The organism is Variovorax sp. PBL-H6, assembly GCF_901827155.1.
Lineage (GTDB): Bacteria > Pseudomonadota > Gammaproteobacteria > Burkholderiales > Burkholderiaceae_C > Variovorax.
The window spans coordinates 5,242,501-5,357,843 of record NZ_LR594659.1 but is presented as its reverse complement, the minus strand read 5'-3'; the positions used below and the strand labels follow the sequence as shown (position 1 = coordinate 5,357,843).

At 66.7% G+C, this 115,343-nt stretch carries 92 protein-coding genes, 5 tRNA genes, 1 rRNA gene and 1 pseudogene (2 of these 99 only partly in view); 60 read left to right on the top strand and 39 right to left on the bottom strand.

The annotated features are described in order from the left end of the window. From G3W89_RS25325 to G3W89_RS25170, 32 genes are all read left to right on the top strand, one after another. Positions 1–511: the 3' portion of an ABC transporter ATP-binding protein gene (locus tag G3W89_RS25325; protein ID WP_162576729.1), read on the top strand. Its footprint begins 221 nt before the window's first position; 511 of the gene's 732 nt are visible here — the last part of the coding sequence; its start codon lies beyond the left edge, outside the window; its stop codon occupies positions 509–511. Next, complete coding sequence (locus G3W89_RS25320; protein WP_162576728.1) at positions 501–2,102, top strand: ATP-dependent acyl-CoA ligase; 1,602 nt, start codon at positions 501–503, stop codon at positions 2,100–2,102. Before G3W89_RS25325 ends, G3W89_RS25320 begins: the two co-directional genes overlap by 11 nt. Positions 2,103–2,106: 4 nt before the next feature. After that, entirely contained in the window at positions 2,107–2,874 is a 768-nt protein-coding gene (locus tag G3W89_RS25315) for an SDR family NAD(P)-dependent oxidoreductase (RefSeq protein WP_162576727.1), read from the top strand. 55 nt (positions 2,875–2,929) lie between these two features. Next, positions 2,930–3,706 (top strand): SDR family NAD(P)-dependent oxidoreductase, encoded by a 777-nt coding sequence (locus tag G3W89_RS25310; protein ID WP_162576726.1) that lies wholly within the window; start codon positions 2,930–2,932, stop codon positions 3,704–3,706. Beyond that, positions 3,703–4,209, top strand: coding sequence for a MarR family winged helix-turn-helix transcriptional regulator (locus G3W89_RS25305; protein ID WP_162576725.1), 507 nt, complete (start codon positions 3,703–3,705; stop codon positions 4,207–4,209). Before G3W89_RS25310 ends, G3W89_RS25305 begins: the two co-directional genes overlap by 4 nt. 242 nt (positions 4,210–4,451) lie before the next feature. Further along, positions 4,452–5,954: an anthranilate synthase component I gene (gene trpE, locus G3W89_RS25300; RefSeq protein ID WP_162576724.1), complete on the top strand. Its 1,503-nt coding sequence runs from the start codon at positions 4,452–4,454 to the stop codon at positions 5,952–5,954. Continuing rightward, entirely contained in the window at positions 5,954–6,343 is a 390-nt protein-coding gene (locus G3W89_RS25295; RefSeq protein ID WP_162576723.1) for a GxxExxY protein, read from the top strand. The genes trpE and G3W89_RS25295 overlap by 1 nt, the downstream gene beginning before the upstream one ends. After that, on the top strand, positions 6,340–6,924 hold the full coding sequence (locus G3W89_RS25290) for an anthranilate synthase component II (protein WP_162576722.1): 585 nt from the start codon (positions 6,340–6,342) through the stop codon (positions 6,922–6,924). Before G3W89_RS25295 ends, G3W89_RS25290 begins: the two co-directional genes overlap by 4 nt. 4 nt (positions 6,925–6,928) lie before the next feature. Continuing rightward, positions 6,929–7,978: a low-specificity L-threonine aldolase gene (gene ltaE / locus G3W89_RS25285; RefSeq protein WP_162576721.1), complete on the top strand. Its 1,050-nt coding sequence runs from the start codon at positions 6,929–6,931 to the stop codon at positions 7,976–7,978. Next, positions 7,971–8,633 carry a LysE family translocator gene (locus tag G3W89_RS25280; protein ID WP_162576720.1) on the top strand — a complete coding sequence of 221 codons (663 nt, stop codon included), beginning with the start codon at positions 7,971–7,973 and terminating at the stop codon, positions 8,631–8,633. Before ltaE ends, G3W89_RS25280 begins: the two co-directional genes overlap by 8 nt. An 18-nt stretch (positions 8,634–8,651) precedes the next feature. Next, the gene (gene trpD / locus G3W89_RS25275; RefSeq protein ID WP_162576719.1) at positions 8,652–9,677 is read left to right on the top strand and encodes an anthranilate phosphoribosyltransferase; all 1,026 of its coding nucleotides are present in this window, start codon (positions 8,652–8,654) and stop codon (positions 9,675–9,677) included. A 13-nt stretch (positions 9,678–9,690) separates the two neighbouring features. Next, positions 9,691–10,491, top strand: a complete 801-nt coding sequence (trpC, locus tag G3W89_RS25270; RefSeq protein ID WP_162576718.1) for an indole-3-glycerol phosphate synthase TrpC — start codon at positions 9,691–9,693, stop codon at positions 10,489–10,491. After that, the gene (locus G3W89_RS25265) at positions 10,488–11,192 is read left to right on the top strand and encodes a uracil-DNA glycosylase (RefSeq protein WP_162576717.1); all 705 of its coding nucleotides are present in this window, start codon (positions 10,488–10,490) and stop codon (positions 11,190–11,192) included. Before trpC ends, G3W89_RS25265 begins: the two co-directional genes overlap by 4 nt. Positions 11,193–11,334: 142 nt before the next feature. Beyond that, positions 11,335–11,420, top strand: a tRNA-Tyr gene (locus G3W89_RS25260). A 119-nt stretch (positions 11,421–11,539) separates the two neighbouring features. Further along, a tRNA-Gly gene (locus tag G3W89_RS25255) sits at positions 11,540–11,613 on the top strand. A gap of 42 nt (positions 11,614–11,655) precedes the next feature. After that, positions 11,656–11,730: transfer RNA gene (locus G3W89_RS25250), tRNA-Thr, on the top strand. A gap of 74 nt (positions 11,731–11,804) precedes the next feature. Then, positions 11,805–12,998 carry an elongation factor Tu gene (gene tuf, locus G3W89_RS25245; protein ID WP_162576716.1) on the top strand — a complete coding sequence of 398 codons (1,194 nt, stop codon included), beginning with the start codon at positions 11,805–11,807 and terminating at the stop codon, positions 12,996–12,998. A gap of 12 nt (positions 12,999–13,010) precedes the next feature. Further along, positions 13,011–13,086 (top strand) — tRNA-Trp (locus G3W89_RS25240). 143 nt (positions 13,087–13,229) lie between these two features. After that, positions 13,230–13,613, top strand: a complete 384-nt coding sequence (secE, locus tag G3W89_RS25235; protein WP_162576715.1) for a preprotein translocase subunit SecE — start codon at positions 13,230–13,232, stop codon at positions 13,611–13,613. Then, positions 13,613–14,209, top strand: coding sequence for a transcription termination/antitermination protein NusG (nusG, locus tag G3W89_RS25230; protein ID WP_068684330.1), 597 nt, complete (start codon positions 13,613–13,615; stop codon positions 14,207–14,209). Before secE ends, nusG begins: the two co-directional genes overlap by 1 nt. A 116-nt stretch (positions 14,210–14,325) precedes the next feature. Further along, positions 14,326–14,757 (top strand): 50S ribosomal protein L11, encoded by a 432-nt coding sequence (gene rplK, locus G3W89_RS25225; protein ID WP_119557817.1) that lies wholly within the window; start codon positions 14,326–14,328, stop codon positions 14,755–14,757. Further along, the gene (gene rplA, locus G3W89_RS25220; RefSeq protein ID WP_162576714.1) at positions 14,758–15,459 is read left to right on the top strand and encodes a 50S ribosomal protein L1; all 702 of its coding nucleotides are present in this window, start codon (positions 14,758–14,760) and stop codon (positions 15,457–15,459) included. A gap of 289 nt (positions 15,460–15,748) precedes the next feature. Beyond that, positions 15,749–16,279 (top strand): 50S ribosomal protein L10, encoded by a 531-nt coding sequence (rplJ, locus tag G3W89_RS25215; RefSeq protein ID WP_106559732.1) that lies wholly within the window; start codon positions 15,749–15,751, stop codon positions 16,277–16,279. Between the two features lie 42 nt (positions 16,280–16,321). Continuing rightward, the gene (gene rplL, locus G3W89_RS25210; RefSeq protein WP_162576713.1) at positions 16,322–16,699 is read left to right on the top strand and encodes a 50S ribosomal protein L7/L12; all 378 of its coding nucleotides are present in this window, start codon (positions 16,322–16,324) and stop codon (positions 16,697–16,699) included. Between the two features lie 293 nt (positions 16,700–16,992). After that, positions 16,993–21,117, top strand: a complete 4,125-nt coding sequence (rpoB, locus tag G3W89_RS25205; protein ID WP_162576712.1) for a DNA-directed RNA polymerase subunit beta — start codon at positions 16,993–16,995, stop codon at positions 21,115–21,117. Positions 21,118–21,192: 75 nt separating this feature from the next. Then, positions 21,193–25,428, top strand: a complete 4,236-nt coding sequence (gene rpoC / locus G3W89_RS25200; protein ID WP_162576711.1) for a DNA-directed RNA polymerase subunit beta' — start codon at positions 21,193–21,195, stop codon at positions 25,426–25,428. Positions 25,429–25,520: 92 nt separating this feature from the next. Continuing rightward, the gene (locus G3W89_RS25195) at positions 25,521–26,105 is read left to right on the top strand and encodes a LemA family protein (RefSeq protein ID WP_232076745.1); all 585 of its coding nucleotides are present in this window, start codon (positions 25,521–25,523) and stop codon (positions 26,103–26,105) included. Positions 26,106–26,134: 29 nt separating this feature from the next. Continuing rightward, the gene (gene rsmB, locus G3W89_RS25190) at positions 26,135–27,508 is read left to right on the top strand and encodes a 16S rRNA (cytosine(967)-C(5))-methyltransferase RsmB (protein ID WP_162576709.1); all 1,374 of its coding nucleotides are present in this window, start codon (positions 26,135–26,137) and stop codon (positions 27,506–27,508) included. Then, positions 27,486–28,121: a DUF4390 domain-containing protein gene (locus G3W89_RS25185; RefSeq protein ID WP_443083184.1), complete on the top strand. Its 636-nt coding sequence runs from the start codon at positions 27,486–27,488 to the stop codon at positions 28,119–28,121. The genes rsmB and G3W89_RS25185 overlap by 23 nt, the downstream gene beginning before the upstream one ends. Next, the gene (locus G3W89_RS25180; RefSeq protein WP_162576707.1) at positions 28,118–30,445 is read left to right on the top strand and encodes a sensor histidine kinase; all 2,328 of its coding nucleotides are present in this window, start codon (positions 28,118–28,120) and stop codon (positions 30,443–30,445) included. The genes G3W89_RS25185 and G3W89_RS25180 overlap by 4 nt, the downstream gene beginning before the upstream one ends. Positions 30,446–30,510: 65 nt before the next feature. Beyond that, entirely contained in the window at positions 30,511–31,209 is a 699-nt protein-coding gene (locus tag G3W89_RS25175) for a response regulator (RefSeq protein ID WP_162576706.1), read from the top strand. A gap of 16 nt (positions 31,210–31,225) precedes the next feature. Continuing rightward, positions 31,226–31,301 (top strand) — tRNA-Phe (locus tag G3W89_RS25170). A 351-nt stretch (positions 31,302–31,652) separates the two neighbouring features. Here G3W89_RS25170 and G3W89_RS25165 read toward each other — a convergent pair. From G3W89_RS25165 to G3W89_RS33400, 8 genes are all read right to left on the bottom strand, one after another. Beyond that, entirely contained in the window at positions 31,653–37,982 is a 6,330-nt protein-coding gene (locus G3W89_RS25165; RefSeq protein ID WP_162576705.1) for a non-ribosomal peptide synthetase, read from the bottom strand. Between the two features lie 323 nt (positions 37,983–38,305). Beyond that, positions 38,306–39,547, bottom strand: a complete 1,242-nt coding sequence (locus G3W89_RS25160; protein WP_162576704.1) for a pyridoxal phosphate-dependent decarboxylase family protein — start codon at positions 39,545–39,547, stop codon at positions 38,306–38,308. Positions 39,548–39,555: 8 nt separating this feature from the next. Further along, entirely contained in the window at positions 39,556–40,368 is an 813-nt protein-coding gene (locus G3W89_RS25155) for an ABC transporter permease (protein WP_162576703.1), read from the bottom strand. Beyond that, positions 40,365–41,189: an ABC transporter ATP-binding protein gene (locus tag G3W89_RS25150; RefSeq protein ID WP_162576702.1), complete on the bottom strand. Its 825-nt coding sequence runs from the start codon at positions 41,187–41,189 to the stop codon at positions 40,365–40,367. Before G3W89_RS25150 ends, G3W89_RS25155 begins: the two co-directional genes overlap by 4 nt. Positions 41,190–41,194: 5 nt before the next feature. After that, the gene (locus G3W89_RS25145; protein WP_162576701.1) at positions 41,195–42,238 is read right to left on the bottom strand and encodes a taurine ABC transporter substrate-binding protein; all 1,044 of its coding nucleotides are present in this window, start codon (positions 42,236–42,238) and stop codon (positions 41,195–41,197) included. Between the two features lie 119 nt (positions 42,239–42,357). After that, the gene (locus tag G3W89_RS25140) at positions 42,358–43,065 is read right to left on the bottom strand and encodes a GntR family transcriptional regulator (RefSeq protein ID WP_162576700.1); all 708 of its coding nucleotides are present in this window, start codon (positions 43,063–43,065) and stop codon (positions 42,358–42,360) included. A 225-nt stretch (positions 43,066–43,290) separates the two neighbouring features. Continuing rightward, positions 43,291–44,328: an alpha/beta fold hydrolase gene (locus tag G3W89_RS25135; protein WP_162576699.1), complete on the bottom strand. Its 1,038-nt coding sequence runs from the start codon at positions 44,326–44,328 to the stop codon at positions 43,291–43,293. Between the two features lie 1,133 nt (positions 44,329–45,461). Continuing rightward, on the bottom strand, positions 45,462–45,620 hold the full coding sequence (locus tag G3W89_RS33400; RefSeq protein WP_232076741.1) for a hypothetical protein: 159 nt from the start codon (positions 45,618–45,620) through the stop codon (positions 45,462–45,464). Positions 45,621–45,651: 31 nt separating this feature from the next. Here G3W89_RS33400 and G3W89_RS25130 point away from each other — a divergent pair, with 31 nt between their 5' ends. The 6 genes from G3W89_RS25130 (at position 45,652) to G3W89_RS25105 (ending at position 59,089) form a co-directional block, all read left to right on the top strand. Then, entirely contained in the window at positions 45,652–46,011 is a 360-nt protein-coding gene (locus G3W89_RS25130; protein ID WP_232076739.1) for a nitroreductase family protein, read from the top strand. A gap of 287 nt (positions 46,012–46,298) precedes the next feature. Continuing rightward, on the top strand, positions 46,299–55,760 hold the full coding sequence (locus G3W89_RS25125; RefSeq protein WP_162576697.1) for a two-partner secretion domain-containing protein: 9,462 nt from the start codon (positions 46,299–46,301) through the stop codon (positions 55,758–55,760). Positions 55,761–55,769: 9 nt separating this feature from the next. After that, entirely contained in the window at positions 55,770–56,171 is a 402-nt protein-coding gene (locus G3W89_RS25120) for a hypothetical protein (RefSeq protein WP_162576696.1), read from the top strand. 472 nt (positions 56,172–56,643) lie between these two features. Beyond that, positions 56,644–57,582: a PoNe immunity protein domain-containing protein gene (locus G3W89_RS25115; protein ID WP_162576695.1), complete on the top strand. Its 939-nt coding sequence runs from the start codon at positions 56,644–56,646 to the stop codon at positions 57,580–57,582. 126 nt (positions 57,583–57,708) lie between these two features. Further along, positions 57,709–58,680 (top strand): DNA/RNA non-specific endonuclease, encoded by a 972-nt coding sequence (locus G3W89_RS25110; protein ID WP_197893582.1) that lies wholly within the window; start codon positions 57,709–57,711, stop codon positions 58,678–58,680. Positions 58,681–58,684: 4 nt separating this feature from the next. Further along, a complete protein-coding gene (locus tag G3W89_RS25105) occupies positions 58,685–59,089 on the top strand; it encodes a hypothetical protein (protein ID WP_162576694.1) in 405 nt (134 codons plus the stop codon). 202 nt (positions 59,090–59,291) lie between these two features. On the opposite strand, the pseudogene G3W89_RS25100 reads toward G3W89_RS25105, so the two are convergent. Continuing rightward, positions 59,292–59,741: pseudogene (locus G3W89_RS25100) on the bottom strand (AMP-binding enzyme); the annotation flags it as partial. A gap of 19 nt (positions 59,742–59,760) precedes the next feature. Here G3W89_RS25100 and G3W89_RS33110 point away from each other — a divergent pair. Further along, the gene (locus G3W89_RS33110) at positions 59,761–61,188 is read left to right on the top strand and encodes a DNA/RNA non-specific endonuclease (RefSeq protein ID WP_232076737.1); all 1,428 of its coding nucleotides are present in this window, start codon (positions 59,761–59,763) and stop codon (positions 61,186–61,188) included. Between the two features lie 11 nt (positions 61,189–61,199). Beyond that, complete coding sequence (locus G3W89_RS25090) at positions 61,200–61,616, top strand: hypothetical protein (protein WP_162576692.1); 417 nt, start codon at positions 61,200–61,202, stop codon at positions 61,614–61,616. Positions 61,617–61,724: 108 nt separating this feature from the next. On the opposite strand, the gene G3W89_RS25085 is transcribed toward G3W89_RS25090, so the two are convergent. Continuing rightward, the gene (locus G3W89_RS25085) at positions 61,725–61,934 is read right to left on the bottom strand and encodes a hypothetical protein (RefSeq protein WP_162576691.1); all 210 of its coding nucleotides are present in this window, start codon (positions 61,932–61,934) and stop codon (positions 61,725–61,727) included. Positions 61,935–61,941: 7 nt separating this feature from the next. On the opposite strand from G3W89_RS25085, the gene G3W89_RS25080 reads away from it, so the two are divergent. Beyond that, the gene (locus G3W89_RS25080; RefSeq protein WP_162576690.1) at positions 61,942–62,154 is read left to right on the top strand and encodes a hypothetical protein; all 213 of its coding nucleotides are present in this window, start codon (positions 61,942–61,944) and stop codon (positions 62,152–62,154) included. Positions 62,155–62,471: 317 nt separating this feature from the next. Here the strand turns inward: G3W89_RS25080 and G3W89_RS25075 are convergent, their stop codons facing one another. After that, positions 62,472–63,674, bottom strand: coding sequence for an MFS transporter (locus tag G3W89_RS25075; protein WP_162576689.1), 1,203 nt, complete (start codon positions 63,672–63,674; stop codon positions 62,472–62,474). Further along, complete coding sequence (locus G3W89_RS25070; protein ID WP_162576688.1) at positions 63,671–64,768, bottom strand: CaiB/BaiF CoA transferase family protein; 1,098 nt, start codon at positions 64,766–64,768, stop codon at positions 63,671–63,673. Before G3W89_RS25070 ends, G3W89_RS25075 begins: the two co-directional genes overlap by 4 nt. 193 nt (positions 64,769–64,961) lie before the next feature. On the opposite strand from G3W89_RS25070, the gene G3W89_RS25065 reads away from it, so the two are divergent. Together G3W89_RS25065 and G3W89_RS25060 are read left to right on the top strand one after the other, a co-directional pair. Continuing rightward, positions 64,962–65,720, top strand: coding sequence for a FadR/GntR family transcriptional regulator (locus tag G3W89_RS25065; protein WP_162576687.1), 759 nt, complete (start codon positions 64,962–64,964; stop codon positions 65,718–65,720). Between the two features lie 104 nt (positions 65,721–65,824). Beyond that, positions 65,825–67,057 carry an amidohydrolase family protein gene (locus G3W89_RS25060; RefSeq protein WP_162576686.1) on the top strand — a complete coding sequence of 411 codons (1,233 nt, stop codon included), beginning with the start codon at positions 65,825–65,827 and terminating at the stop codon, positions 67,055–67,057. A gap of 112 nt (positions 67,058–67,169) precedes the next feature. Here G3W89_RS25060 and G3W89_RS25055 read toward each other — a convergent pair whose 3' ends face one another. From G3W89_RS25055 to G3W89_RS25040, 4 genes are read right to left on the bottom strand one after another with little or no spacing between them, the layout of a single operon-like run. Next, complete coding sequence (locus G3W89_RS25055; RefSeq protein WP_232076735.1) at positions 67,170–67,928, bottom strand: FadR/GntR family transcriptional regulator; 759 nt, start codon at positions 67,926–67,928, stop codon at positions 67,170–67,172. An 18-nt stretch (positions 67,929–67,946) separates the two neighbouring features. Continuing rightward, on the bottom strand, positions 67,947–68,273 hold the full coding sequence (locus tag G3W89_RS25050; RefSeq protein ID WP_162576685.1) for an NIPSNAP family protein: 327 nt from the start codon (positions 68,271–68,273) through the stop codon (positions 67,947–67,949). A gap of 14 nt (positions 68,274–68,287) precedes the next feature. Next, positions 68,288–68,710 carry a Zn-ribbon domain-containing OB-fold protein gene (locus tag G3W89_RS25045; protein WP_162576684.1) on the bottom strand — a complete coding sequence of 141 codons (423 nt, stop codon included), beginning with the start codon at positions 68,708–68,710 and terminating at the stop codon, positions 68,288–68,290. Further along, positions 68,707–69,900, bottom strand: a complete 1,194-nt coding sequence (locus G3W89_RS25040; RefSeq protein ID WP_162576683.1) for a thiolase family protein — start codon at positions 69,898–69,900, stop codon at positions 68,707–68,709. Before G3W89_RS25040 ends, G3W89_RS25045 begins: the two co-directional genes overlap by 4 nt. Positions 69,901–69,976: 76 nt before the next feature. On the opposite strand from G3W89_RS25040, the gene G3W89_RS25035 reads away from it, so the two are divergent. The 3 genes from G3W89_RS25035 (at position 69,977) to G3W89_RS25025 (ending at position 73,069) form a co-directional block, all read left to right on the top strand. Beyond that, positions 69,977–70,936: a flavin reductase gene (locus G3W89_RS25035; protein ID WP_197893580.1), complete on the top strand. Its 960-nt coding sequence runs from the start codon at positions 69,977–69,979 to the stop codon at positions 70,934–70,936. A gap of 71 nt (positions 70,937–71,007) precedes the next feature. Continuing rightward, entirely contained in the window at positions 71,008–72,753 is a 1,746-nt protein-coding gene (locus G3W89_RS25030; RefSeq protein ID WP_174258287.1) for an FAD-dependent oxidoreductase, read from the top strand. Then, on the top strand, positions 72,737–73,069 hold the full coding sequence (locus G3W89_RS25025; RefSeq protein WP_162576680.1) for an NIPSNAP family protein: 333 nt from the start codon (positions 72,737–72,739) through the stop codon (positions 73,067–73,069). Before G3W89_RS25030 ends, G3W89_RS25025 begins: the two co-directional genes overlap by 17 nt. A 43-nt stretch (positions 73,070–73,112) precedes the next feature. On the opposite strand, the gene G3W89_RS25020 is transcribed toward G3W89_RS25025, so the two are convergent. After that, positions 73,113–74,105, bottom strand: coding sequence for a LysR family transcriptional regulator (locus G3W89_RS25020; RefSeq protein ID WP_162576679.1), 993 nt, complete (start codon positions 74,103–74,105; stop codon positions 73,113–73,115). An 82-nt stretch (positions 74,106–74,187) separates the two neighbouring features. Between G3W89_RS25020 and G3W89_RS25015 the strand changes: the two genes are divergently transcribed. From G3W89_RS25015 to G3W89_RS25005, 3 genes are read left to right on the top strand one after another with little or no spacing between them, the layout of a single operon-like run. Then, on the top strand, positions 74,188–75,753 hold the full coding sequence (locus tag G3W89_RS25015; protein ID WP_162576678.1) for an AMP-binding protein: 1,566 nt from the start codon (positions 74,188–74,190) through the stop codon (positions 75,751–75,753). Positions 75,754–75,768: 15 nt separating this feature from the next. Beyond that, positions 75,769–76,995: an acyl-CoA dehydrogenase family protein gene (locus G3W89_RS25010; RefSeq protein WP_162576677.1), complete on the top strand. Its 1,227-nt coding sequence runs from the start codon at positions 75,769–75,771 to the stop codon at positions 76,993–76,995. 47 nt (positions 76,996–77,042) lie between these two features. Further along, positions 77,043–78,026: a Bug family tripartite tricarboxylate transporter substrate binding protein gene (locus G3W89_RS25005; protein ID WP_232076733.1), complete on the top strand. Its 984-nt coding sequence runs from the start codon at positions 77,043–77,045 to the stop codon at positions 78,024–78,026. A gap of 54 nt (positions 78,027–78,080) precedes the next feature. Here the strand turns inward: G3W89_RS25005 and G3W89_RS25000 are convergent, their stop codons facing one another. Genes G3W89_RS25000 through G3W89_RS24990 form a run of 3 tightly spaced genes read right to left on the bottom strand, consistent with a single transcriptional unit; the run spans position 78,081 to position 81,774 of the window. Beyond that, complete coding sequence (locus G3W89_RS25000) at positions 78,081–79,244, bottom strand: phospholipase A (protein ID WP_162576676.1); 1,164 nt, start codon at positions 79,242–79,244, stop codon at positions 78,081–78,083. Further along, positions 79,241–79,675, bottom strand: coding sequence for a hypothetical protein (locus G3W89_RS24995; protein ID WP_232076731.1), 435 nt, complete (start codon positions 79,673–79,675; stop codon positions 79,241–79,243). Before G3W89_RS24995 ends, G3W89_RS25000 begins: the two co-directional genes overlap by 4 nt. Next, positions 79,672–81,774, bottom strand: coding sequence for an ATP-dependent helicase (locus G3W89_RS24990; protein WP_162576675.1), 2,103 nt, complete (start codon positions 81,772–81,774; stop codon positions 79,672–79,674). Before G3W89_RS24990 ends, G3W89_RS24995 begins: the two co-directional genes overlap by 4 nt. A gap of 102 nt (positions 81,775–81,876) precedes the next feature. On the opposite strand from G3W89_RS24990, the gene G3W89_RS24985 reads away from it, so the two are divergent. Continuing rightward, a complete protein-coding gene (locus G3W89_RS24985) occupies positions 81,877–82,887 on the top strand; it encodes an AEC family transporter (RefSeq protein ID WP_162576674.1) in 1,011 nt (336 codons plus the stop codon). A gap of 21 nt (positions 82,888–82,908) precedes the next feature. On the opposite strand, the gene G3W89_RS24980 is transcribed toward G3W89_RS24985, so the two are convergent. Beyond that, complete coding sequence (locus G3W89_RS24980) at positions 82,909–83,553, bottom strand: hypothetical protein (protein WP_232076729.1); 645 nt, start codon at positions 83,551–83,553, stop codon at positions 82,909–82,911. Between the two features lie 202 nt (positions 83,554–83,755). On the opposite strand from G3W89_RS24980, the gene G3W89_RS24975 reads away from it, so the two are divergent. Further along, on the top strand, positions 83,756–83,965 hold the full coding sequence (locus G3W89_RS24975; protein ID WP_162576673.1) for a hypothetical protein: 210 nt from the start codon (positions 83,756–83,758) through the stop codon (positions 83,963–83,965). Positions 83,966–84,025: 60 nt separating this feature from the next. Here G3W89_RS24975 and priA read toward each other — a convergent pair whose 3' ends face one another. From priA to G3W89_RS24950, 5 genes are all read right to left on the bottom strand, one after another. After that, complete coding sequence (gene priA / locus G3W89_RS24970) at positions 84,026–86,122, bottom strand: replication restart helicase PriA (RefSeq protein WP_162576672.1); 2,097 nt, start codon at positions 86,120–86,122, stop codon at positions 84,026–84,028. Between the two features lie 367 nt (positions 86,123–86,489). Further along, a complete protein-coding gene (gene hemE, locus G3W89_RS24965) occupies positions 86,490–87,596 on the bottom strand; it encodes a uroporphyrinogen decarboxylase (RefSeq protein WP_162576671.1) in 1,107 nt (368 codons plus the stop codon). 40 nt (positions 87,597–87,636) lie between these two features. Next, a complete protein-coding gene (locus tag G3W89_RS24960) occupies positions 87,637–88,329 on the bottom strand; it encodes a thioredoxin family protein (protein WP_162576670.1) in 693 nt (230 codons plus the stop codon). Between the two features lie 93 nt (positions 88,330–88,422). Further along, positions 88,423–90,615, bottom strand: coding sequence for a protein-disulfide reductase DsbD family protein (locus G3W89_RS24955; RefSeq protein WP_162576669.1), 2,193 nt, complete (start codon positions 90,613–90,615; stop codon positions 88,423–88,425). Between the two features lie 47 nt (positions 90,616–90,662). Continuing rightward, positions 90,663–91,406, bottom strand: coding sequence for an alanyl-tRNA editing protein (locus G3W89_RS24950; protein ID WP_162576668.1), 744 nt, complete (start codon positions 91,404–91,406; stop codon positions 90,663–90,665). 244 nt (positions 91,407–91,650) lie between these two features. Between G3W89_RS24950 and G3W89_RS24945 the strand changes: the two genes are divergently transcribed. Together G3W89_RS24945 and G3W89_RS24940 are read left to right on the top strand one after the other, a co-directional pair. After that, complete coding sequence (locus G3W89_RS24945; RefSeq protein WP_174258286.1) at positions 91,651–92,994, top strand: PQQ-dependent sugar dehydrogenase; 1,344 nt, start codon at positions 91,651–91,653, stop codon at positions 92,992–92,994. 85 nt (positions 92,995–93,079) lie between these two features. Then, complete coding sequence (locus tag G3W89_RS24940; protein ID WP_162576666.1) at positions 93,080–93,898, top strand: creatininase family protein; 819 nt, start codon at positions 93,080–93,082, stop codon at positions 93,896–93,898. A gap of 26 nt (positions 93,899–93,924) precedes the next feature. Here G3W89_RS24940 and G3W89_RS24935 read toward each other — a convergent pair whose 3' ends face one another. Beyond that, positions 93,925–94,554: a YbhB/YbcL family Raf kinase inhibitor-like protein gene (locus G3W89_RS24935; RefSeq protein ID WP_162576665.1), complete on the bottom strand. Its 630-nt coding sequence runs from the start codon at positions 94,552–94,554 to the stop codon at positions 93,925–93,927. Between the two features lie 122 nt (positions 94,555–94,676). Here G3W89_RS24935 and G3W89_RS24930 point away from each other — a divergent pair, with 122 nt between their 5' ends. Genes G3W89_RS24930 through cutA form a run of 3 tightly spaced genes read left to right on the top strand, consistent with a single transcriptional unit; the run spans position 94,677 to position 95,641 of the window. After that, on the top strand, positions 94,677–94,922 hold the full coding sequence (locus G3W89_RS24930) for a GlsB/YeaQ/YmgE family stress response membrane protein (protein WP_162576664.1): 246 nt from the start codon (positions 94,677–94,679) through the stop codon (positions 94,920–94,922). Positions 94,923–94,959: 37 nt separating this feature from the next. Continuing rightward, positions 94,960–95,292 carry a hypothetical protein gene (locus G3W89_RS24925; RefSeq protein ID WP_162576663.1) on the top strand — a complete coding sequence of 111 codons (333 nt, stop codon included), beginning with the start codon at positions 94,960–94,962 and terminating at the stop codon, positions 95,290–95,292. 16 nt (positions 95,293–95,308) lie between these two features. After that, the gene (gene cutA, locus G3W89_RS24920) at positions 95,309–95,641 is read left to right on the top strand and encodes a divalent-cation tolerance protein CutA (protein ID WP_162576662.1); all 333 of its coding nucleotides are present in this window, start codon (positions 95,309–95,311) and stop codon (positions 95,639–95,641) included. On the opposite strand, the gene G3W89_RS24915 is transcribed toward cutA, so the two are convergent. Then, a complete protein-coding gene (locus G3W89_RS24915) occupies positions 95,632–96,306 on the bottom strand; it encodes a histidine phosphatase family protein (RefSeq protein ID WP_162576661.1) in 675 nt (224 codons plus the stop codon). The genes cutA and G3W89_RS24915 overlap by 10 nt on opposite strands. Before the next feature lie 224 nt (positions 96,307–96,530). Here G3W89_RS24915 and G3W89_RS24910 point away from each other — a divergent pair, with 224 nt between their 5' ends. Both G3W89_RS24910 and G3W89_RS24905 read left to right on the top strand, forming a co-directional pair. Next, complete coding sequence (locus tag G3W89_RS24910; RefSeq protein ID WP_162576660.1) at positions 96,531–100,607, top strand: autotransporter outer membrane beta-barrel domain-containing protein; 4,077 nt, start codon at positions 96,531–96,533, stop codon at positions 100,605–100,607. Positions 100,608–100,715: 108 nt separating this feature from the next. Further along, positions 100,716–101,789, top strand: coding sequence for a cupin-like domain-containing protein (locus G3W89_RS24905; protein WP_162576659.1), 1,074 nt, complete (start codon positions 100,716–100,718; stop codon positions 101,787–101,789). 18 nt (positions 101,790–101,807) lie between these two features. Here G3W89_RS24905 and G3W89_RS24900 read toward each other — a convergent pair whose 3' ends face one another. The 9 genes from G3W89_RS24900 to G3W89_RS24860 all read right to left on the bottom strand — a co-directional run bounded on the left by G3W89_RS24900 (position 101,808) and on the right by G3W89_RS24860 (position 109,178). After that, the gene (locus G3W89_RS24900) at positions 101,808–102,800 is read right to left on the bottom strand and encodes a threonine dehydratase (RefSeq protein ID WP_162576658.1); all 993 of its coding nucleotides are present in this window, start codon (positions 102,798–102,800) and stop codon (positions 101,808–101,810) included. 99 nt (positions 102,801–102,899) lie between these two features. After that, positions 102,900–103,586, bottom strand: a complete 687-nt coding sequence (locus G3W89_RS24895; protein ID WP_162576657.1) for a VOC family protein — start codon at positions 103,584–103,586, stop codon at positions 102,900–102,902. Positions 103,587–103,594: 8 nt separating this feature from the next. Next, positions 103,595–104,506, bottom strand: coding sequence for a PhzF family phenazine biosynthesis protein (locus G3W89_RS24890; RefSeq protein ID WP_174258285.1), 912 nt, complete (start codon positions 104,504–104,506; stop codon positions 103,595–103,597). A 5-nt stretch (positions 104,507–104,511) separates the two neighbouring features. Continuing rightward, the gene (locus G3W89_RS24885) at positions 104,512–105,153 is read right to left on the bottom strand and encodes a glutathione S-transferase family protein (RefSeq protein WP_162576655.1); all 642 of its coding nucleotides are present in this window, start codon (positions 105,151–105,153) and stop codon (positions 104,512–104,514) included. 2 nt (positions 105,154–105,155) lie between these two features. Then, on the bottom strand, positions 105,156–105,794 hold the full coding sequence (locus G3W89_RS24880; protein ID WP_162576654.1) for a LysE family translocator: 639 nt from the start codon (positions 105,792–105,794) through the stop codon (positions 105,156–105,158). Beyond that, positions 105,791–106,408, bottom strand: a complete 618-nt coding sequence (locus G3W89_RS24875) for a DJ-1/PfpI family protein (protein WP_162576653.1) — start codon at positions 106,406–106,408, stop codon at positions 105,791–105,793. The genes G3W89_RS24880 and G3W89_RS24875 overlap by 4 nt, the downstream gene beginning before the upstream one ends. Before the next feature lie 21 nt (positions 106,409–106,429). Further along, the gene (locus tag G3W89_RS24870; RefSeq protein WP_162576652.1) at positions 106,430–107,644 is read right to left on the bottom strand and encodes an aminotransferase-like domain-containing protein; all 1,215 of its coding nucleotides are present in this window, start codon (positions 107,642–107,644) and stop codon (positions 106,430–106,432) included. Further along, a complete protein-coding gene (locus G3W89_RS24865) occupies positions 107,641–108,582 on the bottom strand; it encodes a DMT family transporter (RefSeq protein WP_162576651.1) in 942 nt (313 codons plus the stop codon). The genes G3W89_RS24870 and G3W89_RS24865 overlap by 4 nt, the downstream gene beginning before the upstream one ends. After that, on the bottom strand, positions 108,579–109,178 hold the full coding sequence (locus tag G3W89_RS24860; protein ID WP_162576650.1) for a LysE family translocator: 600 nt from the start codon (positions 109,176–109,178) through the stop codon (positions 108,579–108,581). Before G3W89_RS24860 ends, G3W89_RS24865 begins: the two co-directional genes overlap by 4 nt. Before the next feature lie 102 nt (positions 109,179–109,280). On the opposite strand from G3W89_RS24860, the gene G3W89_RS24855 reads away from it, so the two are divergent. After that, a complete protein-coding gene (locus tag G3W89_RS24855) occupies positions 109,281–110,708 on the top strand; it encodes an aminotransferase-like domain-containing protein (protein ID WP_162576649.1) in 1,428 nt (475 codons plus the stop codon). A 3-nt stretch (positions 110,709–110,711) separates the two neighbouring features. On the opposite strand, the gene G3W89_RS24850 is transcribed toward G3W89_RS24855, so the two are convergent. Both G3W89_RS24850 and G3W89_RS24845 read right to left on the bottom strand, forming a co-directional pair. Further along, entirely contained in the window at positions 110,712–112,475 is a 1,764-nt protein-coding gene (locus G3W89_RS24850) for a phospholipase D family protein (protein WP_162576648.1), read from the bottom strand. Between the two features lie 77 nt (positions 112,476–112,552). Next, a complete protein-coding gene (locus G3W89_RS24845; RefSeq protein ID WP_162576647.1) occupies positions 112,553–114,457 on the bottom strand; it encodes an ATP-binding cassette domain-containing protein in 1,905 nt (634 codons plus the stop codon). 632 nt (positions 114,458–115,089) lie between these two features. On the opposite strand from G3W89_RS24845, the gene G3W89_RS24840 reads away from it, so the two are divergent. Continuing rightward, positions 115,090–115,343 (top strand): 16S ribosomal RNA (locus tag G3W89_RS24840) (it continues 1,281 nt past the right edge of the window).

The following is a 115,343-nucleotide window of genomic DNA, read 5'->3' as shown; positions in this document are numbered from 1 at the left end:
GCGCGTCGAGCGCGGCCTCTGCCTGGTGCCCGAGAAGCGCGAGCTTTTCGGCGAACTCAGCGTGCTCGACAACCTGCAGCTCGGTGCCTTCGGCAGCAAGCTGCGCAGCGATGCCCTGAAGAAGCGGCTGCAGTCTGTCTACGACCGCTTCCCGCGCTTGGCCGAGCGCCGCGCGCAGCGCGCCGACACGCTCTCGGGCGGCGAGCGGCAGATGCTGGCGGTGGGTCGCGCGCTCATGTCGGCGCCGCGCCTGCTGATGCTGGACGAGCCCAGCCTGGGCTTGGCGCCGCTGATCGTGCGCGACATCCTGGCCATCGTGCGCAAGCTGCGTGAGGACGGCGTCTCCATCCTGCTGGTCGAGCAGAACGCGCGCGCGGCACTGGAGAGCTCGGACCACGGCTATGTGCTGGAGACCGGCGAGATCGCGCTGACCGGCGCGTCGCAGGAGCTGGCCAGTGATCCGCGCGTGCAGGCCACCTACCTCGGCGGGGGCACGAACGATGACGACTGAGCGCCCCGCCAGCCCGCTGCCGCCCTCGCAACGCACGCTGCCCGCGATGCTGGAGCGCCAGGCGGCGCGCTTCGGCGAGCGGCCGTTGCTGCGCATGGCGGGGCGGTCATGGACGCACGGAGATGCGCAGCGCGCGGCGGGCGCGCGTGCCGCGGCGCTGGCGCAGGCCGGCGTGCAGCGCGGGGACCGCGTCGCGCTGATGAGCGGCAACCGCATCGAGTTCCTCGAAGTCTTTCTCGGCTGCGGGTGGCTGGGCGCGGCGATGGTGCCGATCAACACGGCCTCGATGGGGCCGCAGATCGAATACTTCCTGCAGAACAGCGAGGCGAAGCTGCTGGTCATCGAAGCGGCCTTTCTCGAGCGCTTGCTGGCCGCAGATCTGGCGCGCACTTCTCTGCGCGAGATCTGGGTGCTGGATGGGCACGCCGGCAATGCGCCACCGGACGTGCGCACGCTGCCCTATCCCGCAGCGCGCGAGGCCCTGTTGCCGGCGGCGATGCAGCCCGGAGACCCGCTGGCCATCCTCTACACCTCCGGCACGACCGGTCCGGCGAAGGGGGTTGTGTGCCCGCATGCGCAGTACTACTGGTGGGGCGCCAACAGTGCCGATGTGCTCGGGGTCGGGCCCGAGGACTTGTTGTGCACCACGCTGCCCCTCTTTCATATCAACGCGCTCAACACCTTCGCGCAGGCGGCGCTCACCGGGTGCGAAGTGGTCTTCGAGCCCCGCTTCTCGGCATCGGGCTTCTGGCCGTCGATGCGGGCCTCGGGCGCGACGGTGGTCTACCTGCTGGGTGCGATGGTGCCCATCCTCCTGGCGCAGCCCGAAGGACCCGGCGAGCGCGACCACCGCGTGCGCGTCGGGCTGGGACCCGGCGTACCGGAATCGGCGGCCCTGGCCTTCCTGGAACGCACGGGCGTGCGGCTGCTGGAGGGCTATGGTTCCACCGAGACCAACTTCGCCATCGCCACCGCGCCCGATTCGCCGCGCGGCGGGGTGATGGGCTGGCTGCGCCCCGGTTTCCAGGCGCGCGTGGCGGATGAGCACGACGTTGCGCTGCCGGACGGCGAAGCCGGCGAACTGCTGCTGCGCGCCGACGAGCCGCATGCCTTCGCGAGCGGCTACTTCAACATGCCGGAGAAGACGGTCGAAGCCTGGCGCAACCTGTGGTTTCACACGGGCGACCGTGTTGTGCGCGAGGCGGACGGGGCTTTCCGCTTCGTCGACCGCATCAAGGACGCGATTCGCCGGCGCGGGGAGAACATCTCTTCCTTCGAGGTCGAGCAGGTGCTGCTGAGCCATCCGGGTGTCGCCGCCTGCGCGGTCTATCCCGTGCGCTCCGAGCTGGCCGAGGACGAGGTGATGGCCGCGCTGGTGGCGCGCGAGGGCGAGCGCCTCGAGCTGGCCGAGCTGCGCGCCTTCTGCGAGGCCCGGCTGCCGTACTTTGCCCTGCCGCGCTATGTCGACCTGCTGCCGGACCTGCCGCGCACCGAGAACGGCAAGGTGCAGAAGTACAAGCTGCGCGAGCTCGGCGTGACTGCCGCGACCTGGGACCATGGGCCCGGCGGGCGAGCGCCGGCCAAGGGCTGATGCCATGTCGACGCGTACCGCGCTGTTCTCCTTGGACGGACGCTCGGCCTTCGTGACCGGAGCAGGGCAAGGGCTCGGTGCGGCGATCGCGCGCGGGCTGGCCGAGGCCGGCGCCTGCGTGATGCTGACCGACATCGATGAGCAGGCGGCCGAGGGCGTGGCAGCCGGCTTGCGCGACGCAGGGCACGAGGCCAGCGCGATGGCGCTCGACGTGCGCGATGAGGCCAGTTTCCAACTGTGCTTCGACGCCGCCGTGCAGCGCTTCGGCGGCGTCGACGTGATGGTCAACAATGCCGCCCGCACACCTTCGACTTCGCTCTGGGACATCGACGTTGCGGAATGGGACGAGGTGCTGGCTGTCAATCTGCGCGGCAGCTTCTTCGGCTGCCGCCTCGCCGGGCGCCACATGCGCGAGCGCGGCACGGGCCGCATCGTCAACCTGGGCTCGATCGCCGGGCAGCAGGCGAGCGCGGCGACCGGCGTGCACTACGCCGCCTCGAAGGCGGGCGTGGTCGCACTCACCCGCGCTTTCGCGCAGGAACTCGCGCCGCACGGCGTCACGGTGAACGCACTGGCGCCGGCGGCGGTGCGCAGCCCGGTGCTCGAGGCGATGGACGAGAGGCAGCGCCGGACGCTTGCCGCGGGTATCCCGGTCGGACGCTTCGGCGAGCCGGAAGAAGTGGCCGCGGCAGTGGTCTACCTGGCCTCGCCCGCCGCGGCCTTCGTGACCGGTGCCACGCTGGACATCAACGGCGGACGCCTGATGCGCTGAGAGGGCGCATGCCATCGCCGACCATGGAACGTTTTCAGGACTGGACACTTCAGGTATGCAAGCACATTCAATGACGGGCCGCCACGTGCTCGTGACCGGTGCCGCACGCGGCATCGGTGCCGAAATCGCGCGCGCGCTGGCAGCGGAGGGCGCAGCCCTGACCCTGCTCGGGCGCGACCGCGCCGCACTGCTGCGCGTGGTCGGCTCGCTGCCCGGCAGCGGCCATGGCGTCGTGACCGCCGACGTGGCTGATCCCGAGGCGGTGGCAGCGGCCTTCGCGCAGGCGCGGGCCGAGCGCGGGCCGGTCGCGATTCTGGTCAACAACGCCGGCGCGGCCGAGAGTGCGCCCTTCCTGAAGACATCGGTCGCGCTGTGGCAGCGGATGCTGAACGTCAACCTGACGGGCAGCTTCCTCTGCGCCCAGGCGGCGCTGCCGGGCATGCTCGAAGCAGGCTGGGGCCGCATCGTCAACATCGCGAGCACGGCGGGGCAGAAGGGCTACGCCTATGTCAGCGCCTACACGGCGGCCAAGCACGGCGTGATCGGGCTCACGCGCTCGCTGGCGATGGAGGTGGCACGCAAGGGCGTGACGGTGAATGCCGTCTGCCCGGGCTATACGGACACCGACATCCTGCGCGACAGCGTCAGCAATGTGGTCGGCAAGACGGGGCGCAGCGAGGCCGAGGCAATGGCGGAGTTCGCTGCGGTCAACCCGCAGCGCCGCATCGTGCAGCCGGCCGAGGTGGCGGATGCGGTGCGCTGGCTGTGCGGGGAGGGCGCTGCGTCGGTCAACGGGCAATCGATCTCGGTCTCGGGCGGCGAGGTCACATGAAACAGAACGACGCTTCGCATGCGCTCTTGAGCGACGCGCAGGAGCTGGGCCACGAGGCCCGTGCCGGCACCGGCGACCATGCGGTCCTCAAGCTCTGGCTGCGCATGCTGGCCAGCACCACACAGGTGGAGGCCGAGATCCGCAAGCGGCTGCGCGAGAACTTCGACATCTCGCTGGCGCGCTTCGACTACATGGCGCAGCTCTACCGCTACCGCGAAGGCCTCAAGATGCGCGTGCTGTCGCGCTACCTCATGGTGACGGGCGGCAATGTCACGGGGCTGACCGACGAGCTCGAGCGCGAGGGCGTGGTCCAGCGCTCGGCGAGCCCGGAAGACCGCCGGGCCTGGATCGTGAGCCTGACGCCCAAGGGCCGCCGCGGTTTCGAGGCCATGGCGAAAGCGCACGAGGAATGGCTGCTGGAGCTCTTCGCGGGCCTGGATGAGAAGGCGGTGCACCAGCTGTATTCGCAGCTCGGGGCGCTGCGCGTGCACCTCGTGCGCTAGCATTCTTTTGTCTTGCGGAAGTCCCTGGGATAAACTCGCGCCTCCATGTTCATTCATCACGTCAATCAGACAGGTCAAGGCGGCCGGGGAGCCTGGCCTTGGCGCACGCCATCGTTGCAGCCTGTTTGATTGCACGGCGCACGCCGTGCGCCCACGGCCGAGGTCCATCGCGACGCGGCCATCTCTCATGTGAATGACACTGGCGACCACGTGGTGTCGCCGGCTGACGGAGACCCCACCCCGTGATCACCGAACTCGAATTCAAGAGCCTCAGCGCGCAGGGCTACAACCGCATCCCGCTGATGGTCGAGGCCTTTGCCGACCTCGAAACCCCGCTGTCCCTTTATCTCAAGCTGGCTCACGCGAAGGAAGGCGGCCGCCATAGCTTCCTGCTGGAATCGGTCGTGGGCGGCGAGCGCTTCGGCCGCTACAGCTTCATCGGCCTGCCGGCGCGTACCCTGCTGCGCGCCAGTGGCTTCGGCGCCAAGGCGCTGACACAGGTCGTCACCGGCGGCAAGGTGGTCGAGGAGGTTCGCGGCAATCCGCTGGACTTCGTCGCGGCTTACCAGGAACGCTTCAAGGTGGCCCTGCGGCCCGGCCTGCCGCGCTTCTGCGGTGGGCTGGCCGGCTACTTCGGGTACGACACGGTGCGCCATATCGAGAAAAAGCTCGAACTGAGTTGTCCGCCCGACACGCTGGGCTGCCCCGACATCCTCTTGCTGCAATGCGAGGAACTGGCGGTGATCGACAACCTCTCGGGCAAGCTCTACCTGATCGTCTACGCCGACCCGGCTCAACCGGAGGCCTATGCCAATGCCAAGCGGCGCCTGCGCGAGCTGCGTGAGCAGCTCAAGTACTCGGTCAGCGCGCCACAGGTGCGGCCGACCCAGGCGCATCCCCCCGAGCGCAGCTTCGCCAAGGCCGACTACCTCGCGGCGGTGGAGCGGGCCAAGGAACTGATCGCCGCCGGCGACTTCATGCAGGTCCAGGTGGGCCAACGCATCAGCAAGCGCTACACCGAATCGCCGCTGTCGCTTTACCGCGCGCTGCGTTCGCTCAACCCGTCTCCCTACATGTACTACTACGACCTGGGCGACTTCCACGTGGTGGGCGCCTCGCCGGAGATCCTGGTGCGCCAGGAGCAAACGGGCGGAGGCGAGCAGAAGATCACCATCCGACCCCTCGCCGGCACCCGGCCGCGCGGTGCCTCGCCCGAGCTGGACAAGGCGGCCGAGCAGGAGCTGATCAACGACCCCAAGGAGCGTGCCGAGCACGTGATGCTGATCGACCTGGCGCGCAACGACATCGGCCGCATCGCCAAGACCGGGAGCGTGAAGGTGACAGAGGCCTTCGCCATCGAGCGCTACAGCCACGTGATGCACATCGTGAGCAATGTGGAGGGCACCTTGAAGGACGGCATGACGGCCATCGACGTGTTGAAGGCCACCTTTCCCGCCGGCACCCTGACGGGCGCGCCCAAGGTGCACGCGATGGAGCTGATCGACCAGCTGGAGCCCACCAAGCGCGGCCTTTATGGCGGTGCCTGCGGCTACATCAGCTATGCGGGCGACATGGACGTGGCCATCGCCATCCGGACTGGCATCGTGAAGGACCAGATGCTGCACGTGCAGGCGGCGGCGGGTGTGGTGGCCGATTCGGTGCCGGAGCTGGAGTGGAAGGAAACCGAGGCGAAGGCGCGAGCGCTGCTGCGCGCCGCCGAACTGGTCGAGGAAGGACTCGAGTGATGGCCGACGAATTTCAGAACACCGACTTCTCGCACGAGATCATCGGGGCCGCGATCGAGGTGCAACGGGTGCTCGGCGTTGGCCTGCCGGCCGAGGCGTACGCCGCCGCACTGGAGATCGAGCTCGCCGAGCGCGAGATCGGCTTCGTGCGGGACGTGCCGGTGTCGGCCAGCTACAAGGGCCGATCGCTGGGCGAGGTCTGCCGCGCGGGCTTCGTGGTCGAGCAATCGGTGGTCGTCGAGGTGAAGGCGGTGGATGTGTTGACCGACCTGCATCGTGCCCAGGCGCAGGCCACCGTGCGGCTGTCGGGGCTGCCGCTGGGCTTGCTCGTCAATTTCAACGTGTTCCCGGTGGTCAAGGGCGTGCATCGGATCGGAGCCAAGCCATGAAACTGCTGATGATCGACAACTACGACAGCTTTACCTACAACCTCGTCCAGTATTTCGGCGAGCTTGGCGCCGAGGTGGAAGTGCATCGCAATGACGAGATCACGGTCGAAGGGGTGGGCGAGCGCATCGCGGCCGGGGTCGGGCGGCTGGTGATCTCGCCCGGACCGTGTTCGCCGGCCGAAGCCGGCATCTCGGTTGCGGCGATCAAGGAGTTCGCTGGCACGCTGCCGATTCTGGGGGTCTGCCTGGGCCACCAGGCGATCGGCGCTGCGTTCGGCGCTCGCATCGTGCGTGCGCAGCAGCTCATGCATGGCAAGACCAGCGAGATCACGACCACGCGCGAAGGTGTCTTCGCCGGGTTGCCCGAGAAGTTCGTGGTCAATCGCTACCACTCGCTGTCCATCGAGCGCGACTCCTGCCCGGGCGAACTCAAGCTCACGGCCTGGACCGAGGACGGCGAGATCATGGGCGTGCGGCACACCGGCTTCGAGCGACCAGTGCGCATCGAGGGCGTGCAGTTCCACCCCGAGTCCATCCTCACCGAGCACGGCCACGCCATGCTCAAGAACTTCCTGGAGTAACACCATGAGCAGGCCCCTGGTCGATCTGCGCAGCGACACTGTCACCCGGCCGACCGCCGCAATGCGCGAGGCCATGCTCGCGGCGCCGCTGGGAGACGACGTGTTCGCTGACGATCCAAGCGTCAACGCGCTCCAGGCGCAGATCGCCGAAATGCTGGGTTTCGAGGCGGCTCTCTTCGTCCCAACCGGAACGCAGAGCAATTTTTGCGGGATCCTTGCCCATTGCCAGCGTGGCGACGAGTACATCGTCGGTCAGATGGCGCACTGCTATCGCTGGGAAGGCGGTGGCGCGGCGGTGTTCGGCAGCGTGCAGCCGCAGCCGCTCGATCATCAGCCGGACGGCACCCTGGCCCTGAAAGACATCGAGGCCGCCATCAAGCCCGATGACGCGCATTTCGCCCGTACCCGCTTGCTCGCGCTGGAGAACACGTTGGGCGGCAAGCTGCTGCCTTTCGACTATGTCGAGAAGGCCACGCAGCTCGCGAAGCGCAGCGGTCTCGCGCGGCATCTCGATGGCGCGCGACTCTTCAACGCGGCGGTTGCGCAGGCGGCGCAGCGCGGCAGCGACGCCCGCGACGAGGCACGGGGTATCGCGGGCTGCTTCGACAGCGTCTCCGTCTGCTTCAGCAAAGGCCTCGGCGCGCCGGTGGGCTCAGCGCTGTGCGGATCGCGCGAGCTGATCGCGCGCGCCCACCGCATCCGGAAGATGGCTGGCGGCGGCATGCGCCAGGCCGGGATGCTGGCTGCCGCGGCGTCGCATGCGCTGGAGCACCACATCGATCGTCTGGCCGATGATCACGCGCTGGCGCGCCGGCTGGCCGAGGGCCTGGCCGGAATCGACGGCTTGCAAGTCGAGGCGCCGCAAACCAATCTGCTCTTCGTCGACCTGGTGGGCGCGGCGCAGGCGCGCTCCGCCGACTTGCTCCCCCACCTGAAGCGTGAGGGTGTGCTTGCCACCGGTCTGTACCGCCTGCGTTTCGCGACGCACCTGGACGTCGACGCCGATGGCATCGACCACGCCATCGCCGCCATACGGAGCTTCTTTCATGCCTGAGGTGCAATCGCTGCTGCTCTTCGTCATTGCCGGTCTGCTGTTGAACCTGACGCCCGGCCCGGACGTGCTCTATATCGTGACGCGCGCACTGCGCTCGGGCGTGCGCGCCGGCATCGTGGCCGGACTGGGCATCACGGCGGGTTGTTTCGTGCACATCACTGCTGCCGCGGTGGGCTTGGGTGCGCTGATGCAGGCCTCGGCGGGGTTGTTCACGGTGCTCAAGTGGGTCGGCGCGGCCTACCTTCTTTGGGTCGGCATCCGCATGCTCGTGTCACGCATGCCGAAGGAGGATGTCCTGCCGATCGACGACGTGCCGGATCGTCCCAGCCTGAAGAGCGTCTTTCTCGGTGGCTTCTGGACCAATGTGCTCAACCCGAAGGTGGCGCTGTTCTTCCTCGCTTTTGTGCCGCAGTTCATCGCGCCCGAGACGGCCAGCAAGCCGCTGGCTTTCTTCCTGTTGGGGACGCTGTTCAACTTCAACGCCATTTTCGTGAATGTCGGATGGGCCTTGCTGGCAGGCTGGACGGCGCGCCATGTGGGCTCCGTACGCCGCGGCATGCACTGGCTGGAGCGCGGCGCGGGCGCCCTGTTCATCGGCTTTGGCGTCCGGCTTGCACTCGCAGAAAATCCGGGCGCAGGCCCATCCGTTCACTGACCCAAGGGAGACTTCATCATGCCCATCACCCCCCAGGAAGCCCTGCAACGCACCATCGAGCACCGCGAGGTGTTCCACGACGAGATGCTGCACATTGTGCGTCTCATCATGAGCGGGGAGTGCTCGCCGGTGATGATGGCGGCGCTGATCACCGGCCTGCGCGTCAAGAAGGAAACCATCGGCGAGATCACTGCTGCCGCGCAAGTGATGCGCGAGGTCTCGACCAAGGTCCCGGTGGCCGACACCCGCCACCTGGTCGACATCGTCGGAACCGGCGGCGACGGCTCGCACACCTTCAACATCTCGACGTGCTCGATGTTCGTGGCGGCCGCAGCGGGCGCCAAGGTCAGCAAGCATGGTGGCCGGAGCGTGAGCAGCAAGTCCGGCAGCGCGGACGTGCTGGAGTCGCTGGGCGTCAACATCAACCTTGCGCCCGAGCAGATCGCGAAGTGCATCGCGGACGTGGGCATCGGCTTCATGTTCGCGCCCAACCACCACCCGGCCATGAAGAACGTGGCGCCGGTGCGCAAGGAGTTGGGCATCAAGACCATCTTCAACATCCTGGGGCCTCTCACCAACCCGGCCGGCGCGCCGAACATTCTGATGGGCGTGTTCCATGCGGACCTGGTCGGCATCCAGGTGCGCGCGCTGCAGCGGCTGGGCGCGGAACATGCGCTGGTGGTCTATGGGCGCGACGGCATGGACGAGATCTCGCTCGGCGCCGCCACCATGGTCGGCGAGCTGAAGAACGGCGAGGTGCGCGAGTACGAGTTGCATCCCGAGGACTTCGGCTTCGCGATGTCGAGCAACCGCACACTGCGCGTCGAGACCCCCGAGCAATCGAAGGCGATGCTGCTGGGCGTGCTGGACAACCAGCCGGGGCCGGCGCGCGACATCGTGATCCTCAATGCCGGCGCTGCGCTCTATGCAGCCGACCTGGTCGACTCGATGGCGGGCGGGATCGCGCGCGCCCGTGCGGCGCTGGAGTCGGGCGCGGCGAAGGTCAAGCTGGCCGAACTGGTCCAGGCGACCCACGCGGCCTGAGGAGGGGGAAGGCATGTCCGACATCCTCGAGAAAATCGTCGCGGTCAAGCAAGAAGAGGTGGCTGCGGCGCGCAAGAAGCGCTCGCTCGAAGCCATGCGCTTCGATGCCGAAAGCCGGGTGCTCACGCGCGACTTCACCGGCGCGCTGCGCGCCAAGATCGCAGGCGGCCAGGCGGCAGTCATCGCCGAGGTCAAGAAGGCCAGTCCGAGCAAAGGCGTGTTGCGCGCCGACTTCATCCCGGCCGACATCGCGCAGAGCTATGCCGAAGGCGACGGCAGGGTCAGCGCTGCCTGCCTCTCGGTCTTGACCGATCGCCAGTTCTTCCAGGGCGGTATCGACTATCTCAAGCAGGCGCGCGCCTCCTGCGAGCTGCCGGTGCTGCGCAAGGACTTCATCGTCGATGCCTACCAGGTCTACGAATCGCGGGCCATCGGCGCCGATGCGATCCTGCTGATCGCGGCCTCCCTGGACGACGCGCAGATGCGCGATTTCGAGGTCATCGCGGCGGGGCTGGGCATGGCCGTGCTGGTGGAAGTGCACGATGCGGCCGAGCTGGATCGGGCGCTGAAGCTACGCACGCCACTCATCGGCATCAACAACCGCAATCTGCGGACCTTCGAGGTCTCGGTGCAGACCACCCTCGATTTGCTGCCGAGAATGCCGGCAGATCGCCTCCTCGTCACGGAGTCCGGCATCACATTGCGTGAGGACGTGGCGAAGCTGCGTGCCGCCGGCGTCAATGCCTTTTTGGTGGGCGAGGCCTTCATGCGTGCCGACGAGCCGGGCGATGCACTGGCTGAGCTGTTCCGATGAGCCCGCTGCCCACCCAACTGGCCAGCTGCGATCCGGCTGATTGGCCTGTTGCCCCGGGGTGGCAGCCCCTGGTCGGGGAGTTCTTCGGCTCGCCGGCCGGGCTCAAGCTGGTCGACTTCCTGCATGAGCGGCTCGAGGCTGGCACAGCCATCTTTCCGCCTCGGCCCCTGCGGGCCCTCGAGCTCACGCCGCCGGAGGCGGTGCGCGTCGTGGTCCTGGGCCAGGACCCGTACCACGGGCGTGGCCAAGCCGAGGGACTCGCCTTTTCCGTGGCGCCTGGCGTGGCCCTCCCACCATCGCTGCGCAACATCTTCAAGGAGCTGGAGCGCGACCTCGGCACCCCACCGCCGCGTTTCCCCGATCCGGGCGGCAGCCTTGTCAAATGGGCCACTCACGGCGTGCTGCTGCTCAACACCTGCCTGACGGTGGAGGAGGGGCAGCCAGCCAGCCATTCCGGTCGGGGCTGGGAGGTGCTGACCGATGCCGTGATTCGCCACATAGCCGACGGCGACCGCCCGGTGGTTTTCATGTTGTGGGGATCGCATGCACAAAGCAAGCGTGCCCTGATTGACAGCGACCGGCACAAGGTGCTGGCCGCGAACCATCCCTCGCCGCTTTCGGCGCTTCGCCCACCGGTTCCCTTCATCGGTTGCGGCCATTTTGGCGAGGCCCGGGCTTGGCGGGAGTCCCAGGCTCTTTAATTGATCCGGGTGAAATAAGCGGGCCGCTGTGCAGCGGCGGCTGGAGACATTTCGGCCGCGGAGCGGTGCTGCCCTGTCCTGATCACAGCCAAGCCCTCTGATCGACCTGCCCTGTCAACCGTGCTATATTTCGAGGTTCGCCGGAGAGGTGGCCGAGTGGTTAATGGCAGCAGACTGTAAATCTGCCCTCTTACGAGTACGCTGGTTCGAATCCAGCCCTCTCCACCAGCGAAGAACGGATTTTGCAGAGCGTTTGAATGACGGGTTTCGGTGCAGGGCTGGAAGGCGAAAGCGCAAAACCCGGACCGTGCTACGGTGCAGCCCTTGCTCGAGGGGTTGCACCGAATGCGGGAGTAGTTCAATGGTAGAACCCTAGCCTTCCAAGCTAATGACGCGGGTTCGATTCCCGTCTCCCGCTCCAGCAATCTCCGTCGACGCAAGGTGCAGGTTTTATAGGTATTTCGCCCATTTGGCTCAGTGGTAGAGCACTCCCTTGGTAAGGGAGAGGTCGCGGGTCCGATTCCCGCAATGGGCACCAGTCTTGGGGTTGCAGCCGGGTGGTTGCAACCCCATGTCAGTGTGTTGATCTAGTTATTTTTCGGAGTCGAGAAAATGGCAAAAGGAAAATTCACCCGCACGAAGCCGCACGTGAACGTGGGCACGATCGGTCACGTGGACCATGGCAAGACGACCCTGACGGCGGCGATTGCGACCGTGCTGTCGGCCAAGTTCGGCGGTGAAGCCAAGGCCTACGACCAGATCGATGCGGCGCCCGAAGAAAAGGCGCGCGGCATCACCATCAACACGGCCCACGTCGAGTACGAGACGGCCAATCGCCACTACGCGCACGTTGATTGCCCTGGCCACGCCGACTACGTCAAGAACATGATCACCGGTGCCGCCCAGATGGACGGCGCCATCCTCGTGTGCTCGGCAGCCGACGGCCCGATGCCCCAGACCCGTGAGCACATCCTGCTGGCGCGCCAGGTGGGTGTGGGCTACATCATCGTTTACCTCAACAAGTGCGACATGGTCGACGACAAGGAGCTGCTGGAGCTCGTCGAGATGGAGGTGCGCGAGCTGCTGGACAAGTACGAATTCCCGGGCGACGACACCCCCATCATTCACGGCTCGGCCAAGCTGGCCCTGGAAGGCGACAAGGGCGAACTCGGCGAGGGCTCCATCATGAAGCTGGCCGAGGCCCTGGACAGCTACATCCCCACCCCTGAGCGTGCGGTGGACGGCACCTTCCTCATGCCTGTGGAAGACGTCTTCTCCATCTCTGGCCGCGGCACCGTGGTGACCGGAGCCGTTGAGCGCGGCGTCATCAAGGTTGGCGAGGAAATCGAGATTGTCGGCATCCGAGCGACCCAGAAGACCACCTGCACGGGCGTTGAGATGTTCCGCAAGCTGCTGGACCAGGGCCAGGCTGGCGACAACGTGGGTGTGCTGCTGCGCGGCACCAAGCGTGAGGATGTCGAGCGCGGGCAGGTGCTGTGCAAGCCGGGCTCCATCAAGCCCCACACGCACTTCACCGCCGAGGTGTATGTGCTGAGCAAGGACGAGGGCGGGCGTCACACGCCTTTCTTCAACAACTACCGTCCGCAGTTCTACTTCCGCACCACCGATGTGACCGGTGCGATCGAGCTGCCCCAGGACAAGGAGATGGTCATGCCCGGCGACAACGTGTCCATCACGGTGAAGCTGATCAACCCCATCGCCATGGAGGAGGGCCTGCGCTTCGCCATTCGCGAAGGCGGCCGCACCGTGGGCTCGGGCGTGGTGGCGAAAATTCTGGACGTCTAAGCGATTTCGCGGAGGGGTATAGCTCAATTGGCAGAGCGTCGGTCTCCAAAACCGAAGGTTGTAGGTTCGATTCCTACTGCCCCTGCCACTCCAAGGTGGCGTTGAGAAAGCCAGGCGCGAAAGCGGCGGGCTGAGGAAACCCAAAGAGCCCGTCATGACCTGACGGGCTTCGGTGTCTGGAATGACGCCAAGAATTGAAGAGGCCGAAGGGCCGCAGGAACAAAGCCCAGGATGGCTACTTCTCAAATCGAAACCGTGAGCACCGGCGCAGACAAGGCCAAGTTGGCCGTGGCTGTCGTACTCGCGGTGGGCGCCATCGTGGCGTTTTACCTGCTGTCGCGCCAGGGCGCGCTCGTGCAGTGGGTCGTCCTGCTGGTGGGGCTGGCGGCCGCCGTGGGCGCCTTCGCGAGTTCGGAGAATGGCCGCCAGCTTTGGGCCTTTGGTCGTGATTCGTGGCGCGAGGTCAAGAAGGTCGTGTGGCCGAGCCGCAAGGAAACGATCCAGATGACGGCCTATGTGTTCGCCTTCGTCCTGGTTATGTCCGTCTTCCTCTGGCTTACGGACAAGACGCTCGAATGGGTGTTTTTCGACCTCATTCTGGGCTGGAGAAAATGATGACTGACGACGCTGTCGACACAACGCCAGAACATACGCCCGTGCTGGCGCCGCCCGCCAACCCCGACCTGCGCTGGTATGTGGTGCATGCCTACTCAGGCATGGAGAAGGCCGTGGAACGCAATATCACCGAGCGCATCAATCGGGCCGGCATGCAGGACAAGTTCGGTCGCATCCTGGTGCCGACCGAGGAGGTGGTCGAGATAAAGAACGGCCAGAAGCGCACCACCGAGCGACGCTTCTTCCCGGGCTACGTGCTGGTCGAGATGATCATGGACGATGAGAGCTGGCACCTGGTGAAGCACACCAACAAGGTGACGGGTTTCGTCGGAGGCGCGAAGAATCGACCTGCCCCCATTTCGCAGAAGGAAGTCGAGGACATCGTCTCCCAAATGCAGCAGGGCACCGAGAAGCCGCGCCACAAGGTCGAATTCATCGTGGGCGAATTCGTGCGCGTCAAGGAAGGCCCGTTCACCGACTTCAACGGTACGGTCGAGGAAGTCAACTACGAGAAGAGCAAGGTGCGCGTGTCGGTCATGATCTTCGGCCGCGCGACGCCTGTTGAACTGGAATTCTCGCAAGTCGAGAAAACCTGAGTCAGTTTTCGGCTGCGCGTTGTCCGACTCGGCGCGCGGCTTTGACCGAAGAGTCGTCAACCCCGGGGAGCTGCGGCTGAGAAGGCCAAGGCGCTAGGACCCGCAAGGAGTAAAGCATGGCGAAGAAAATCGTCGGCTTCATCAAGCTGCAAGTGCCAGCTGGTAAAGCCAATCCGTCGCCGCCTATCGGCCCCGCACTGGGCCAGCGCGGTTTGAACATCATGGAATTCTGCAAGGCGTTCAACGCGCAGACCCAGGGCGTCGAGCCCGGCCTGCCGCTGCCGGTGGTCATCACCGCGTTCGCCGACAAGAGCTTCACCTTCATCATCAAGACGCCCCCGGCGATCACCCTGATCAAGAAGGCCATCAAGCTCGATAAGGGTTCCGCACGTCCGCACACCGACAAGGTCGGCAAGATCACGCGCGCACAACTCGAAGAGATCGCCAAGACCAAGATGAAGGACCTGACCGCCGCCGACCTGGATGCAGCGGTCCGCACCATCGCCGGCTCGGCCCGCTCGATGGGCGTGAATGTGGAGGGCGTGTAAATGGCCAAGCTGACCAAGAAACAAAAGGCCCTCGTGGGCAAGGTCGATAGCAACAAGCTGTACCCGCTCGTCGACGCGATTGGCATCGTCAAGGAAGCCGCCACCGCGAAGTTCGATGAGTCGATCGACGTGGCCGTGCAGCTCGGCATCGACGCCAAGAAGTCAGACCAGGTGGTGCGCGGCGCGGTCGTGATGCCCAATGGCACCGGCAAGATCAAGCGGGTGGCCGTGTTCGCCCAGGGCGCCAAGGCCGAAGAAGCCAAGGCCGCCGGCGCCGACATCGTTGGCATGGACGATCTGGCTGCTCAGGTGAAGGCCGGCGACATGCCCTTCGACGTGGTGATTGCCGCGCCGGACGCAATGCGCGTGGTCGGTGCGCTGGGCCAGATCCTCGGTCCGCGCGGCCTGATGCCGAACCCCAAGGTCGGTACCGTGACTCCCGACGTCGCGACTGCTGTCAAGAACGCCAAGGCGGGCCAGGTGCAGTTCCGCGTCGACAAGGCCGGGATCATCCACGGCACGATCGGCCGCCGATCGTTCGATGCCGACAAGCTGCAGGGCAACCTGGCCGCGCTGATCGAGGCGCTGGTCAAGGCCAAGCCGGCTTCGAGCAAGGGCATCTACCTGCGCAAGGTGGCCGTGTCGTCGACGATGGGTGTGGGTGTCCGGGTGGACACGCAGACCATCTCGGCCCAGGGCTGAGCGTAATGAAGGCGGGCCTTGCCTCGGCAGGGCCCCGATGAGATCGGCCCCGTTGTCTGTCAAAGGCGGGCGGGGCGGTGTGGTGGGTCGGGGCTGCGTGCAAGCGCTTTCCCGGGCCATCCTAGACCGCTGGCGTGTAGGAGGGCCTGCACTTAATCGCTTCGACCTTCGCGAGGCAACCAGCGCAGATGGCGATCCCGCTGCAAGGAATCATTCCGAAACAGTTGGTCGCTGCATGAAGCGCGTCCCGAGGCTCCTGGCCGAAGGACGCATTGAAAAGGAGTAGACCTTGAGTCTGAATCGCAGTGAGAAAGAAGCGGTCATCAGTGATGTGACCAGCCTCGCCGCAAAAGCTCAAACGCTCGTGATGGCGGAATACCGTGGCATCACGGTTGCTGACATGACCCGTCTGCGCAACGATGCGCGCAGCAAGGGTGTGACCCTGAGTGTTCTCAAGAACACCCTGGCACGCCGTGCTGTCGCTGGTAGCGCTTTCGAAGTCGTCGGTGACCAGATGACCGGTCCGCTGATCTATGGCTTCTCCGAGGACGCCGTGGCCGCCGCGAAAGTGGTGGCCGATTTCGCGAAGACCAACGACAAACTGGTCATTCGCGGTGGCGCCTTCGGTGGCAAGGCCCTGGACGTCGAAGGCGTTAAGCAACTGGCCAACATCCCTTCCAAGGAAGTGCTGCTGGCGCAACTGCTGGGCTTGATGCAGTCCCCCATCTCGCGCACGGCCCGTGTCCTGGCCGCGCTCGCCGAGAAGCGTGGTGGTGGCGAAGCCCCGGCCGAGGCTGCGGCCGAAGCCCAAGCCGCCTGAGCTTGCTTTTGAAAAATTCAACCCAATTGTTAGGAAACCCAAATGGCATTCGATAAAGACGCATTTCTGACCGCGCTCGACAGCATGACGGTCCTCGAGCTCAACGATCTGGTGAAAGCCATCGAAGAGAAGTTCGGCGTGAGCGCCGCAGCCATGGCCGCCCCGGCGGCCGGTGGTGGCGGTGCCGCTGCTGCTGCCGTCGAGGAAAAGACCGAGTTCAACGTCATGCTGCTGGAAGCTGGCGCGAACAAGGTTTCCGCGATCAAGGCCGTGCGCGAAATCACCGGCCTGGGCCTCAAGGAAGCCAAGGACCTGGTGGAAGCCGCTCCGAAGGCTGTGAAGGAAGGCGTGGCCAAGGCCGACGCCGAAGCGATGAAGAAGAAGCTGGAAGACGCCGGCGCAAAGGCGGAACTGAAGTAATTCGGTTCCCACGCAGGGCTGGAGTGTGCCGAAAGGCCCTCCAGCCTTTGCCGCTTTCAGAGCGCACCCAAAAGTCGGCTTGATGCCGGTTTTCCCGGAGACCGCGAGGTAGACGGAGAAGCCAGATCAAGATGATTTTTGAGTGTCTTCTGACCCCGACTGCAGAAGATCCCTTGGTTCGGGTGATGTGCAACGCATCACTGTCCGCCAACGGCTGGTAGTGGCCAGCCGCCAAGCAGTGGCGCGAAAGCGCTGCTGACAAGTCGCTGAAGATCTCAAGCTCCGGAGCTCTCATGGCCCAAACGTCCACGTACAGTTACACCGAACGCAAGCGCATCCGAAAGAACTTCGGTAACCGCGACAGCGTCGTCGAAATTCCCTACCTGCTCCAGATGCAGAAGGACGCCTATACCGCGTTCCTGCAAGCGGGCATCCCCCCTCAGAAACGCACCGTGGAAGGCCTGCAGGCCGCTTTCGACGCTGCTTTCCCGATCGTCTCGCACAACGGCTTCGTGGAAATGAAATTCCTCGAGTACAACCTCGCGAAGCCGGCTTTCGATGTGCGCGAGTGCCAGACCCGCGGGCTCACCTTTGCCTCGGCCGTGCGTGCCAAGGTACAGTTGATCATCTACGACCGCGAGTCCTCGACCTCGCAGTCGAAGGTGGTCAAGGAAGTGAAGGAGCAGGAGGTCTACATGGGCGAAGTGCCGCTCATGACCGAAAAAGGCTCTTTCATCATCAACGGCACCGAGCGCGTGATCGTCTCGCAGCTGCACCGCTCGCCGGGTGTGTTCTTCGAGCATGACAAGGGCAAGACGCACAGCTCCGGCAAGCTGTTGTTCTCGGCCCGCGTGATCCCCTACCGCGGCTCCTGGCTGGACTTCGAGTTCGACCCGAAGGACATGCTGTACTTCCGCGTCGACCGTCGCCGCAAGATGCCGGTGACGATCCTGCTGAAGGCCATCGGCCTGAACCCGGAATCAATCCTCGCGAACTTTTTCGTCAATGACAACTTCCGCCTCATGGACAGCGGCGCGCAGATGGAGTTCGTCTCCGAGCGCCTGCGCGGAGAAGTCGCTCGCTTCGACATTACTGACAAGTCGGGCAAAGTGGTCGTCGCCAAGGACAAGCGCGTCACCGCGCGCCACACGCGCGAGCTCGAGCAGACGGGCACCACGCACATCAGCGTGCCGGAAGACTTCCTGGTCGGCCGCGTGCTGGCACGCAACATCGTCGACCCAGACTCCGGCGAGATCCTGGCCAAGGCCAATGACGAGCTGACCGAAGCGCTGCTGAAGAAGCTCCGCGCCGCCGGCGTGCAAGAGCTGCAGGCCATCTACACCAACGAACTCGATCAGGGCGCGTACATCTCGCAGACCCTTCGCATCGACGAGACGGTGGACGAGTTCGCCGCCCGCGTGGCTATCTACCGCATGATGCGCCCCGGCGAGCCGCCGACGGAAGACGCGGTGCAGGCCCTGTTCCAGCGCCTGTTCTACAACCCCGACACCTACGACCTGTCGCGCGTCGGCCGCATGAAGTTCAACGCCAAGGTTGGCCGTGATGAGTCGACCGGCCCGATGGTGCTGACCAACGAGGACATCCTCTCGGTGGTCAAGATCCTGGTGGACCTGCGCAACGGCCGCGGCGAAGTCGACGACATCGATCACCTCGGCAATCGCCGGGTGCGTTGCGTCGGCGAGTTGGCGGAGAATCAATACCGTACCGGCCTTGCCCGCATTGAAAAGGCCGTCAAGGAGCGCCTGGGCCAGGCCGAGCAGGAGCCGCTGATGCCGCACGATCTCATCAACAGCAAGCCGATCTCGGCTGCGCTGAAGGAGTTCTTCGGCGCCTCGCAACTGTCGCAGTTCATGGATCAGACCAACCCGCTGTCCGAGATCACGCACAAGCGTCGCGTCTCGGCCCTTGGCCCGGGCGGCCTGACGCGCGAGCGCGCCGGCTTCGAAGTGCGCGACGTGCACGTCACGCACTACGGCCGCGTGTGCCCGATCGAAACACCTGAAGGCCCGAACATCGGCCTGATCAATTCGCTGGCTCTGTACGCTCGCCTGAACGAGTACGGCTTCATCGAGACGCCATACCGCCGTGTGGTGGACGCCAAGGTCACGAACGAGATCGACTACCTCTCGGCCATCGAGGAAGGCAAGTACGTGATCGCGCAGGCGAACGCCGCGCTCGACAAGGACGGCCGCCTGACCGGCGACCTGGTGTCGGCGCGCGAGACCGGCGAATCGATCCTGGTCTCCGCCGAGCGCGTGCAGTACATGGACGTGTCGCCGGCGCAGATCGTGTCGGTGGCCGCTTCGCTGGTGCCCTTCCTGGAGCACGACGACGCGAATCGCGCGTTGATGGGCGCCAACATGCAGCGCCAGGCGGTGCCGGTGCTGCGCCCCGAGAAGGCCTTTGTCGGCACCGGCATCGAACGTGTCTCCGCCGTCGACTCCGGCACGGTCGTTACGGCCAGCCGGGGCGGCGTGGTCGACTACGTCGATGCCACCCGCATCGTGGTGCGCGTGAACGACGCCGAAGCGGCGGCTGGTGAGGTGGGTGTCGACATCTACAACCTGATCAAGTATCAGCGTTCGAACCAGAACACGAACATCCACCAGCGTCCGATCGTCAAGCGTGGCGACAAGATCGCCAAGGGCGACGTGATCGCCGACGGCGCCTCGACGGATCTGGGCGAGCTGGCGTTGGGCCAGAACATGCTGGTCGCGTTCATGCCCTGGAACGGCTACAACTTCGAGGACTCGATCCTGATCAGCGAGCGCGTGGTTGCCGAAGACCGCTACACCTCGATCCACATCGAGGAACTGGTGGTGATGGCGCGCGACACCAAGCTGGGCGCGGAAGAAATCACCCGCGACATCCCGAACCTGGCCGAGCAGCAGCTCAATCGCCTGGACGAATCCGGGATCATCTACGTCGGCGCCGAAGTGCAGCCCGGCGACACGCTGGTCGGCAAGGTCACGCCAAAGGGTGAGACCACGCTGACGCCTGAAGAGAAGCTGCTGCGCGCGATCTTCGGCGAGAAGGCTTCCGACGTGAAGGACACATCGCTGCGCGTGGACCAGGGCTCGCAGGGCACCGTGATCGACGTGCAGGTGTTCACCCGCGAAGGCATCCAGCGCGACAAGCGTGCCCAGCAGATCATCGACGACGAGCTCAAGCGCTTCCGGCTCGACCTCAACGACCAGCTGCGCATCGTCGAGGCCGACGCCTTCGACCGCATCGAGAAGCTCCTGATCGGCAAAGTTGCCAACGGCGGCCCGAACAAGCTGGCCAAGGGCAGCAAGCTCGACAAGGCGTACCTCTCGTCGATCGAGAAGTTCCACTGGTTCGACATCCGCCCGGCGGACGACGAAGTGGCTTCGCAGCTCGAGTCGATCAAGAACTCGCTGGAGCAGACGCGCCACAGCTTCGATCTCGCCTTCGAAGAAAAGCGCAAGAAGCTCACGCAGGGTGACGAGCTGCCTGCGGGCGTGCTGAAGATGGTCAAGGTCTACCTGGCCGTCAAGCGGCGCCTGCAGCCCGGCGACAAGATGGCCGGCCGTCACGGAAACAAGGGCGTGGTGTCGAAGATCGTTCCCGTCGAGGACATGCCGCACATGGCCGACGGAACGCCGTGCGACATCTGCCTGAACCCGCTGGGCGTGCCCTCGCGGATGAACGTCGGGCAGGTGCTCGAGGTGCATCTGGGCTGGGCCGGCAAGGGCGTGGGCCAGCGCATCGGCGATCTGCTGCAGGCCGAGGCCAAGGTGGCCGAGCTGCGCCAGTTCATGGACAAGCTCTACAACGGCTCGGGCCGCAAGGAAGACCTCGCCAGGCTGAGCGACGCTGACATCCTCGAGATGGCCGGCAATCTGTCGACAGGCGTGCCTTTCGCGACGCCCGTGTTCGACGGTGCCTCAGAAGAGGAAATCCGCGGCATGCTGCACCTCGCCTACCCCGACGAGATCGCCAAGGCCAAGGGCCTGACCGCAACGCGCACCCAGGCCTACCTGTACGACGGACGCACGGGCGACCAGTTCGAGCGTCCCGTCACCGTGGGCTACATGCACGTGCTGAAGCTGCATCACCTGGTGGATGACAAGATGCACGCTCGCTCGACCGGTCCCTACAGCCTGGTCACGCAGCAGCCGCTGGGCGGCAAGGCGCAATTCGGCGGCCAGCGTTTTGGGGAAATGGAAGTGTGGGCGCTCGAAGCCTACGGCGCTGCCTACGTCCTGCAGGAAATGCTGACGGTGAAGTCCGACGACGTTCAGGGCCGTACCAAGGTCTACGAAAGCATCGTCAAGGGCGAACACTCGATCGAAGCCGGCATGCCGGAATCGTTCAATGTGCTGGTCAAGGAAATCCGTTCGCTGGGGCTCGATATCGAGCTGGAGCGGTCCTAAGGACTTGCGGGACAGACCAACAAATTGCGCTGCAATTTTTGCGCTGTCCCCCACTGATTAAAAAGGAAAGAGTCAATGAAATCGCTACTCGACCTGTTCAAGCAATTCACACCGGACGAGCATTTCGATGCCATCCGCATCGGCATGGCTTCGCCCGAGAAGATCCGTTCGTGGTCCTTCGGCGAAGTGAAGAAGCCCGAGACCATCAACTATCGGACCTTCAAGCCCGAGCGCGACGGTCTTTTCTGCGCCAAGATCTTCGGCCCGATCAAGGACTACGAGTGCCTGTGCGGCAAGTACAAGCGCCTCAAGCACCGCGGCGTGATCTGCGAGAAGTGCGGCGTTGAAGTCACGCAGACCAAGGTGCGCCGCGAGCGCATGGGTCACATCGACCTGGCCGCGCCGTGCGCGCACATCTGGTTCCTGAAGTCGCTGCCGTCGCGCCTGGGCCTCGTGCTTGACATGACCCTGCGCGACATCGAGCGTGTGCTGTACTTCGAAGCCTATGTGATCACCGATCCCGGCATGACTCCGCTGAAGAAATTCGGCATCATGTCCGAGGACGACTACGACGCGAAGCGCAAGGAATACGGCGACGAGTTCATCGCCAAGATGGGTGCCGAAGGCATCAAGGACCTGCTGATGGGCATCGAGCTCGACAGCGAGATCGAGAAGCTGCGTGGTGACCTGACCGGCTCCGAAGTCAAGGTCAAGAAGAACTCCAAGCGCCTCAAGGTGCTGGAAGCCTTCCGCAAGTCGGGCATCAAGCCCGAGTGGATGGTGCTGGACGTGCTGCCCGTGCTGCCGCCGGACCTGCGTCCGCTGGTGCCGTTGGATGGCGGCCGCTTCGCGACCTCCGACCTGAACGACCTCTATCGTCGCGTCATCAACCGCAATTCGCGCCTGCGCCGACTGCTCGAACTGAAGGCGCCCGAGATCATTGCGCGCAACGAGAAGCGGATGCTGCAGGAGGCTGTGGACAGCCTGCTGGACAACGGCCGCCGCGGAAAAGCCATGACAGGCGCCAACAAGCGTGCGCTCAAGTCGCTCGCCGACATGATCAAGGGCAAGAGCGGCCGCTTCCGCCAGAACCTGCTGGGCAAGCGCGTCGACTACTCGGGCCGCTCGGTCATCGTGGTGGGCCCGACGCTCAAGCTGCACCAGTGCGGCCTGCCGAAGCTGATGGCGCTCGAGCTGTTCAAGCCCTTCATCTTCTCGCGCCTGGAAGCCATGGGCATCGCGACGACCATCAAGGCCGCGAAGAAGGAAGTCGAATCCGGCACGCCGGTGGTGTGGGACATCCTGGAAGAGGTGATCAAGGAGCACCCGGTGATGCTGAACCGCGCACCGACCCTTCACCGCCTCGGCATCCAGGCCTTCGAGCCGATCTTGATCGAGGGCAAGGCGATCCAGCTGCACCCGCTCGTTTGCGCGGCCTTCAACGCCGACTTCGACGGCGACCAGATGGCCGTGCACGTGCCGCTGTCGGTGGAAGCGCAGATGGAAGCCCGCACGCTGATGCTGGCCTCCAACAACGTGCTGTTCCCGGCGAGCGGCGAGCCCTCCATCGTGCCCTCGCAGGACGTGGTGCTGGGCCTGTACTACACGACGCGCGAACGCATCAACGGCAAGGGCGAAGGCCTGGTCTTCTCCGACATCGGTGAAGTCCAGCGCGCGCTCGACGCCGACGTGGTGGAACTCACCGCCAAGGTCAGCGTGCGCATCACCGAGTACACGAAGGACAAGGACTCGGGCGAGTTCACGCCCAAGACCGAGCTCGTCGATACCACCGTGGGCCGTGCACTGCTGTCCGAGATCCTGCCCAAGGGCCTGCCATTCTCGAACATCAACAAGGCGCTGAAGAAGAAGGAGATCTCCAAGCTCATCAATATCTCCTTTCGCAAGTGCGGCCTGAAGGAGACCGTGGTCTTCGCCGACAAGCTCCTGCAGAACGGTTTCCGCTTGGCGACCAAAGCCGGCATCTCGATCGCCATCGACGACATGCTGGTGCCGTCGGAGAAGCACGGGATCATCGACCGCTCCGCCAAGGAAGTGAAGGAGATCGAGCAGCAGTACGTCTCCGGCCTGGTCACCGCCGGTGAGCGCTACAACAAGGTGGTGGACATCTGGGGCAAGGCCGGCGACGAAGTGTCGAAGGTCATGATGGCCAAACTCTCGAAGGAGAAGGTCCTCGACCGCCACGGCAAGGAAGTGGAGCAGGAGTCCTTCAACTCCATCTACATGATGGCCGACTCGGGGGCCCGTGGTTCCGCCGCGCAGATCCGGCAGGTGGCCGGCATGCGGGGCCTGATGGCCAAGCCGGACGGCTCGATCATCGAGACGCCGATCACCGCGAATTTCCGCGAAGGTCTGAACGTGCTGGAGTACTTCATCTCCACCCACGGCGCCCGCAAGGGCTTGGCCGACACCGCGCTGAAGACCGCGAACTCCGGCTACCTGACGCGTCGCCTGGTCGATGTGACGCAGGATCTGGTCGTCATCGAACAGGACTGCGGCACCATGGACGGCACCGTGATGCGTGCCATTGTCGAAGGCGGTGAAGTCATCGAATCGCTGCGCGAGCGAATCCTCGGCCGCACCGCGGCCGAAGACGTGCTGCACCCGGAGACCCGTGCCGTGCTGGCCAATGCAGGCGACATGCTCGACGAGGACGTGATCGAAGCGTTGGAGAACGAAGGCGTGGACGAGGTCAAGGTGCGCACCGCGCTGACCTGCGCCACCCGCTTCGGCCTGTGCGCCAAGTGCTATGGCCGCGACCTCGGCCGCGGCGGCCTGGTCAACAACGGCGAAGCAGTCGGCGTGATTGCGGCGCAGTCGATCGGCGAGCCCGGCACGCAGCTGACCATGCGGACCTTCCACATCGGCGGCGCGGCTTCGCGTGCGGCAGTGGCGTCGAGCGTCGAGGCCAAGTCCAACGGCGTGATCGGCTTCAACGCCACCATGCGCTACGTGACCAACAGCAAGAACGAGCTGGTGGTGATCGCACGCTCGGGCGAGATCGTCATTCATGACGAGCACGGCCGCGAGCGCGAGCGCCACAAGGTGCCTTACGGCGCGACGCTGGCTGTCAAGGCGGACCAGCAGGTCAAGGCCGGCCACGTGCTGGCCAACTGGGATCCGCTGACGCGCCCGATCATCACCGAGTTCGCCGGCAAGACCAAGTTCGAGAACGTCGAGGAAGGCCTCACGGTCGCGAAGCAAGTGGACGAAGTCACGGGCCTGTCCACCCTGGTGGTCATCGATCCGAAGCGCCGTGGCGCGGCCAAGGTCGTGCGTCCGCAGGTGAAGCTGATCGACGTCGCGGGCAACGAGGTGAAGATTCCGGGCACCGACCACTCGGTGACCATCGGCTTCCCCATCGGTGCGCTCGTGCAGGTGCGAGACGGTCAGGACGTGGGCCCCGGCGAAGTGCTGGCGCGCATTCCGGTCGAAGGCCAGAAGACGCGAGACATCACCGGCGGCCTGCCGCGTGTGGCCGAGCTCTTCGAGGCGCGATCGCCCAAGGACAAGGGCATGCTCGCCGAGATGACCGGTACTGTGTCCTTTGGCAAGGAGACCAAGGGCAAGGTGCGGCTGCAGATCACCGATCCGGACGGCAAGGTCTGGGAAGAGCTGGTGCCCAAGGAGAAGAACATCCTGGTGCACGAAGGCCAGGTGGTGAACAAGGGCGAGTCGATCGTCGACGGTCCGGCCGATCCGCAGGACATCCTGCGCCTGCTGGGCTCCGAGGAACTCGCGCGCTACATCGTGGACGAGGTGCAGGACGTGTATCGCTTGCAGGGTGTGAAGATCAACGACAAGCACATCGAGGTGATCGTTCGCCAGATGCTGCGCCGCGTCGTGGTCGAGAATCCCGGCGATGCCAACTACATCGCCGGCGAACAGGTCGAGCGCAGCGAGATCCTCAACACCAACGACGCCCTGCGCGCCGACGACAAGCTGCCCGCGACGTACACCAACCTGCTGCTCGGTATCACGAAGGCTTCGCTCTCGACCGACAGCTTCATCAGCGCCGCTTCGTTCCAGGAGACGACGCGCGTGCTGACCGAAGCTGCGATCATGGGCAAGCGCGATGAGCTGCGCGGGCTGAAGGAGAACGTCATCGTCGGTCGCCTGATTCCCGCGGGCACCGGCATGGCCTACCACCAGGCACGCAAGGTCAAGGACGCGATGGACGAAGCCGAGCGCCGCGCAATCGCCGAAGCGGAAGCCGCCGAACTGTCCGGTAGCACCGCCTCGACCGATGACGCCAGTACGGCCGATGCGAGCGAAGGCGCTGCGACGGAATAACTGGTTAGCATCGCCGGCATGACCGGACTCCCACGCCCCCCTTCCGCCCGCGGATCGGGGGCTTTTTTCTGGCGGAGGGCAGTTTGAGCGCCATGCCTGACTCGCTTCTCTGGTGGATCCTCGGCGCAGTGGCGCTGTTCTGGTTCATCGGCGCCTACAACCGCATCGTGCGACTCCGTTCGGGGGCGCTGCAGGCTTATGCGACGCTCGACCTGACGCTGGTGCGCCAGCTCGAATTCGTCCAGGCACGCCTCGCCGAGGAGCTCGTGCCCGTGGAGGCCGCTTCCGGCACGGCGCGGGAGGACGCCGGCCTGAAGGCGTCGACCGCCCAACTGGTGACGCTGCTGGTCGCCACGCGCCTGAAACCGCTGGACCCTGCTCGCATCACGGCACTGGCGGCCGCGTTGCACGCGATGCTGAGCGCCTGGGAGCGGCTCCATCCCGACGCGGTAATCAGCTTCGAGGCCGACGGGACCCTGTCGCGGCCCGCGCCGCTCAATGGCCGGCACGAGGGCGCGCCCGTGCCGATGGCCTGGCCCGAGCCCTCGGCCGCCGCCGAAATCGCGCGCAGCCAGTTCAACCAGGCCGTTGAACAATACAACGCGGCCATCGTCCAGTTCCCCGCACTGCTGGTGGCGTGGATCATGCAGTTGCGACCGGCGGCGCCTTTGCGCTGACATCGCCTTTGTCCATCATCGATTTCAACTTGGCAGACTCTTCAGATCCTCTTCACGCGGCACAGCCCTTTGCGCCCCCGCTCTGGCGACAGCTGCAGCTCACCGCCGTTGCGCTTGCCGCGATCCGCGGCGGCGTTTCCGGCACCGTCGCCTTCGAAGGCGTTCCACCGGCGCTGCGGCCCGGAGTGCAGGCGCTCGGCTTTCAGGTATTGCGCTGGCTTGGGCGGGCCGAGGCCCTGCGCCGGCAATTGGCCAAGCGCACGCCGCCGCCGGCCGCAGACGCACTGCTTTGCACCGCTCTTGCCCTGGCATGGGACGCCACGCAGGCGCCCTACGAGCCCTTCACCCTGGTCGATCAGACGGTCGAGGCGGCCAAGCGCAATCCCGGCACGCGCGCACAGGCCAGCTTCGTCAACGCATGCCTGCGTCGCTTCCTGCGGGAACGAGAAGAACTGGTGGCCGCCACCGACCGCGAGCCGGTCGCTCAGTGGAATCATCCGCGCTGGTGGATCGAGCGCCTCAGGCGCGATCACCCGCACGACTGGCAACACATCCTGGCCGCAGACAACACGCAGGCGCCATTGACGCTGCGGGTCAACACCCGATCCGGAGACCGGCCTTCTTACCAAGCTGCGCTGGCGCTCGCGGGCCTCCAGGCGGTCCCTGTCGCCGCGACCGGACTGCAGCTGCTACGGGCCCGCCCGGTGCAGGATCTGCCGGGCTTTGCCGACGGCCATTGCTCTGTGCAGGACGCCGCGGCACAGCTTGCCGCGCCGCTCCTGCTCGATGGCCTGCTCGGCACTGTGCAGGGGGGCAGACCGCTGCGGGTGCTCGACGCTTGTGCAGCGCCTGGCGGAAAGACCGCCCACCTGCTCGAAGTGGCCGGGCCCGGCGCCATTGAGCTCACCGCGCTCGAGATCGATGCCAAGCGCAGCCGGCGCATTGGCGAGACCCTCGCCCGGCTCGGTCTGAGCGCCAACGTCGTCGTGGCCGATGCCGGCCGGCCGAGGGACTGGTGGGACGGAGAGGCCTTCGATGCCATCCTGCTCGACGCACCCTGCACCGCCTCGGGCATCGTGCGCCGGCATCCCGACGTGCGCTGGCTGCGCCGCGAGAGCGACACCGAACGCCTGGCGCTGCTGCAGGCCATGCTGCTGGCGGCCCTCTGGCCCCTGTTGCGCGAAGGCGGACGCCTGCTCTACTGCACCTGTTCGGTCTTCAAGGAAGAGGGCGTGCACCAGATCGATGCGTTCCTTGCGCACAACACCGACGCCCGTTTGCTGCCTTCCCCGGGTCATTTGCTGCCGCAAAGCGGGGAGATTGCCCGTGGCGTCCCGGACAATGCCTTGGGTGATCACGACGGTTTTTTCTACGCATTGCTTGGAAAACAGGCGCCCCGCTGAACGTCGGCGCAGGGGATGGCTGACGGCCCTCCTGGCGCTGGCTTGCTTTCTGGCCTGCTGGTCGGTGCCCGCGCCAGCCCAGTCCGGCAAGACCGCTACGGTGAGTCAGCTGAAGCTCGAAGAGGCAGACGATGGCGTCTACCTCAACGCCCAGGTTCAGTTCGAACTACCGAATCTGGTCGAGGAAGTGCTCGAGAAGGGCATCGCCATCTACTTTGTCGCCGAGGCCGAGCTCTATCGCGAGCGCTGGTACTGGACCGATCAGAAGGTAGCCCAGGCAGTGCGTCATATGCGGCTTGCCTACCAGCCGCTCACCCGGCGCTGGCGGCTCAATGTCTCGCCGGTACCGATCACCAATTCGGGCTTCGGCGTATCCCTGAACCAGAATTTCGACACCTTGGCGGAAGCGCTCGACGGCGTGCGCCGCGTGGCGCGGCTGCGGCTCGGCGACGTTTCCGAGATCGGCGACGAAGGCGCCCACCCCGTGAGCTTTCGCTTCCGCCTCGACACCTCGCAACTGCCGCGGCCTTTCCAGATCGGCGTGGTCGGCCAGGCCGACTGGAACATCTCTGTCGAGCGCAGCGCGCGCTTGCCCCTGGAGAAGGCAAAGTGAGCAACGACTCTCCGGCTGGTGTCCGCAGGTCGTCGGCAGCAAGCCGCGCCCGCGCCACAAAGTGGGCCATCGGCGTCAGCGCTTTCCTGGTCACGGCCATCGGGTTGGTGTTGATGTTCCTGCTCGCGCAGTCCACCAACAACCGGCAGCTCTACGAGCGCAACTACGCGCGCCTCTTCGGCATCAACGTGGTCGTGGCGGTAGTGCTGGTGCTGGTCATCGGCTGGGTCGCCTTCCGCCTGCTGCGGCGGCTGCGCCAGGGCAAATTCGGCAGCCGCCTGCTGATCAAGCTCGCCGCCATCTTCGCGCTGGTGGGCGTGGTGCCCGGCGTGCTGGTCTACGTCGTTTCCTACCAATTCGTTGCGCGCTCGATCGAGAGCTGGTTCGATGTCAAGGTCGAGGGCGCGCTCGACGCCGGCCTGAACCTGGGCCGCGCGACCCTCGATTCACTGTCCGATGACCTCGTGAGCAAGGTGCGCAGCGCCAGCACCCAGCTCGCCGACGTGCCCGATGCCAGCGCCGGGCTGGTGCTCGAGCGCATCCGCGACCAGTTGGGTGCCACCGACGTGGTGCTCTGGACCGCTTCCGGACAGCTGATCGCCGGCGCGGGGGCCTCGCGCTTCCAGCTCAATCCTGAGCGACCCTCGCCGCAGCAGTTGCGCCAGGTGCGTGCCGATCGCGCCATCGCCCACATCGAAGGGCTGGACGAGAGCCCTGGGCCCGGCGTGACGCAGCCGCCGCCCGCCAGCGTACGTGCGCTCGCGCTGGTGCAGCGGCCCGGTTTCGACTTCAGCACCGAGCCGCGCTTCCTGCAGGTCGTCCAGCCGCTGCCGCCCGCGGTGGTGGCCAATGCGCTCGCGGTACAGGAGGCAAATCGCGAGTACCAGGAGCGGGCGCTGGCGCGTGAAGGATTGCGCCGCATGTACATCGGCACTCTGACCTTGACGCTCTTCCTCGCGGTGTTCGGAGCGGTGCTGCTCGCGGTGCTGTTCGGTACCCAGCTCGCGCGTCCGCTGCTCGTGCTGGCCGACGGCGTTCGGCAGGTGGCCGGCGGCGACCTGCGACCCACCGCGGTGGTCCAGGGCCGCGACGAGCTCGGCGGGCTCACCCGCTCCTTCGCCGTCATGACCCAGCAGTTGGCCGACGCGCGCGCGGCGGTCGAGAAGACCCTGGGCGAGCTTGATGCGGCGCGGGCCAACCTGCAGACCATTCTCGACAACCTGACCTCGGGCGTGATGGTGCTGGACGAGAACGGCGTCGTGCTGTCCACCAATCCGGGCGCCACGCGCGTGCTGCGGGCGCCGCTCGCGGCCTTCGAGGGTCAGCGGCTGGTCGATGTGCCCGGCCTGGCCGAGTTCGGGCAGGCGGTGCAGCAGCAGTTCGACGACTTCGAAGTCGAGCGCCTGCAGCACGGCCTCGACCACTGGCAACATGCCTTCGAGCTGCACACCAGTGGCGAGGGTGTGTCGCAGGACGCAGTCAACATCGTTGCGCGCGGCGCGCAGTTGCCGGGAGAGGCGCGGCTGCTGGTGTTCGACGACATCTCCGAGATCGTGTCGGCCCAGCGGGCCCAGGCGTGGGGCGAGGTGGCGCGCCGCTTGGCGCACGAAATCAAGAACCCGCTCACGCCGATCCAGCTGTCGGCCGAGCGCCTTGAAATGAAGCTCAGTGGCAAGGTCGCGCCGACGGAGCAGGCGATCCTGGTCAAGTCGGTCCGGACCATCGTGGACCAGGTCGACGCGATGAAGCGCCTCGTCAACGAGTTCCGCGACTATGCGCGCCTGCCGGCGGCGGACCTGAAGCCGGTCGACCTCAACGCGCTGGTTGCCGACGTGCTCCAGCTCTACGCTGCCGAGAACACGCCCATCGCATTGCGCAGCGAGCTCGACGAGCGCTGTCCGCCAATCCGGGCCGATGCGCAGCAGATCCGGCAGATCATTCACAACTTGTTGCAAAACGCCCAGGACGCCGCGGAGGCTGCGGCCCATGGGAGCGGGCGTCCGGGCGAAGTCGTCATTCGTACACGGCTCGCCGACTCGGGCCAGCGCGTGCGGCTCACGGTGCAAGACAGCGGGCCAGGCTTCGCCGAGAACATCCTCAAGCGAGCCTTCGAGCCCTACGTCACGACCAAGACCAAAGGCACCGGCCTTGGCCTTGCCGTGGTCAAGAAAATTGCCGACGAGCACGGTGCGCGCATCGAACTTTCCAACCGCGTCGTGGAAGGCGCTGTGGCTGGCGCGCAAGTCTCGTTATCATTCGTATTGGCTGGCGAAGCGCAGGGAGCGCTCGCTCACGCCAAGGATCCGACGTCGCCCGTTGCCTGAGCGCTTGCTTGCGCGGCGGGGCGGGTCAGCAAGAAAACCCATACGGACGCACAACACAAGCATTCATGGCAAACATCCTCGTGGTCGACGACGAGCTGGGCATTCGAGACCTGCTCTTCGAAATTCTGAACGACGAAGGACACAACGTCGAGCTCGCGGAGAACGCGGCTGAAGCCCGTGCCGCCCGGCAGCGCGCGCGCCCCGATCTCGTTCTGCTCGACATCTGGATGCCCGACACCGACGGCGTCACGTTGCTCAAGGAATGGTCGACCGCGGGTCTCCTGAGCATGCCGGTCATCATGATGAGTGGCCACGCCACCATCGACACCGCCGTGGACGCCACACGCATCGGCGCGTTTGCTTTTCTCGAAAAGCCCATCACCCTGCAGAAGCTGCTGAAGGCGGTCGAACAAGGATTGGCACGCGAGAACGCGCGTCGCGCGGCGGCGAGCGTGGTGCCGACCACCGCGAACAACCTTCCGACCGTGGTCACCACGATGGGCGAGAACTCGCTGGTGCCGGCGGCCCCGCAGATCTCTCCGGTCGATACCGGACCCCAGGCCATGCAGAGCTTCGATCTCGACCGGCCGCTGCGCGATGCACGCGATGGCTTCGAGAAGGCTTACTTCGAATTCCATCTCGCGATGGAGAACGGATCGATGACCCGCGTGGCCGAGAAGACAGGGCTCGAACGCACCCATCTTTATCGCAAGTTGAAGCAGCTCGGTGTCGATCTCTCGAGAGGGCGGCGAGGCACTGTATAATCGCTGGCTGCACACAGGCCCGGTAGCTCAGTTGGTAGAGCAGCGGATTGAAAATCCGCGTGTCGGTGGTTCGATTCCGCCCCAGGCCACCAGTCATCACTTTGCAGTCGTCCATAGACGTCCGCCAAAGTTAAAAGCCCTAAGTAGTCAAGAACTTAGGGCTTTTTCATTCCAAGCTCGTCCGCAGTTCTCCGTCCCTTTCCGGCCATTCGCGGGGCAACTTTGGGGGCAACTGCTAGATTCGGACCGAGGCCATCAAGCGGCTTCAACCTGGCCCAAAGTCTCGCATCCTCAACAACTCACCGAGACGTTCTGGGTCGGTGATCGCAGGAAAGTGCTTCACCATCGGTGCAGTAGCGCACGCCACTGGTGAAAGCGCCTGCGCTCGCTGGAGCGCCTGGCGGTGATGGATGGATCGGTCGGCACGATCGAGCTCAGACCTGTCACGACCTGCTTGCGCTGCTCCTGTTCGCCACCTGACGCAAGGTCTCGAAGACAAGCCTGCGCGGCGCGACCTGCATGGCGAGCCTCTGCTTGATGGCGCTCACTGCGCGCATCGCCAGCAGCGAGTGGCCCCCGAGCTCGAAGAAGTTGTCGGTCGCCTCGACATCCTCCACGCCGAGAAGTTCGGACCAGATCTCGGCAATGACCTTCTCCTCCTCGGTGACCGGCAGCTGGCGGGTGCGGGTGGTGCGTGATGCTTCGACGTCAGGGGCAGGCAGCGCGTTGCGGTCCAGCTTGCCGTTGGGCAGCAGGGGCATGGCCTTCAGAACCACCAGATGCTGCGGCACCATGTACTCGGGAAGACAGGACTGCAGGTGCTCGCGCAACGCCGGCACGTAGAGCTCCGGCGATTGCGGGACCACGTAGGCGACCAGGCGGACGTCGTCTTCGCGCTCGGCGCGCGTGACGACGGCGCACCGGGCCACGGCGGGGTGGTCCAACAAGGTCGATTCGATTTCGCCGAGCTCGATGCGGAACCCTCGCACCTTCACTTGATGGTCGAGGCGGCCCAGATGCTCGAGCAGGCCATCGTGGCGCCAGCGGCACAGGTCGCCGGTCCGGTACATCCGTGCGTCGGCTTCGTCGCGCCAGCGGTCGACGACAAAGCGCTCGGCCGTCAGCGCCTCGCGCGCGTGGTAGCCCAGCGCCACGCCCAGTCCGCCGATGCAGAGTTCGCCGGGCACCCCGATCGGGCTGGGCAGTCCTCGCTCATCGAGCACCCAGACGGACGTGTTGCCGATAGGCCGTCCGATGGAGATGCCCTGCCGCGGCGAATGCACCCTCCAGGTGGTGGACCAGACGGTGGTTTCAGTAGGCCCATACATGTTCCAGAGTTCGGAGCAGTTCTCCAGAAGCTGCTCGGCGAGGGGAACCTGCAGAGGCTCGCCGCCGATGAGGGCGCGAAAGCCCGGGCGTCCCGTCCATCCGGTGTCGAGCAGCGCACGCCAGGCGGAGGGGGTTGCCTGCATCAGGGTGGCATCGTGGCGCTCGAGCATCGCGCGCAGTTGCCTCGGGTCGGCCACGTGGTCGCTGTCGGCCACGATGACCTGCGCGCCCACGGCGAGCGGCAGCAAGAGCTCGAGCACCGCGATGTCGAAGGACAGCGTCGTGATCGCCACCAGTCGATCCGTTTCGTCCAGCCCGGGCTCGCGCGCCATGGCGACCAGGAAATTGACCACTGCGCGGTGCGGCACCGCCACCGCTTTCGGCCTGCCTGTCGACCCAGACGTGTAGATGAAATAGGCGGGATCGAGCGGCTGCGCATCGCGCTTCGGATCCGGACGCAACGCCGGTGGTGGCGCCGTCTCTGCCTCCTTCAGGAGCACCACCGGGTCCAGCAAGGGCACCCCTGTTTCCCGGAAGTGCGCCGCCGAGTCTGGCCCTGCGAGGATCGCCGATAGCCCCGCATCTCCGGCCATGTAGCTCAACCGGTCGATTGGAAAATTGGGATCCAGCGGCACATAAGCCGCGCCTGCGGTCAGCACCGCAAGTTGTGCCGTCAGCATGCCGGCGTCGCGCGCCAGGCTCAGGCCGATGCGGTGGCCGCGCCCGAAGCCGTGTGCGCGCAGTGCCGACGCGAGCAGCGCCACGGCAGCATTCAGCTCGCCGTAGGTGGTGCGCTTGCCCTGCGAATCGATGACCGCGACCCGGTCGCGCAGCGCGTGCTCCCCGCAGCGCAGATGCTGATGGATGAGCTGTCGAGGCGGAAGGGCTTGCTGCGTCGCATTCCAGTGATCGCGCAACAGCGCCAGCTGGGAGGGCGCGAGGAGCTGGTAGTCCGAGATCGGCAGGTGCTCATTGCCGAGCACCTGCTCGACCAGCGACAAATAGTTCTCGAGCATGCGTTCTGCCGACGTGGCGGCAAACAGGTCGGTCGAATACTCCAGGTGGATGCGGTGGCCGAATTCCGTATCGACGTGGATCGACAGGTCGAACTGTGCCGCGGTGCGCTCGAGATCGAATTCCTGGTAGCTGAAGTCGACGGCGGGCAGTTGGCCGAGCGGTGCATTGAGCACATTGAAGAGCGTGCGTACCAGGCCTTCGGGATGGCTGCGGCGATCCTGCCCCAGCGCTTCCACGATCTCGTCGAAGGGCGCGTCCTGGTGGGCATAGGCTTGCAGGGCGGTCGTTCGCACCCGTTGCAGCAGCTCGGAAAAATCCGGATTGCCGGACAGATCTGTGCGCATCACCAGCGTGTTGACCAGCGTGCCGACCAGTTGCTCCGTGACCAGGTGGTGGCGATTGGCGATGGGCGTGCCCACGGCGATGTCATGGGTGCCGCAATGGCGCGCCAGCATGAGCTTGAAGGCGGAGAGGAGCACCACGAAGGGCGTGACTGCGTGCTGGCCGCAGAAGCGGCGCAAGCTCAAGAGCAGCGCAGGCGGCAGCGCGACCGACACCTTGGACCCGTGAAAACTGGGAAGCGGCGGGCGCACGTGGTCGGTCGGCAGGTTGAGCGGCTGCAGCCCGCTCAAGCGCTCGACCCAGAATTCGATCTGGTGGTGGCGCTGCGCAGCCGCTGCCGGCGAGCGCTGCCATGCGGCGTAGTCCGCATATTCGATTGCGAGCGGCGGCAACTCCGCGGCTCCGCCCGTCGAGAGCGATGCATACGTCGCGAGAAGATCGCGCATCAGGATCGCGATCGACCAGTTGTCGGTGATCGCGTGGTGCATCACCCACAGGAACACATGGTCGCTGTCGTCGAGGATGACCAGCGTTGCGTGGTGCAGGGGCGCCTGGGTGAGATCGAAGGGCCTGGACGCCCGCTCGCCAAGGATCGAACGCGCTTCCTCGAGCCTGCCGGCGGCAGGGCGCGCGCGCAGGTCGATCTGCTCGACGTTCACGGACAGGGATGGCGAGATGTGCTGGACTGGCTCTTCCTGCATCGCAAAGCGGGTACGCAAGCCTTCATGGCGCTGGACGATCCGGTCGAAGGCAGCCTGCAGCAGGCGAGGATCGAACGCACCGCGCAGCCGCAGCGAGACCGGCACGTTGTAGGCGACCGACGCGGGGTCGAACTGCTGGATCACCCACATGCGCCGCTGCGACAGAGACACCGGAAGGGCGCGGCCGCGGGCGATGCGTGGGATGGGAACCGCCTCGGTCGATGCGGTGCGGGGCAGTGCCTCGTCCAGCCACGCGGCGAGCGCGGCAATGGTGACGTGCTCGAACAGGAGCGCCAGGGACAGCTCGACGCCGAGCTGCTGGCGGATGCGGGACGCGACCTGCATCGTCAGCAGCGAATGCCCCCCGAGGTCGAAGAAACTGTCCTCGACGCCGAAGGCCGTGGTGTGGAGCACACCGCGCCAGATCTCCCAGAGAGCCTCTTCCGTACGGTTGCGCGGCAGCACCCTGTCGCTGCCTTCTGGTCTGAGCGGTGGCGGGCGCAAGGCCCGGCGATCCACCTTGCCGTTCACCGTCAGCGGGAACGCATCCAGCACCACGAGTTCGCTGGGAACCATGTACTCCGGCAGGACGCTGCGCAGGAAGCGCTTGAGCGCGCCAGCGGTGCCGGGCTCGGGCACGCCCGGCGTCAAGGTCAGGTAGGCCACGAGCCGCTTGTGTCCGGGATCGTCCTCGCGCAGGAGCACGGCGACGTCGGCGACCGACGGGTGCTGCCCCAGCTGCGCCTCGATTTCGCCGAGTTCGATGCGAAAGCCGCGCAGCTTGACCTGGTCGTCGCAACGGCTGACGAAGTCGATGCACCCGTCGCTGCGCCAGCGACCGATATCGCCTGTCTTGTAGAGGCGCGCTCCGTGATGCGGGCTGAAGGGATCGTCGACGAACACGGCTTCGCTGAGCGCGGGCTGCCCCAGGTAGCCGCACGCCATGCCGGCGCCCCCGATGAAAATTTCTCCCTTCACGCCGATCGGCACGGGTTGGCCGAAAGCGTCGAGGATGCGAAGGACGGTGTTGTCGATGGGGCGGCCGATCGATGGCAGCAGGGGCCAGCTGTCCGGTGGCCCATGCAGGTCGAGCGCCGTCGCCACCGGGTATTCGGTCGGGCCATATTGGTTTTGCAGCTTGCAGGTGCCAAGGCGCTTGAACAAGGCCCGGATTTCCGTGCCGATGCGCAGCTGCTCGGCCCCGGTGATCACTTGCCGCAACGCGGGAAGGGCATCGGTCGAGGCTGCCGCTTCCTCCGCCAGGTGCTGCAGCGAAATAAAGGGAAGGATCAAGCGCTCGACGCGTTGGTCGCGCAGCACCCGGAGCAACGCAGACATGTCGCGTCGAACGCCCTCATGGATCAGTACCAGCGCACCGCCGCCGCACAAGGTGGTGAAGATCTCCTGGAAGGCGACGTCGAATCCGAGCGCCACGTACTGCAGGGTGCGTGGCGCAAGCGCGCCTTGGCGCCGGCGGGACTGCCATTGGATGAGGTTGACCAAGGCCGCGTGCGGCACCGCGACGCCCTTGGGCGTGCCCGTCGAGCCCGAGGTGTAGATGACATAGGCCGCATGATCGGGGCGAACGTCGACCGTGAAAGGCCCAGCAGCCGATTGGGTTGCAGTCCCTGGCTCGGCGTCCAGTACGACCTGCGGTGCATCCCGCTTGGGCAACGCGGCCTGCAGCCGCTTCTGGGTCAGCACGACCTGCGGCGCTGCATCGTCGAGCATGCGGGCAATGCGCTCCGGCGGATCGGCAGGATCCAGCGGCACGTAGGCGCCGCCGCACTTCAACACCGCGATCATCGCCACGATCATGTCGGCGCCGCGCCCGATGAAGAGGGCTGCGCGCTGCCCAGGCCCGAGCCCACCTGCGTGCAGCCGGCGCGCGAGGCGGTCGGCCTGGGCATCGAGCTCGGCGTAGCGCCAGCTCTTGTGATCGGCAACGAGCGCCACGGCATCCGGGGTGCGGGCAGCCTGCGCCTCGAAGAGGGTGTGGACCAACGTGTCGGCGGCGGGCGTGGTGCGCGTGGCGTTGAATCCTTCCAGCAGCAGCGATCGCTCGTCGTCAGCCAGCATGGGGAGTTCGGCAACGCGCTGCGTGCCGTCGCTCGCCATGCCCTCGAGCAGGCGCATCAAATAGCCGACCCAGCGCTCGATGGTCGTGTGGTCGAACAAGGCGGTGGCGTAGGCGATCCGACCCACCATGCTGTCTGGTGTTTCGCGCAGGAGCACCATCAGGTCGGAAGCCACGCTGTGCGGCGGGACCACCACCAATTGCAAGGTGGCGCCGGGCAGTTGGATCGGCTCGGTGTCGTAGTTCTGGATGGCCATCAGCACCTGGAAGATGGGGCTGTGGCTCGGATTGCGCGCGGGCCGCACCAGTTCGACGACCTGTTCGAATGGAACGTCCTGCCGCAGGTAAGCGGACTGGCCGACACTGCGGACCCGGTCCAGCAGCACATCGGCAGTCGGGTTGTCGCTCAGGTCCGTTCGCAGCGCGAGCGTGTTGACGAAAAAGCCCATGGCTTGCCGGTACGCCGGCCGCCGGCGATTCGCGACGGCGGTGCCGATCACCACGTCCTGCTGACCGCTCAGGCGCGAGAAAAGCACGTTGAGCCCGGCTTGCAGCGCCATGGTCAAGGTGGCGTCGCGCTGCTTTGCCCACTCGCGAAGGGCGGTGACAAGCCGCGTGGGAAACACGATCTCGACACGGTCGCCGGAATGGTCCTGCACCGGCGGCCGCGGGCGATCGGTGGGGAGCTCCAGCAACTCCGGAGAGTCTTCGAGCTGGTGCTGCCAATACGCGAGACGCGTTCTGCGCATGGGTGACGAGGCGCGCTCCTGCTCTTCTGCCACGTGGTCTGCGTACTGGGCAGGCAAGGCCGGCAGCGGGTCCGGCAGGCCCTGCACGAACGCGGTATAGAACGCGGCGACATCGTTCATGAGCACGGCCGTCGACCAGCCGTCGGTCACCATGTGGTGCAGGCTGAGCACGAGGGTATGACGCTGCGGTCCGAGCCGAAGCAGCCGTCCGCGGATCAGGGGGCCCGTCTCCAGGTCGAACGGTGCCGTGCATGCCTCCTGGATCTGGCGCTCGCGTTCGGCGTCCAGGTCCGCCGCAGCCAAGTGCTGCAGGTCTCTTCTTTCGAGCAGGAAGGGGCCCGGCGGCGCAATGCGCTGCATCGGCTCGCCATCGATCTCGGCGAAGGTGGCGCGGAGCACCTCATGGCGCGTCACCAGCGCCTCGAGGGCACGCCTCAGGGCACCTTCGTCGAGATGGCCATCGAATTCGAGCGCGCCCGAGAGGTGATAGGCATCGCGAACATCGGCCTTGATCCGATCCAGAAACCACAACCGCCGCTGCGCAGTTGAAAGCGACATACGCCGTTGGGGCGTCTCTCCACCGATATCCATCAAAGCACCAGGAAAATAAGGTCTCGCGTCGCTCCAACGCCGAGAGGGGCAGTCATGAGAGAACTTTATGGCTATTCAGCTTGTCCTCGAGCAGCCATCATCTTAAATGTCGCGAAAGATGTGCAGGAAGCCACACCGAACGGCAGCAGTCGCGCAGCACGGACGTGTGGCAACGCTGTGAAGCGCTTGCCTCATTAATGATCCGTGGAAATCCAGGTTCGGCTGGCGGAAGAAACCCTAGGTCTGCCTGTGTCGAGCACTCGAGCGCGCGGCCGGCGACGACACTGGCCTCAGTAGTGTGCGGGCATCGTGCTCGAAGCGCCGCGGGCCTGTGTGGACGGGTCCGCCAGAACGTCGGCCATATCCGAAAGATACCGTCCCAGCACCGGCTCGTGCGTCAGGTTGAGCATGTGATGGATGCCCGGCGGATCGTTGACGTAGCCTACGGTCCATCCACGCGCACCCATCCCCTTGCCGATGGCTGCCATGTCGCGCTGCGGCGAACCGAAGGCGAAGATCGACAGCTCGGGCTTCCCGATGGTGGGCAAGCCGAGTGCGTCCAGTCCCGCCTGCAGGGTCCGCCTGACGTTCAGAACGCGCTGCGCGACGCGCAGGTAACCGTCCTTGCCGAGGTAGTTCATGACAGCCCATGCGGCAGCGATGGCGCCGCCGGCGCGCGTGCCCACCAAGGTGTGCGTGAAGTACTGGCCGCGCGGCCAGTTGTCGAAGGCGTAGCCCATCAGCGCGAACGAAGCGGGGTCGGCAAAGAAGAGCGTCGAGGCGCCCTTGGCGGTGTAGCCGTACTTGTGAAGGTCGGCGGATATCGAGGTCACGCCATCGACCGCAAAATCGAAGTCGGGGATATCGGCGCCGAGTTCCCGCGCGAACGGTGCGAAATAGCCGCCCACGCAGGCGTCGACGTGCATCCAGGTGCCGTGTTCCCGGGCCAGCGCGGCAAGCTCGGAGATCGGATCGACCACGCCGTGCGGGAAGGAGGGCGCCGAGCCGACGATCATCGCGGTGTTGGGCGTCAGCGCCGCGCGCATCGCATCCAGGTCGGCGCGGAAGTCTTTTCCCAGCGGTGTGCGCACGGGCTCCAGGCCGAGAAAGTGCGCGGCCTTGTCGAAGGCCGGGTGTGCACTGCGGGGCATCAGGATCTGGGCCTTTCCCAGGCCGGGGCGGGATGCCAGTGCGCGGTCTCGTGCGCATTTCACGGCGAGGAAGATGCTCTCGGTGCCGCCGGTGGTCATCGCGCCGCGCGCCTCGGGCCCGCCGTGCAGCAGGCCCAGGCCCATGGCGACCACGTCCTTCTCGAACCTGTCGAGACTGGCGAAGGCGCGGGGGCCCAATCCGTTCTCCGAGAAGAACATCAGGTACGCCTTCTTGGCGACCTCGAGCACGTCGTCGCCGGCATAGTGAATGAACATCGGCAGGCGGCCGCCGCGCCAGTCGGCGTCTTGGCGTGCGGCTTGTTCCATCTCGCGCTGGAGATCGTCCCAGGCAATGCCGTGGTCAGGGAGTCGGGTGTGCATGTCGGACCTCATCCTTCGCGGCCGCCCCAGTGGACGACCTTGTTCTCGAGCGCGCGCGCCAGAAGGTCGAGCGCATAGCCCAGCACGGCCATGATCAGCGCGCCGACGAGCACGACGTTGGTGAGCAGAAAATCCGACGCCGACATTGCCATGTAGGCGATGCCCGCGTTGGTGGCGATCATCTCGGCGCCCACCAGCATCGTGACGCCGATGCCGATGCTCACGCGGATGCTGGTGAAGATGCCCGGAAGGCTGGCCGGGAAGATCACGCGGCGGAAGATCATGGCGCGCGAGGCGCCGAGCGCCATGGCGGCCTGCACCTTGCGCACACCCACGCCGCGCACGGCCTGCATCGCGCTGATCGAGAGGATCGGAAAGAGCGCCAGCACGATGATCACGATCTTCGCGACCTCCCCGATGCCGAACCAGATGATCAGCAGCGGCAGCAGCGCAAGCTTGGGAACCGGGCGGGAGATCTCGATCGGCGGGTCGAGCACGGCCTTGACCGTCTCGTTCATGCCCATCCACAAGCCCAGCGGCACGGCGACCAGCACTGTCAGCACGAAGGCCAGGCCGAACCGGAACAGGCTGATGCCGACGTGGTGCGCGAGCGTCTTGCCCTGGTAGCCGTTCTGCATGAGTTGCAGGAAGCTCTGCCACACCGAGACCGGTGAGGGGAGGAACAACGGTGCCACCAGCGGCTTGCCTTGCACCAGCGGTGCCGTGATGAGGAACCACAACAACAGCAGCACGGCGAACGAGGCGAGATTGATCCAGCGCATGCGGCCCTTGCGCGCGCCGGGAGACGACACCGCGCTCATCGCAAGTGCTCCTTGCTCTCCTGCTGCTGGGCCGTCAGTGCCTCTTCGCGCAGCAGGCCGAAGATCTCGGCCTTCATGCGCGCGAACTCCGGGCTCGTGACCACCGCCGGGTCGGCGCTTTGCGCGAAGGGTGGCCGGAAGCTCGCCTTGATGCGTCCCGGCCGCGCCGACATCACGACGATGTGCGTGGCAAGGAACAGCGCCTCGTCGATGCTGTGGGTGATCCACAGCACGGTCTTGCGGGTCTCGTGCCAGATGCGGCGGATTTCTTCCTGCAGCAGTTCGCGCGTCTGCGCGTCGAGCGCGGCAAAGGGCTCGTCCATCAGCAGGATCTCCGGGTCGTTGGCGAGCGCGCGCGCGATGCCCACGCGCTGCTGCATGCCGCCGGAGAGTTCGTACGGATAGCGCCTGGCAAAGCCGGTGAGCCCCACCATCTCGAGGTACCGGGCGGCGATACGTGCTGCTTCGTCCGCCGACTTGCCGGTGGCCAACGGACCGAATGCCACGTTGTCGCGCACGCTCATCCAGGTGAAGAGCGCGCCCTGCTGGAACACCACGCCGCGCCGCGGATCGGGCCCGCGCACCGGCATCGCATCCATCAGCGCCTGGCCCGTGGTCGGCTGCTCGAAGCCTGCGAGGATGTTGAGCAGCGTGCTCTTGCCGCAGCCCGAAGGCCCGAGCAGGCAGGTGAACTCGCCTTCGGCGATGTCGAGCGAGATCGGCTCCAGGGCCTGCACGGCATCGGCACCCACGCCGAAGCACTTGCTGACCTGCTCGAAGCGGACCTTGGGGGAGCGGTTCTCGTGGTCTGCTGCCGCCATGCCGGTCAACTGGCCATCTTGGCGACAAAGCTCGAGTCGACGAGCCCGCCCACGTCCTTGGGCATGGCCGAGATCTGGCCGGACTCGAACAGGAACTGCGCCTGCGTCTGCAGCGTCTTGAGCACGCCGGTGTCCTTCTCGCCGGGCTTGCCCATCCAGCGGCTGCTGAGCTGCTCGCTGGCAGGCACGGGGTAGAAGGTGTTGAGCGAGCGCATCACGGTGGCCTCGTCGACGTTGAGGAACTTGGTCATCGTCTCGACCGCGTCCTTGGGGTCCTGCTTGAAGCTGCGCGCGATCTGCTCGTAGTCCTTGAGGAAGGCGAGCACCAGGTCCGGCGACTTCTGCTTGAACTCGTCGCGCACCAGCAGCCCGTCGAAGATCACCAGGTTCTTCTGGTTCAGGTCGCCGGTCTTGAAGATGATCTTGCCCCCGTCCTCCGTGAGGCGAGGCAGCACGGGCACCCAGATGTAGCTCGCGTCGATCTCTCGGCGCTGCCAGGCGGAGGCGATCTGGTCCGCGCGCATGTTGATGAGCTGCACGTCGCCCAGGCCCAGCCCCGCGAACTTGAGCGCTGCCACCGCCGCGAAATGCACCGAGGTGTTGAAGGGCAGGCCGATCTTCTTGCCCTTGAGGCCGGCCACGTCGGTGATGCCCGAATTGCCCTGGACCACCAGGCATTCGCTGTCGACGATGTTCTTGTAGATGTACACCATCGACGCCTTGAGGCCGTTGGCGTAGCCCACCATCATCGGGCTCGACCCGATGTTGCACATGTCCAGGCTCCCGCCGGCCATGGCCGAGATCACCTCGGAGCCCGCGCGTACGGTGACGAAATCGCTGCTGACGCCTTGCCCGAAGGTCTTGGCCGACATGTTCTTCGCGCGGATGTAGTTCTGTGCGTCGATCGCTCCGAAGGTCCCGAGCTTGACCGAGCGAGCCTGCGCGAATGCGGCCGTCGATGCGCCGAGGAGCGCCCCACCCGCGGACGAGGCGAGCAGCATGTGAGCGGCCGTGAGGTGGAACTCGCGGCGAGAGAGATTCAGCTTCATGAGGACGGCCCTTCCTGGATGGCGAAGAAAGCGGAGCCGCCTTGCGGCGGGTCTGGCCGGCAGTTTAGGCGCGCTTAAATATATTCAATATGCTCCAAAACCCGCCCTCGGAGCAAATCTCAGGGCTTGAGTAGCCGGATCAGGTAGCGCGAGCCATGCGTCAGGTCGTCGCGCATCGCTTGGCCGAGCGCATCGCCGTCGCGGCGGCGCAGCGCGTCGACGGCAACCAGATGCGTCTCGTGGCCCGTGAGGCTTCCGCAGTACTGGGGAAACAGCAGGTTGAGCGTAGGCCCGACGCGAAGCCACAGTCCCTCGATGATGCGGACGAGGATGGGCTGGCCGGAGGCCCGATATATCGAAAGGTGGAAGTCCGTGTTTTTCACGAGCGTCTGGTGCGCATCGCCTGCCTGTATCGCTGCAAGGTGCGACTGCATCACCGCGTCGAGCCGATCGATTTCCTCGTTCGAGATCCGAGGCGCGGCTTCCTTGGCAGCGAGGCTTTCGAGTTCCATGCGGATCTTGAGGATCTCGCGGTAGGTCTCGATGCCCAGGCGTGGCACACGGAGGATGCGCCCGTTGACGACCTCGAGTCCCTGCTCCACGACCAGCCGTTGTACCGCCTCGCGAACGGGCGTCAGGCTGACGCCGAATTCCTCCGCCACGCCGCGCACGGTCAGCACCTGCTCGGGCAGGAGGGCCCCGGTCATCAGTGCATGGCGAAGCTTCTGGTATGCCTGGCCGGTCAGCGTTTCTGCGCGCGTGTCGGTGCCTGCAGGCTTGGCCGCACGGGCGGGCAGGCGGCGTGACGTGGTATGCGGCTTGGGCATGGGGGTGAGACGGGAGCAGCCGGAGGGCGTCTGAATATACTCTGAGGCGCCGATCACCGGACGCAGTCTCGACCAACTGCGCCTTGCCGCCATCGATCCGCGCGCGCAGCGCGATGCGACTGCCGCGATGCTCGATGCGGGCGTCGAGATGATCGGAAAGCCGCGCTGCACAAGGACTCCTATGCCTGTCGATCGAGTCGAAGCTGCGCGGGAATCGCAGGGCCATCAGAGGCGTGTCACATCCGCCACTGCGGCTGCAAAGGCCTCGGGCGCCTCCTGCGGAAGGTTGTGCCCCACACCGCCGCTGATGAGCCGGTGCTCGTAGCGCCCCGAGAACTTCTTCGCATAGGCACTCGGTTCTGGATGCGGTGCGCCGTTGGCATCGCCTTCGAGGGTGATGGTCGGCACGGCAATGAGAGGGCCTTGCGCAAGCCGCGCCTCCAGGTCGTCATACCTGGCCTCGCCCGCGGCCAGGCCCAGCCGCCAGCGGTAGTTGTGGACCACGATGCTCACGTGGTCAGGGTTCTCGAATGCACTGGCGCTGCGCTCGAAGGTCGCGGCATCGAAGGCCCATTTCGGCGACGCGGTCTGCCAGATCAGCCTGGCGAACTCTTGCCGGTTCTTCTCGTAGCCCAGTCGGCCCCTTTCGGTGGCGAGGTAGTACTGGTACCACCATTGCAACTCCGCCTGCGGCGACAGGGGAAGCTTGCCCGCTTGCTGGCTGCCGATCAGGTAGCCACTGACGGACACCAGGGCCGTCACGCGCGCGGGCCACAGCGCCGCCATGATGCAGGCGGTTCGCGCGCCCCAATCGCAACCTGCAATGGTGGCCTGTTCGATCTTCAGGGCGCCCATCAGGGCCATTATGTCGGCAGCGATGGCGGCCTGCTGGCCGTTGCGGACGGAAGCCTCCGAGAGGAAGCGGGTCCCTCCGTATCCGCGCAGGTGCGGGACGATCACCCGGCGCCCCGCCGCGGCGAGGAACGGGGCGACATCGACATAGGTGTGAATGTCGTAGGGCCAGCCGTGCAGAAGAATCACCGGTGCTCCGTCAGCGGGGCCGGCTTCGAAGTACTCCACGTCGAGCACTCCTGCTTCGATGCGCTTCAGGGGCCCGAGCCGTTGCAGCGGCGATGCAAGGCGCGTTTCTCGAGAAGCCACGGCTTGCGCCAGGGCCGACTGCGCTGTGAGTTGGGAAGCCGCAACGCCGAGCGCCGCGGCACCCAGGAACGAGCGCCTCGGCAGGAGGAATGCATCTGGCATGTGAGTGTCCTTGTATGAGATTGACGGGGGTTGGAGCTGCCGTGCCGGGACTGGCCGGAAGTCTTCAGTGCAGGTGCGGCGTGGATACCGGCTGCTGTGCCTGTGCGAACGGCATGGCGAGGCCATCCCCGACGATCAGCAGCGCTGCCTCGATGATTCGAGTGGCTTTCATGGGGTCTTCTTCTGTTCGGCTGTGGCGATGGATGAATTGGAGAGGGTGCGTGTATCGACGGTGTGTCGAAGCGGTGGACGATCTGCATTCCGGTGTATTCGCGCAGCCCTGAGACACAGTCGCGTACAAATCGAAGGAAGCGTGCGCCTTACCCGGGACAGCTCCAGCGCGCGGCTTGCGAGTTCACAGGCGTGTCACAGGGGCGCCAGAGAATGCACTGCAGGTAGCTCTCGCACATGCAACGCTCCATTCAAAATAGTCTCGCAGTCGCAGTCGCAGTCCTGCTCTCGCTCGCTGGGGTTCTTCCATCCGCCCATGCGCAAGACGCCGTCAACGCACGGGACGCCCCCAGCGACGGCGCCGTTGTATTTGCGAACGATGGAACGTGGCCGGCGTGGCAAGACAAGAGCTCCACTACGAGCACGAGCACGAGCACGACAGTCGAGGCCGAGTCCGAGGCAAGTCAGGGCGGCGCGATCCTGAATCCGTTCTCGCGCCCAGCCGATATAACTGCCTCTTCGCCTCCGTTCGCGCCGGCTGCTGCGATCGCCGCGCTGCCTCCGGCTCCGCCCGATTCCGATTCCGCGACGAGCGTCACACTCTTGGCGATCGCGGCCGGCGCAGTCGTGGCGGGCTTCGCGCTGCATCGCTTCAAACCGCCGCGTCCGGCTGCTCCATCAGGAGCGGCGGCAGCGGCGGATTGGCGCAGGCGATGCAGGACATGGTGTCGCTCGCGCAGGCCTCGCTGGAGAACGTGATGGAGGCGCCTGAACGCGGCGATTTCAGGTCCGTCGAGCATCCCCCACCGATCGCAGGATCAGGACGGTGGGGCGCGTTGCGCAGCGAAGTAAAGGAGGAGGCGGCCGCAGGCTGCCGGGGGACATGAGCGGAGCAACGTGCCCCGCCGGCCTGATCCCGCCCCCCGACGCCTCGCATCCCCATCGAACGATGTCCGCGCCCGCTATTCAGGCTGAAAGACCTTCGCCTTCAACAGTGCCTCGAAGCGCGTACCTTCCTTGTCGACCAGCGCACGGAACTGCTGGGGCGTGCTGTACTTCGTTTCGTTGCCAGAGCGTTGCAGGGCCTCGATCAGCGAAGGGTCCGACAGCGCCGTCTTCATCCGCCGGCTACCGCTTTACGGCGCTGTGGGCGTGCCTCGTGGCGACAAGGAGGGATATGCGCGCCAGACCCTGGAGAACTTCCGTCTGTTCGGCGCGCCGCACGTGGCCATCCTCACCAGCGACCCGGGCCTGGGTCCCTATGGCGCAGTCGACGTCGGCGGCTACGTGCAGGTGCTGTTGCTCGCCATGCAGGCACACGGCCTGGCCGCGATCGCGCAGGCCGCGCCGGCCAACTACAGCGCGCTGGTGAAGCATGAGCTCGAGATCCCGCAGGAGCGCCTGATGGTCTGTGGCGTGTCTTTCGGCTACGAAGACACCGAACATCCCGCCAACAGTTACCGCACCTCGCGCGCGCAGCTCGCCCAGGCGGTCCGCTTCGTCGACGCATGAAGCGAGCGTCGGGCCTTGGGGCTCGCCTGACCAACTGTCAAAGGCGTGTGACCTCGAGACGGGGGGGCGTCGTGCTGACGCGCCAGCGCAAGAAGCCCACGCGCGTGGCTGCGTATTCGACGACGACAATCTGATTCTTTCTGGCGCCGCTTCTGATATTTCGGAGGTGCGCTGCAGAATCCGGCCCTTTCAAAAAGAACAAGGGTCGATGTGATGAATACCAGGGAGGCTTCGGGCCTGCGGCTCGGAGGAAGACGCGCGCGCCAGACGCAGGTGCGGGTGGTGGCGTGAACAAGCAGCTTCACAGGATCGTCTTCAACGCCGCGCGCGGCCTGCGCATGGTGGTGCAGGAGACGGCTCGCGGCACGGGCAAGGCCAGCGGCACGACATCCGCCCCTATCGGTACTGCGCTTGCGAGCCTGCTGGTCGCCACGGCCGCACAAGCGCAGATCGTCGGCGCACCGGGAGTGGCGCCGGGCCTCAGGCCCACCGTGCTGGTCGCACCGAATGGCGTGCCGGTGGTCAACATCCAGACGCCTTCGCCCGCCGGCGTCTCTCGCAACCTCTACCACCGGTTCGACGTCCAGTCCCGAGGCGTCATCCTCAACAACAGCCGCACCGATGTGCAGACGCAGTTGGGCGGCCGGGTGCAGGCCAACCCCTTCCTCGCGACCGGCCCGGCACGCATCATCCTCAACGAGGTCACGAGCGGCAACCCCACGCAGCTGCGTGGGGCCATCGAGGTGGGCGGGCAGCGCGCCGAGGTGATCGTGGCCAATCCGGCGGGGATCGCCGTGGATGGCACCACCTTCATCAACGCGAGCCGCGCCACGCTCACCACCGGCGCCCCGCAGCTCAATGCGGCAGGCGGGCTGGACGGCTACGTGGTGCGCGGCGGCAGCGTCACCATCGACGGGGCGGGCCTGGATGCGAGCAGCACCGACTACGCGGCCATCCTCGCACGCGCCATCAAGGTCAACGCGGCGCTCTGGGCCAACGAGCTCAAGGTCGTCACAGGCGCCAACGAGGTCTCGGCCGACCAGACGCAGATCAGTGCGACCACCGGTACAGGCAAGGCGCCCGGCTTCGCACTCGATGTCGCGCTGCTCGGAGGCATGTACGCCAACAAGATCTTCCTGATCGGCAGGGAGGCGGGCGTCGGCGCGCGCAACGCCGGCACCATCATGGCCGCGGATGGTTCGGGTCCGCTCTCCGGCCCGGGCGAGTTCGTCATCACCGCAGCCGGGCGGCTGGAGAACATCGGGACGATCCAGGCCGCGCGCCGCGCCGCCATCGAGGCCGACAGCGTCGCCAACAGCGGGCGCATCGCGAGCGGCGGGGAACTCAGGATCGCCACGCAAGGGCCGCTCGCCAATGCGGGCACATTGGAAGCGCAGAGCCTGCAGCTTGCGAGCGCCAGCGACATCGACAACCGCGGCGGCACGATGCGCCAGACCCGCGGGGTGGGCCTGACGATCAAGGCGCCGATCCTGAGCAACACCGCTGGCGGTGTGATCGGAGTGGAGCCGACGCCGCAGGCGCCCGCGCAGCCAGGCACGAGGACAGACACCGGTAGCACCGGCGTCTCCGGCCCGGCAACGCCGGCCACGGGCATCGAGACCGGCACGGGCAGCAGCGCTGGCGGCAGTGGCAGTGGCAGTGGCAGTGGCAGTGGCAGTGGCAGCGCCAACGCTAACGCTAACGCTAACGGCAGCGGCAGCCGCACGACCGCCACGCCGAGCTACATGCCCGCGCCCGGCACCATCACCGCCGCCGGCAGCGTGCTCAACGACAGCGGGCACATCTACGCGGGCGGCGCCATCCAGCTGCAGACCCCGCAGCTCAACAACAACGATGGCTCCATTGCCGCGACGAGCCTCGCGGCCAGCGGAGCGAGCTTCAGCAACGCAGGCGGCACCGTGAACGTCGCCCAGGGCTTCAGCGCCAACGTCGATCGCTTCGACAACACCGGCGGCACGCTGCGCGCAGGCAGCCTGCAGATCGCAAGCGCGAGCGCGGGCGACCTGATCAACACGGACGGCACGCTCGAGAGCAGCGGCGATGCGAACATCACCGCGAGCGGCTCGATCGACAACACCCGAGGCAGCATCACCGCAGCGGGCGCATTCACGGGCAACGCCGGCGGCGCCATCAACAACACTGCCGGCGTGCTGATGGCCCACCAGGGCGTGGCCCTCGGCGCGCAGTCGCTGGACAACAGCCAGGGCAGCATCCAGTCGGCCACGGCGCACACGCGGCTCACCGTGGCGCAGCAGCTGCTCAATGCTCACGGCTCGATCGGCGCTGCGACAGATCTGGCCATCCAGGCCGGCAGCCTGAGCAACAGCGGCAGCCTGCGCGCTGGCAACGACACTGCCATCGGCGTCACGGGTGCTCTCGCCAACGACGGCAGCCTCACCGCCGGGCGCAGCACAACGGTCACCGCGGGCAGCCTGCAAGGCACGGGCACGCTCGGCGCGGGCATCCAGGCCGACGGCAGGCTCGGCAGCGCAGGAGATCTGCGCGTGACCACCACCGGGGCACTGGCGGCCAACGGCACCAACCTCGCCGCGGGCGATGCCACGCTGCAGGGCGCGAGCATCGATCTGTCCTCCAGCAGCACCAGCGCAGCCAACATCACGCTCGGTGCGATACAGGGCAACGTCACCACCAGCGGCGCGACGATCGCCACACCCGGCACGCTGAGCGTGACGGCCAACAACCACGGCAACCAGACGCTCGTCAACCAGCGCGGCAAGCTCAACGCAGGCCAACTGAGCCTGAGCCTCTCCAACCTCGCCAACACCGAAGGCGGCGAGATCGTGCAGACCGGCATGGGCGCCACCACCATCGCCACCTCGGGCGCTCTCGACAACACCCGCGGGCGCATCGCCACGAACGGACAGGACCTGAGCCTCTCGGGCGCCAGCCTCACCAGCACCGGCGGCAAGATCGAGCATGCAGGCACCGGCACCCTGGCCATCGCTGGCGGCAACTACAGCGGCAGCAGCGGCGAGATCACCGGCAATGGCGCGCTCGTCGTCGACGTTGCGGGCAGCTTCAGCCAGGACGGCGGCAGCACCTCCGCCAGGCAGATCACCCTCGATGCCGGCACCTTGAGCAACCAAGGAGGCAGGCTCGTGCAGTCTGGCTCGGCGGAGACGCGCATCACGGTGGCCGGTGCCTTGAACAACAACGCCGGGATCATCGCCGGCAACGGCCATGCCGCCATCACTGCGGGAAGCCTGGCGAACCAGGGCGGCTCGATCCGCGCCGCAGAGACCTCCAACCTCGGCCTCGCAGTCGCCGGGCTGCTGGACAACAGCCATGGCGAGATCGGCGCAGGCGGCAACGTCACGCTCGACGCAGCCAGCGTGAACAACGACATCGGCCGCATCACCGCTGTCGGCCATCTGAGCGCCGCAGTCGCGGGCGCCACCACCAACGTCGGCGGCAGCCTGCAGGCCGGCGGTGCCATCACCCTGCGCAACGCAGGCCTGGACAACAGCAGCGGCAAGGTCTTCGGCCACAGCGTGCGGGTCGACGCCGGCACCGCCGCACTCGACAACCCGCAAGGCACCATCGCAGGTACCACCACGGTCGATGTCAGCTCCGGCGCGCTGAACAACCACGCCGGCCTCGTCCAGTCCGGTGGGGCGATGACCCTCGACACCCACGGCCAGGCATTCACCAACACCAACGCGTCAGCACATGCCAGCGGCCAGGGCGGCATCGCCAGCGGCGGCACGCTCACGCTCGCCAGCGGCGCCCTGGACAACAGCGCCGGCTTCATCGGTGCCGAGGCCATCTTGGCTGCCAGTACCGGCAGCCTCACCAACGCCGGCGGCGGCCTCATCCTCGGCCAGGACAGCGTGGGCATCGACACCCAGGGCGCTGTCTTCGACAACCGCGGCGGCCGGACCCTGGCCGCAGGCGACCTGCGCATCGACACCGTTGCACCGGCAGGAGGCCCTTCCGGCAGCATCGACAACACCGGCGCGCTGATCCGCTCATCGGGCACCACGACCCTCCACACCGGGCATCTCACCAACGCCGCGACCCTGGGCCCCGAGCAGGGCATCGAAGGCAGGAATGTCGCCATCGCCATCGCCATCGCCATCGCCATCGGCACCGGCCCCGCCACCGGCGCGCTGATCAACAAGGCAGGCGCCATCCGCGCCGATCTCGACGCCACCCTCACTGGCAGCGGTGGCATCGACAACACCTCCGGCCTGGTCTCCGCGGGCAACACCCTGCGCATCGTGGACCCGAACGCCGCCAACCCGGCAGCCAAGACCCTGGGCCTGGCCAACACCAGCGGCAAGCTGGTCGCCCACAAGGACCTGGCGATCGATGCCGCCACCTTCAGCGCCGACGGCCAGCTCATCGCCGGTCGGGACCTGAGCATCGCTTTGAACCAGGACATCGTGAACACGGCCGAGCTCGCGGCCAACGGCAACCTCACGTACGCCACCACCGGCGACTTCACCAACCACGCCAAGCTGCTGGCCGGCCAGACGCTCACCGTCTCGGGCCGCAACGTCGAGAACACGGCCGGTGCCGAGATGTCGGGCGTCGACACCATCGTCAACGCGAGGGGCACCCTCACCAACCGCGGCCTGATCGACAGCCAGGGCGACACGCAGATCAACGCGGGTGTCCTCAACAACCTGGGCACCGGGCGCCTCTACGGTGACCGCATCTCCATCGCCGCAGGCACGCTCGACAACACCGCCGAGACCGTCAATGGCATCAATCGATCAGCCAGCATCGCCGCGCGCGAGTCCCTGGACATCGGCGCGCGCACCATTGCCAACCGCGATCGTTCATTGATCTTCAGTGCCGGCGACCTGTTCATCGGCGGTGCCCTGGATGCCAATCGCTACGCCACTGGCCGGGGCGCAACCCTCGACAACCTGAGCGCCGACATCGAATCCCTGGGCAGCATGTCCGTCTCGATGGCGCAGGTCAACAACCGCGACATCCACCTCCAGGTGGCGCAACAGACCACGAAGTCGACCACCTCCCGGCTTGCCACCATGGACGGCAAGTTCTGGGACCGCGCCGACACCTGGGGCGACGACGCCAGCCGCTACGTGTTCCACCGCAACGCTGACGGCTCCGTCGCCGTCGTGGGCCAGGGCTGGGGCATCTGGGACGAGACCCTCGATACCACCCGCGACCAGGCCACCCGCACCGACCCGGCGCGCCTGGTCGCCGGCGGCAATCTCGACGTCAACGGCTTCCTCTACAACCGCGACAGCCAGGTGCTCGCCGGCGGCAGCCTCGCCGCCACGGGCACCAGGAACGAGGCCACCACCGGCACCCAGGCCACGACCACCACCACGTGGGTCACCGGCTACATGGCCAACAAGCCGGGCACCGGGCCCAACAACTTCAATGTGCTGGGGCCCATCACCTCGGCCAGCACCGTCGATGTGGGCGCCTTCCGCTACGAGGGCAACTTCAATGCCACCAGCGGCAAGGCGCCGGATCGCACCGGCAGCAGCGCCAGCGTGGATGCCTATGCCGGCGCTGCCGGTGCTGCCGGGGATGTGGGCGGCAATGCCCGTGCGGGCACCTTGGTCGAGGTACCGGCCAACGTCGGTGCGGTCGTCAAGGCTCTGGGCGGGAGTGCCGGCACGGCCAGCAGCGTGAACGGACCTGATGGCACCCCGTCCATGCAGGCGGGCGGCCCCGGCGGCAATCCGAGATCGTCCACCCCGATGGTCGTGCGCACCAGCACGCCCCAAGCCTCGATCCCCACCGCCAGCCTCTTCAACACGCGCCCCGAGCCGGGCAGCCGCTACCTGGTGGAGACCGATGCACGCTTCGCCGGCTATCGCGCCTGGCTCAGCAGCGACGCCCTGCTGGACAGGCTGGGCCTGAACCCGGACCTCATCCAGAAGCGCCTGGGTGACGGCTTCTACGAGCAGCGGCTCATCCGCGAGCAGATCGCGCAGCTCACGGGCTACCGCTACCTGGACGGCTTCCAGAGCGACGAGGAACAGTACGCCGCGCTGATGAGCGCGGGCGCCACCTTTGCCAGGGAATACGGCCTGCGCCCGGGCATCGCCCTCACGGCCGCGCAGATGGCGCAATTGACCAGCGACATCGTCTGGCTGGTCGAGCAGGACGTGACCCTGCCCGACGGTAGCACCCAGAAGGTGCTGGTGCCGCAGGTGTACGTGCGCGTGCGGCCCGGGGACATCGATGGTTCGGGGGCCTTGCTCAGTGCCGATGCGCTCAGGATCAGGAGCGAAGGAGACGTGACGAACACCGGCACCATCGCCGGGCGCACGCTGGTCGCCATCAATGCCGACACCATCGACCACCTGGGTGGACGCATCAGCGGCGGCAGCGTCGCCCTCGATGCCAGGACGGATCTGAACAGCATCGGCGCCACCATCGATGCGCGCGATGTCCTGTCGATCACCGCCGGGCGCGACATCAACCTCCGCACCACGACCACGACGAGCCAGACCGGGCTCAACAGCAACACCCGCATCGACCGCGTAGCCGGCCTCTATGTGAGCAACCCAAGCGGCACGCTGGTGGCCAGCGCGGGCCATGACGTGAACCTCGTCGGTGCCCTCATCGAGAACAGGGGACCGGGCGGGCTCACCTCGATCAGCGCGAAGAACGACATCCACCTGCAGACCGTGCGCGAGTCCTCGACCCTCGTGGGTGTGGGACTCGACAACAACAGCGCCATGGTGGCGTCCTCCTCGCGCGAGTTGGGGACCGCCATCGTGACCGAGGGCACCACGCTCCTGGGTGCAGGGCGCGACGTCAACGCACGCCAGGCCACGGTGGACGCCGCAAGCGGCCTGTTGAACGTGCAGGCCGGGCGCGACATCCACATCGAATCGGGCCAGCAGCAAGGCGCCGGCAGCTTCTCGATGCAGTGGACCGACAAGGGCAAGGTGAGCCGTACCGCCAACACCTTGAGCGGCCAGCACGACAACAGCACCAGCATCGCAAGCCGCTTCGAAGGCGCACTCGTTGCCTTGAGCGCAAACAACGACATCAGCATCGAAGGCTCGCACATCAGCGGCACGCAAGGCGTGATGCTCGATGCGGCTCGCCTGCTCAACATCGTCGAGGGCCGCAGCACCAGCAGTACCAGCAGTGACTTCGAGCGCAAGCGCTCCAGTCCGATCCACGACCCGGTCTTCATGCAGAACAGGGCTTCGGGCACGGGCATCGACATCGGGAGCGACACCGCAGTCGCCAGCACCCTCACCAGCAGCCGGGGCGGCGTCGTGCTGCGAGGCGGCGCGGTGAACCTGCAGGGCGTGCAGGTTGCAGCCGCCAGGGACATCGCCATCGAAGGCGGCAGCGTGAACATCGCCGCGGCCATCGATCGCAGCGAAGTCCATGGCGAGCAGCGCCGGCGTGGCGGCGACTTCGGGCCCTTGGGCCTGCACGACCTGGGGCATGGCCTGGGGGCGAAGAGCGCGGACGCGCTGGATGCAGAGATCAGCACCCTTGCGCGCACCACCCTCAGTGGTGCCAACGTCGGCATCAGCGCGACGGGTGCAGACGGCAGTGGCGGCGACCTGCACATCGCCGGCACCACCATCGACACGCCCGGCACCCTGGGCCTGAACGCCGGCACCCTGCACCTGGACACGCAGAGCACCGTGGCCACGCTGGACAGCAGCAGCCAGCGCAGGGACTTCTCGTGGCAGCAGCAGGGATCGAGCGGCACGAGCGACGAGACCACGCACTACAACCAGTTCAACGCGGGCACGCTGGTGGTCAACGCCCACCGGGTGCAGGCGGGACTCGGAGCCAGGGACAGCCTCGAGCAGCTCGCCAGGCAGCCGGGCATGGGCTGGATCGCGCAGCTCGACAACGATCCCGGCCTGAGCGGCAAGGTCGATTGGGCCAGGGTCGAGGAGGCGCACCGGAACTGGGATTACCAGCAGCAGGGCCTCACGCCCGAGGGCGCGGCCATCGTGACGCTGGTGGTGTCGTACTTCACGGCGGGGGCGGCATCGGGCATCGGCGCCGGTGCTGGAGCGGCCGTGGGCGGGACGGCCGGCACGGTCGTCGGGGGCGCGGTCACGGCCGGTGTCACGGCGCTGGCGAGCCAGGCAAGCGTCGCGCTGATCAACAACCGCGGGGATGTCGGTGGGGCGCTGAACGACCTGGGGTCGAGTGCCAGCGTCAAGAGCCTGCTGACGGCCATCGTCACGGGTGGGGTGCTCGCGGGGCTGAACCTCGAGCCGACGGGATTGCCCACCGCAGGAGGTGGTGCGCAGCCCGTCATGACGCAGCTGGGGCAGAACCTCACGGCGGGTGCGGCCCGGGCCGTGATCGGCACGGCCATCCATGGCGGCAACTTCGAGGACAACCTCAGGGAGGGGATCAAGGGGGCACTGCTGGACACGGCGGCTGCGCAGGGCGCGAACGCCATCGGCAATCTCACCGCCGACGGCACGCTGGATGACTTCACCAACAAGGTGGCCCACGCGATCGCGGGATGCATGGTGGGTGCGGCAAGAGCGGACCGTGCGAGCGGCTGCGGCGCGGGTGCGCTGGGTGCAGCGATCGGTGAAATCTCGGCGGAGGCTTACGGCCGAAGAGACGACACGGTGCAGTTCGCGGCGATGGTGAGCGGCATTGCTGCGGCCCTCACAGGGGCCGATGCCACTCAGATCAACCTTGCCAGCCAGGCGGGCAGCAACGCAGCCGCCAACAACTTCCTGGCGCACGATGAAAACCAAGCCAGAAAGAAGGCCATCGTCGCTTGCGATGCCGGAGACAAGACCGCCTGTGCGGAACGCGACGCCTGGAACGCCAAGGACAAGGCGCGTGACGAGAGGCTGCGTGCGGCGTGCTACGCCGATGGCGCAAGCAAGCTGTGCGCTGACTGGATTGCCTACGCGAAAGCAGCGGAGGCCACCTACCGAAGCACGCCGGACAACGCAGCGCTGCGTGATGAAATCCGCTTCGGCATGTACTCGGACGCAGCCGAGCGTACCGAGATTCAGCGCCTGATCAACAGCACGCCGCATGCCTCGCCAATGGGGCCAGCCGGTGAAGCAGTCTTCAAGTCACTCGCGAGCCTTGCCCTCGATCTCACGCCGGTTGTTGGTGATATCAAGGGATTCGTCGAGGCCGAGACGCCGTTCGACTACACCCTGGCGGCGATCGGTGCACTCGGCCCGGCAGGCGACGCGGCCAAGGCGCTGGTCAAGGAAGCCAGGGCGCTACTGGAGGCGGGCGACGCGGTCGGCGCCGCTGCGAAAGTGGCGGACGCGCAGAGTTCCATCAGAGCGACCGTGGGCAGCAAGGGAGCGTGGGACACCGCCTTGAACGGCCGACTCAAGCCTGGGGCCGTCTACGAACTGAGCAATGGCCACAAGTACATCACGGATGCGTCTGGGCGCGTCGAGAAGGTCGAGGGCACGTTGTCGCTCGACGCCATGGATCGCAATGGCTATCAGCAATGCCTGGTTGGAAAGTGCGGGGCAGCGAAGGATGAGGGCGGCCATCTGGTTGCGGCCAGTCTGGGCGGGGCGGGTGACAAAATCAACATCGTGCCGCAGGCGTCCACGCTAAACCGCGGCGACTGGCGTGCTATGGAAAACGAGTTCAGAAACGCGCTCAAGGAGGGCCAGACTGTGACGGTAAAAATTGCGGTGGGTTATCCGGCTAGCGGGGGAGCCAGACCGAACGCCTTTTTTGTTGAGGCGAACGTCGGCGGTGTCATCAAACGTTTTCCTTTCACGCAGTAGAGACTAACCATGATTGAATCAGTCGAAGACGCATATCAAGCGATCGCAAAAATTCTTGCGAACAAGGCTTCTCCCGGCTGGAAACTGTTACGTGCCGTCTGCCCTATTCTTAACAAGGGGTGTGGTGGCATTGTGACTGTTCAAACAAGCGTTAACGGCGGAGCTGACGTTCCAATTGGTTGGGACGTCTTTGCGCTGCAAGATGCCTGTCTGTTTCTCCGGGCTGACCTTCTCCGGGCCACCGGCCAGCGCATCTGGGGCTTGACCTTTACGCTGCATGCAGACGGCAAGTTCAATATCGAGTACGACTACAACAAGCCAGCAGGCTACGAGGAAACTGACGAGACCATGGATCTCCCGAAAGGGCTGGAGGACTTGCAAACGCAAGGTGTGCACGCTTCCAAGAAATAGATTCAACCACCCCACTATTCCGGTAGTCGAAAGCTGGGAGAGTACGGCGCACGTCGGCAGCAATGAGGCTGCAAAAAACTACATTAGCCACGCGCCCTTCGATGGCGTGCGCCACATCGTCGCAAAGGAAAGCCCTGGCTGACCGCGCGTGCGGGCTAACTGCACGCAGGCCGATTTCGATCGCATCGACGCGCAGATGCAGCAACTGGATCGCGCGGCTCAGCTTGTGGAGCTCAGCGGGCGCTCAGGGCTGACGACCTGGCAGGCGCTGCGCCGAGCGCATCTTGAGGGCTGTCGACAACAATCCGATCGAGGCCAGGGCCGTTCAAGACGCGATTGATGCTGGCCGCGTTGAGAAATGGGTAGTCCATACCGACCCCGCAGGAGGGACCTCTGTCTGGATTGTCGATGAGGCTGGAAAGATCGCAAAAGCTGATTCAGAGATTGCTAGCAAAGTTCTCGGACGGAAAAGATGGTTAGAGACACACTGACGACAACTGCCTATTGGAATCAATGGGTTGGATTTTTTGAATCATCCATTTCCGACAGCATTCAACGGATTTCCGAACCCTCGAAGAACTTGGCATATCGGCCACAGTATGTTCGAGACTTAGCCTTCATGCACGCGAAGGTCATGTACTACCGCTATTCTCGTGGCGACTCCATCTCAGACCTGGCCCAATACTTCGATCCACTGCTTCTCTACTGGGAAGAGTCGGAACGTCTAGGCAAAGACGTTTGGACATCAGAGCAGAAGCACAAGCGACAATCCTGGTCTGTCAATATCGACCAGTACATCGACTGCTTTTGGTTGATTGGTTTGGCGCTAGCATTGGACATCTCAGAGCCGCAGTGGCGCCGGCTGGTTGTCCTGTGCGGCAATGATGGCGAAGACCAGCTACTGGACAGAATCATTGCAACCAGATCACCGCAACGAAGAATAGGCCGTGCTCTGATTTACCCCAAGCCATATCAACGACTTTTGGGGGCGCTCGACGCATCATCTAGCAAGCAGGCGCTCAGGCTCAGCGACTTTGTCGAACACTGGTACAAAGAGCTAGCTACTGCCGTGAAGTCGGGAAGCTGCGCGCAGGCGTATTCCTCGCAGGTCCCTTATTGGTACAGGTATCACAATCCAATGAAGGGTGCGTACTTCGGCTACTGGTGCATCGAGGCAGTGGCTGCTGTCAAAGCGTTCGGCCTAGACGACAGCCTATGCATTGGGCACCCTCATTATCCTGGCGATCTTCTTCGCCCCGAACAGATCACTGTCCCAGACATGTCGCGGCTCCTGCGCGAGCTCGCGGCAACGATCGGCGCTCCTCCTGAACCGCCGTTCACAGTTGAGCCACGCCACCTCACAAAGTGGGAAGCCCTCAAGATGCTGATCAAGAACAAGCTGCAGTCGTAGCTAGAAAAACCAGGACTGAGGGCGACCTCACCGACACCAGCGCAATAGACATTTCGACCGGCGCGCCAGCGGCGGTAGGGTCAAGCTCGACGCGAAGACGGATCTGAGCAAAATCGCGAGCTATCGATGCGCGACGCAGCGGCTCGCTCAAGCCGGCGCCGCGTTGAGAAACGCGAGAAGCTGCGTGCGGCGTGCTACGCCGATGGCGCAAGCAAGCTGTGCGCTGACTGGATTGCCTACGCGAAGGCAGCGGAGGCCACCTACCGAAGCACGCCGGACAACGCAGCGTTGCGCGATGAAATCCGCTTCGGCATGTACTCGGACGCAGCCGAGCGCACCGAGATTCAGCGCCTGATCAACAGCACGCCGCATGCCTCGCCAATGGGGCCAGCCGGTGAAGCAGTCTTCAAGTCACTCGCGAGCCTTGCCCTCGATCTCACGCCGGTTGTTGGTGATATCAAGGGATTCGTCGAGGCCGAGACGCCGTTCGACTACACCCTGGCGGCGATCGGTGCACTCGGCCCGGCAGGCGACGCGGCCAAGGCGCTGGTCAAGGTAGCCAGGGCGCTACTGGAGGCGGGCGACGCGGTCGGCGCCGCTGCGAAAGTGGCGGACGCGCAGAGTTCCATCAGAGCGACCGTGGGCAGCAAGGGAGCGTGGGACACCGCCTTGAACGGCCGACTCAAGCCTGGGGCCGTCTACGAACTGAGCAATGGCCACAAGTACATCACGGATGCCTCTGGGCGCGTGGAGAAGGTCGAGGGCACGTTGTCGTTGAGTGCGATGGATCGCAATGGTTATCAGCAGTGTGCGACCGGGAAATGTGGAGCAGCCAAGGATGAAGGCGGGCACCTGATTGCTTCCAGCCTGGGAGGTGCAGGTGACAGAATCAACATCGTGCCGCAGGCGTCCACGCTGAACCGCGGCGACTGGCGTGCTATGGAAAACGAGTTCAGAAACGCGCTCAAGGAGGGCAAGACTGTGACGGTCAAGATCGATGTTGTTTATCCAGTTGGCGTAGGAGTCAGGCCAAATGAGTTCAGAGTCATAGCTACCATTGATGGCAAGCAAGTTCCGTATCCACCTTTCAGGCAGTAAACGTATGAAATCAGTAGAAGCGGCTTATCAATTGATAGCGCACACCCTCAGCGCTTGGGCGCAGGGCGGCTGGCGCACCCTCAGGTTCCAGGCGCCGGTTTATCGCGCGACATGCGGAGGAATGCATTTTTCCTTGATTGACGAGCACGGAAATGAGAAAGCTCTCCCTTTCGAGTGGAATGGTGTGGATTGTGTGAATCGCGCCACTCTTTATCTCCGCGACGACCTTATAAAGACTACAGGTCAGCGAATCTGGGGTATGACGTTTACGCTTTATCCCGACGGCAAGTTCAATATCGAATATGACTACAACATGCCTGAGGGCTACGAGGAGACCGATGAGACTGTGGATCTTCTCCAATCACTGGAGGGATTGCAAAAGCAAGGCATCGACGTTTCCAAAAGGTAGTGTCTTTCCCAAAATCCCTGCCGGCAATAGCACGGACGGATCAACCAATGCGTCATCTAAGATGCGTCCGGCAATGAGAGCAACTAACGAACCACAGTTGGATCAAGGTCTGTCGTGGGCCATCCCATCAGAGCGGTGATCTTCTTCGTCCCGATCGCCAACAGGTACTGCTTCGTGACACGCGGAGCGCATTCATACGCGTTTACGGACGTCCCGATCCACTCTCAAAAAGCGGCAGCAACTTCAATCGCTGCACCTTGCTGGAAGGACCTCGCGGCAGTTCCTCGACAAAGCGATAATGCCCCGGCGCCTTGTAGCGCCCGAGCGCGCCCACGCAGTACGCGCGCAGATCCTCCTCGGTGCAGGTGCTGCCCTCGCGCAGGATCACGCAGGCGCCGATCTCCTGCCCGTAGTGGCGGTCGGGCACGCCCACAGCGGCAGCGTCGCGCACGGCAGGATGGGCGAGCAGCGCCTCGTCGATCTCGCGCGGCGCGATATTCTCGCCCCCCTTGATGATCAGTTCCTTGATGCGCCCGGTGACGAAGAAGAAGCCATCGGCATCGCGGTGCCCGAGGTCGCCGGTGCGCAGCCATCCGTCTGGCGTGAAGCTGGCGCGCGTAGCCTCGTCGTTCTTGTAATAGCAGAACCTCACGGCGGGTGCGGCCCGGGCCGTGATCGGCACGGCCATCCATGGCGGCAACTTCGAGGACAACCTCAGGGAGGGGATCAAGGGGGCACTGCTGGACACGGCGGCTGCGCAGGGCGCGAACGCCATCGGCAATCTCACCGCCGACGGCACGCTGGATGACTTCACCAACAAGGTGGCCCACGCGATCGCGGGATGCATGGTGGGTGCGGCAAGAGCGGACCGTGCGAGCGGCTGCGGCGCGGGTGCGCTGGGTGCAGCGATCGGTGAGATGTCGGCGGAGGCTTACGGCCGAAGAGACGACACGATGCAGTTCGCGGCGATGGTGAGCGGCATTGCTGCGGCCCTCACAGGGGCCGATGCCACTCAGATCAACCTTGCTAGGCAGGCGGGCAGCAATGCGGCTGCGAACAACTTCCTGGCGCACGATGAAAACCAAGCCAGAAAGAAGGCCGTCGTCGCTTGCGATGCCGGAGACAAGACCGCCTGTGCGGAACGCGACGCCTGGAACGCCAAGGACAAGGCGCGTGACGAGAGGCTGCGTGCGGCGTGCTACGCCGATGGCGCAAGCAAGCTGTGCGCTGACTGGATTGCCTACGCGAAGGCAGCGGAGGCCACCTACCGAAGCACGCCGGACAACGCAGCGTTGCGCGATGAAATCCGCTTCGGCATGTACTCGGACGCAGCCGAGCGCACCGAGATTCAGCGCCTGATCAACAGCACGCCGCATGCCTCGCCAATGGGGCCAGCCGGTGAAGCAGTCTTCAAGTCACTCGCGAGCCTTGCCCTCGATCTCACGCCGGTTGTTGGTGATATCAAGGGATTCGTCGAGGCCGAGACGCCGTTCGACTACACCCTGGCGGCGATCGGTGCACTCGGCCCGGCAGGCGACGCGGCCAAGGCGCTGGTCAAGGAAGCCAGGGCGCTACTGGAGGCGGGCGACGCGGTCGGCGCCGCTGCGAAAGTGGCGGACGCGCAGAGTTCCATCAGAGCGACCGTGGGCAGCAAGGGAGCGTGGGACACCGCCTTGAACGGCCGACTCAAGCCTGGGGCCGTCTACGAACTGAGCAATGGCCACAAGTACATCACGGATGCGTCTGGGCGCGTCGAGAAGGTCGAGGGCACGTTGTCGTTGAGTGCGATGGATCGCAACGGTTATCAGCAGTGTGCGACCGGGAAATGTGGAGCAGCCAAGGATGAAGGCGGGCACCTGATTGCTTCCAGCCTGGGAGGTGCAGGTGACAAAATCAACATCGTGCCGCAGGCGTACACGCTGAACCGCGGCGACTGGCGAAAGATGGAGAACGAGCTGCGAGAGGCGCTCAAGGGAGGGAAGACTGTGCTGGTGAAGATCGATGTCAGTTACCCCTCTGCAGGTGGTGTGAGGCCGAGCGAGTTCAGGGTAACGGCAATTGTTGACGGCAAAGTAGTGCCGTATAGGTTTATTCAGTGAAGGTGGCTTGGATGATCATTACCGTGGAGCAGGCGTATGACGCCATCGCGAGATACTTGCTTTCCTTCGTTGGCAAGCGACGGTGGGATAGCGTCGCATGCAAGCTGCGCATCTATACAAAGATGGTTTCAGGGTCGCAATGTTTGATCGCGAACGGCGTTTCTGATGAATCCGGTGGCTTTGAAAAAGATCCAAATGCCATGTGGGAGGGCCTTGATGCCGCAGCTTTCTTGCGCGATGACTTCCTCAGGACAACCGGCGAGCGCATCTGGGGCTTGACCTTTACGCTCTACCCAGATCGCAAGTTCAATATCGAGTATGACTACAACAAGCCTGAAGATTATGAGGAGACCGACGAAACGGTGAACCTTTCCCAGGCACTGGAGGACCTGCAAAAGCAAGGCGTCGACGTTTTCAGGAAGCGATAGCGGCGCGCCAGCTCATGCACGGAGGTCGGCAGTCAAGCTGAGTCGTCGTGAGTGGCGGCTAGCCGTTGCCATCACGGCAAGGGATGCGAGCCAGATCAACATTGGCAGTCAGCCGGCAGCAGTGCGGCGGCGAGCAACTACATCAGCCACTCGCCCTTCGATGGCGTGCGCCGCATCGTCGCAAAGGAAAACGCCCGGCTGACCGCACAGTGCGGCGCTGACTGCACGCAGGCCGACTTCGATCGCATCGACGCGCAGATGCAGCAACTGGATCGCGCGGCTCAGCTTGTGGAACTCAGCGCGCGCTCCGGGCTGCAAGGCACTGATGGACTTCAGTCAGCTCTCGAGCCACCAGAAAGGTGTCGTCGGGGAACTGCTGGGAGCCAATACAGTGCAGAACGTGCTGCCAGGGGCCACCCGGTTGGGAAGAATGGGTGAGGTCGGCAGCCAGGGGATCGATGACCTGTACAAGGTCACGAGCGCCAAGGCCGACTATGTGATCGTGGAGTACAAGTTCGGACTTCGAAGCTCGGCGTGACCGCGGATGGGTTGCAGATGAGTGACGGGTGGGTGTTGGGGTCGGACAGAATCTTGGACGCGGTAAGAGGAAACACTTCCGAGGCTCTCAAGATCAGCGATGCAATCGCTGCCAAGAGAGTTGAAAAGTGGATCGTACATACCGACCCAGCAGGTGGACCGCGGCTATTCTTGCTCCCGCTCGGAACGCGTTCTTCCAACAGTAGCCGCGCGACGCTGCAATTACGTCGTTACCACGGCCCCGCTTGACGCCTCGCGCAGGGCGGGACGGATCGCCCCCTATGCGGTGGCCCGTAGCGCCGTGCCGACCTTGACGCGCTACCAGGCGCCCGAGGTCGGACTTGATGGCATCCGCGCGGCGCGCCGCCGCAACGACCATGCGAACCCGATGCCGAGGGCTGCCATCGCCGCGGCGGGCAGCAGCAGCAGGGCCGCATAGGCCTGCAGGTCGACCAGGCCGCCAAAGCCCACCACGCCGAGCGACTGCCCGGTGAACATCGCGAAGGAAAAGAGCGAGACGGCGCTGCCGCGCGCCTGCGGCGCCATCTGGGTGGCGTGCGTCTGCAGGGTGTTGTGGTACAGGTAAGTGCCGAAGCCGAGCAGCACCGCCAGCGGCGCCGCAGCCGACCCATGCGGCAGAAGCCACAGCCCTGCCCACGCAGCGGCCATCAACACGCCTCCGGTGGCCGCCATCCGGATTTCGCCGAGCAGGCCGACTATGCGGCGTGCGCAGACCGCGTAGGCGAGGCCACCCACGGCATAGAGCGCCGAGACGGCAGAGGCGGCGGCCAGTCCGAGTCCTTCGCGTGCGTGCAGGTAGGTGGGCAGATAGCTGAGCGCGCCAAGCAGAAACACGCCTTCGAGAAACACAGCGACAAGCACCACGCGCGCCCACGGCTGCGCGAGCACGGCACGGAGGCCGCCGCCACCGATCGCGGGTGCCGCCATCTCCACCGTAGCGGTGGTGTGCGAGGTTTCTCGCCACAAGAGCGCGGCGACCACCCAGTAGCCCACACTCAAGACCGCGAAGGCGCCGCGCCAGCCCAGCGCCGTTTCGGCGCACAGACCGCCCAGCAACTGGCCGACCACCATTCCGGACAGGGTGCCGAGCAGCAGCCGGGCCAGCGTGGCCTGCCGCGCTTGGTACGCCACCGCATCGCCGATCCAGGCCATCGCAAGCGGCACGACGCCCGCAGCAGCCATGCCCCACAGCGCACGCCAGGCCAGCAATGCGTCGAAGGAGTCTGCGAGCGCCGCGGCGGCCGAAGCTGCGCCGGAGCCGGCGAGGGCGAGCGTCATCATGCGCTGTTTGCCGAAGCGGTCCGCGAGCGGGCCGGACAGGAGCTGCATCAGCCCGTAGGCCACGGCGAAGACGACGATGAGCCTGCCCGACTCACCCGCGCTGCGATGGAACTCGACAGCGAAGCGCGGCAGCAGCGAATCGCAAACCCGCAGCGCCGCCGCGCCGAAGAAGGCTGCGGCTGCGAGCAACGGCACCGGCGCGCGGGGTGCAGCCGTCATTGCCAGCGGCCGAGCACTTCGGAGGCGGGCGTCGACTCCTTCGGCGCGGGCCCCTGGACGCGCGAGGGCGTGCGGGAGAAACGCGGCGCGGGAGCCGGCTGGGTGATGCCGTCCACGTCGAGGAACGTGTTGCGCGCAAGGTTGTGCGGGTGATCTTGCGCCTTCGACAGCGACAGCACGGGCGCGAAGCACGCGTCGGTGCCTTCCAGCGCGTGCGTCCATTCCGCCTGGGTCCTGCGCTTGAAGATGCGGGCGAACTCGTCATGGAGCCGCGGCCACTGCGCCCGATCGTGCTGCGCGCCATGCAGCTCGGACGGCAGACCCACGCGCTCGCAGAACTCCGCGAAGAACTGCGGCTCGATGGCGCCCAGCGTCACGTGCTCGCCGTCGGAAGTCTCGTACACGCGGTAGTACGGCGCGCCGCCGTCCAGCAGGTTGCTGCCCCGCCGCTCGCTGAAGACGCCGCGCAGCTGCTGGCTCACGAAGTTGGTCATGAGCGAGGCGGCGCCGTCCGTCATTGCCGCATCCACCACCTGGCCGCGGCCGGACAGGCTGGCTTCCCGCAGCGCCGCCAGCACGCCCACGATCAGGTAGAGGCTGCCGCCACCATAGTCGCCGATGAGGTTCAGCGGCGGGACCGGTGCACCGTCCTTGGGGCCGATCGCATGCAGCGCACCGGTAATGGCGATGTAGTTGAGGTCGTGCCCCGCCGCCTGCGCGAGCGGGCCTTCCTGGCCCCAGCCGGTCATGCGGCCGTACACGATGCGCGGGTTGCGAGCGAGCACGGCCTCGGGACCGAAGCCGAGGCGCTCCATGACGCCGGGCCGGTATCCCTCGATCAGCACGTCGGCCTTCTCCAGCAGCTGGTACACCTGCTCGCGGGCGGCAACATCCTTCAGGTCCGCCAACACCACGCTGCGGCCGCGGCCGGTGAGGTTGTGCCGCTCGCCCAGCTTCTTGCCTGGGCGGTCGATGGTAACGACATCGGCGCCCATGTCGGACAGCAGCATGCAGGCGAACGGGCCAGGGCCGATGCCGGCGAATTCGACGACGCGCAGGCCCAGCAGCGGTCCGGAACGGGAAGCAGGATTCATCAAGGTCTCCAGGGGTCCAAGGGTGGCCAGGATGCTGTCGCCGGCCTCTCCGAGCAGGCAGCAGCAGGGGCCATCGGGATGGTGGCCGTACGACATTGTATTGGTCAGTCCATTGGGCGTACAGGAGATTAGGCTTGTCCGACCCTTACCCACCTTGGGCTATCCTCGATGAACCCAATCACATCGAGAAGCAATGGCAACCACACCGCAGCTGTCCTTCCAGGAGGTGAAGACGCGCCGCGTCTTCGAGGAGATCTGCGAGCAGATCCGCAAGCGCCTGGCCTCCGGCGTGCTCAAGCCCGGCGACAAGCTGCCAGCCGAGCGCGACCTCGCGGTGGAATTCAAGGTCAGCCGCCCTGCGGTGCGCGAGGCCTTGCGCACGCTGGAGATCTCGGGCGTCGTGTCGCTTCGAAAGGGCGTGAAGGGCGGCGCTTTCATCCGCGATGGCAATCCGGCGCTGCTCACGCAGTCGCTGCAAGACCTGATGTTCCTGGGCCGCGTATCGCTCGCCGGCCTGGCCGAGGCCCGCCGGCTGATCAACGGGATGGTGATCGAGCTCGCCTGCGAACGCGCCACCGAGGAGGACTTCGCCGCCATCGAGCGCAACATCGCCGAGATCGAGAGCAGCGAAGACCTGCGGCGCCGCGCCGACGAGGGCGTGCGCTTCTTCGGCCTGATCGCCCGCGCCACCCGCAACGAGGTGTTGGCGATGCTGGTCGATTCGCTGTCGGACATCATCCGCTACGTCATCGACCAGACCGGCCGCAAGGCTCGCCCGGAGCTGGTCCCGGTGCGCCGGCGCATCCTCAAGGCACTGCGCGCTCGCGATGCCAAGGCCGCCGCGAAAGGCATGGACGAATACCTGATCATCGTCCAGGAAGGCATGGACGCCGAGCCCGTGGCTGCCGTGCCGGCGCCGACACGCAGGATCGCCGCCAAGACGGCCCGCTGACGCGCACCGCCTCGGCGCGGGGCTTGACAGGTGTTGCTTGCGGTTTAAAATGGTCAAACCATTCACAACCGCTGGTTCAACATTCATCCCCTCGAGGACCTGTCATGACCGAGATCGTCGTCAACGAAGCCAATCAATGGCGCCTGAACACTCCCGGCACCGTCGACTGGGAGAAGTCGCCGCAACCGGGCGCGCCCGACAAGTACCTGATGATCTCGTCGGACACGCACGCCAACGAGCCAGGCAACCTGTGGGCCGAGCGCATCGACGCCAAGTACCGCGACCGCCTGCCCAAGGTATGGATCGACGAGAAGGGCGTGCAGTGGCGAAAAATGGAAGCGTCCGAGCAGCCGGATCGGCTGATCCTGGCCAAGCTGGAGGGCGAGGATCTGGCCCGTTCCAGGGCCGGCGCGACCGCCTCCGAGCGCGGCCCGAGCGTGGAGCAGCGCCTGAGCGATCTGGAGCTGGACGGCATCGACGGCGAGATCATCTTCCCGGGCAAGGGCCTGGGCATGTGGTACACGTTCGATCCCGATTTCGCGCACGCGCAGTGCGAGATCTATAACACCTGGGCCTGGGAGAACTTCGGTCCCCACGTCGAGCGTCTGTCGCCCGCGGCCGCGCTGGCCACCGGGAATGTCGAGGCCACGCTCAAGGAGGTCGACCGCTGCCTGAAGCTGGGCTTCCGCCACTTCACGCTGCCGTGCAAGCCGCTCTTCGGCCCGCCCAAGACCAACGAGCTGAACTACAACAAGGTGGAGTTCGACCCGATGTGGGCGCGCTTCGTCGAGGCCGGCGTGCCCGCCACCTTTCACGTCTCCACCGGCAAGGACCCGCGCACGACGCGCGGCCTGGGCGGCGCGGTGGTGAACTACGTCGTGCACTCGCTGTCGCCGACGCTGGAGCCGCTGGTGAACATCTGTGCCTCGGGCGTGGCCGAGCGCTTTCCTGAACTGCGCTTCGGCAGTGTCGAGGCTGGCATCGGCTGGGTGCCGTGGATGCTGGATGCGATGGACGAGGCGTACCTCAAGCACCACTTCTGGGTGAAGCCCAAGCTGAAGATGCTGCCGTCCGACTACTTCAAGGCGCGCGGCTTCGCGACCTTCGGCGAGGACCGCGCCGGCCTCGGCCTGATGGAAGAGCACGGCCTGCAGGACAACTTCATGTGGGCCAACGACTATCCGCACCACGAGGGCACCTGGCCGCACTCGGCACAGGCGATCGAGCGCCAGATGGGACATTTGAGCGAGGTGTCGCGTCGCAAGGTGCTGGGCGAGAACGCCGCGCGCGTGTTCGGCTTCAAGGAAGTCGCCTCGAAGTACGGCTACACGTTCTGACCGGCGATGGGGGCGATGGCGGCGAGAGGGCCGTTTGCGCCGTCACGCGCGGGCAGCGCTGATTTCCGGGCGGGCCGGGCGGGCCGCTTCGCGGCGACGGCTGCCGCGCGGCTTACCGCGTGCGGGAGTTCCACAGTTCCATGTAGTTCGCCTGCAGGCGCTCCAGGAACTTGTTCATCTCGGCGACGGCGGCGTCCGCGTCGCGCGCGCGCAGGTGCTTGAGCAGGCGGCGGCGCGAGGGCAGTGTGTAGGTGTTGTCGCTCGGGCCGATCGCCTTGACGAACTCGCGCATCACCTCCATCACGCCTTCCATGGTGATCTGGATGATCGGGTTGCGGGTGGCCACGGCCAGCAGGTTGTGGAACTCGCGGTGCAGGTCCGCGCGCTCCTGGAAGTTGCCGGCCTTGTTGGCCTTGGCAGCCAGCGCCACGTTCTCTTCGAGCGCCTGGAGGTCTTCCTCGGTCAGGCGCTCGCAGGCCACGCGCACCACGATGTCGCTGAGCCACACCCGCGCCTCGGTCAGGTGCTCGGGCTTGATGGCGCCGAGGTGGTAGAGGTCGCGCAGGCCGTTGACGATCACGCCGGAGCTGCCGGGCAGCACGAAGGCGCCGCCGGACGCGCCCTTGCGCAGCTCGATCATGCCGCTCAGCTCGAGCGCGCGCAGCGCCTCGCGCAGCGTGTTGCGGCTGACCTTGAACTTGGCGGAGAGATCGCGCTCGGCGGGGAGCCGGTCGCCGGGCTTGAGACGGCCGGTGGCCACCAGCTCGCGGATCTGCGCCGCGATTTCCTCGAACGCGCGCGAGGGCGCGATGGGCTCGAACCCGAGAGAGAATTCGGAGGCTTCTTTCGGGCGGAAGTCGGCGTGGATCACGGCGCGGATTCTAGCGTCTCACTTCAGTGAGAAAGGCGCCGCGGCAAGCAGTTCGTTCGAGATCTTCTGGACCAGCGGACCGTCCTTGTCGGTATCGGCCAGGGCTTTCTGCCATTCGGGGTCTGCGCGGAAGGCTGCCCATGCGCGGTCCCGTTCCTCGTGCGACTGCCACTGCAGCACGTACTTGAGCTGCGTGTTGTCATCGCCGACGGCCACCGTGAACACCGGCGTGATGCGTTGGATGCGGTGCTTGTCGAAGAGCCCGAGGGTGACGGTCTCGAAGCGCTTGAGCGCTGCGGGCAGCTTGCCGGGAGCGCAGGTGTAGGTGCGGAATTCGTAGAACATGGCTTGCTCCTTTTTCAGAGGGGACGCGAAGCGAGCAGGGGCCCGTCTTCGTACTGCAGCACGACGAGTTCGACCGGCATGCCGCACTGGAAGGGCTTGCCTGGGCGCTCCACCAGGCGGGTGGCGATGCGCAGGCCGAGATCCAGGTCGACCACGCACACGGCGTAGGGCGCCTCGTCGACGAACACCTTGGGCGCGGCATGGATGCGGGTCCATGAATAGAGCGTGCCGCGCTCGTCCAGGTCCTTCCACTGCATGCGGTCTGACCAGCAGTGGGGGCATACGGGCTTGGGCGGGAAGGTGAACTTGCCGCATGCCTCGCAGCAGGTGGTCTGCCAGCGGCCGGCGCCCAGGCCCTGCCAGAACGTCTGCGTGAACGCCGACACGCGCGGCGGATAGGCACGCTGGCGCGGCACGGGAATCAGTTCGAGCGTCATCGTTGCGCCTCCAGGACGTGCGCGAGTGCGGCGTTGTAGTTGCCGAGCTCGCCGGTAGTCAGCCCCAGCCGGGCATCTGCGACCTGGCGCTCGCCGGCGCGGCCGCGCAGCTGGTCGGCCATCTCGCAGTAGTTGTAGAGCGAGGTGACGTACGCCGGATGGCCGCGCGAGGTCAGGCCGCCCGAGGTCGATATGGGAATCTGCCCGCCGATCTTCGTTCGGCCCTCGGCGGCGGCCGGTGCGCCTTCGCCGCGACCGAAGAAGCCCACGGCCTCGCTCACCAGCACCTCCACCACGGTGCAGGGCGCATAGAACTCCGCCACATCGATGTCCGCGGCCGCGATGCCGGCCTGCCGGTAGGCGGTGGCCGCGGCCGCCTTGGCGGCGATCAGCTCGGTCATGTCGTTGGGCACCTCGTTGATCTGGTGCGAGCCGTCATGGCAGAAGCCGCGCCCGCGCACCAGCGCATAGGGCCGCCCCAGCGATTTCGCGACCTCCTCCGAAGCCAGCACGAGGCAGGCGGCGCCGTCGCTGCGGCCCGGCACGTCATAGAGGCCGAGCGGCTCCACGATCGGGCGCTGCTCGAGCACCTCCGGCAGCGTGATCGGCTTGCGATACTGCGCGAGCGGGTTCATCGAGGCATGCCAGCGGTTCTTGACCGCCACGGCGCCGAAGTGTTCGCGCGTGGCGCCGTATTCGTGCATGTAGCGCATGGCGTCCATGGCGTACCAGCTGATCGGGATGAAGCCGCTCGAGGCATGGAAGTCCACGTCGCCGGTGGTGCGCATGCTGCTCATCGCATGCTCGGAGGCCGAGGTTGCGGCCTCCATGTTGATGCCGAGCGCGAGCGCGACATCGGTGCGTCCGAGCAGGATCTCGTCGCAGGCGCGGTCGAAGCACACCGCGCCGGTCATGCCGTTGCCCATGACCTCCAGCACGCTTCCAGTGCACTGCAGGCGCAGGTGGCTGACCAGGAAAGTGGAAAAGTACTTCTGCAGCGTGTAGGGCCTGGGCAGCGTCAGAACGAGACTGCCGATGTCCTTCTTCTCGACGCCGGCATCCGCGACCGCCTCGACCACCAGCCGGGTCATGATCTCCTGCTCCAGGACCTGCAGCGGCTCTTCCGCCTTGGTCTGGTGACGGCCGACCGGGATCGCGCTGGTGCCGATGATGGCAACTCGACGAGTCATTGGGTGGGTCCCCTTGGTTGAAATGGCAGTCCAGTATACCTATAATGGTCAAACCATTCAACGTTCGGAGCTGCCAGTGACGACCCTGATCCCCGCGCCCGCCGACCCGCAGGCCGCCTTCGACTCGCGGGCTTTCCGCAACGCCCTCGGCAGCTTTCCCACCGGCGTGGCCATCATCACCACGACCGGTCTCGACGGCAAGCCGGTCGGGCTGACCTGCAATTCCTTCAGCTCGGTGTCGCTGGAGCCGCCGCTGGTGTCCTGGGGGCTGCGACTGGCGAGCAAGAGCCTGGAGGCTTTTCGCCAAGCCGGTGCCTTTGCCATCAATGTGCTGGCGGAGGACCAGAAGGAGCTGTCGGCGCGCTTCGCCAGTGGCGCCGTGGTCGACAAGTTCGACGGCGTGACGTGGATGCCGGGCCACCGCGGGCTGCCCGTGATCGCGGGCAGCGTGGCCACCTTCGAGTGCGACAAGTTCGCCGAGCACCTGGCGGGCGACCACGTGCTCTTCCTGGGGCACGTGGCGCGCTTCGACCATGGGCCCGAGGAAACCTCACTGGTGTTCTACAAGGGCGCCTACATGATGCTGACGCAATCGCTGCGTGAGCTCGCTGCCGGCGGCCGGATGGATTCGCTCCACCTCGACCAGGCGCGGCGCCTGATCAACTGCATGCTCCTGCGGCTTGCCTGCCAGAACGGCTCGCCGGAAGACTTCGATGCCATCGAGCGCAACATCGCCCAGATCGAGAACTATGCCGATGCGGCCCAGCGCGCCGAGGCCAGCATCGAGTTCTTTCGCCTGGTCACGCAGGCGGCGCACAACGACGTGCTGGTCGTCGTGGCCGAGACGCTGACCACGCTGGTGCGCCATGTGCTGCAGACCGACGCGACGCTGCGCGCCCGTCCCGAGCTGGTGCCGGTGCGCAGGAAGATCCTTGCGCACATGCGCGAGCGTGACCCCGACGCCGCGGAATGCGAGATGAGCCACTATTTCGACCAGCTTCGCCGCGATGTCGCGACCCAGGAGGCGCATACATGAGACGAACGGCCGCTCCGAAGGCGAATAGCACCGCAGCGGAAGGCGAAGGTGCTTCAGTGCCTATGAACGAAATGCCCGCGACAGAATGCGATGTCCTGGTGATCGGCTCCGGCGCCGGCGGGTTGTCCACGGCCATCACCGCGAGGAAGCACGGCCTGGACGTCATCGTCGTCGAGAAGGAGCCGGTGTTCGGCGGCACGACCGCGTTCTCCGGCGGGGTGCTCTGGATCCCGCTGTCGCCGCATGCCAGGAAGGCCGGCTACGCGGACACACGCGATGCGGTGATCCGCTACATGAAGGCCGAGACCGGCCGCTGGTACGACGGCCCGGCGGCGGAGGCCTTCATCGACAAGGGCCCGGAGATGGTGGCGTTCTTCGAGCGCGAGACCGAGGTCCGGTTCATCCCGACGCTGTACCCCGATTACCACCCTGATGCCGAGGGCGGCGTCGACATCGGCCGCTCGATCCTCGCGGCGCCCTACGACATCCGCGAACTGGGTCCGGACATGGCGCGCCTGCGCCCGCCGCTGGCCACCATCACCTTCATCGGGATGATGTTCAACTCCGCCAACGCGGACCTCAAGCACTTCTTCGGCTTCACCAGGTCCTTCACTTCGTTCAGGTATGTGGTGAAACGCCTGCTCGATCACGTGAAGGAGCTGGCGCTGTACCGCCGCGGCATCAACGTGACGAGCGGGAACGCGCTGGCGGCGCGCCTCGCGAAGTCGGCGCTCGACCTGAAGATCCCGATCCGCACCCGAACGCCGGCGCAGGAACTGATCGTGCAGGACGGCCGCGTGACCGGCGCGCTGGTGAAGGGGCCCGAGGGGCTGCAGCGCATCGTCGCGCGCAAGGGCGTGGTGCTGGCCGGCGGCGGGTTCTCGCACGATGCGCAGCGCATCGCGCGGGCCTACCCGCACGTGCAGTCCGGCGGCGAGCATTTCTCTCCCGTGCCTCGGGGCAACACCGGTGACGGGGCGCGGCTGGCCGAGAAGGCCGGGGGCCGCGTCGAGATCCGCTACAGCTCGCCCGCGGCCTGGATGCCGACCTCCAAGGTGCCGCTCGGCAAGGGCGAGTACGGGGCATTCCCGCACCTGCTGGACCGCTACAAGCCGGGCATCATCGGCGTGCTGAAGAACGGCAGGCGCTTCACCAACGAGTCGAATTCCTACCACGACGTGGGCGCGGCAATGGTCTCGGCGGGGCAGGGGGCAGACACCGGCATGTGGCTGGTCTGCGACCAGGGCACGATCAGCAAGTACGGCCTGGGCTATGCCAAGCCGGCGCCGATGCCGCTCAGGCCGCTCGTGCGCAACGGCTACCTGGCCAAGGGCGCGACGCTGCGCGAACTGGCGCAGAACGCGGGCATCGACCCGCAGGGGCTGGAGCAGACCGTGCGCGAGTACAACAAGGGCGCCGCGGAGGGCGTCGACCGCCAGTTCGGGCGCGGCACCACGTCGTTCAACCGCTATCTCGCCGACCCGGACAACAAGCCGAACCCGTGCGTCGCGCCGATCGGCAACGGCCCCTACTACGCGCTGCGCATCGTGATGGGCGACCTGGGCACCTTCGACGGCATCACCACCGACGTGGTGGGCCGCGTGCTCGACGCGAGGGACCAGCCGATCGAGGGCCTGTACGCGGTGGGCAACGACCGCGCCAGCGTGATGGGCGGCAACTACCCCGGTGCCGGCATCACGCTCGGACCGATCATGACCTTCGGCTACATCACCGGCCGCCACCTGGCAGGACTGGAGCCGTCGCTCTCGTCCAGGATCACCGACACCTCGAAGGAACCCGATGCAGTACCCGCCTAAGCCTCTCGTCGACCACCGCATCTACACGATCAAGCCGCGCAAGATGCCGGAGTTTCTCGATGTGTTCAAGCGGCTCGCCATGCCGTTCCTGACGGAGACGCTGGGGACGCCGCTCGGCTTCTACGTGAGCCACGTCGGCCCGCTCAACCAGTTCGTGCATCTGTGGGGCTACGACGACCTGGCGGACTACGAACGGCGTTGCCAGGCGCGTGACGTGCATCCGGCTTTCCCTGTCTACCTGCAGGCCTCGGAGCACCTCGTGGTGGCGCAGGAAACGCGGCTGATCAAGGCGGTGGAGATGGTGCTGGCCCGATAGCGGCGCCAGGCCGTGCGCCGGCGCAACTTCGTCGCGTGAGCGCTCAACCCGGTTCGGTCCTGCGTGTGCGGGAACGCGCGGGCGCGGCCTCCCCGCGCGCCGTCTCTTCGAGCAACTCCAGGAAGCGCCGGGCGAGCGGCGGTAGCGCCGCGCCCTTGCGTGTCAGCGCGCCGATGGTGCGGGTGAAGCGCGCGTCCGCCAACGGCAGTGGCGCGAGACCTTCGCCGAGCGCCATGCCCAGCTGCGATTCGCTCATGATGGACACCAGGTCGCTCTGTGCGACCAGCCGGTTCAGCTGCCCGCCCGCGGTGTTGCTCACCTCGACTGTCACCCGCGGCGGCGGCAGCCCTGCCTCGGCCAGCCGCCCTTCCACATTGCGCCGTGCCGCGACCGCGGGCCCAGGCAGGATCCATTGCGCATCGACGAGGTCCTGCAGCCGCAGCCGCCGCTTCGACAAGAGCGGATGGTGCTGGCGCACCACCAGGCACAGGGCGTCGTCGATCAGCGGCAGCGCATGCAGGTCCGTTGGAATCACGCCTGGCAGTGCGTTGACCGACAGGTCGATATCCCCCAGCCGCAATGCCGCCACCAGCGCATCGTTCAAGTTGAGCATCAGCCGCAGCCGCGCCGCCGGCCGCTGCCGGTGCAGTGCCACCGTCGCCGGGACGAACAACCGCTGCGCGTAGAGCGGCGAGACGCCTACGCGCAGCAAGCCCAGCTCGCCGAGATGCATGTCCGCGGCCTCCTTGATCGCATCCCCCAGGCTCGCGCGCAAAGCCTGCGTGCGCTCGCGAAACTGCACCGCCACGGCGGTCAGCTGCATGCCACGGCTGCTGCGCTCGAAGAGCGGAAAGCCCAGCTCCTTTTCCAGCCGCTGCAGCCCCTGCGTGATGGCTGGCTGCGAGACGTTCAGCGCCGTCGCCGCAGCCCGCACCTTGCCGTGCTCCGCAACCGCCAGGAAATAGTCGATGTCGTCGAGCCGCACGCCCATGTCGATTGCCTCCAGGCCCGCAGCAGGCCTCTGTCTGGTGATCACGCCAGCTTATCAAGGCTGCGCGCTCGCTTATCCAACGCAGCCTGCCGCTTTCCTAGACTGCAGGCCATACGGAGACACCCCCATGAACCTCGGCATGTACACCGCGCGCAGTGCGCGCTTCTGGGCCGACCGGCCCGCCATCCTCTTCCGCGGCGGCGTGGTCAGCTACGACGAGCTGGAGCGCCGCTCCAATCAGCTCGCGCACGCCCTGCTCGCGCTCGGTCTGCAGCGCGGCGACCGCGTCGCCGTGGTCTCGCCCAACCGGCCGGAGATCGTCGAGCTCGAATGCGCGCTCTACAAGGCCGGGCTCGTCAAGGTTGCGCTCAACGCGCGCCTGGCGCCTGCCGAGCTGGCCGATGCGCTCGCCAACGCAGAGCCCGTGGCTTGCCTCGCGGGTCCCGAGCACCGCGGCATGGTCGACGAGGCCGCGGCGCCGGTCGCGGGCCTGAAGCACCGCATCGCCTTCAGCCCAGCGCCGGCCGCCGGAGGCTGGCTCGACTACGAAGCCCTGCTGGCCCAGGCCTCCGACGCGCACATCCACGTCGACATGCGCCCCGAGGAGCTCGCCGTGCTGCACTACACGTCCGGCTCCACCGGCAAGCTCAAGGCCGCGATGCAGACCGTTGGCAACCGCATGGCATCGCTGCGCAAGATCGCCATGGGTCGCATGCATGCGGGCAAGGGCGACGTGCTCATGCTCTGCGGCCCCATCACGCACGCCAGCGGCATGTTCATCCAGCCCATGCTCTACCAGGGCGCGACCGTGCTGCTGATGGAGCGCTTCCAGCCGGCCGAGATCCTCGAGGCCATCGAAAAGCACCGTGTGACCCTGTGCTTCTTCGTTCCCGCGATGATCAACGCTCTGCTCGCCGAGCCCAGCCTGCGCACCCGCGACCTGAGCAGCCTGCGCCTTGTCTCCTACGGCGCCGCGCCCATGTCCCCGGCGCGCATTCGCGAGGCCTGGGCCGCCTTCGGCCCGGTGCTGTCGCAGGGCTATGGCGCAGGCGAGACGACCGGGGGCGTCATCGCCCTCGGCATCGAGGACCATGCGCGCGCCATCGAGGGCGACCGCCCCGAGCTGCTCTCGGCCTGCGGCCGCCCCTCGTGCGAATCCGACATCCAGGTGCTCGACGATCAGGGCCGCCCCGTGGAGGGCGATGCCATCGGCGAGATCTGCGTGCGCGGCCCCGACGTCTTCGCCGGCTTCTGGCGCGCACCCGAGCCCACGCGCGAAGCGCTCGGCGAAGACGGCTGGCTGCACACCGGCGACCTCGCCCGGGTCGACCGCGAGGGCTACATCCACATCGTCGACCGCAAGAAGGAGATGCTGGTCTCCGGCGGCTTCAACGTCTACCCCACCGAGGTGGAGTCCGTGCTCGCGCAGCACGAGGCCGTGTACGAGGTCTGCGTGATCGGCGTGCCCGACGACCACTGGGGCGAATCGGTCAAGGCCGTCGTCGTGCTGCGCGACGGCGCCCGGGCCGAGGCCGGGGAGCTCATGGACTTCTGCCGAGGGCGCCTGGCCGACTTCAAGCGCCCGCGCTCCGTCGAGTTCACGGACCACCTGCCCAAGAACGCCAACGGCAAGCTCTCACGCAAGGACGTGCGCGAGCCCTACTGGCGCGGCCGCGACCGGCGTGTCAACTGAACGGAGGACCACGCCATGGACGCGACCACCACCACCACCACCGCCAGCCCGCCGCGCAATGCCGAGGCCACGCGCTTCGAAGGCTCCGAAGCCGCTCGCGATTTCATCGAACGCGTGCAGGCCTTCATCCACGACGAGTTGCAGCCCCTCGTCGCCGAACACCGCATCGACTACGAATCCGGCGCGCCGCGTGCCGTGCTCGACGAGGTGTGGCGCCGCTCGCGCGATCACGGGTTCTACGGCATGACCCTGCCCAAGGCCCTTGGCGGCGCCGGCTTCAGCGTGCACGACCACTGCCTCATCAAGGAAGCCATCTACGCCAGCGGTTCGCCGATGGCTGCGCACGTGCTCGGCGAACTCTCCGGGCCGCCGCGCGTCGGCGCCCTGGCCAGGCACGCCACCGCCGACCAGATGGCACGCTTCATCCTTCCCGTGGCCCGTGCCGAGAAGGCGATCTGCTTTGCCATCACCGAGCCCGAAGCCGGCTCGGATGCCGGCGCCGTGCAGACGCGCGCCGTGCGCGTGGGCGATGAATTCGTCCTCAACGGCACCAAGCGCTTCATCTCCGGCTCGCCGTTCTGCGACATGGCCGTCGTCATCGCCTCCACCAGCGATGACCCGGCGCGGCGCGAGACCACCGCCTTCTTCGTGGAGCGCGACCGCCGCGGCTTCGAGGTCGAGACCGGCTACAAGACGATGGCGGGCCAATCGGGCACCGGCAACATCGTGCTCACCGACTGCCGCATCCCGGCCGCCAACCTCATCGGCGAACAGGGCAAGGGCTTGGGACTTGCGCTCGGCCGCATCACCGTCAACCGCCTGCTGCACTGCCCCGCCATGCTCGGCCTGGCCCGCCTCGCGCTGCAGGACTCCATCGCCCACGCCACCCGCCGGCGCCAGTTCGGCCAGCCCATTGGCGCGTTCCAGGCCGTGCAGCACCTCTTGGCCGACATGGCCACGGAACTCGCTGCCGCCCGCGCGCTCATGCTCAGCGTGGCCCGCAATCTCGACGCTGGCGGCGAGGCCCGCGCCGATGCGTCCATGGCCAAACTCTTCTGCTCCGAGACCGCCTTCCGCATCGCCGACCGCGCGGTGCAGGTGCATGGCGGCGAGGGCATCGTCCAGGGCAGCCGCGTCGAGTTCCTGTTCCGGCTGCTGCGCATGTACCGCGTACTTACCGGCACCAGCGAGATCCAGCGCAACACCATTGCCCGCGAGCTGCTGGGCACTGCCGTCCGCTGACGCCCTTTCCAGCAAGCATTCCAGAAACATCCGCAGGAGACACACCCGTGAACAACACCCGTCGTACCCTCGTCGTCGCCGTCGCGGCAGCTGCGGCACTCGCCACCGCCACCACGGCCGGCGCGCAGGGGCAGGACTACCCGAGCCGCCCCATCAAGTGGATCGTGCCGTACCTCGCCGGCACCGCACCCGACACCACCGTGCGCATCACGGGCGAGGCCTTGTCCAGGATCCTCGGCCAGCCCGTGGTCATCGAGAATCGCGGTGGCGTGGCCGGCAACATCGGCGCCCAGCTCGCCGCCAAGGCGCCCGCGGACGGCTACACCTGGGTCTACAGCGGCTCGCCCATGGCCACCAACATGCGCATGTACCGCAAGCCGGGCTTCGACGTGATGAAGGACTTCATCCACGTGGGCCGCATCACCCAGTCGGACTCCGTCATCGTCGTCCAGTCCGACTCCGGCATCACCAACGTGAAGGAACTCGTCGAGCACCTGCGCAAGAGCCCCGGCAAGATGGCCTATGCCTCCGGCGGCGTCGGCACGCCCTCGCACATGGGCGCCGAGCTGCTCCTGGCGGCCACGGGCACGAAGGCGCTGCATGTGCCGTACAAGGGCGCTTCGGAGTCCACCAATGCCGTGGCCGGCAAGCAGGTCGATTTTGCGATCGCGCTCATCTCGCCTACGCTGCCGCACATCCAGGGAGGCAAGCTCCGGCCCCTGGCCGTGCTCTCGCCTGCGCGCAACCCGCGGCTGGATCAAGTGCCTACGCTGGCGGAGGCTGGGGTGCCCGGGATCTCGCTGGTCTCCTTTGGCGGGCTGGCGCTGCCGAAGGGAACGCCGGCTCCCGTGGTGCAGGAGGTGCGCGATGCGCTGACCAAGGCGCTTGCGACACCCGAGGTGCGGGAGAAGCTCGAAGCCAATGGCGCGGCTGTCGTGCCGAGCACGCCGGAGGAGTTTGCGCAGAGCTTGCGGGCGGAGATTGCGCTCACGGAGAAGTTGATGAAGGTGGCGAACATCGAGGCGCAGTAGCGGTTGTCAGCGTGCGGCGAGGCCCGGCGAACCGGCCTCGTCGCGCGAAGCACGCTAGAAGTCGACCAGGCTCAGCCCGATGCTCAGTACCGTGCGCTTGCGGTTGTAGTCGACCAAAGTGTCGCCATAGCCGTGGAACAGCTGCGTGTGGAAGCGCAGGTTGCTCTTCCCCGAATCGCCAAGAGACTTGAGCCACTCGAGCCGCACCGATCCGCGGCCGCTCTCGCGCAGGTTGTTGCGCAGTGTCATGGCGAGGGTGTTGTCGCGATTGAAGTTCCAGCGGCCCGTGATCTCGGCACGCCCGATGTAGTTCGAGATGTCGGGGTTGTCGTCGTCGGCGTCGCTCTCGTGCAGTCGTTGCCAGATGCGGCCTGTAATGGTGAAGCGGTCGTCCAGCTCCATGCCTCCCATGAGGTAGGCGCGGTTCCAGCTGCGCGAGTAGGGCAGGCTCTGGCCGTTCGACTGGTGCACCAGGCCGACACCCGCATAGCGCCAGCGCCAGCCGCCCGGCAGCCGGTAGTCGGTGGGGTAGACATACATCAACTCGGGCTCGTGGTCGGTGGTGCGGAAGGGCCGCGAGATGTCGCCGTTGAAGAGCTGCCAGGTCGACTGCTGGCTGTAGCCGAACCACAGGGAGTCCTTCTTCACCGGGTCGTCCTGGGTCAGCATGCCCTGTGCGAGTTTGGTGCGCACCGACAGGCCGATGCGCATCTCGTTGGCCTGGTAGGGGATGTAGGTGCCCGTGTGGCCGGCCGCGGGCGAGGTCGGCGTGTCGGGCCTGTGGTTCGAGGTCGCGAACGACACGTTGAGCGGGCGGTAGCCGCGGAAGCTGAAGGTGCCGCAATCGCTTCCGTTCTCGAGTTCCCAGAAGCGCGAGAGCGCGGAGTACTGGCTGTCGCGGCAACCCTCCGCGGTCCCGACGGAGACGACGCGCGTGGCGGGCACGGCGGCGTCCACCGGCGCGGGCGGCTGCGTTTCGGCGAGCGCAGGCGGCGCGTCGGGTACCGCGGCCGCAGGCAGCGACTGCTGCTGGGCCCAGCGGTCGAAGCAGGCCAGGCGCGCCTCCTTGTCGCTCGCGAGCCGCTGGCACTGCTGCCAGGTCAGCTGCGCATTGGCCAGCGGGCTGGCCGGTTGCGGCGCGGGCTGGGCGTGCGCGAGCGCCATGCCGAGGCCGGCGAGAAGCGCCGCGAAGGGGGTGGTGATGTGTGTGTGTTTCATTGCCAGCTGCCAGTCTTGTTCAGCACGAAGGGATGCGTGCTGTCGTCGGATGCATTGCGCCACGTTCCCCTGAATTCCTTGCCGCAGGAGCCCGGCTGCAGCTCGCCCAGCCAGTTTCCGCTGATGGCGTGGCCGTCCATCGACTCGTCGATGCTGAGCAGGCCCTCGTCGTCGATGTCGCCCGCGAGCTGGGCCACCGACGACGGCTTCGCGCCGCTGTTCTCGCGCGTGATCGTGCCGCGAACGCCTTCGTAGTCGGGATGCCTTGCAAGCTGCACGCGTGCAATGCCCGGAATGCCTTCGATGCGCGCCTCCCATTGGCCATAGAGCGCGCGCGCGGGCAGCTCGCGGCCGTTCGCCGGGCACGCCGGCTGGGCCAGGGCGCCGCCGGCAGCCAGGCCGAGGGCGAGCAGCAACAGCCGGCGCTTCATGAGCCTGCCGCAGCTGCTGCCGCCGCCGCTGCCGCGTTGTCCTGGGCCTTGCGCGCGAACTCGGCGCGCAGGGCCTTGAGCTTCTCGCGCGGATCTTCCTTGATGGTCTTCTTGTCGAGCGCCATCTCGGCGATGAAGCGGCTGGGCTGCGCCGGCACCATCTCGCGGCCTTGCTTGCGGCGCTTGGTCCAGCTCACGGCGAGGCTGCGCTGTGCGCGCGTGATGCCGACGTACATGAGGCGGCGCTCCTCCTGCAGGCGCGTCAGCGTTTCGTCGCTGACCTTCTGCTGCCGTCCGCCGTCGTCGTCGAGCTTGAAGGGCAGCAGGCCCTCGTTCACGCCGATCAGCATCACGTGCGGCCACTCCAGGCCCTTGGACGCATGCAGCGTGGAGAGGGTGACCACGTTCTGGTCCTTCTCGCGCTCGCTGATGGTGGACAGGAGCGAGATGGTCTGCGCCACTTCCAGCAGGCTCTTGCGCTCGTTCTCGACGGTAGCGCCGCTCGCATCGGCGATCTGTCCGCCGCAACGCTGCGACATCCAGTCGCAGAACTCCAGCACGTTGGTCCAGCGGCTGGCGGCGGCCTGCTCGCTGTCCTCGCCGTCGTAGAGGTGCTTCTCGTATTCGATCTCCTTGAGCCAGTCGGCCAGGAAGCTGCGCGCATCCTCGGCGCCCATGGTGCGGCGTGCGCGGTACTCGAGGTCGTTGATGTAGCGGCCGAACTCGTGCAGCCCCTCCAGCGCGCGCTTGGGCATCACGCTGGGCAGGGAGGATGAGAACAGCGCCTCGAACAGGCTCAGCTTGTACTGGCTTGCGAAGGTGCCGAGGCTGGCCAGCGTGGTGTGGCCGATGCCGCGCTTGGGCGTGGTCACGGCGCGCAGGAAGGCCGGGTCGTCGTCGTTGTTGACCCACAGGCGGAACCAGCCGCACAGGTCCTTGATCTCGGCGCGGTCGAAGAAGCTCTGGCCGCCCGACACCTTGTACGGGATCTGCGCGCGGCGCAGGGCCTGCTCGAACACGCGCGCCTGGTGGTTGGCGCGGTAGAGGATCGCGAAGTCGCGGAACTCCTTGAACTGCTGGCCCTGCGTGGCCGCATCGCCGCCGCGCAGGCTCTGGATGCGCGCCACCGCGCGTTCGGCCTCGTGTGCCTCGTTGTCGGCGTCGACCACGCGCACCGGCTCGCCCTCGCCCAATTCGCTGAACAGGGTCTTGGGGAAGAGCTTCGGGTTGGGGCCGATCACGTTGTTGGCCGCGCGCAGGATGGCGCTCGTGCTGCGGTAGTTCTGCTCGAGCTTGATGACCTTGAGCGAGGGAAAGTCCAGCGGCAGCTTGCGCAGGTTGTCCAGCGTGGCGCCGCGCCAGCCGTAGATCGACTGGTCGTCGTCGCCCACGGCGGTGAAGCGGCCGCGCTGGCCGACCAGCGCCTTCAGCACCTCGTACTGCGTGGCGTTGGTGTCCTGGTATTCGTCGACCAGCACATGGCCCAGCGCGGCCTGCCACTTGGCGCGCACGTCCTCGTGCTGCTGCAACAGTTTGAGCGGCATGCCGATCAGGTCGTCGAAGTCCACGCTCTGGTAGGCGGTCAGCCGCTCTTCGTAGCGCGCCATGATGCGCGCCGTGATGCGTTCGTTGTCGTCGGCTGCCTGGGCCTCGGCCTGCGCGGCGTTGAGGCCCATGTTTTTCCACTTGCTGATGGTCCACTGCCAGATGCGCGCAGTGGCGGCGTCGGTGGTGCCGCCGGCATCCTTGAGGATCTTGGTGACGTCGTCGCTGTCGAGGATGCTGAAGGCGGGCTTCAGGCCGAGCACGGCGCCGTCGTCGCGCATCATGCGCACGCCCAGCGCATGGAAGGTGCAGACCACCACCTTGTTCGCATCGCGGCCGATCAGGCTCTTGGCGCGCTCGCGCATTTCGGCGGCGGCCTTGTTGGTGAAGGTAATGGCCGCGATGCGCTGCGGGGCCAGCCCGGACTGGATCAGCCGCGCGATCTTGTGCGTGATGACGCGTGTCTTGCCCGAGCCCGCGCCGGCGAGCACCAGGCACGGACCATGGAGGTAGTTGACGGCTTCTTGCTGCGCGAGATTGAGACCGGAAGACATGAAGGCGGCGGCAGAGCGCAAAGCGGGCAATGATACGGGGGCGGCCTCATGCAAGGCAGTGTGAAAGCTGTGTCCCGATGTGGCACGACGACAATCGCCCGCGTGCTGCAGATTCTTTCCGTCACGCTTCCCTTCTTCGCGCTCATCGCTGCCGGCTATGCGGCGGCGCGATGCGGGGCCCTGCCGCTTGGCGCCATTCCCGGGCTCAATGCCTTCGTACTTTATTTCGCGTTGCCGTGCATGCTTTTCCGCTTTGGCGCGGGCGCGCCGATCGCGCAGCTGCTCGATGCCGGCGTGGGACTGGTCTGGGGTGGCTGCGCGCTGCTCGTGGTCGGCATCACCGTGGCGCTGGCGCGCCGGCAGGGGCTGCTCTGGAACGACGCGGCGTTCGGGGCGCTGGTGGCCGCCTTCCCCAACACCGGCTTCATGGGCCTGCCGCTGCTGATCGCGATCCTCGGGGCGCCGGCGGCCTCGCCGATGATCATCACCATCGCCCTGGACCTGATGCTGACCTCGTCGCTGTGCATCGCGCTGTCGCGCCTCGACGGGGCCGATGCGCATGGCCCGGCGCGAGCGGCCCGGCAAGCCCTGCGCGGCATCGTGCAGAACCCGATGCCCTGGGCGATCCTGCTCGGCGGGCTGGCCTCGGCCACCGGCCTCGCGCTTCCCGGACCGCTGGAGCGCACGATTGCAATGCTGGGCGACGCCGCCTCTCCGGTGGCGCTGTTCACCATCGGCGCCGTGCTCGCACGCTCGGCCCTGCTGGCCCGCGAGCACCGGGCCAGCGCGCGCGTGGGCGAGGCCATGGGCAGCGGGGTGCGGGCGCTTTCGCCGGCTCGGACTGCCGACCTGCTGTCTGTGGCGGCGATCAAGCTGCTGGCGCATCCCATGCTTGTCTACGGTGCGGGACGCGCCACGATGGCGCTGGGCGTTCCGCTGGAGCGCGGCGCGCTGGTTGCCATCGTGCTGGTTGCGGCGCTGCCGAGCGCGAGCAACGTGGCGATGCTGGCCGAGCGCTTCGGCGCCGACAGCGGGCGCATCGCCCGCATCATCCTGTGGACCACCGTCGCGGCCTTCTTCAGCTTTCCGGTGGCCGCCGGATGGCTGCGCTGAGGCCCCGCCCGGCTTCGTGGTTCAGTAGGGCGTGAGCACGCCGAGCTTGTAGGGGTCGGCGTCGGACAGCAGCTCGCAGCGGGACGTGTCGTGCCCCTGCGTGCCGTCGCAGTAGTAGCTGTTGTAGACGCGGCCGAACAGGGTGGGCGTGGAGGTGAACAGCACGCCCTGGCCCGGTTGCCAGCGTTCCCTGGACTTGCCGCCGGTTTCCGGCGCTGCCGGCGGCGTGGTGAATTCGGCCAGTGTCTTCTGCGCCTGCTCGCCGCGCCAGCGGCTGGCGAGCTCCTCCGGGCGTGGCCTCGCGGGCAACGGAATCAGCAGGCCGTGAACCTGGAAGCCGCGTCCGAAGCGGTGCCCCTTGCCGGCGAGAAAGGCATAGGCGCAGGCCGCCTGGCATTGGCCCTTGACCTCCGTGTTGACGCCGCTGTCGCGGATCGCGCGGGCGTATTCGCCGGCGGCCTCGGCCGTGCCGCCCAGCGAGTTCTCGAACACCACGGTGCGCACCTTGCCGCTACCGAGCTCCTCGGTGAAGCGCTGGATGGCGCTGCCGTCGAGCATGCCGCTGACCAGGAGCCGGCTGCCCTCCAGCTCCAGTTCCGCCGCCTGTACGCCCCAGGCCATGCCCGCGAAAGCCACGCCTCGCAAGACCGTTGACCAGCTTTTCACGCGAGGACCTTTCCGTTGCGGCCCGTCAAGGCCATGTCAAGACTTCGACATCGACTTCGAGCCGAGTCAACCCTTGTTTCAGAATATTGCCTACACGCCCCGGTTGACTATTAGCCGATAGTGTTAGCTACGCCGTTCGACTAATTCTTCTGTATTCAAACGCCCTGCTAAAGTGGCGTCAAAACCGCCGGGGAAAATTGCCATGACGACTTGGATGCGCTGGATGCTGTGTGTGACGTGCCTTGCCACTGTAGGCTGGTTGTGGCACGTGGGTGCCTTGAGTGCTGTCTCCGCGCTGGCGACGGGCGCCGCCAGCTTCTTCTTGTTCGCATGGGCCGGGCACGGGCAGCGCAAGCGCCGCACGGCGTTGCAATACATCGAGATGGGCAAGCAGCCGATCGGCCTGCACTGAAGAAGGTGCGAAGGAGGCGGCCCCGGCAGCGATGCTGCGGCCGGCAAGCAGGCCGCGAGTTCAGATGCTTTGCGGGTCGACGTCGACCAACCAACGGATCACGCCCTTCCCCTCAGGCTGCTTGCGCAACGCATGCAGCACAGGCTGCCAGGCCGCCAGCAGGCGTTGCAGCGCCGAACGCGAGGCACTCTCGACCAGCAGCTGCGCCCGTTCCACGTTCGCCACCCGCTGGATCGCGTGCGGCACGGCGGAATAGCGGGTTACCTGTTGCGCAGCCTCCAGTCCCTCGGCCGCCGCATTCGCGGCGTTGAGAAAAGCCTGGGCCGCCTCCTGCGTGCGCGCATCGGCGCGCAGCAGGGCCTGGAAGGCGAAGGGCGGCATGCCGGCGGCCGCGCGCTCCTCCAGTTCGCGTTGGGCGAAGGCGGGGTAGTCGTGCCGGCGCAAGGCGGCGAACAGGGCATGCCGCGGGTGATGGGTCTGGATCCACATCTCGGCGGTGGCACCCTGTGCCGACAGGTATGCCGCATCGCGACCCGCACGTCCTGCCGACTGCATGAGGAGGCCGAACAGGCGCTCCGGCGCGCGGAAGTCGCTGGAGAAGAGCGCACCATCCGGGTTCGCCGCTGCCACCAGGGTGATGCGCCGGAAGTCGTGGCCCTTGGCAATCATCTGCGTACCGACCAGCACGTCGACCTCGCCCGCGTGCACCGCCGCCAGCTGCGACTCGAGCGCGCCCTGCCGGCGTGTGCTGTCGGCATCGATACGGGCGATGCGCACCGGGCTGCCGTCGGGCCGCTTCACGTCGGTGAACAGCTCGCCCAGGTGCTCCTCGAGCCGCTCCGTGCCGCGGCCCAGAGGCGCGATGTCCGGGTTGCCGCAGGCCGGGCAGGCGCGTGGCACGCGTTCGGTAAAGCCGCAATGGTGGCAGCGCAGCGTGCGGTCGATCTTGTGGAACACGCGGTAGGCGCTGCAGTGCGGGCATTCGCTTTTCCAGTCGCAGTCGCCGCAGGCCAGCACGGGCGCATAGCCGCGCCGGTTGAGGAACACCATGCTTTGCTCGCCGCGCGCCACCCGCTGGCCGATGGCGTCCAGCAGCGCGGCGGAAAGCACAGTGCGGGGCGGCTGCAGGCCCATGTCGACCAGCCGCACCGCGGGAAGCGCTGCCGTGCCGATGCGCGTGGGCATTGCCAGGCGCACATACCGTCCTCCAGGATCGCCGCCCTCGGCCGGGCGGCTCTGATGCCAGCTCTCCAGCGATGGCGTGGCCGAGCCCATCATCACCTTGGCGCCTTCGCGCCGGCCGCGCCAGACGGCCAGGTCCCGCGCCGAGTAGCGGGCGCCTTCCTGCTGCTTGTAGCTCGGGTCGTGCTCCTCGTCGACGACGATCAGCGCGAGCGCCGGCATCGAGGCGAACACCGCCATCCGGGTGCCGAGCACGATGCGTGCCGCCCCGGCGTGAGCCGCCAGCCAGCTGGCCAGGCGCTGGGGATTGGTCATGCCACTGTGCAGCGACACCACGGCGCCGCTGCCGAAGCGGTCCTTGAAGCGTGCTTCGAGCTGCGGGGTGAGATTGATCTCGGGCACCATGACCAGCGCCTGGGCCTGCGGCGTGCGCTCGAGCAGCGCCGCGACGGCCTGCAGATAGACCTCGGTCTTGCCGCTACCGGTGCTGCCGAAGAGCAGGAAGGGGCCGCTTTCGGCGTCGAAGCGCGCCAGCGCCTGTGCCTGCTCGGGTGTCAGCGCCGGGCCACAGAGGACTGCCGAGGCAGCGCTGGACACCGCCTGACGCTTGAGGCGCCGAGCCAGTTGCACCGCGCCGAGGTCGCGCAACTGCGGTGGCAATGCAGCCAGCGCGATCTCGCCCAGCGAGCGCTGGTAGTAGCGGGCGGCAAAGGCGACCAGGTCGCGCCAGGCTGCACCCAGGGGCGGCAGCGCGTCCAGCACGGCACCGATGGGCTTCAGCGCCGCCGGCGCCGCGGTCTCGTCCTGCGTCCCGGCGGGTTGCGCCGACCACACCACTCCGAGCACCTCGCGGCGACCGAGCGGCACCCGCACCAGCGCGCCCGGCGCCACGGGTGCGGGGCTCAAATAGCTAAGTAGATCCCCTAATGCGGCGTGCGCCGGAGTCTGAACGGCGATCTCGAGACGCCAGCTCAAGGCGCTCTTCCTCTGCGTGCGAAGGTTAAAGGAACTTGGAGCAAAGTAGCCTAAGTCGTTGATTCATCAGCGCTTTGGAAGTGATCCAGAGTTCTTGTGGATAACTTTGTTGATATCCGGCCTCGAGCACCCGCCAGCCCTTGGAAATCAAGGCTTCCGCTGGAATGCCCGCAAATAGAGCAAAATCTAAATCCCATATGAATCAACGACTTAGCAACGCTATCGCTTTAGGAGCGGGGTAAGCAAGGTGACAGATGATTTTGCGCACCGCAGCAGCCGTTTTGTGCATAAGTCAGTCGGTCCTCACCATTTCAGAACTTGACAAACGCTCGTTGGGCGATCTCAGGTGCTTACAAGGCATAACGGCCTAGCTGCCGCGCAGCGCGCGGGATTGCGCGTGGACCGCGGCGACCAAGGCCGCCACGTGGTCCGGTGGGGTGAATTGGCTGATGCCATGGCCCAGGTTGAAGATATGGGTCGGCCCGGCGGAGTCGGCGTCGGTGTGCGGCTGTCCGAAGGCCTGCAGCACCTTCGCGACCTCGGCCTCGATGCGCTCGGGCGGCGCGAACAGCACGTTGGGATCGATGTTGCCCTGCAGTGCCTTGGCCCCGGTCCCCTCGCCGACCTGTGCGCGGGCACGGCCCAGGTCGACCGTCCAGTCCAGGCCCAGCACCTCGCAGTCGAGCGCCCGCATGTCCTGCAGCCAGAGCCCGCCACCCTTGGTGAAGACGATGCGCGGCACGGGCTGGCCGTCAGCGCCGTCCCGCCGGAGCTGCGACAGCACGCGAGTCGTATAGGCCAGGCTGAAGTCCTGGAACGCGCCGTCAGCCAGCACGCCACCCCAGCTGTCGAAGATCATGACGGCCTGGGCGCCGGCGTCGATCTGCGCGTTGAGGTATGCCGCCACCGCATCGGCATTGACGGCGAGCAGGCGGTGCATGAGGTCTGGACGGCTGTAGAGCAGGGTCTTGACCAGGCGGTAGTCGCTCGAGCCGGCGCCCTCGACCATGTAGCAGGCGAGGGTCCAGGGGCTGCCTGAGAAGCCGATCAGCGGGACCCGGCCATCGAGGGCGCTGCGGATCGAGGCGACGGCGTCGAAGACATAGCGCAGCCTTTCCATGTCCGGCACCTCGAGCGCGGCGATGGCTGCTTCGTCGCGCAACGGCCGCGCAAAGCGCGGGCCCTCGCCGGCCTCGAAGGACAGGCCCAGGCCCATCGCATCGGGCACGGTGAGGATGTCGGAGAACAGGATGGCGGCATCGAGCGGATAACGCGCGAGTGGCTGCAAGGTGACCTCGGTGGCGAAATCCACGTTGGTGGCCAGCCCCATGAAGCTGCCGGCGCGCGCCCTCGTCGCCACGTATTCCGGCAGGTAGCGCCCGGCCTGGCGCATGAGCCAGACGGGGGTGTGATCGGTGGCCTGGCGCCAGCAGGCGCGCAGGAATGTGTCGTTCTTCAGGGGGGCGAAAGGCATCCCGCGATTGTCGCAGGGGCCTTCGCCGAGGACTCGGGAGTCAGGCCTTGTACTTGATCGAGCAGCCGTAAGGCCGGGTCGCCGCCGCGCTGATCGGCTTGCCGCCGAAGGCCTCCCCGAGCGCCTGGTTCACGTAGTTGGTCGCGGTCTTGATGTCCTCGGCCCGGGACGACGCGACGCTGTCGATACCGCCGGCATACACCAGCACCCCCTGGGGGTCGATGATGTAGAGGTGCGGCGTGGTGCGCGCAGCGTAGGCGCGCCCGATCAGTCCATCCTCGTCCATCAGCACGGCGGTGGGGGCGGCCGAGTGCTCCTTCATCCAGGCCTCGAGGGCGGCGGGTTTCAGGTAGTCGCTCGCGGCGCGCTCGGTCGAGTTGACGGCCAGCCAGACCACGCCCTTCTCGGTCGCTGCCTTCTGGGTGGCTGGCATGTTGCCGCTGCCGTAGTGCTTGCGCACGAAGGGGCAGCCGGGATTGGTCCATTCGAGCACCACGAACTTGCCGGCGAAATCGGACAGACGGTGCTGCTTGCCGTCGGTGTCGACGGCAACGAAATCGGGCGCCTTCTGGCCCACGGCCGGTGCGGCCACGGCATTCGAACCCATCAGGAAGGTGGCACCGAGGGCCACGGCGGCGGCCATGACGGCGCGGCGGGAAGCTCGGCTCAGGGCCGCGCGGGCCTGGCGCGCCGCACGGGCCGAACGCGAGTCTGCGGAAGACGATGAGGGCATGGTCAGCTAGACCTCCAATTGCAAAAATTCAACGATCACCGCAGCTTAGAACGCTTTCCTCAACCGCTTGTGACAACCCGTAGAGAGGCAGGGTCAAAGTCTTGCGAGCGCCTCGCGGACCTCTTCCTTGCTAAGGATCTCGGTCAGCACGACCGGCGCGCGGCCAGGCGCCATGAGCACATAGGCCGGTACGCCGGTGCGGCCGAGCGCGGCCAGGGCGGCGGTGATTTCGGGGTCGCGGCGGGTCCAGTCGGCTCTCAGCATGGCCACCTTCCTCGCGTCGAACTCGGCCAGCAGCGCGGCATCGGCCAGCGTGCTGCGCTTGTTGTACTGGCAGGTGACGCACCACGCGGCGGTGAAGTCGACGAACACCGGGCGACCTTCCGCGGCCAGCTCGCTCACCCGGACGGGTGACCAGGGCTGCCAGCGCTCGCCGGCCGAGGCGGCCACGACGGGCGCCGCATTGCCGACCACGTTTGTGCCGATGGTGCCGGCCAGCACTGCGGTGACGGCGATCAGCAGGCCGGCCAGCACGACGCGGGTGCGCCCGCGCAGGGTGAGGGCCCAGACGATTGCCGCCAGGCACACCAGCAGGCCTAGCAGCGCACCCGCGCCATCGATGCCGCTTTGCTGCCCCAGGACCCAGACCAGCCAGGCGACCGTGGCGAAGATCGGGAAGGCGAGCAGTCGGCGCAGGACGTTCATCCACGGGCCGGGCTTCGGCAGCAGGCGCGCCACGCCGGGCACGAAGCCGGCGGCCAGGTAGGGCAGGGCCAGGCCGAAGCCGAGCGCCGCGAAGATCAGCAGCGCCTGCGCCGCGGGCAGCCCGATCGTGAGGCCCATCGAGGCGCCCATGAAGGGGGCGGTGCAGGGCGAAGCAATCACCACCGCCAGCACCCCGGACAGGAAATCGTTGGCCAGTGGATGCCGGCTCTGCGCGCTGCACACCGACGACGGCGCGAGCATTCGGAACTCGAAGAGCCCAGCGAGGTTGAGTCCGATCAACGTGAAGAGGCCCGCCAGCACAGCCACCACCGCGGGCGACTGCAGCTGGAAGCCCCAGCCCAGTTCAGCACCCGCCGCGCGTAGCGCGAGCATCGCAGTTCCAAGCGCGAGGAAGGACAGCATCACCCCGCCGGTGTACGCCAAGGCGGCGGTCCTGTGAGCCGAATCGTCGTCGGCACGGCGCGTGAAGCCCAGCACCTTGATGGCCAGCACCGGGAACACGCAGGGCATCAGGTTGAGCAGCAGGCCGCCCAGAAAAGCGCCCAGCAATGCGGCGATGAAACTGCCGGTGGGTTGCGGCAGCGGAGGTGCCGTATTGGCTTCGAGCGCGGCTTTCAGGCCGGGCGACACCTCGGCGCGCGGGGCGGCGGCCGGCCAGGTGCCGCTGACCGGCGCCTCGGCGCGCCAGGCGACCGGCTGGCCGGCTTGTCGGTCGGCCTCGGCCAGCGCGACCACCACAGGCATCGTGCCGGGGCTGGCGCTGCGCTGCTCGGCCAGCGGCACGCTGGCGGTCCAGGTGTCGCCGTCCCAGGCCTGGGTCCAGTCCTTGCCGAGGACGGCGGCGGTATGGATCACTTCGCCGGTCTCGGGGAACAGCTCCAGGGTCTTGCCGCGCGCGGCGGCCGGCAGTCCCTCGAGCCGGACCTGCAGCTGCTGCCCTTCGATGGCGATGGCGCCAGGCTTGTCCAGGGGCATCGGGCGGGCGGCCAGCGCCGCCTCGAAGGCGCTCTGATTCACCGCGGTCGAGCCCTGGACCGGCAGCCTGAGCAGGAACTCGCCGTCCTCGGGGATGCATTCCTTGCGGCACACCAGCCAGGAAGCCTTGAGCTTGATGTCGAGCGCCTCGGCGCCACCCAGGCCCGCCGGCGCCTTGAAGTCGGGCGCCACGGTGAGCGGGACCGGCAGCAGCACCGTGCCTTCGTAGCCGTAGTTGGCCAGGGTGCCGATGGGGATCTTCTTCGGCACCGGCCAGGCGATCTCGCCCGCCGACACACCGGCTGGAAGCGACCAGGCCAGCTCCGTCGGAAGACCGGAATCCCCGGCGTTCTTCCAGTAGGTATGCCACTCGGGCTGGTGCGCGATCTGCAGCCCGACCCAGACGGGCGCGCCTGCGGAGACGCCCTGCGGCGCGTGGGCGATCAGCTCCGCGCGCACATGGGGGGTGGTGACGACGGACCCGATGCGGGGAGTCAGCTGGGCGGCGGCCGGGAAAATGGCAGCGACGGTGGCGCCCAGGAAGGCTGCGCGCCGGAGAAAAGAGAACAGGGGGGAAAGGGCCATGCCGGTCAGTCGGAGCGTGCGTGAGGGGCGAAGTTCCGGTGTCAAGTTCAACCGGCCCAACCCAGCACCACCCTGCGGGTGGCGGCGCTCTTCTTCTCGATCCTGGTCACGATCACTGGGCCAATCTCGCGGGTATTCGCCACATGGGTTCCGCCGCAGGGCTGAAAGTCGATCGCCTCGGCCTCGCCGATCCGGATCGTGCGCACAGTGCCGGTGCCGCGAGGCGGCTGCACGCTCATGCTCTTGACAAGTGCGGGGTTCGCATCGAGCTCGGCATCGGTGATCGCGCCAATGGCCAGCGGGTGCCCGGCGGCCACGAGGCGCGACAGGCCAGCACTGAGCGCCTCCTTGTCCAGCGGGTCGGTCATGTGGAAATCCAGCCGCGCGTACTCGGGCGTGATGGAGCAGCCGTCGACCGGCTGGGGCACGAGGTGGCACAGCAGGTGGGTCGCGGTGTGGAAGCGCATCAGCTTGTGGCGGCGATCCCAGTCGATCCGGGCCGTCACCGCATCATCGGCCTTCAACGCGGCCAGCACCTCGGCCTGGCCGGGCGCCGGCACGTGGACGATCTCTTTCGTCGGCCGCCCCTCGGCGTCCTTGGCCTTCCGGGTGTCTGCGATCGCCAGGGTCCGCCCTTCGGCCAGCAGCAGCTGGCCGCTGTCGCCGGCCTGTCCACCGCCCAGTGGGTAGAACACCGTGCGGTCGAGCACGATGCCGGCCTCGTCGACGCGCAGGATGCGGGCCTCGCACTCGCGGAGGTAGGCGTCGGCTCGGCACAGGTCGTCGGTCATCGCCCGATGGTAGCGGGGGCGCCGCGCCGGGGTGTGCTCACGCCCGAAAGCGCCTACAGCTGACAACCGGCCAGGTTCCGGCGCGACGAATATTCGCTGCAGCGGCGCCGGCCCGCGTCTGGGTCCGGCGTGATTTCGGCTGCGGACTGTTCGTCTTCTGAATGGCCGCCGGCTGATCCTGCCGCACATGAACGCACATGAACGCGCATGAACGCACACGAACGCGCATGAAGAATCTATGACCATGAAGCAATCCAACCACTTTCCCGCGGCCGCCGCCATGCTTGGGGCAGCCTTGTTGCTCTCGGCCTGCGGGGAGACCGCCAAGCTGCCACCAGAGGCCGGCATCGGCCCCAACCCCCAACTGCCCGCGCCTCACAAGACGCTGATGCCCACGGTGAACATCGCGCCAGCGGTCGGCTGGGGCGATACCGCCGGCCCCAAGGCGCCCAGCGGTTTCGTCGTGACGGCGCTGGCGCGCGGCCTCGATCATCCGCGGTGGGTCTATACCTTGCCCAACGGCGACGTCCTGGCCGTGGAAAGCAACAAGCCGCCCAAGCCCGAAGGCGCCAAGGATGGCGGCGGCCCGATCGGCTGGATCAAGTCGTCGATCATGGGCATGGTCCAGAAGCGCGCCGGCGCCGGCGTTCCGAGCGCCAACCGGATCACGCTGCTGCGCGATGCGGACGGTGACGGCACCGCCGAAGTGCGGCAGGTGTTCATGCAGAACCTCAGCTCTCCCTTTGGCGTTGCGCTGGTCGGCGGCGAGCTTTTCATTGCCAATGCCGACGCGCTGGTCAAGGTGCCTTACGCCGAGGGCCAGACGTCCATTGCGGCAGCGCCGACAAAAGTGACCGACCTGCCCGCCGGCATCAACCACCACTGGACCAAGAACGTGATTGCCAGCCGCGACGGCAGCAAGCTTTACGTGACGGTGGGTTCCAACAGCAACGCCGGCGAGAACGGCCTGGCCGCAGAGGAGGGCCGTGCGGCGATCTGGGAAGTGGATGTCAAGAGCGGCGCCAAGCGCCTGTTCGCTGGCGGACTGCGCAACCCCAACGGCATGGGCTGGGAGCCCGGCACCCAGACCCTTTGGGCCGTGGCCAACGAGCGTGACGAAATCGGCAGCGACCTGGTGCCGGACTATCTGACCTCGGTCAAGGACGGCGCCTTTTACGGGTGGCCCTGGAGTTACTACGGCAGCCACGTGGACACGCGCGTCGAGCCGCAGCGCCCGGACATGGTGGCCAAGGCGGTGGTGCCCGACTACGCGCTCGGCGCGCACGTCGCGGCGCTGGGACTGGCCTTCTCCGACGCGCGCGGCATGCCGCCCGAATTCGCCAGCGGTGTGTTCATTGGCGAGCACGGTTCCTGGAACCGCAAGCCGCACTCGGGTTACAAGGTGGTGTTCGTGCCGTTCACAAGCGGGCGGCCGAGCGGGCCCCCGGTGGATTTCCTCACCGGCTTCCTGAACGCGGACGAGAAGGCCCAGGGACGCCCCGTTGGCGTCGCCCTGGACAAGAGCGGCGCGCTCCTGGTGGCCGACGACGTGGGCAACACCGTCTGGCGCGTGGCTCGGGCCCGGTAGGGCAGACCGGAGCGGCCGGCGCGTCAATGCGCCGGCCGCAGGCCCGGGGCCGACGGCCGCCGGGCACCGGCCCTAAGATCGCCGGATGACCTTTCCTCGCAGCCGCTTCTGGTCCCAGCTCACGACCCGCGACTTCGCCGCGCTCGACCCGGACGCGACGGTCGCCGTGCTGCCGCTGGGCGCGACCGAGCAGCACGGCCCCCACCTGCCGCTGGGCGTGGATTCGATGCTGGTCGACGGCATCGTCGCCGAGGCGGTGCCGCTGCTGCCGTCCGGGCTGCCGGTGCTTTTCCTGCCCACCCAGGCGATCGGCCTGAGCCCCGAGCACGCCAGTTTCCCGGGCACGCTGACCCTGTCGGCCGAGACCCTGATCAGGCTCTGGCGCGAGATCGGCGCCGGCGTGGCGCGTTCGGGCGTGCGCAAGCTGGTCTTCTTCAATGCGCATGGCGGGCACACCGGCGCGATGGAGATCGCGGCGCGAGAGCTGCGCGCGGCGCACGGACTGATCGTCTACAGCGTGAGCTGGTTCAACCTGCCGCTGGGCGAGGCGGGCGCGCAGTTCAGCGCGCAGGAGCATCGTTTCGGCGTGCACGCGGGCGAGATCGAGACCTCGATGATGCTGGCACTGGCGCCGGCGCAGGTGGACATGCAGGCCGCGCGCGATTTCGGCTCGAGCTCGCGCCAGCGGGCCGTCGACTACCCGTTGCTCGGCGACGGCAAGAGCGCCCGGCTCGGCTGGGCCATGGAGGACTACAACCCCGAGGGCGCGGCGGGCAACGCGGCTGCCGCCAGTGCGCAGAAGGGCCGGGCCGTGGTGGAGGTCGCAGCGCGCCAGCTTGCCGCGCTGCTGGCCGAAGTCTCCCGCCTGCCGCTGACCACCGTGCACACCGGGCCGCTGCCCTGAGGAGCGCGGACCCGTGATGAAACGGCTCAGGGGGCAATCGCAGGTCCGGCGGGCGCGGTGTCGTCGATCTTGATCGTCCCGTCAGGCCGCTCGCAGGTGCCGATCAGCAAGCCGCTGGCGATCGCGTGCGTGCGCAGCTGTTCGAGCACCTCCTCCCGGCCGGGCGTGGCCGAGAAGTCGGGGGTACTGGCCAGCGCGAAGAGCTGGAAGGCGTAGCGGTGGACCCCGTGTCCGGGCGGTGGGTCCGGCGGCAGCCAGGCGGCCTGGAGATACGAGTTGCGTCCGAGATGCAGGCCGCTGCCGGCGTTGTCGGCACTGGGGAAGGCAGCCTCGGGCAGGCTGCCGTCTTTCGCGGGCAGGCCGACCGCGATCGCATGGACCAGCGGATGCGGCGTAGGGGAGTCCGCGTCCTCCACCATCAGCACCAGCGATGCCGAGCCGGCCGGCACCCCGGTCCATTGCAACGGCGGCGACAGCCCTTCGCCATCGGCCGTGTAACGCGGCGGCAGCGGCGCATGGTCGGCGAAGGCCAGGCTGGCCAGCTGGATCGCGGCCATGCCCTGGCGCAGGCCAATGGTGTTGAAGGCGATCTCGTCCAGCCCGGCACGCACGCCATGCAAGGCCTGTCCGATGGCATCAGGAAGCTTCTCGAGCATGTCCGCCGGTATAGCGCGCAGCCTGCCGGAGGCGTGTAGGACACGAGAGCGGCACGGTGCTCCGCTATCATGAATCGGGCCCGCCGCCGGCGGCTCCGCCCCTCTCCACAACAAGGAAGCGTATGAGCATCGTCTGGACCATTCTGATCGGCTTCGTCGCGGGCCTGGTGGCGCGCGCCATCAAACCTGGCAACGACTCGGCGGGCTTCATCGTGACCACGTTGATCGGCATCGCCGGCTCGCTGATCGCGACCTATCTGGGCCAGGCCATGGGCTGGTACCAGGCGGGGGAAGGGGCTGGATTCATCGCCTCGGTGGTTGGCGCGATCGTGCTGCTCTTCATCTGGGGCCTTCTGAAGCGCAAGTAAGGAAAGCAGGAAAAGAAAACCCCGCAGCGGGGCGGCAGTGGGCCGTCGATCCAGGGCGCATCACCATGTCTACGTCGTCGAGCTCGACGACCGGGTCTGGAACATTGCCCGCTTCCGGCGCGCCAACCCCGAGTACCGGCTCGGCCAGCCCTTCGTCTATGTGGGCATGACGGGGCTGGATCCCGACGTACGCTTCGACAAGCACAAGGCCGGCATCCAGGCCAACACCTTCGTGCGTGACTATGGCCTCAGGCTGCTGCCGGCGCTCTACGCGGTCTACAACCCGATGCCCTACGAGGCAGCGCGCGAGATGGAAGTCGAACTCGGCATCGCACTGCGAGAGGCCGGTTATGGCGTATGGCAGGCCTGAACCTTCGGAGACGCTCATGGACACCCCCGCCTGCATCGTGATGACCACCGCCAGCACCGAGGACGAGGCCGAGGCGCTGGCCGCCGCCCTCGTCGAAGCGCGGCTTGCCGCCTGCGTACAGGTGCAGCGCGTGCGCAGCTTCTACATCTGGGAGGACACGCTGCACCGCGAGCCCGAGTGGGTGCTGCTGATCAAGACGCTGGCCACCCGCTATCCGTCGCTCGAGGCCTTCATCCGCGAGCGCCACAGCTATGAGACGCCGGAGATCGTGCAGGTGCCGGTTTCGGCCGGCTCGCCCGACTATCTGCGCTGGCTGGCCGCCGGCAGTACGGGCCCCGATCAGGCGTAGGTCACCCAGCCTTCGTAGGCCGGGCCGTCGAGGTGCGGCAGGGTGTTGTACGTCACCAGCATGTGCCGCTTGGGCGTGAAGGCGAACTCGGTGACCGCCGTATTGCGGATGCGCAGGTTGAGTTCGATCGTGGTCTCGGGGCTGGTGCCCAGCACGTGGCCCACCGCGGTGCTGATCGGGCCGCCGCTGGAGACCACCAGCACGCGTGCGCCGTGGTGCTTGTCGCGCACATGGTCGAGCGCGGTGGTCACGCCGGCCAGGAAGTCGATGTAGCTCGGCATGCCCACGGGCGTGGCGCGGCCCTGCATCCATGCGCCCAGGCCTTGGCGCAGCAGCCGGAAGTGATGACGGTACAGCTCGGGCGTGTCTGGCCGCTGCAGCTTCTCGGGGTGGATGGTCGCGATCACGGCTTCGGCGTCGTATTCGTTGAGGCCCGGCCAGGGCAGTACGTCATCGCGCGAAAGGCCCAGCCCCTCGGCAATGCCTTCCCAGGTCTGTCGATGGCGATTCAGCGTGCCGGTGATGACGGCGTCGAACTGCATTCCGCGCTCGCGCCAGTATTCGCCCAGCCGCCGCGATTGCCGGCAACCCAGTTCGCTGAGCTGGTCGTAGTTGTCGGCGCCGAAACTGGCCTGGCCATGACGAACGAGATAGAGCTGTCCCATGCAGGAAATTCTGCCGCGCGCCAACACGAGGAACGGTCACGGCGGTGACCTGTCGCTTTCTCGCACCGCGCAGGCGATTGCGTGAAATAAGCAACGATTCATGTAACAAGATGAGTTCCTAAGTTCTCATTGTGTAAGAATGAAAACTTTCGTAGACGTTGCAGCGTTCCTCTTCCCCGCGCCGCAATGCCAATTCTTCCACCGGAGAGAGGGACAGCACAGAGATGAACAAGACATATCGCAGCGTGTGGAACCACGCGCTCGGGGCATGGGTCGCGGTCTCGGAGCTCGCTGTCGTCCGCGGCAAGCGTTCGGGCGGCGTAGCCACTGCGCTCGTGGCGGCCGGCCTGAGCGTCCTGGCGACATCGGGTGCCGCGCAGCAGGTCGACTACGCCGATGGCGCCGACCTGGTAAACCCGATCGTCACCACGCCCTCCAATGTGACCCTCAACAGCACGGGCACGGGCACGGCGACGCAGAGCGGTGTCATCAGTGGCCCCAACGGCATCATCAAGACCGGTGCCGGCACCATCGTGCTGGGCGCCGGCAACAGCTATCTCGGAACCACCCGGATCAACGGGGGTGCCTTGCAAGCGAGTACGGATGCCAACCTGGGGGGCGGCGGAAGCGGCCTCGTGCTGGATGGCGGCACGCTGCGCCTGGGTGCGGACGGTTTTGCCAGCGCTCGCACCATCGCGCTCGGCGCGGGGGGTGGCACGATCGACGTGGCCGGCATCATCGATGGTGAGCTGACAGGGCAGATCACGGGCGCCGGGGTGCTCACGCTGCGCAATACCGGCACCAACGTGCTGGGCAACTCGGACCGGCGCCTGACCATCGACAACCCCACGAACAACTACGCCAGCGGCACGGTCCTGCAGGGCAACGGGATGGCCGGGCGCCTGAACGTCTGGACGAATACGACCGGTTCCTTCGGCAGCGGCCCGGTCTCCATCCTGGAGAACGCCGAGCTGCGCTTCGAAGGCGCAGGCGCGAGCGCCGGAGCGCTCACCTTCAACGTCACCGCCGCGAACACGGACGTCTCCGGCACCAACAGCGGGCTGCAGTTCCAGTTCGGAGCCAAGGGGGGAACCTCCACCATCAACCTTGGCGGCCCGGGCGCCCTCGCGCTCTTCGGTGCAGGCGGGGCCAATGCGGAAGCGGCCACCATCAACAACACCGGCGGCCGCGTCTACTTCCAGGAGACTGCCACGGCCGGGAGCGCGACCGTCAACAACAACGGCGGCGTGGTCCAGATCGTGAACACCGCGACGATGAGCGGCGCCACGGTGGTCAACAACAACGACACCCTCACCGGCCGCACCGGCCAGTTCTATATCAGCGGAATGACCCCGGGGACCAGCGGGGCCGTCGGGTCGCTGTCGGGGTCGGGCAATGTCGTGCTCGGCGACGCCACACTGGAAGTCGGCGCGCTCGGGAAGAACGACACGATCAGCGGCGTGATCTCGGGCACCGGCCCGGGTCTCGCGGACAAGAACGGCGCGCCTTACATCAATTCCGTCCTGCTCGGCAGCGGCACGGTGGTGAAGGTCGGCGCCGGCACCCTGACCCTGACCGGCAACAACACCTACACCAACGGCACCACGATCAGCGGCGGTGCGCTCCAGTTGGGCAACGGAACAGCGAGCGGCAGCGTGGTGGGCGCGATCACCAACAACGCTTCGCTGATCGTCAATCGTTCGGACAACTACACCCTCGGCAATGCGATTACCGGCACCGGCACGCTGACGCAGGCCGGCGCCGGCACCACCACCGTTACCGGGGCCAACAGCTACAGCGGCGGCACGATCCTGAATGCAGGGGGGCTGAGCATCGGCAGTGCCACGGTGCTGGGCACGGGGCCGATCACCCTGAACGCCGGCACCTTCACCACGAGCAACCCGCTGTCGATGAGCAACGCGGTCGGGCTCGGAGGCAACGTCAGCCTCGCGACCAACGGCACTCTCGCCCTGGCTGGCCCGGTCACGCTGGCGGCCGATGCCACGCTGACGCAGACCAGCACCGCGGGCATCGTCAACTTCAACGGAGGGATCGGCGGCAACCACGGCCTCACCCTCGATGCCACGGCCCCATGGGGTGGGTTCAATTTCACGACGCCGAACAACTACACCGGCACGACCATCGTGCAGGGCAATGCCCAGCTGGCATTGACCGCGGCCGGCAATGTTCCTGGGGACCTGGTGGTCAATCCCGGCGGTGCCGTCGTAGCGCAGGGCAGCGGACACTTCGCCACCACTGCTAACCTGACCGTCAATTCCAACGGCAGCACCGTGCCCGCGCAGGTGTCTGGCCTGGAGCTCGTCAACGCCGTCCAGACCGTCGCCCAGCTGAACGGCAATGGCACCGTGGGCCTGAACGGCTCAGAGCTCACGGTTGGCGCGGGCACGTTCACTGGCGCCATCTCGAATGGCATGGTCGCGCCGGTCAATCCGGGTTCGCTGGTCAAGGCGGGCGCCGGCACGCTGGCCCTGTCGGGCGCCAACACCTACACCGGCAGCACGACCGTGGCCGGCGGCACGCTGCGGGCCGGCGCGGCCAACACCCTGAGCGCCGTCTCGGCGCACAGCGTGGCCGCGGGCGCCACCCTCGACCTGGCGGGCTTCAGCCAGAGCATGGCCTCCCTCAGCAACAGCGGGACCGTCTCGCTGGCTGGCGCCTCGGCGGGCACTACGCTCACGGTCAACGGCCCCTATGTCGGAAACAACGGCACGCTGCGCCTGGGCACGGTGCTCGGCGTGAGTGGGCCGACCGACCGCCTGGTGCTCGATGGCCCCACGGCGGTTGCCAGCGGCAGCACCACCTTGCAGATCACCAATCTCGGCGGTCTGGGCGGCCAGACGGTCGGCAGCGGCATCGAAGTGATCACGGCGCTGAACGGGGCCACCACCACTGCGCAGACCACCAAGAGCGCCTTCGCGCTCGGAGGTGCCGGCCACGTGGACGCGGGGGCTTTCGAGTACCGGCTGTACGCCGCCGATACGGTTGGCGCCGGCGAGAACTGGTACCTGCGTTCCCAGGTGATTCCGCCGCCCCCTCCGCCTCCGCCTCCGCCGCCGCCCCCGCCTCCGCCTCCGCCTCCGCCGCCGCCGCCCGCGCCTCCGGCCCCACCTGCACCTGCACCCGCGCCGGCACCGGCACCCGCGCCTGCACCCGCGCCTGCACCCGCGCCTGCACCCGCACCGGCACCCGCGCCTGCACCCGCGCCTGCACCCGCGCCTGCACCCGCACCGGCACCCGCACCGGCACCCGCACCGGCACCCGCACCGGCACCGGCACCTGTCGCAGTGACGGCCTACCGCGCCGAGGCCTCGATGCTGGCCGCCTTGCCGTCGCAACTGCGCGGCGCGGACATGGGGATGATCGGCAACCTGCGCAGCCGCATGGGCGACGACGACGCCAGCGGCCGGGCGATGGCCAGCCTCACGCCGGTCGCTGGTGCGCTCTCGACCGAGCGCCGCGCCTGGGCCCGTGCGATCTACAGCGACCTGGACATCCGCCAGTCAGGCGTGGTCAGTCCCTCGACGCAGGGCCACGTCAGCGGCGTGCAGGCAGGAACCGACCTCTACGTCTCGCAGCTGGGCGACTGGCACGCCGGCGTCTATGTCGGCACGCTCGACGGCAATGCCGACCTGAGCGGCTTCGCCAGCGGCCTCTACCGCGCCGTGGGCAGCACGGATCTGCGCGCTCGCTATCTGGGCGCCTACGCCAGCTATGCAAACGCCACCGGCTTCTATGTCGACACGGTGCTGCAGTACGGCTCGCAGCGCTACACGATCCGTCCGCTCGGCAGCTTCGCCGCGTCCGGCAAGGGGAACAGCCTCACCGCCTCGGTGGAGGTCGGGCAGGCCTTCGCGCTCGGCGGCAACTGGACCCTCGAGCCACAGGCGCAGCTCAGCTACCGCCGGGCCAAGCTCGACGATCTGCGCATCCCCGGCGCACTGGTGCAACAGGACGATGCCAGCGGCTGGACAGCAGGCGTGGGCGTGCGCGTGAAGGGCGACTTCGCCACCTCGGCGGGCCGGCTGCAGCCTTATGGCCGCATCGGCGTGATCCATGCCAACGACGCGGGCGACACGGCGCGCTTCATCAACGGCGGCTTCTCCACGCCCATCGCGAGTTCGAGCCGCTACACCTCCATCGAGCTTGCGACTGGCGCGACGATGACCCTGAGTAAAACAGTGAGCCTCTACGGCGAGCTCGGCAAGGTCTTCAGCACCGGTGGCGATACTCGGGTGAAGTCCTCCATCCAGGGTGCAGTGGGCGTGCGCGTGCGCTGGTGAAGGACGAGCCGTTAGTATCAATTGCCCGTTCCTGGCAGCCCTAACAACATGTGCCAGCTTGCTCGTGGAGAGCGGCGGATGGCGCGGCAAGAAGAAATGAGGTTTTGAATGAACGAGTCCACGAGTGGCGCCTTCCGCGCTCCGGATGCACTGCCCGCAACCCCGCATCCGTCGTCGCAGCGAGGGCGCGCCCGCGCCGTTGAGGAAGGACATGGAGCGGTCGCGCCAGGCAGCACACCGCATGCCGAGCAGGCCTATCGGGTGTGGGCGGGCGACCCCGCGCGCTTCTCCACGCACGAGATCACCGGCCTGCACCACAACTTTCACGAGCACCCGCTGTTCCAGGTCGCCGAGCTGGCGCGGCTGGCAAAGGAGCTCGTGCCCTTCAAGCAATGCCGCTTCGTCAGGCCGGGCATCTCGCAAGCCTCCAGCTTCACGCACGACAGCCAGCATCCCGATGGCCGCAGCATCGACGAGGTGTTTGGCCGCATCGAGGAAGAGGGCTCGTGGGTCGCCCTCTACAACATCGAGGTCATTCCGCGCTATGCGGAGCTGCTCGCCAGCATCATCGACACGATGCGTCCCCACATCGAGCGCGAGCAGCCCGGCATCTTCAACATCAACGGCTTCGCCTTCATTTCGGCGCCGCCTTCGGTGACGCCGTTCCACATCGACCGCGAGAACAATATCTGGCTGCAGCTGCACGGCCGCAAGACCATGAACGTGTGGAACCCCACGGATCGGGTCGTTGTCGGGGCCGATGCGGTCGAGGATTTCATCGTCGGGCATTCGTTGAGGAAGGTGCGCTTCAAGGAAGAGTTTCGCGCGCGCAGCCACCAGTTCGAGACCCGGCCCGGCGACGCGGTCTACTTCCCGAGCACGTCGCCGCACATGACGAGTTCCGAGCGCAGTTGGACGAAGCCGGGCGACGGGGTGTCGATCTCGATCGGGGTGACCTTCTATACCTCGGTGACGCGCAAGATGGCGCGCGTCCATCAGGTGAACCGGCTGTTGCGCAAGGCGGGGATGTCGCCCGGGTTTCCCGGGGAATCGCCCATCGCAGATTCGCTCAAGGAACCGGTGGGCGCAGTCGTCGGCATGGCTCGCGCGTCACTGTCGCGTGCGATTGCACCTCTGCGCCGGATCAAGCTCGCCGCCAAGGCGCCGCCAGGCTCCTTCTAGCGGGTCGGACCCGCGCGCTCAGGCTTGCTGCTGCACCTGCGCGGATGACAGCACTTCGGCGAACACCGCCGCATCGACATTGCCTCCTGTCAGCGCGATGCCGACGCGCTTGCCGCGCCAGCGCGAGGCTTGCTGCAGCAGGGCCGCCAGCGCGGCCGCACCGGCGCCCTCTGCCACGTTGTGCGTATCGGTGAAGAGCACGCGCATCGCCTCGGCCACCTCCGCGTCGTTCACCGCGACCACGTCGTCGGCCTCGCGCCACAGCACCTCCAGCGCCTCGGGCACCGGCGTGCGGCACGCCATGCCGTCGGCGAGGCGCGTGCTGACCGGCGATTCGAGCGCGCGGCCCGCGCGGAAGGAGTCGAGGTACGAGGTTGCATGCGCCGACACCACGCCGATGAGCCGCGTCGACACACCGCAGTGTGCGCGCGCCGCCGCTGCCGCAGCGAAGCCCGAGCCCAACCCGATCGGCACGAACAACACCTCGGGCGGGCCGCCCTGCATGGCCGCGAGCGCTTCGAAGAACTCGATGTAGGCGGTGGCCACGCCGCGTACCAGGTCAGGGTGGAAAGAGGGCACCCGGTGCAGGCCTCGAGCTCCGGCCAGATGCGCCGCATGCTCGTTGGCGGCCTGGAACTCGTCGCCATGCTCGACAAGCGTGACGCCCAGCGCGCGCATCGCGGCGTTCTTCTCCGCCGAGTTGCCGTGCGGCACCACGACGGTCGCCGCGAGGCCGTGACGCCGCGCCGCGAACCCCACCGACTGGCCATGGTTGCCGCGCGTGGCGCTGATCACATGGCGCACGGCGGGCTGCTCGCGCGCCAGCGTCTCGAAATAGGTGAGCCCGCCGCGCAGCTTGAAGGCGCCGGCCGGCGTGTGGTTCTCGTGCTTGGTCCACACCGTGCAGCCCAGTCGCTGGGCCAGCAGCGGCCAGGCGTACTGCGGTGTCGGCGGCATCGCCGCGTAGACAGTGTGGCGCGCGGCCTCGATCTCCTCGCGTGTGAAGCGCATGTCAGCGGTGCTCCGCGCCCAACGGCAGGCTCTGCAGCAGCACGGCCTCGGGCTCAGGGTGCAGGAGGGCGAGTTCGCAAGGATGGAGAGGCCGGTTCATCAGGTCCCCTTGGAATCGAGCATGACGGTGCCGCGCGGCGTGTCGAACTCCGCGCGCAGATGAGGAGCGCCTGAGCTCACCGGAACGCCGGCGAGGCCGATGGCGTGGAGTGCCCGCTCCAGGTCGCCGGCACGGGGATGCGACAGTGCCAGCGACCGCAGCCGGACGCCCGAATGGGCCATGCCGTCGCTGGGATGCGCCGCCCCCCAGGCGATCAGCGTAGGCAATGCGCCGTAGAAGAGCCGCTGGCCATCGTCGCGCACCGTGATGCGCCAGTCGAGGCGGCCGGCCGGCGTGTCGCGCGAGGCTTCGAGCAGCCGGCCACGGTCGATGCGGTGGCGCGCGAGCGCGTGCAGGGTGGCGTCGGCGTCAGGCACCTCGGCGACGAAGTGCACCAGACGCGGACCTTCGCGCGCGAGCGCGAGCTGCAGCGCCGGATCGTCCAGGTCGAACCAGCGGTGGAACGCTGCGGGCCGGGCTGGCTTCTGCGCGGGATCGATCGCGATGATCTCGAGGTAGGCGCGGGGGAAGTCGGGCGTTGCGATCTTCAGCAGGCGGTTGTGCGTGCCCATCAAGGGATGCGTGCCGCCCGCGCCCGGCGCCACGCCGAAGGTGGCTTCGCACCAGCGCACGCCTTCGTCGAGGCTGCGGGCCGCGATCACGAGGTGGTCGATGCGCGCCGGCATGCGAATTCCTAGAGCGTGAGCTTGCCGTCGATGCACGTGACCGAATCGCCGCCGACCCAGACCTGGCCCTCGGCATCGCGCACCACGTGGACGCGCCCCGAGCGGCCCAGGCACTGGCCTTGTGCCGCGAGGTAGCGCTCGGGCAGGTGGCCCTCGGCGATGAGCCATTGCGCCAGGCTGGCATTGAAGCTGCCGGTCACCGGGTCTTCCTCGATGCCCATCGGCGCCGCGAAGGCGCGCACCTCGAGGCCGATGTCCTCTGCCTGCGGTTGCGCGAAGGCGCGTGCCTCGCGGTTGGAGCGTGCGATCAGCAGGGTGGGCGGTTCCACGTCCCGTGCAGGAATGCCGGCCACGCCCACCTTGTGGCCGAGTTCCTTGAGCGCGCGATGGTCGGGCTTCAGCGCGAGCACCGTGTCCGCATCGGCGAGCAGCAGGCCCAGCCATACGGGGCCGTTGTCCAGCAGTTGCGCGGCCACGATCTGCTGCGCACGCAGCCCGAGTGCGCCCGCCACCTTGGCCAGCAGCGAGGGGCTGGGCGCGCTGAGCCGCGAGGCCGGCGCCGCGAAGACCAGGCGCTCGCCCTCGTGCCGGATGGACACGAGGCCATTGGCGCACTGCTGCACGATGCGCGCGCCGGCCTTGGGCCGGCCGCCGGCCTCCAGCCAGGCGTGGCAACTGCCCAAGGTCGGATGGCCGGCAAAGGGCAATTCGCCGCCTGGGGTGAAGATGCGCACGCGGTAGTCGGCCGAGGGCTCGGTGGGCGGCAGCAGGAAGGTGGTTTCGGACAGGTTCGTCCAGCGGGCGAAGCTCTGCATTTCCACATCGTCCAGGCCGGTGCCGTCGAGCACCACGGCGAGCGGGTTGCCGGCGTAGGGCTTCGCGGTGAAGACGTCGACTTGCTTGAAAGGGCGAGTTTTCATGGCTTTCATTCCAGGGCAAGGTCGAGCACGCCGCGCGCGCCGGCGCGGGTGCGCAGGTCGGCGAACCAGCGCTCCACATGCGGCCAGCTGGGCCGCGTGTATTCGGTCTGCGGCAGGCCGAACCAGCGATGCGCTTCGCAGCCGACCGGGATGTCGGCCATGGTGAAGTGTTCGCCGAGCATGAAGGGGCGGGTGGCGAGATGCGCGTCGAGCAGCGCGAACAGCGGCTCGGTGGCGCGCACCGACTCGGCGATCACAGCCGGGTCGCGCTGGTCTGCGGGCGTGCGGATCCATTGCCTGAAGGCGCCGCCGCTCGCCCGGTTGAGCGTGGTCTGCTGCCAATCCATCCAGCGCTCGGCATCGAAGCGCGCCGCCAGTGGCTCGGGGTAGAGCTTGCCGGGCGAATGCTTGGCACAAAGATAGCGCACGATCACGTTCGATTCCCAGAGCGTGACGCGCGCCTCGCCTTCGCCATCGTCAATGGCCGGCACCAGCGCATTCGGGTTGAGCGCGAGGTATTCCGGCGTCTGCACGATGCCGAACCTGCCGCCAGCCTCGGTGCGCTGGAAGTCCAGGCCGAGTTCCTGCGCGCACCACACCACCTTGCGCACATTGATGGAGCTGATGCGCCCCCAGATGTTGAGCATGTTCAGAATCCCTTCGAAGGGCGGTCGAGGAGCATAAGACGAAGCGCGAGGCCGATCATCACCGTGGCCAGCAGGCCGCGCTGGAAGCCGGCGGCGCCGCGGCGCTGCCGCAGCCAGCGGCCGATCATCCCGCTGCAGGCGCCCAGCGCGGTATTGAACCCGAGGCCGGCCAGGCTGAGCGTGACGCCGAGCACGGTCAGCTGCGCCGTCACGTCGCCGCGCGCCGGATCGACGAACTGCGGCAGGAACACCATGAAGAAGAGCAGCGCCTTGGGATTCACCAGGTTGTTGATCCAGGCGCGGCGCAGCACCTGCGCGAAGCCGACGCGCTCGGCGTGCGCCGCCACGGAGGCGCCGTCCGATCGAAGCGCCTGCCAGGCGAGCCACAACAGGTACAGTGCGCCCGCGTACCGCAGCAGGTCGAATGAGGGCGGCCAGGCCGCGACCAGCGCGGTGATCCCGGTTGCGGCGCAAAGGGTATGGACAAGGTCCGCCGCGGCAATGCCCAGGCCTGCCGCGAACCCGGCCCGCGGTCCCAGCGCGATACCGTGCGAGAGCACGAAGGCCATGTTGGGACCCGGCGAGAGAAACAGCGTGAGCACCGCCAGGAGGAACAGCAAAAGCGTGCCGAGCTCGATCATGCCGCGGCCTTCGCGCTTTCAAGATAAGGCGTGAGGTTGCGCAGGGCCTGCGCGACGTACGTTTCCTTTTCCCCGACGGGTGCAACGTAGTGGAGTGCCGCGGCTGCGGCGTCCAGTCCCTCGGTGCGCGCGATGATCCAGGCCGCGAGGTAGGGCGAGGCCAGGCAACCGCCTGCCGTTGCCACGTTGCCGGCGGCGTAGAAGGGCTGGTCGAGCACCCGGACGCCCGCCTCTTGCACCCAGGGCTTCGTCGTGAGATCGGTGCAGGCCGGCACGTCACCCAGGATGCCCATCTTGGCGAGCAGCAGCGTGCCGGAGCACTGCGCGCCGATCAGCTGCCGTGCAGGGTCCAACTGCAGCGCGGAGAGGATCGCCGGGTCCGCAGCAATCTCGCGCGTGCGGATGCCACTGCCGACAAGCACGGCCTCGGCTGCGCAAGCGTCGGCCAGGGAGGCAGTGGCGTGCAGCGTGACGCCGTTCATCGACTGCACTGTCTCGCTCGGCGCCGCCAGGCTAACGCGCCAGCCGGGCTTCTTGATTCGGTTCAGGACGCCGAGCGCGATCAGCGAATCGAGCTCGTTGAAGCCGTCGAAGGTGAGGATCGCGATGTGCATCGGCTTGCCCTTGTCGATGGGTTATGCGGCGCTTGCGGCCATCTGACGCTGGACTTCAGCCGCGGCTTGATACGCCAGCTGTTCGCGCACGGCGCCGGCCAGTGCGGTGATTGCCGTGTCGATTTCCTCGACGCTGGCGGTCACGAAGGACAAACGCAGCGTGCGCACGTCTCCGGCGCCGGCGTAGAAGGGCATACCGGGGACGAAGGCAACGCCGCGCTCCACTGCCTTGGGCAGCAGCGCCACGGCATTCATGCCCTCGGGCAGGCGCAGCCAGAGAAACATGCCGCCCGCCGGCTTGTTGAAGCTCACGCCCAGGCCCTGCATCTCCCTCTCGAGTGCGGCGAGCATCGCGTCGCGCTGGCGCTTGTAGAGCGCTCGGATGGTCGGCACGTGGCGCTCGAGGAAGCCTTCCTTCATCACCTCCGCGACCACGCGCTGGTTGAAGGTGGGGCTGTGCAGATCGGCCGCCTGCTTGGCCTGCAGCAACTTGGGAAAGATCGCTTTCGGTGCGACCAGGAAACCCAGCCGCAGGCCCGGCGCCAGTACCTTCGAAAAGGAGCCGAGATAGATGCAGCCTTCGGGATTGCGTGCCGTGAGCGGAAGAGGTGGCGCCTCGTCGAACCAGAGGTCGCCGTACGGGTTGTCCTCGACGATCGGCAAGCCTGCCTCGGCGGCAACTGCGGACACCGCTGCGCGGCGTGCCTCGGTCATGGTGCGGCCGGTCGGGTTCTGGAAATTCGGCAGCAGGTAGACGAAGCGGGCGTCCTTGGCCTTGGCCTGAAGGTCGTCCACCCGCACACCCTCGTCGTCACTGGCGACGCTGACGGCCTCGGGTTCCATCGGCGAGAAGGCTTGCAGCGCGCCGAGGTAGGTGGGCGTCTCCACCAGCACGCGGCTGCCGGGGTCGAGCAGGATCTTGGCGATCAGGTCCAGGCCCTGCTGCGAGCCGGTGGTGATCAGCACCTGGGCCGGATCGACCGGCCACGGCAGCATTGCAGCGACCGCTTCGCGCAACGGCCCGTAGCCCTCGCTGGCCGCGTATTGCAGTGCGGCCTGGCCGTCCTTGTGCAGCACCTCGGCGCAGGCTTCGGCGAAGGCGCTGACCGGGAAGGTCTTGGGCGAGGGCAGGCCGCCCGCCAGGCTGATGATGCCGGGACGCTCGGTGACCTTGAGGATCTCGCGGATCACCGAGGGGTTCATCTTTTCTGCGCGGGCGGCGAGTTTCCAGTTCATGTCGTTTCCTTCGGATGTGCCAGTTGTTGTGATGATGCGGCGGCGGGGCGCGCCTGAGAGAGCTTCTTGCCGGCCACCACGGTGGCCACCACCCCCACCGCGAAGCCGAGCGTGACGAGATCGATCGGTTCGCCGAGCAGCGGCACCGCGACGAGGATCGAGAGAAATGGTTGCAGCAACTGGGCCTGGCTCACGCGCAGCGCGCCGCCCATGGCCAAGCCCCGGTACCAGGCAAAGAAGCCCACCCACATCGAGAAAACGCCGACGTAGACGAAGCCCAGCCAGGACGAGGTCGCAATCGGTTGCTGCGGCCACAGCCACAGCGCGCCGGGCATCGTGACGGGCAGCGCCATCACGCAGACCCAGCAGATCACGCGCTCGGCCCCAAGTGCCGGCGTGATCTGCGCGCCGTAGATGTAGCCGAGCGAGGCTGCGAAGACGGCGCCCACCAGCAGCAGGTCGCCCCAGGCGAAGCCGAACTGCTGCTCGCCTGCACGAAGCATGGAGAACACGATGACGAGCCCGCTACCCGCCAGCGCGCAGAGCCAGAACCCGAGCCGGGCGCGCTGGTGCAGCACCCAGGCTGCGCAAGCCGCCGTCACCAGCGGCAGCAAGGCCGTCACCACTGCGGCATGACTGGCGCTGACGATCCGCAACGCATAGGCGAGCAGCAGCGGGAACCCGATCGCGTTGCCCAGCATGGCCATGCCGAGCGGTTTCCATTGGTGGCGTTGCGGCAGCGGCGAGCGGGTGGCGAGCAGGAAGATCACCGACAGCAAACCCGCCAGCGCCGCCCGGCCCAATGTCAGAAACCATGGCGAGAGCTGCGGGGCGTCTTGCGTGCCGGTGGCCAGCCGGGTCATCGGCAATGTGACCGCGAAGAAGGCCACCCCGAGCACGCCGAGCCACATGCCCAGGGTTTCGTCCTTGATCTTCATACGCTGGCCATCCACCAGGCGGTGAGCACCAGCACGGCGGCCATGGCACGGTTGAACCAAAGCAGGCGTTGCCCGTGCGCCAGCCAGGTGCGCAGCAGCGAGCCGGCGAGCGCATAGGCGAAGTTGCTGGTGAAGGCATAGACCAGCATCACCGGCGCCACGATGGCGAAGCGCCGCAACGCGTCGGGTTGGCCAGCGATCCAGGTGGCGACCAGCGTCAGCGCCAGCAGCCAAGCCTTGATGTTGACGAACTGCAGCATCACGCCCTGCCAGAAGCCGACCCGCAGCTGCTTGCCATCGGCCTGACCCATCGTGGCGCTGCCACTGAGCTTCCAGGCCAGCCACAGCAGGTAGGCGATGCCGAACGCCTTGATGGCCCAGCGCAATGACGGCGCAGCCACCACCAGCGCGCCGATGCCGGCGGCGCACAGGCCCAGCAGCAGTGTCCAGCCCACTGGCACGGCGAGCACGAAGCGCATGGCGCGCGGCAGGCCGCCGTTGGCGGCCAGTGCGGTGGAGAGCGTGGTGTTGGGGCCGGGCGAGAAGCTCATCGCCGTGGCCAGCACCAGCAGGCCGGTGAATTCTTGCCAGTTCATGGCACACACTCTAAACTGACGACCATTACAGTACCGATACAGATTGTCGAACATGACTCGAGCCTGTATCGGTTCAATCATCGACACAGAGCAGGCGCGCGCATGCTGACACGAACTTCAACCCAGTCGCTGACCGAGCAGTTGGCCAGCCGCTTCGCCGAGCGCATCCGGACCCGCCTGCTCGCGCCGGGGGCGCGGCTGCCTTCGGTGCGCGAGTGCGCACGGCAGCAGGGCGTGAGTCCGCACACGGTGGTGGCCGCCTACGACCAGCTGCTCGCGCAGGGCTTGGTTGAAGCGCGGCGCCAGCGCGGCTTTTATGTGCGCGATTCGATTGCCGCGCAAGCGGGTGCGGCGTTATCGACCCTCGCCCCCTTGGCGCAGCCGGCCGTGTCGCGGCCGGTGCCCGCAGACGCGAGCACGCTCATCCGCGGCATGTTCCACCGCCCCAGCGACAAGCCGCAGCCAGGGATGGGCGTATTCCCCTCTGAATGGCTGGCCTCGCCCTTCACTGCCGCTGCCGTCCGGCGCGTGACCAGCACGCGGGCGCTGCAGGACTTCTCGTTGCAATACGGCGAGCCCGCAGGCGATAGCGGTCTGCGGCGCAGCCTCGCGACCAAGCTCGCCAGCATCAACGTGCCCGCGGGCGCAGAGCAGATCGTGACCACCGTCGGGGCCACGCATGCGCTCGACATCGTGAGCCGCACGCTGCTGCGGCCCGGCGATCCGGTGATGGTCGAGGAGCCAGGATGGGCGCTGGAGTTCGCGCGGCTCGAGGCGCTCGGCATGCGCATCCTGCCTGTGCCGCGCAAGGCGGACGGGCCCGACCTGGAGGTGATGGAGCGCTACTGCAATGCCGGCGACGGCCACAAGCCGAAGCTTTTCGTCAGCGTGAGCGTGCTGCACAACCCGACTGGCTACAGCCTCTCGCCGGGCAGCGCGCATCGGGTGCTTCAACTGGCCAACCAGCATGGCTTCCACATTGTCGAGGACGACACCTACAGCCACCTGGCCCCGGAGCACGCCACACGGCTGTGCGCACTCGACGGCTTGCAGCGCACCGTTTACGTGAGCGGTTTCGCGAAGATCCTCGCGCCCAATTGGCGCATCGGTTTCCTGGCGGCGTCCCCACAGCTGGTCGGACGCATGCTCGAGACCAAGCTGTTGACGACGCTGACCACGCCTTCGCTGTTCGAGCGCGCGCTCGCCTGGTGCATCGACCAGGGCCAATTGCGCCGCCATGCCGAGCGCGTGCGCCTGCGCCTGGACGGCGCACGCGGGCGCGCGGTGAAGCTGGCAATCGCGGGAGGTTGTACGCTGGCGGCGGAGCCGGCGGGGCTGTTCGGCTGGGTCGACACCGGGGTCGACACCGATGAACTGACCCAGCACATGCTCGACGAGGGATACCTGCTGGCGCCGGGGTCGCTGTTCCACGCGCGGCGGCCGCCCAGCACGCTGATGCGCATCAACTTTGCAACCGCGCAGGACGCCACCTTCTGGAAGGTGTTCGCCCGCGTCCGCGCACAGCTTTGAGTCTCAGAGCAGCCGGTCCGGCGCGAGGGGGCCGAACAGCCTCAGGAGTAGGCGCAGTCCGACACTCGCATCCGGGTCTGTCGTGCTGTCCTTGAGGCCGCTGTCTTGGGGTGCGCGCCAGACCAGGCCGCCGTTGCTCCGCTCGACGTGCCAGGCCGCTTTGGCCATGGCGGTCTCGATCTGTCCTGCGGCGATGCGGGAGAGTTCGTCGCTGCGGATGAGCAGAGCGATCTCGGTGTTCTGCAACTGCGAACGCAGATCGAGGTTCATCGATCCGACCACCAGCAGTCGGCCGTCCATCACCAGCACCTTGGAATGCAGCATCGAGCGCGATTCGCCCAGCGTGCTTCCTCCGGCGGAGCCGAACGCGCTGCCCAGTCCCGCCTGTTCGCTGCGCAGCTCGTACAGGCCGATGCCCATCGCCAGCATTTCTTCGCGATGGCGGGCATAGCCAACGTGTGCCAGCGGCGCGTCATTGGATGCGAGTGAATTCGTCAGCACGCGGATCTTGACGCCTCGCGCGAGCGCCGAGGCGAAGGCGTGTTTCATGTCCGGGCCAGGCACGAAGTACGGCGAGATGATGAGGAGGTCGCTTTGGGCTCGGCCGATCATCTGCAGAAGTCCTTCGACGACGGTGTCGCCGTTGGAGGCCGCCGCCGCCGCTCCGCCAAGCGAGCCGCCCGACGCCGCGGCCGTCCTGCCCTGACCTTGCTGAGCCACCACGAGGCCGGGCGCCTTGCCTGTGCCTGCGCCGCCGCCAGGCGAGTCGGCGGGGATCTTGGCCGGCTTGTCCACCATGACCGCGGCCGGCGCCCAGACGAAACTGGCGGTGCTCAGATCCATCGCCTTTTCATCCCAGGCGCGGTTCTGTTGCTCGGCCGTTGGCTCGGCCTTACGCGGTTGCGGCTCGCCGTCAGGCGGCCTGGGCGCACCGGTGTTCGCGTCCTTCTCGTGTTCGCTGCGCCCTTCATTGCGCGATTCGTTGCGTAGCTCCTCGAGCTCCTCGCGCTTTACCAGCGATTGAACGGGATAGGCACGCTCGTTGTTCCAGTAGGCATCGAAGCTGCGGGACAGGTCCTGCACGATGGGTCCGGCCGCCAACACATCCATGTCCACGAAGTTGCCGGCTTGAGCATTCCCGAAGTAGGCGTCGCCCAGATTGCGCCCGCCTGTCACCCCGAGCACGTTGTCGGCGATAAAGAGCTTGTTGTGCATGCGCTGCTGGATGCGCGAGGCGTCCTCGATGGCGTTGAACATCCGGGCGAGGCTCGAACCGCGGGAACCGGGCACCGGATTGAACATCCGCATCTCGATGTTGGGCACGAAAGCCAGGCGCATCACCGATGCGTTGCGGCCGGTGCTGTGAAAATCGTCCAGCAGGATGCGCACACGCACGCCGCGGGCCGCCGCATCACGCACGGCGGTGAGCAGGCGTTCGGTGCTGGCGTCGGCATGGATGGCGTAGTACTGAAGGTCGAGCGTCTTCCTCGCACCCTCGGCCAAGGCGAGGCGGCTGCCATAGGCGGCCGGCGGTCCGTCGAGCAGCATGAAGCCAGATTCGTTGCGCGTCGATGCAGCTTGGCGGCGCTGCTGCACCAACTGCGCGAGGGGCGTTCCCGCAGGCGATGCGAGCGCTCTCGATACCGGCCTTTGAACATTCTGGGGCAGCTCGGCGCAGGCCGAGAGCAAGAGGAAGGTCGAGCACAGCGCTGCGGCGCAACTGCGCCATGCGCGCGCGCCGGGGTGAAAGGCCTTGAATGAGATCATGCAGCTCGATCGGAGTTTCAGCTGCTTCTATATAGCTCAGCCGGCGTCAGCCGAACGTCGGACGAAGGCGCCGCCGCTCAGCCTTGGCGCGCCGAATCCAGCACCTCCCAGCGCTCCATTGCGGCCAGCAATTCCTCGTCGATCTGGGCGTGACGCTGCGCGAGCTCGGCGGCGCGCGATGCCTCGCTGGCGTAGATTGCACCACCCTCCAACTCGAGTATTTCGGTGATGCGCTTCTGTTCTTCTTCAAGTTCCGCGATCCGGGCGGGCAGGGTCTCGAATTCGCGCTGCTCCTTGTAGCTGAGCTTTCTGCGCGTGCCCACGCGCGCAGCCGCTGCCGGCGCGGCGGAGGGTGCAGCGGGGCTCAGAGCGGACGCGGGGGAAGCCTGGGCCCTTTCGGCAGCGATCTCGCGAGCGCGCTTCGATTGGATCAACCAGTCTTCCACGCTGCCTTCGTATTCACGCCAGAGGCCATCGCCTTCGAAGGCGATGGTGCTCGTCACCACATTGTCGAGAAAGGTTCGGTCATGGCTCACGAGGAACACGGTGCCGTCGTAGTTCTGCAGCAGGTCTTCAAGCAGTTCGAGCGTGTCGATGTCGAGGTCGTTGGTGGGTTCGTCGAGCACCAGCACATTGGCCGGGCGCGCAAACAGGCGGGCGAGCAATAGCCGATTGCGCTCGCCTCCGCTCAGCGAGCGCACCGGCGATTGCGCGCGCGCTGGCGAGAACAGGAAATCCGCGAGATAGCTCTTGACATGCTTGCGCTGGTTGCCGATCTCGATCCACTCGCTGCCCGGACTAATGAAATCCTCCAGCGTGGCATCGAGCTGCAGCGCTGCGCGCATCTGATCGAAGTAGGCGACCTGCAGATTCGTGCCGCGCCGAATCTTGCCGCTGTCGGGCTCGAGCTCGCCAAGAATGAGCTTCAGCAATGTGGTCTTGCCGGCGCCGTTCGGCCCCACCAGGCCGACCTTGTCGCCGCGCAGGATGGTCCCGCTGAAGTTCCGGATAACCGTCTTGTCGCCGAAGGCCTTGGTTGCGCCCGTCAATTCCGCAACGATCTTTCCACTGGTCTGGCCGGATGCCACATCCATGCTGACGCTGCCAAGTGCCTCGCGCCGGGCGGTACGTCGAGCTCGCAGCGCCTCGAGTCGGCTGATGCGACTTTGACTGCGGGTGCGGCGGGCCTCGACGCCCTTGCGGATCCAGATCTCTTCCTGCGCCAGCAGCTTGTCGGCCTTGGCGATAAGGACAGCTTCCTGGGCAATTTGCGCTTCCTTCTGCGCCAGGTATTGTTCGAAATTGCCGGGGTACGAACTGAGCTTGCCGCGGTCTAGCTCCACGATGCGGGTTGCCACCCGATTGAGGAAGCTGCGGTCATGCGTGATGGTGACCACACTGCCTTTGAAATCGATCAGCAGCTGTTCGAGCCATTCGATCGAATCCAGATCGAGGTGATTGGTCGGCTCGTCTAGGAGCAGCACGTTGGGCGCGGCGACCAGCGCCTGCGCAAGGGCCACGCGTTTGCGGGTTCCGCCGGACAATTCGCCGACCCGTGCGGCGCCATCGAGGTGCAGTCGGTGCAAGGTCTCTTCGACGCGCTGTTCCCAGTTCCACGCGTCGAAAGCTTCGATCTGCGATTGCAACGCGTTGAGATCAAGACCCGTGGCCGCGGAAAGATATTGCTCGCGAAGCGCGACAGCTTTCGCCAGCCCGGCGCTCGCGGCTGTGAACACGCTGGCGTTCAGGTCGAGCTGCGGATCTTGCGCCACATACGCAATGCGCAGACCTTGCTGCGCTTGGAGAGTCCCGTCGTCAGGTTTCTCGAGACCGCCCAGGATTTTCAGGAGCGAAGACTTGCCGGCACCATTGCGGCCGATGAGTCCGATACGCTCGAACTCGAGCAACGATAGGTCCGCGTGATCGAGCAGCGGGACGTGCCCGAACGCTAGTTGCGCGTTGAGGAGTGAGATGAGTGCCATGTGGTGCGGATTATCGGAGGGGCTTAGCCGACGGAGGGCCAGGCCTGACGAAGAGCCGCGGGCGCGGGGGCTGTCTCGGGTCGTGGCGGGCCTTAAGGTCTAAGGTCGTTTTTGCATGGCCCAAAACTCCGCATATAATCGCAGGCTCTGCTGAAATCGGCGTATGCCCCGGGCTTCAAGCGAAGCTCGAGGAAAGCCTAAGAAGAGCAGGCTTCGATGGTGATAGTCGTTCAATCCGTGTCATAATCGAAGGCTCCGCTGAAGGCGCTGGTTGTTGAAGTCGAATGGCTTTGGTGGCTGCTGAAGGTGGAGGGGGCCTTGGTTGAGCTGTGCTGATCGATAGGTTGGCGAGGTTGAAGAGGCTTCAAAAAAGTTTGGTGGTTCTTTCAAAACCGTGTAATAATCTAAGGCTTCGCTGATCGCAGCGAGGTTGGCAAGAAGGGCGAAGAAAGTTGCCTGACTTGTGGGATCGTTAAAAATATACAGCCGATAAGCGTGGGCGTTTGAGGCGAATGGCCAAGTTCTTCGGAACGAAGCCTTTCAGGCTTTAAATGCTCATGAGAATAGAAGTGAAGTTCACTTCAATTCCGTTTTTATGAGTTTGTCTCGCGAGAGACGTTAAATTCAAGATCGAACTATAGAGTTTGATCCTGGCTCAGATTGAACGCTGGCGGCATGCCTTACACATGCAAGTCGAACGGCAGCACGGGAGCAATCCTGGTGGCGAGTGGCGAACGGGTGAGTAATACATCGGAACGTGCCCAATCGTGGGGGATAACGCAGCGAAAGCTGTGCTAATACCGCATGAGATCTACGGATGAAAGCAGGGGACCGCAAGGCCTTGCGCGAATGGAGCGGCCGATGGCAGATTAGGTAGTTGGTGAGG

What these genes read in the sequence shown, in the direction of transcription:
- G3W89_RS25075 (WP_162576689.1), bottom strand. Translation starts at nt 63,674, where the DNA reads ATGACGGCTGCACCCCGCGCGCCGGTGCCGTTGCTCGCAGCCGCAGCC.
- G3W89_RS24945 (WP_174258286.1), top strand. Translation starts at nt 91,651, where the DNA reads ATGAAGCAATCCAACCACTTTCCCGCGGCCGCCGCCATGCTTGGGGCA.
- secE (WP_162576715.1), top strand. Translation starts at nt 13,230, where the DNA reads ATGGCTACTTCTCAAATCGAAACCGTGAGCACCGGCGCAGACAAGGCC.
- G3W89_RS25030 (WP_174258287.1), top strand. Translation starts at nt 71,008, where the DNA reads ATGCCCGCGACAGAATGCGATGTCCTGGTGATCGGCTCCGGCGCCGGC.
- G3W89_RS25120 (WP_162576696.1), top strand. Translation starts at nt 55,770, where the DNA reads ATGATTGAATCAGTCGAAGACGCATATCAAGCGATCGCAAAAATTCTT.
- G3W89_RS25135 (WP_162576699.1), bottom strand. Translation starts at nt 44,328, where the DNA reads ATGCCAGATGCATTCCTCCTGCCGAGGCGCTCGTTCCTGGGTGCCGCG.
- G3W89_RS25175 (WP_162576706.1), top strand. Translation starts at nt 30,511, where the DNA reads ATGGCAAACATCCTCGTGGTCGACGACGAGCTGGGCATTCGAGACCTG.
- G3W89_RS24905 (WP_162576659.1), top strand. Translation starts at nt 100,716, where the DNA reads ATGAACGAGTCCACGAGTGGCGCCTTCCGCGCTCCGGATGCACTGCCC.
- G3W89_RS24990 (WP_162576675.1), bottom strand. Translation starts at nt 81,774, where the DNA reads ATGTCTTCCGGTCTCAATCTCGCGCAGCAAGAAGCCGTCAACTACCTC.
- G3W89_RS25310 (WP_162576726.1), top strand. Translation starts at nt 2,930, where the DNA reads ATGCAAGCACATTCAATGACGGGCCGCCACGTGCTCGTGACCGGTGCC.
- G3W89_RS25040 (WP_162576683.1), bottom strand. Translation starts at nt 69,900, where the DNA reads ATGACTCGTCGAGTTGCCATCATCGGCACCAGCGCGATCCCGGTCGGC.
- rplL (WP_162576713.1), top strand. Translation starts at nt 16,322, where the DNA reads ATGGCATTCGATAAAGACGCATTTCTGACCGCGCTCGACAGCATGACG.
- G3W89_RS24865 (WP_162576651.1), bottom strand. Translation starts at nt 108,582, where the DNA reads ATGAAGATCAAGGACGAAACCCTGGGCATGTGGCTCGGCGTGCTCGGG.
- G3W89_RS25050 (WP_162576685.1), bottom strand. Translation starts at nt 68,273, where the DNA reads ATGTTCTACGAATTCCGCACCTACACCTGCGCTCCCGGCAAGCTGCCC.
- G3W89_RS24875 (WP_162576653.1), bottom strand. Translation starts at nt 106,408, where the DNA reads ATGCACATCGCGATCCTCACCTTCGACGGCTTCAACGAGCTCGATTCG.
- rpoC (WP_162576711.1), top strand. Translation starts at nt 21,193, where the DNA reads ATGAAATCGCTACTCGACCTGTTCAAGCAATTCACACCGGACGAGCAT.
- G3W89_RS24940 (WP_162576666.1), top strand. Translation starts at nt 93,080, where the DNA reads ATGACCTTTCCTCGCAGCCGCTTCTGGTCCCAGCTCACGACCCGCGAC.
- G3W89_RS25145 (WP_162576701.1), bottom strand. Translation starts at nt 42,238, where the DNA reads ATGAAGCTGAATCTCTCTCGCCGCGAGTTCCACCTCACGGCCGCTCAC.
- G3W89_RS25155 (WP_162576703.1), bottom strand. Translation starts at nt 40,368, where the DNA reads ATGAGCGCGGTGTCGTCTCCCGGCGCGCGCAAGGGCCGCATGCGCTGG.
- G3W89_RS24890 (WP_174258285.1), bottom strand. Translation starts at nt 104,506, where the DNA reads ATGAAAACTCGCCCTTTCAAGCAAGTCGACGTCTTCACCGCGAAGCCC.
- G3W89_RS25065 (WP_162576687.1), top strand. Translation starts at nt 64,962, where the DNA reads ATGGCAACCACACCGCAGCTGTCCTTCCAGGAGGTGAAGACGCGCCGC.
- cutA (WP_162576662.1), top strand. Translation starts at nt 95,309, where the DNA reads ATGGACACCCCCGCCTGCATCGTGATGACCACCGCCAGCACCGAGGAC.
- G3W89_RS25015 (WP_162576678.1), top strand. Translation starts at nt 74,188, where the DNA reads ATGAACCTCGGCATGTACACCGCGCGCAGTGCGCGCTTCTGGGCCGAC.
- G3W89_RS25320 (WP_162576728.1), top strand. Translation starts at nt 501, where the DNA reads ATGACGACTGAGCGCCCCGCCAGCCCGCTGCCGCCCTCGCAACGCACG.
- G3W89_RS25045 (WP_162576684.1), bottom strand. Translation starts at nt 68,710, where the DNA reads ATGACGCTCGAACTGATTCCCGTGCCGCGCCAGCGTGCCTATCCGCCG.
- G3W89_RS25315 (WP_162576727.1), top strand. Translation starts at nt 2,107, where the DNA reads ATGTCGACGCGTACCGCGCTGTTCTCCTTGGACGGACGCTCGGCCTTC.
- trpD (WP_162576719.1), top strand. Translation starts at nt 8,652, where the DNA reads ATGCCCATCACCCCCCAGGAAGCCCTGCAACGCACCATCGAGCACCGC.
- ltaE (WP_162576721.1), top strand. Translation starts at nt 6,929, where the DNA reads ATGAGCAGGCCCCTGGTCGATCTGCGCAGCGACACTGTCACCCGGCCG.
- G3W89_RS24850 (WP_162576648.1), bottom strand. Translation starts at nt 112,475, where the DNA reads ATGATCTCATTCAAGGCCTTTCACCCCGGCGCGCGCGCATGGCGCAGT.
- G3W89_RS25195 (WP_232076745.1), top strand. Translation starts at nt 25,521, where the DNA reads ATGCCTGACTCGCTTCTCTGGTGGATCCTCGGCGCAGTGGCGCTGTTC.
- G3W89_RS24930 (WP_162576664.1), top strand. Translation starts at nt 94,677, where the DNA reads ATGAGCATCGTCTGGACCATTCTGATCGGCTTCGTCGCGGGCCTGGTG.
- G3W89_RS24975 (WP_162576673.1), top strand. Translation starts at nt 83,756, where the DNA reads ATGACGACTTGGATGCGCTGGATGCTGTGTGTGACGTGCCTTGCCACT.
- G3W89_RS25290 (WP_162576722.1), top strand. Translation starts at nt 6,340, where the DNA reads ATGAAACTGCTGATGATCGACAACTACGACAGCTTTACCTACAACCTC.
- G3W89_RS25265 (WP_162576717.1), top strand. Translation starts at nt 10,488, where the DNA reads ATGAGCCCGCTGCCCACCCAACTGGCCAGCTGCGATCCGGCTGATTGG.
- G3W89_RS24960 (WP_162576670.1), bottom strand. Translation starts at nt 88,329, where the DNA reads ATGCCCTCATCGTCTTCCGCAGACTCGCGTTCGGCCCGTGCGGCGCGC.
- G3W89_RS24900 (WP_162576658.1), bottom strand. Translation starts at nt 102,800, where the DNA reads ATGCGCTTCACACGCGAGGAGATCGAGGCCGCGCGCCACACTGTCTAC.
- G3W89_RS25070 (WP_162576688.1), bottom strand. Translation starts at nt 64,768, where the DNA reads ATGAATCCTGCTTCCCGTTCCGGACCGCTGCTGGGCCTGCGCGTCGTC.
- G3W89_RS25010 (WP_162576677.1), top strand. Translation starts at nt 75,769, where the DNA reads ATGGACGCGACCACCACCACCACCACCGCCAGCCCGCCGCGCAATGCC.
- G3W89_RS25060 (WP_162576686.1), top strand. Translation starts at nt 65,825, where the DNA reads ATGACCGAGATCGTCGTCAACGAAGCCAATCAATGGCGCCTGAACACT.
- G3W89_RS24895 (WP_162576657.1), bottom strand. Translation starts at nt 103,586, where the DNA reads ATGCCGGCGCGCATCGACCACCTCGTGATCGCGGCCCGCAGCCTCGAC.
- G3W89_RS24845 (WP_162576647.1), bottom strand. Translation starts at nt 114,457, where the DNA reads ATGGCACTCATCTCACTCCTCAACGCGCAACTAGCGTTCGGGCACGTC.
- G3W89_RS25305 (WP_162576725.1), top strand. Translation starts at nt 3,703, where the DNA reads ATGAAACAGAACGACGCTTCGCATGCGCTCTTGAGCGACGCGCAGGAG.
- G3W89_RS25105 (WP_162576694.1), top strand. Translation starts at nt 58,685, where the DNA reads ATGAAATCAGTAGAAGCGGCTTATCAATTGATAGCGCACACCCTCAGC.
- G3W89_RS25150 (WP_162576702.1), bottom strand. Translation starts at nt 41,189, where the DNA reads ATGGCGGCAGCAGACCACGAGAACCGCTCCCCCAAGGTCCGCTTCGAG.
- G3W89_RS25115 (WP_162576695.1), top strand. Translation starts at nt 56,644, where the DNA reads ATGGTTAGAGACACACTGACGACAACTGCCTATTGGAATCAATGGGTT.
- G3W89_RS24955 (WP_162576669.1), bottom strand. Translation starts at nt 90,615, where the DNA reads ATGGCCCTTTCCCCCCTGTTCTCTTTTCTCCGGCGCGCAGCCTTCCTG.
- G3W89_RS25140 (WP_162576700.1), bottom strand. Translation starts at nt 43,065, where the DNA reads ATGCCCAAGCCGCATACCACGTCACGCCGCCTGCCCGCCCGTGCGGCC.
- G3W89_RS25025 (WP_162576680.1), top strand. Translation starts at nt 72,737, where the DNA reads ATGCAGTACCCGCCTAAGCCTCTCGTCGACCACCGCATCTACACGATC.
- G3W89_RS25000 (WP_162576676.1), bottom strand. Translation starts at nt 79,244, where the DNA reads ATGAAACACACACACATCACCACCCCCTTCGCGGCGCTTCTCGCCGGC.
- G3W89_RS25165 (WP_162576705.1), bottom strand. Translation starts at nt 37,982, where the DNA reads ATGTCGCTTTCAACTGCGCAGCGGCGGTTGTGGTTTCTGGATCGGATC.
- G3W89_RS24870 (WP_162576652.1), bottom strand. Translation starts at nt 107,644, where the DNA reads ATGAACTGGAAACTCGCCGCCCGCGCAGAAAAGATGAACCCCTCGGTG.
- trpC (WP_162576718.1), top strand. Translation starts at nt 9,691, where the DNA reads ATGTCCGACATCCTCGAGAAAATCGTCGCGGTCAAGCAAGAAGAGGTG.
- G3W89_RS24910 (WP_162576660.1), top strand. Translation starts at nt 96,531, where the DNA reads ATGAACAAGACATATCGCAGCGTGTGGAACCACGCGCTCGGGGCATGG.
- G3W89_RS25080 (WP_162576690.1), top strand. Translation starts at nt 61,942, where the DNA reads ATGGACTTCAGTCAGCTCTCGAGCCACCAGAAAGGTGTCGTCGGGGAA.
- G3W89_RS24995 (WP_232076731.1), bottom strand. Translation starts at nt 79,675, where the DNA reads ATGAAGCGCCGGCTGTTGCTGCTCGCCCTCGGCCTGGCTGCCGGCGGC.
- G3W89_RS25090 (WP_162576692.1), top strand. Translation starts at nt 61,200, where the DNA reads ATGATCATTACCGTGGAGCAGGCGTATGACGCCATCGCGAGATACTTG.
- G3W89_RS25280 (WP_162576720.1), top strand. Translation starts at nt 7,971, where the DNA reads ATGCCTGAGGTGCAATCGCTGCTGCTCTTCGTCATTGCCGGTCTGCTG.
- G3W89_RS25160 (WP_162576704.1), bottom strand. Translation starts at nt 39,547, where the DNA reads ATGCACACCCGACTCCCTGACCACGGCATTGCCTGGGACGATCTCCAG.
- nusG (WP_068684330.1), top strand. Translation starts at nt 13,613, where the DNA reads ATGACTGACGACGCTGTCGACACAACGCCAGAACATACGCCCGTGCTG.
- G3W89_RS24950 (WP_162576668.1), bottom strand. Translation starts at nt 91,406, where the DNA reads ATGACCGACGACCTGTGCCGAGCCGACGCCTACCTCCGCGAGTGCGAG.
- G3W89_RS25295 (WP_162576723.1), top strand. Translation starts at nt 5,954, where the DNA reads ATGGCCGACGAATTTCAGAACACCGACTTCTCGCACGAGATCATCGGG.
- G3W89_RS33400 (WP_232076741.1), bottom strand. Translation starts at nt 45,620, where the DNA reads ATGAAGACGGCGCTGTCGGACCCTTCGCTGATCGAGGCCCTGCAACGC.
- G3W89_RS24915 (WP_162576661.1), bottom strand. Translation starts at nt 96,306, where the DNA reads ATGGGACAGCTCTATCTCGTTCGTCATGGCCAGGCCAGTTTCGGCGCC.
- tuf (WP_162576716.1), top strand. Translation starts at nt 11,805, where the DNA reads ATGGCAAAAGGAAAATTCACCCGCACGAAGCCGCACGTGAACGTGGGC.
- G3W89_RS24885 (WP_162576655.1), bottom strand. Translation starts at nt 105,153, where the DNA reads ATGCTCAACATCTGGGGGCGCATCAGCTCCATCAATGTGCGCAAGGTG.
- G3W89_RS24860 (WP_162576650.1), bottom strand. Translation starts at nt 109,178, where the DNA reads ATGAACTGGCAAGAATTCACCGGCCTGCTGGTGCTGGCCACGGCGATG.
- G3W89_RS24935 (WP_162576665.1), bottom strand. Translation starts at nt 94,554, where the DNA reads ATGCTCGAGAAGCTTCCTGATGCCATCGGACAGGCCTTGCATGGCGTG.
- G3W89_RS24880 (WP_162576654.1), bottom strand. Translation starts at nt 105,794, where the DNA reads ATGATCGAGCTCGGCACGCTTTTGCTGTTCCTCCTGGCGGTGCTCACG.
- hemE (WP_162576671.1), bottom strand. Translation starts at nt 87,596, where the DNA reads ATGCCTTTCGCCCCCCTGAAGAACGACACATTCCTGCGCGCCTGCTGG.
- rplK (WP_119557817.1), top strand. Translation starts at nt 14,326, where the DNA reads ATGGCGAAGAAAATCGTCGGCTTCATCAAGCTGCAAGTGCCAGCTGGT.
- G3W89_RS24855 (WP_162576649.1), top strand. Translation starts at nt 109,281, where the DNA reads ATGCTGACACGAACTTCAACCCAGTCGCTGACCGAGCAGTTGGCCAGC.
- rpoB (WP_162576712.1), top strand. Translation starts at nt 16,993, where the DNA reads ATGGCCCAAACGTCCACGTACAGTTACACCGAACGCAAGCGCATCCGA.
- G3W89_RS25110 (WP_197893582.1), top strand. Translation starts at nt 57,709, where the DNA reads ATGCGCGACGCAGCGGCTCGCTCAAGCCGGCGCCGCGTTGAGAAACGC.
- rplA (WP_162576714.1), top strand. Translation starts at nt 14,758, where the DNA reads ATGGCCAAGCTGACCAAGAAACAAAAGGCCCTCGTGGGCAAGGTCGAT.